Annotated in this window: 117 protein-coding genes and 1 riboswitch (1 of these 118 running past the window's edge); of the genes, 69 read left to right on the top strand and 48 right to left on the bottom strand. The window is 69.3% G+C overall.

What is annotated here, in order from left to right:
- From B0293_RS20545 to B0293_RS20520, 6 genes are all read left to right on the top strand, one after another.
- Positions 1–286: the 3' portion of a sphingomyelin phosphodiesterase gene (locus tag B0293_RS20545; RefSeq protein ID WP_005149923.1), read on the top strand. Its footprint begins 674 nt before the window's first position; the window shows 286 of its 960 coding nt (coding positions 675–960); its start codon lies off the left edge, out of view; the stop codon is at positions 284–286.
- 34 nt (positions 287–320) lie between these two features.
- Positions 321–1,625 carry an MFS transporter gene (locus tag B0293_RS20540; RefSeq protein ID WP_005149926.1) on the top strand — a complete coding sequence of 435 codons (1,305 nt, stop codon included), beginning with the start codon at positions 321–323 and terminating at the stop codon, positions 1,623–1,625.
- Entirely contained in the window at positions 1,622–3,022 is a 1,401-nt protein-coding gene (locus B0293_RS20535; protein WP_005149928.1) for a pyridoxal phosphate-dependent decarboxylase family protein, read from the top strand. The genes B0293_RS20540 and B0293_RS20535 overlap by 4 nt, the downstream gene beginning before the upstream one ends.
- Before the next feature lie 75 nt (positions 3,023–3,097).
- Entirely contained in the window at positions 3,098–3,529 is a 432-nt protein-coding gene (locus B0293_RS20530; RefSeq protein WP_005149932.1) for an SRPBCC domain-containing protein, read from the top strand.
- Entirely contained in the window at positions 3,519–3,848 is a 330-nt protein-coding gene (locus tag B0293_RS20525; RefSeq protein ID WP_005149934.1) for an ArsR/SmtB family transcription factor, read from the top strand. The genes B0293_RS20530 and B0293_RS20525 overlap by 11 nt, the downstream gene beginning before the upstream one ends.
- Positions 3,845–4,531 (top strand): DUF899 domain-containing protein, encoded by a 687-nt coding sequence (locus B0293_RS20520; RefSeq protein WP_005149935.1) that lies wholly within the window; start codon positions 3,845–3,847, stop codon positions 4,529–4,531. The genes B0293_RS20525 and B0293_RS20520 overlap by 4 nt, the downstream gene beginning before the upstream one ends.
- Before the next feature lie 80 nt (positions 4,532–4,611).
- Here B0293_RS20520 and B0293_RS20515 read toward each other — a convergent pair whose 3' ends face one another.
- From B0293_RS20515 to mrf, 4 genes are read right to left on the bottom strand one after another with little or no spacing between them, the layout of a single operon-like run.
- On the bottom strand, positions 4,612–5,685 hold the full coding sequence (locus B0293_RS20515; RefSeq protein WP_005149938.1) for a GTP-binding protein: 1,074 nt from the start codon (positions 5,683–5,685) through the stop codon (positions 4,612–4,614).
- Entirely contained in the window at positions 5,682–5,840 is a 159-nt protein-coding gene (rpmF, locus tag B0293_RS20510) for a 50S ribosomal protein L32 (RefSeq protein ID WP_005149940.1), read from the bottom strand. Before rpmF ends, B0293_RS20515 begins: the two co-directional genes overlap by 4 nt.
- Positions 5,840–6,097 carry a type B 50S ribosomal protein L31 gene (locus B0293_RS20505; RefSeq protein ID WP_005149945.1) on the bottom strand — a complete coding sequence of 86 codons (258 nt, stop codon included), beginning with the start codon at positions 6,095–6,097 and terminating at the stop codon, positions 5,840–5,842. The genes rpmF and B0293_RS20505 overlap by 1 nt, the downstream gene beginning before the upstream one ends.
- Entirely contained in the window at positions 6,094–7,347 is a 1,254-nt protein-coding gene (gene mrf / locus B0293_RS20500) for a ribosome hibernation factor-recruiting GTPase MRF (protein WP_005149947.1), read from the bottom strand. The genes B0293_RS20505 and mrf overlap by 4 nt, the downstream gene beginning before the upstream one ends.
- A gap of 84 nt (positions 7,348–7,431) precedes the next feature.
- On the opposite strand from mrf, the gene rpmB reads away from it, so the two are divergent.
- The 6 genes from rpmB (at position 7,432) to cobA (ending at position 10,147) form a co-directional block, all read left to right on the top strand.
- On the top strand, positions 7,432–7,668 hold the full coding sequence (gene rpmB / locus B0293_RS20495; RefSeq protein WP_005149951.1) for a 50S ribosomal protein L28: 237 nt from the start codon (positions 7,432–7,434) through the stop codon (positions 7,666–7,668).
- Positions 7,668–7,835 (top strand): 50S ribosomal protein L33, encoded by a 168-nt coding sequence (gene rpmG, locus B0293_RS20490; protein WP_005149953.1) that lies wholly within the window; start codon positions 7,668–7,670, stop codon positions 7,833–7,835. Before rpmB ends, rpmG begins: the two co-directional genes overlap by 1 nt.
- Complete coding sequence (gene rpsN / locus B0293_RS20485; RefSeq protein WP_005149962.1) at positions 7,835–8,140, top strand: 30S ribosomal protein S14; 306 nt, start codon at positions 7,835–7,837, stop codon at positions 8,138–8,140. Before rpmG ends, rpsN begins: the two co-directional genes overlap by 1 nt.
- Complete coding sequence (rpsR, locus tag B0293_RS20480; protein WP_005149968.1) at positions 8,137–8,385, top strand: 30S ribosomal protein S18; 249 nt, start codon at positions 8,137–8,139, stop codon at positions 8,383–8,385. The genes rpsN and rpsR overlap by 4 nt, the downstream gene beginning before the upstream one ends.
- A gap of 64 nt (positions 8,386–8,449) precedes the next feature.
- Positions 8,450–8,857, top strand: coding sequence for an ankyrin repeat domain-containing protein (locus B0293_RS20475; protein WP_005149971.1), 408 nt, complete (start codon positions 8,450–8,452; stop codon positions 8,855–8,857).
- Positions 8,858–8,911: 54 nt separating this feature from the next.
- Positions 8,912–10,147, top strand: a complete 1,236-nt coding sequence (gene cobA, locus B0293_RS20470) for a uroporphyrinogen-III C-methyltransferase (protein WP_005149977.1) — start codon at positions 8,912–8,914, stop codon at positions 10,145–10,147.
- Here the strand turns inward: cobA and B0293_RS20465 are convergent.
- Together B0293_RS20465 and B0293_RS20460 are read right to left on the bottom strand one after the other, a co-directional pair.
- On the bottom strand, positions 10,117–10,677 hold the full coding sequence (locus tag B0293_RS20465; protein ID WP_005149982.1) for a GNAT family N-acetyltransferase: 561 nt from the start codon (positions 10,675–10,677) through the stop codon (positions 10,117–10,119). The genes cobA and B0293_RS20465 overlap by 31 nt on opposite strands.
- A complete protein-coding gene (locus B0293_RS20460) occupies positions 10,667–11,554 on the bottom strand; it encodes an alpha/beta fold hydrolase (protein ID WP_005149984.1) in 888 nt (295 codons plus the stop codon). The genes B0293_RS20465 and B0293_RS20460 overlap by 11 nt, the downstream gene beginning before the upstream one ends.
- A 131-nt stretch (positions 11,555–11,685) precedes the next feature.
- Here B0293_RS20460 and B0293_RS20455 point away from each other — a divergent pair, with 131 nt between their 5' ends.
- The 3 genes from B0293_RS20455 to B0293_RS20445 all read left to right on the top strand — a co-directional run bounded on the left by B0293_RS20455 (position 11,686) and on the right by B0293_RS20445 (position 15,450).
- Positions 11,686–12,528, top strand: a complete 843-nt coding sequence (locus B0293_RS20455) for a crotonase/enoyl-CoA hydratase family protein (protein WP_005149986.1) — start codon at positions 11,686–11,688, stop codon at positions 12,526–12,528.
- A gap of 37 nt (positions 12,529–12,565) precedes the next feature.
- Positions 12,566–14,269 (top strand): AMP-binding protein, encoded by a 1,704-nt coding sequence (locus B0293_RS20450; RefSeq protein WP_005149989.1) that lies wholly within the window; start codon positions 12,566–12,568, stop codon positions 14,267–14,269.
- A gap of 422 nt (positions 14,270–14,691) precedes the next feature.
- Positions 14,692–15,450, top strand: a complete 759-nt coding sequence (locus tag B0293_RS20445; RefSeq protein WP_005149992.1) for a D-Ala-D-Ala carboxypeptidase family metallohydrolase — start codon at positions 14,692–14,694, stop codon at positions 15,448–15,450.
- 5 nt (positions 15,451–15,455) lie between these two features.
- Here the strand turns inward: B0293_RS20445 and B0293_RS20440 are convergent, their stop codons facing one another.
- From B0293_RS20440 to B0293_RS20425, 4 genes are read right to left on the bottom strand one after another with little or no spacing between them, the layout of a single operon-like run.
- Positions 15,456–16,088: an NUDIX domain-containing protein gene (locus tag B0293_RS20440; RefSeq protein WP_005149993.1), complete on the bottom strand. Its 633-nt coding sequence runs from the start codon at positions 16,086–16,088 to the stop codon at positions 15,456–15,458.
- Positions 16,085–17,272, bottom strand: a complete 1,188-nt coding sequence (locus tag B0293_RS20435) for an adenylosuccinate synthetase (RefSeq protein WP_039915052.1) — start codon at positions 17,270–17,272, stop codon at positions 16,085–16,087. The genes B0293_RS20440 and B0293_RS20435 overlap by 4 nt, the downstream gene beginning before the upstream one ends.
- A complete protein-coding gene (locus tag B0293_RS20430; protein ID WP_005149996.1) occupies positions 17,269–18,243 on the bottom strand; it encodes a hypothetical protein in 975 nt (324 codons plus the stop codon). Before B0293_RS20430 ends, B0293_RS20435 begins: the two co-directional genes overlap by 4 nt.
- A 2-nt stretch (positions 18,244–18,245) precedes the next feature.
- A complete protein-coding gene (locus B0293_RS20425) occupies positions 18,246–19,214 on the bottom strand; it encodes a hypothetical protein (RefSeq protein WP_005149998.1) in 969 nt (322 codons plus the stop codon).
- Between the two features lie 226 nt (positions 19,215–19,440).
- On the opposite strand from B0293_RS20425, the gene B0293_RS20420 reads away from it, so the two are divergent.
- Positions 19,441–20,328 (top strand): hypothetical protein, encoded by an 888-nt coding sequence (locus tag B0293_RS20420; protein WP_005150001.1) that lies wholly within the window; start codon positions 19,441–19,443, stop codon positions 20,326–20,328.
- Positions 20,329–20,385: 57 nt separating this feature from the next.
- Positions 20,386–20,781 carry a hypothetical protein gene (locus B0293_RS20415; RefSeq protein WP_039915105.1) on the top strand — a complete coding sequence of 132 codons (396 nt, stop codon included), beginning with the start codon at positions 20,386–20,388 and terminating at the stop codon, positions 20,779–20,781.
- Positions 20,782–20,796: 15 nt separating this feature from the next.
- Here B0293_RS20415 and B0293_RS20410 read toward each other — a convergent pair whose 3' ends face one another.
- Positions 20,797–21,174: a hypothetical protein gene (locus B0293_RS20410; RefSeq protein ID WP_005150005.1), complete on the bottom strand. Its 378-nt coding sequence runs from the start codon at positions 21,172–21,174 to the stop codon at positions 20,797–20,799.
- A 23-nt stretch (positions 21,175–21,197) separates the two neighbouring features.
- Complete coding sequence (locus tag B0293_RS44320) at positions 21,198–21,707, bottom strand: hypothetical protein (protein WP_245191803.1); 510 nt, start codon at positions 21,705–21,707, stop codon at positions 21,198–21,200.
- 308 nt (positions 21,708–22,015) lie between these two features.
- On the opposite strand from B0293_RS44320, the gene B0293_RS20395 reads away from it, so the two are divergent.
- From B0293_RS20395 to B0293_RS20370, 6 genes are all read left to right on the top strand, one after another.
- Positions 22,016–22,249, top strand: a complete 234-nt coding sequence (locus B0293_RS20395) for a hypothetical protein (protein WP_005150017.1) — start codon at positions 22,016–22,018, stop codon at positions 22,247–22,249.
- A gap of 37 nt (positions 22,250–22,286) precedes the next feature.
- Positions 22,287–22,922: a CDP-alcohol phosphatidyltransferase family protein gene (locus tag B0293_RS20390; protein ID WP_052014228.1), complete on the top strand. Its 636-nt coding sequence runs from the start codon at positions 22,287–22,289 to the stop codon at positions 22,920–22,922.
- A gap of 63 nt (positions 22,923–22,985) precedes the next feature.
- Positions 22,986–23,369: a glycine cleavage system protein GcvH gene (gcvH, locus tag B0293_RS20385; protein ID WP_005150021.1), complete on the top strand. Its 384-nt coding sequence runs from the start codon at positions 22,986–22,988 to the stop codon at positions 23,367–23,369.
- Between the two features lie 125 nt (positions 23,370–23,494).
- The gene (gene garA / locus B0293_RS20380; RefSeq protein ID WP_005150023.1) at positions 23,495–23,962 is read left to right on the top strand and encodes a glycogen accumulation regulator GarA; all 468 of its coding nucleotides are present in this window, start codon (positions 23,495–23,497) and stop codon (positions 23,960–23,962) included.
- Complete coding sequence (gene ftsR / locus B0293_RS20375; RefSeq protein WP_063936613.1) at positions 23,959–24,720, top strand: transcriptional regulator FtsR; 762 nt, start codon at positions 23,959–23,961, stop codon at positions 24,718–24,720. Before garA ends, ftsR begins: the two co-directional genes overlap by 4 nt.
- Positions 24,721–24,937: 217 nt before the next feature.
- A complete protein-coding gene (locus B0293_RS20370) occupies positions 24,938–25,411 on the top strand; it encodes a bifunctional nuclease family protein (protein ID WP_005150031.1) in 474 nt (157 codons plus the stop codon).
- A gap of 411 nt (positions 25,412–25,822) precedes the next feature.
- Here B0293_RS20370 and B0293_RS20365 read toward each other — a convergent pair whose 3' ends face one another.
- The gene (locus tag B0293_RS20365) at positions 25,823–26,437 is read right to left on the bottom strand and encodes a TetR/AcrR family transcriptional regulator (RefSeq protein WP_005150033.1); all 615 of its coding nucleotides are present in this window, start codon (positions 26,435–26,437) and stop codon (positions 25,823–25,825) included.
- 298 nt (positions 26,438–26,735) lie between these two features.
- On the opposite strand from B0293_RS20365, the gene B0293_RS20360 reads away from it, so the two are divergent.
- Positions 26,736–27,317, top strand: a complete 582-nt coding sequence (locus B0293_RS20360; RefSeq protein ID WP_005150040.1) for a MerR family transcriptional regulator — start codon at positions 26,736–26,738, stop codon at positions 27,315–27,317.
- Between the two features lie 46 nt (positions 27,318–27,363).
- Positions 27,364–27,460: riboswitch (glycine riboswitch) on the top strand.
- Between the two features lie 170 nt (positions 27,461–27,630).
- Positions 27,631–30,510 carry an aminomethyl-transferring glycine dehydrogenase gene (gene gcvP / locus B0293_RS20355; protein WP_005150043.1) on the top strand — a complete coding sequence of 960 codons (2,880 nt, stop codon included), beginning with the start codon at positions 27,631–27,633 and terminating at the stop codon, positions 30,508–30,510.
- Between the two features lie 3 nt (positions 30,511–30,513).
- Here the strand turns inward: gcvP and B0293_RS20350 are convergent, their stop codons facing one another.
- Positions 30,514–30,876: a nuclear transport factor 2 family protein gene (locus B0293_RS20350; RefSeq protein ID WP_005150046.1), complete on the bottom strand. Its 363-nt coding sequence runs from the start codon at positions 30,874–30,876 to the stop codon at positions 30,514–30,516.
- A gap of 111 nt (positions 30,877–30,987) precedes the next feature.
- Here B0293_RS20350 and B0293_RS20345 point away from each other — a divergent pair, with 111 nt between their 5' ends.
- On the top strand, positions 30,988–31,815 hold the full coding sequence (locus tag B0293_RS20345) for a helix-turn-helix domain-containing protein (RefSeq protein WP_005150048.1): 828 nt from the start codon (positions 30,988–30,990) through the stop codon (positions 31,813–31,815).
- A 48-nt stretch (positions 31,816–31,863) separates the two neighbouring features.
- A complete protein-coding gene (locus B0293_RS20340) occupies positions 31,864–32,691 on the top strand; it encodes an aldo/keto reductase (protein WP_005150051.1) in 828 nt (275 codons plus the stop codon).
- Between the two features lie 66 nt (positions 32,692–32,757).
- Here B0293_RS20340 and B0293_RS20335 read toward each other — a convergent pair whose 3' ends face one another.
- From B0293_RS20335 to B0293_RS20315, 5 genes are all read right to left on the bottom strand, one after another.
- Positions 32,758–33,444, bottom strand: a complete 687-nt coding sequence (locus B0293_RS20335) for a hypothetical protein (RefSeq protein WP_245191805.1) — start codon at positions 33,442–33,444, stop codon at positions 32,758–32,760.
- Positions 33,445–33,537: 93 nt separating this feature from the next.
- Positions 33,538–34,449, bottom strand: a complete 912-nt coding sequence (locus B0293_RS20330) for a hypothetical protein (protein ID WP_005150057.1) — start codon at positions 34,447–34,449, stop codon at positions 33,538–33,540.
- Positions 34,446–35,489: a hemolysin family protein gene (locus B0293_RS20325; protein WP_005150058.1), complete on the bottom strand. Its 1,044-nt coding sequence runs from the start codon at positions 35,487–35,489 to the stop codon at positions 34,446–34,448. The genes B0293_RS20330 and B0293_RS20325 overlap by 4 nt, the downstream gene beginning before the upstream one ends.
- Positions 35,486–36,832, bottom strand: coding sequence for a hemolysin family protein (locus B0293_RS20320; protein ID WP_039915063.1), 1,347 nt, complete (start codon positions 36,830–36,832; stop codon positions 35,486–35,488). The genes B0293_RS20325 and B0293_RS20320 overlap by 4 nt, the downstream gene beginning before the upstream one ends.
- A 163-nt stretch (positions 36,833–36,995) precedes the next feature.
- The gene (locus tag B0293_RS20315; RefSeq protein ID WP_005150059.1) at positions 36,996–37,592 is read right to left on the bottom strand and encodes a TetR/AcrR family transcriptional regulator; all 597 of its coding nucleotides are present in this window, start codon (positions 37,590–37,592) and stop codon (positions 36,996–36,998) included.
- A 202-nt stretch (positions 37,593–37,794) separates the two neighbouring features.
- On the opposite strand from B0293_RS20315, the gene B0293_RS20310 reads away from it, so the two are divergent.
- Genes B0293_RS20310 through B0293_RS20295 form a run of 4 tightly spaced genes read left to right on the top strand, consistent with a single transcriptional unit; the run spans position 37,795 to position 40,918 of the window.
- Complete coding sequence (locus B0293_RS20310; protein ID WP_005150061.1) at positions 37,795–38,193, top strand: hypothetical protein; 399 nt, start codon at positions 37,795–37,797, stop codon at positions 38,191–38,193.
- 2 nt (positions 38,194–38,195) lie between these two features.
- Positions 38,196–38,822, top strand: coding sequence for a DUF3558 domain-containing protein (locus B0293_RS20305; protein ID WP_039915066.1), 627 nt, complete (start codon positions 38,196–38,198; stop codon positions 38,820–38,822).
- The gene (locus B0293_RS20300; protein WP_085939568.1) at positions 38,819–40,162 is read left to right on the top strand and encodes a hypothetical protein; all 1,344 of its coding nucleotides are present in this window, start codon (positions 38,819–38,821) and stop codon (positions 40,160–40,162) included. Before B0293_RS20305 ends, B0293_RS20300 begins: the two co-directional genes overlap by 4 nt.
- Before the next feature lie 24 nt (positions 40,163–40,186).
- Complete coding sequence (locus B0293_RS20295; RefSeq protein WP_077241343.1) at positions 40,187–40,918, top strand: ESX secretion-associated protein EspG; 732 nt, start codon at positions 40,187–40,189, stop codon at positions 40,916–40,918.
- 4 nt (positions 40,919–40,922) lie between these two features.
- Here B0293_RS20295 and B0293_RS20290 read toward each other — a convergent pair whose 3' ends face one another.
- Positions 40,923–41,756, bottom strand: a complete 834-nt coding sequence (locus B0293_RS20290; protein WP_039915070.1) for an SCO6745 family protein — start codon at positions 41,754–41,756, stop codon at positions 40,923–40,925.
- A gap of 238 nt (positions 41,757–41,994) precedes the next feature.
- On the opposite strand from B0293_RS20290, the gene pip reads away from it, so the two are divergent.
- Entirely contained in the window at positions 41,995–42,987 is a 993-nt protein-coding gene (gene pip / locus B0293_RS20285; protein ID WP_005150073.1) for a prolyl aminopeptidase, read from the top strand.
- Between the two features lie 96 nt (positions 42,988–43,083).
- Here the strand turns inward: pip and B0293_RS20280 are convergent, their stop codons facing one another.
- Positions 43,084–44,274 carry a Glu/Leu/Phe/Val dehydrogenase dimerization domain-containing protein gene (locus B0293_RS20280; RefSeq protein WP_005150075.1) on the bottom strand — a complete coding sequence of 397 codons (1,191 nt, stop codon included), beginning with the start codon at positions 44,272–44,274 and terminating at the stop codon, positions 43,084–43,086.
- 162 nt (positions 44,275–44,436) lie between these two features.
- Between B0293_RS20280 and B0293_RS20275 the strand changes: the two genes are divergently transcribed.
- The 7 genes from B0293_RS20275 (at position 44,437) to B0293_RS20245 (ending at position 52,076) form a co-directional block, all read left to right on the top strand.
- Positions 44,437–45,360 (top strand): LysR family transcriptional regulator, encoded by a 924-nt coding sequence (locus B0293_RS20275; RefSeq protein ID WP_005150079.1) that lies wholly within the window; start codon positions 44,437–44,439, stop codon positions 45,358–45,360.
- Between the two features lie 130 nt (positions 45,361–45,490).
- Positions 45,491–46,753 carry a glutamate-cysteine ligase family protein gene (locus B0293_RS20270; RefSeq protein ID WP_005150081.1) on the top strand — a complete coding sequence of 421 codons (1,263 nt, stop codon included), beginning with the start codon at positions 45,491–45,493 and terminating at the stop codon, positions 46,751–46,753.
- On the top strand, positions 46,750–48,099 hold the full coding sequence (egtB, locus tag B0293_RS20265) for an ergothioneine biosynthesis protein EgtB (protein ID WP_005150083.1): 1,350 nt from the start codon (positions 46,750–46,752) through the stop codon (positions 48,097–48,099). The genes B0293_RS20270 and egtB overlap by 4 nt, the downstream gene beginning before the upstream one ends.
- 5 nt (positions 48,100–48,104) lie before the next feature.
- The gene (gene egtC / locus B0293_RS20260; protein ID WP_005150087.1) at positions 48,105–48,869 is read left to right on the top strand and encodes an ergothioneine biosynthesis protein EgtC; all 765 of its coding nucleotides are present in this window, start codon (positions 48,105–48,107) and stop codon (positions 48,867–48,869) included.
- The gene (gene egtD / locus B0293_RS20255; protein ID WP_005150090.1) at positions 48,866–49,843 is read left to right on the top strand and encodes an L-histidine N(alpha)-methyltransferase; all 978 of its coding nucleotides are present in this window, start codon (positions 48,866–48,868) and stop codon (positions 49,841–49,843) included. The genes egtC and egtD overlap by 4 nt, the downstream gene beginning before the upstream one ends.
- Before the next feature lie 46 nt (positions 49,844–49,889).
- Positions 49,890–50,312, top strand: coding sequence for a nitroreductase family deazaflavin-dependent oxidoreductase (locus tag B0293_RS20250; RefSeq protein ID WP_052014240.1), 423 nt, complete (start codon positions 49,890–49,892; stop codon positions 50,310–50,312).
- Positions 50,313–50,468: 156 nt separating this feature from the next.
- Positions 50,469–52,076, top strand: a complete 1,608-nt coding sequence (locus B0293_RS20245; RefSeq protein WP_005150095.1) for an alpha/beta hydrolase — start codon at positions 50,469–50,471, stop codon at positions 52,074–52,076.
- Positions 52,077–52,272: 196 nt separating this feature from the next.
- On the opposite strand, the gene B0293_RS20240 is transcribed toward B0293_RS20245, so the two are convergent.
- The 3 genes from B0293_RS20240 to B0293_RS20230 are packed head-to-tail and all read right to left on the bottom strand — an operon-like array spanning position 52,273 to position 54,958.
- Positions 52,273–52,620 (bottom strand): darcynin family protein, encoded by a 348-nt coding sequence (locus tag B0293_RS20240; RefSeq protein ID WP_005150097.1) that lies wholly within the window; start codon positions 52,618–52,620, stop codon positions 52,273–52,275.
- Positions 52,621–52,634: 14 nt separating this feature from the next.
- Complete coding sequence (locus tag B0293_RS20235; RefSeq protein WP_005150098.1) at positions 52,635–53,525, bottom strand: SDR family oxidoreductase; 891 nt, start codon at positions 53,523–53,525, stop codon at positions 52,635–52,637.
- A gap of 14 nt (positions 53,526–53,539) precedes the next feature.
- Positions 53,540–54,958 carry an MFS transporter gene (locus B0293_RS20230; protein ID WP_039915075.1) on the bottom strand — a complete coding sequence of 473 codons (1,419 nt, stop codon included), beginning with the start codon at positions 54,956–54,958 and terminating at the stop codon, positions 53,540–53,542.
- Between the two features lie 156 nt (positions 54,959–55,114).
- Here B0293_RS20230 and B0293_RS20225 point away from each other — a divergent pair, with 156 nt between their 5' ends.
- Complete coding sequence (locus tag B0293_RS20225) at positions 55,115–56,014, top strand: LysR family transcriptional regulator (protein ID WP_005150103.1); 900 nt, start codon at positions 55,115–55,117, stop codon at positions 56,012–56,014.
- A 328-nt stretch (positions 56,015–56,342) separates the two neighbouring features.
- Entirely contained in the window at positions 56,343–56,813 is a 471-nt protein-coding gene (locus B0293_RS20220) for an MgtC/SapB family protein (RefSeq protein ID WP_005150106.1), read from the top strand.
- Here B0293_RS20220 and B0293_RS20215 read toward each other — a convergent pair.
- Both B0293_RS20215 and acnA read right to left on the bottom strand, forming a co-directional pair.
- Positions 56,810–57,610: an alpha/beta fold hydrolase gene (locus tag B0293_RS20215; RefSeq protein ID WP_005150108.1), complete on the bottom strand. Its 801-nt coding sequence runs from the start codon at positions 57,608–57,610 to the stop codon at positions 56,810–56,812. The genes B0293_RS20220 and B0293_RS20215 overlap by 4 nt on opposite strands.
- A 74-nt stretch (positions 57,611–57,684) precedes the next feature.
- Complete coding sequence (gene acnA, locus B0293_RS20210) at positions 57,685–60,492, bottom strand: aconitate hydratase AcnA (protein ID WP_005150109.1); 2,808 nt, start codon at positions 60,490–60,492, stop codon at positions 57,685–57,687.
- Between the two features lie 343 nt (positions 60,493–60,835).
- Here acnA and B0293_RS20205 point away from each other — a divergent pair, with 343 nt between their 5' ends.
- The 5 genes from B0293_RS20205 to B0293_RS20185 all read left to right on the top strand — a co-directional run bounded on the left by B0293_RS20205 (position 60,836) and on the right by B0293_RS20185 (position 65,859).
- Positions 60,836–62,188: an NlpC/P60 family protein gene (locus tag B0293_RS20205; RefSeq protein WP_005150110.1), complete on the top strand. Its 1,353-nt coding sequence runs from the start codon at positions 60,836–60,838 to the stop codon at positions 62,186–62,188.
- A gap of 2 nt (positions 62,189–62,190) precedes the next feature.
- Positions 62,191–62,733, top strand: a complete 543-nt coding sequence (mobA, locus tag B0293_RS20200; protein WP_005150111.1) for a molybdenum cofactor guanylyltransferase — start codon at positions 62,191–62,193, stop codon at positions 62,731–62,733.
- 123 nt (positions 62,734–62,856) lie between these two features.
- The gene (locus B0293_RS20195) at positions 62,857–63,927 is read left to right on the top strand and encodes an AAA family ATPase (RefSeq protein WP_005150115.1); all 1,071 of its coding nucleotides are present in this window, start codon (positions 62,857–62,859) and stop codon (positions 63,925–63,927) included.
- Between the two features lie 70 nt (positions 63,928–63,997).
- Entirely contained in the window at positions 63,998–64,882 is an 885-nt protein-coding gene (locus B0293_RS20190; RefSeq protein ID WP_221473007.1) for a DUF58 domain-containing protein, read from the top strand.
- The gene (locus B0293_RS20185) at positions 64,879–65,859 is read left to right on the top strand and encodes a VWA domain-containing protein (RefSeq protein ID WP_005150119.1); all 981 of its coding nucleotides are present in this window, start codon (positions 64,879–64,881) and stop codon (positions 65,857–65,859) included. Before B0293_RS20190 ends, B0293_RS20185 begins: the two co-directional genes overlap by 4 nt.
- Before the next feature lie 9 nt (positions 65,860–65,868).
- Here the strand turns inward: B0293_RS20185 and B0293_RS20180 are convergent, their stop codons facing one another.
- Together B0293_RS20180 and B0293_RS20175 are read right to left on the bottom strand one after the other, a co-directional pair.
- On the bottom strand, positions 65,869–67,842 hold the full coding sequence (locus tag B0293_RS20180; protein ID WP_245191806.1) for a hypothetical protein: 1,974 nt from the start codon (positions 67,840–67,842) through the stop codon (positions 65,869–65,871).
- 179 nt (positions 67,843–68,021) lie between these two features.
- The gene (locus tag B0293_RS20175; RefSeq protein WP_005150128.1) at positions 68,022–68,483 is read right to left on the bottom strand and encodes a tRNA (cytidine(34)-2'-O)-methyltransferase; all 462 of its coding nucleotides are present in this window, start codon (positions 68,481–68,483) and stop codon (positions 68,022–68,024) included.
- A gap of 111 nt (positions 68,484–68,594) precedes the next feature.
- Between B0293_RS20175 and B0293_RS20170 the strand changes: the two genes are divergently transcribed.
- The gene (locus B0293_RS20170) at positions 68,595–70,190 is read left to right on the top strand and encodes an alkaline phosphatase D family protein (RefSeq protein ID WP_005150139.1); all 1,596 of its coding nucleotides are present in this window, start codon (positions 68,595–68,597) and stop codon (positions 70,188–70,190) included.
- Here B0293_RS20170 and B0293_RS20165 read toward each other — a convergent pair.
- From B0293_RS20165 to B0293_RS20140, 6 genes are all read right to left on the bottom strand, one after another.
- Complete coding sequence (locus B0293_RS20165; protein ID WP_005150140.1) at positions 70,178–70,609, bottom strand: acyl-CoA thioesterase; 432 nt, start codon at positions 70,607–70,609, stop codon at positions 70,178–70,180. The two genes, B0293_RS20170 and B0293_RS20165, sit on opposite strands and share 13 nt — an antisense overlap.
- Positions 70,610–70,666: 57 nt before the next feature.
- The gene (locus tag B0293_RS20160) at positions 70,667–71,953 is read right to left on the bottom strand and encodes an alpha/beta hydrolase family protein (RefSeq protein WP_005150141.1); all 1,287 of its coding nucleotides are present in this window, start codon (positions 71,951–71,953) and stop codon (positions 70,667–70,669) included.
- 100 nt (positions 71,954–72,053) lie between these two features.
- Positions 72,054–72,995 (bottom strand): TAXI family TRAP transporter solute-binding subunit, encoded by a 942-nt coding sequence (locus B0293_RS20155; RefSeq protein WP_005150142.1) that lies wholly within the window; start codon positions 72,993–72,995, stop codon positions 72,054–72,056.
- Positions 72,992–74,395 (bottom strand): sensor histidine kinase, encoded by a 1,404-nt coding sequence (locus B0293_RS20150; RefSeq protein ID WP_005150144.1) that lies wholly within the window; start codon positions 74,393–74,395, stop codon positions 72,992–72,994. Before B0293_RS20150 ends, B0293_RS20155 begins: the two co-directional genes overlap by 4 nt.
- Before the next feature lie 3 nt (positions 74,396–74,398).
- Positions 74,399–75,061 carry a response regulator transcription factor gene (locus tag B0293_RS20145; protein ID WP_005150145.1) on the bottom strand — a complete coding sequence of 221 codons (663 nt, stop codon included), beginning with the start codon at positions 75,059–75,061 and terminating at the stop codon, positions 74,399–74,401.
- Positions 75,062–75,077: 16 nt separating this feature from the next.
- Positions 75,078–76,424 carry an MFS transporter gene (locus B0293_RS20140; RefSeq protein WP_005150152.1) on the bottom strand — a complete coding sequence of 449 codons (1,347 nt, stop codon included), beginning with the start codon at positions 76,422–76,424 and terminating at the stop codon, positions 75,078–75,080.
- A 191-nt stretch (positions 76,425–76,615) separates the two neighbouring features.
- Between B0293_RS20140 and fabG the strand changes: the two genes are divergently transcribed.
- Both fabG and fabI read left to right on the top strand, forming a co-directional pair.
- A complete protein-coding gene (gene fabG / locus B0293_RS20135; RefSeq protein WP_005150154.1) occupies positions 76,616–77,320 on the top strand; it encodes a beta-ketoacyl-ACP reductase in 705 nt (234 codons plus the stop codon).
- Positions 77,321–77,370: 50 nt separating this feature from the next.
- The gene (fabI, locus tag B0293_RS20130) at positions 77,371–78,138 is read left to right on the top strand and encodes an enoyl-ACP reductase FabI (RefSeq protein WP_005150156.1); all 768 of its coding nucleotides are present in this window, start codon (positions 77,371–77,373) and stop codon (positions 78,136–78,138) included.
- A gap of 357 nt (positions 78,139–78,495) precedes the next feature.
- Here fabI and B0293_RS20125 read toward each other — a convergent pair whose 3' ends face one another.
- The 3 genes from B0293_RS20125 to B0293_RS20115 all read right to left on the bottom strand — a co-directional run bounded on the left by B0293_RS20125 (position 78,496) and on the right by B0293_RS20115 (position 80,745).
- Positions 78,496–78,900: a nuclear transport factor 2 family protein gene (locus B0293_RS20125; RefSeq protein WP_005150165.1), complete on the bottom strand. Its 405-nt coding sequence runs from the start codon at positions 78,898–78,900 to the stop codon at positions 78,496–78,498.
- A gap of 8 nt (positions 78,901–78,908) precedes the next feature.
- Positions 78,909–80,090 (bottom strand): Cmx/CmrA family chloramphenicol efflux MFS transporter, encoded by a 1,182-nt coding sequence (locus B0293_RS20120; RefSeq protein ID WP_005150167.1) that lies wholly within the window; start codon positions 80,088–80,090, stop codon positions 78,909–78,911.
- Positions 80,091–80,160: 70 nt separating this feature from the next.
- Positions 80,161–80,745 carry a TetR/AcrR family transcriptional regulator gene (locus B0293_RS20115; RefSeq protein ID WP_005150169.1) on the bottom strand — a complete coding sequence of 195 codons (585 nt, stop codon included), beginning with the start codon at positions 80,743–80,745 and terminating at the stop codon, positions 80,161–80,163.
- 85 nt (positions 80,746–80,830) lie between these two features.
- Between B0293_RS20115 and B0293_RS20110 the strand changes: the two genes are divergently transcribed.
- Positions 80,831–81,877, top strand: coding sequence for a ferrochelatase (locus B0293_RS20110; protein WP_005150173.1), 1,047 nt, complete (start codon positions 80,831–80,833; stop codon positions 81,875–81,877).
- Positions 81,878–82,049: 172 nt separating this feature from the next.
- Here B0293_RS20110 and B0293_RS20105 read toward each other — a convergent pair whose 3' ends face one another.
- Together B0293_RS20105 and B0293_RS20100 are read right to left on the bottom strand one after the other, a co-directional pair.
- Positions 82,050–82,661, bottom strand: coding sequence for a hypothetical protein (locus tag B0293_RS20105; RefSeq protein ID WP_005150176.1), 612 nt, complete (start codon positions 82,659–82,661; stop codon positions 82,050–82,052).
- Positions 82,658–83,251: a TetR/AcrR family transcriptional regulator gene (locus tag B0293_RS20100; RefSeq protein WP_005150178.1), complete on the bottom strand. Its 594-nt coding sequence runs from the start codon at positions 83,249–83,251 to the stop codon at positions 82,658–82,660. Before B0293_RS20100 ends, B0293_RS20105 begins: the two co-directional genes overlap by 4 nt.
- Positions 83,252–83,339: 88 nt before the next feature.
- On the opposite strand from B0293_RS20100, the gene B0293_RS20095 reads away from it, so the two are divergent.
- The 5 genes from B0293_RS20095 (at position 83,340) to B0293_RS43935 (ending at position 88,583) form a co-directional block, all read left to right on the top strand.
- A complete protein-coding gene (locus B0293_RS20095; protein ID WP_005150180.1) occupies positions 83,340–84,236 on the top strand; it encodes an alpha/beta fold hydrolase in 897 nt (298 codons plus the stop codon).
- Positions 84,206–84,862, top strand: a complete 657-nt coding sequence (locus B0293_RS20090) for a DUF3159 domain-containing protein (protein ID WP_245191808.1) — start codon at positions 84,206–84,208, stop codon at positions 84,860–84,862. The genes B0293_RS20095 and B0293_RS20090 overlap by 31 nt, the downstream gene beginning before the upstream one ends.
- Positions 84,863–85,020: 158 nt before the next feature.
- Positions 85,021–86,127: an endonuclease domain-containing protein gene (locus B0293_RS20085; RefSeq protein ID WP_209437235.1), complete on the top strand. Its 1,107-nt coding sequence runs from the start codon at positions 85,021–85,023 to the stop codon at positions 86,125–86,127.
- Between the two features lie 65 nt (positions 86,128–86,192).
- A complete protein-coding gene (locus B0293_RS43940) occupies positions 86,193–87,128 on the top strand; it encodes a hypothetical protein (RefSeq protein ID WP_005150183.1) in 936 nt (311 codons plus the stop codon).
- 45 nt (positions 87,129–87,173) lie between these two features.
- Positions 87,174–88,583 carry a tetratricopeptide repeat protein gene (locus B0293_RS43935; protein WP_209437236.1) on the top strand — a complete coding sequence of 470 codons (1,410 nt, stop codon included), beginning with the start codon at positions 87,174–87,176 and terminating at the stop codon, positions 88,581–88,583.
- A gap of 1 nt (position 88,584) precedes the next feature.
- On the opposite strand, the gene B0293_RS20075 is transcribed toward B0293_RS43935, so the two are convergent.
- Both B0293_RS20075 and B0293_RS20070 read right to left on the bottom strand, forming a co-directional pair.
- Entirely contained in the window at positions 88,585–89,382 is a 798-nt protein-coding gene (locus B0293_RS20075; RefSeq protein WP_005150185.1) for a hypothetical protein, read from the bottom strand.
- Positions 89,383–89,424: 42 nt separating this feature from the next.
- A complete protein-coding gene (locus B0293_RS20070; RefSeq protein WP_005150186.1) occupies positions 89,425–89,853 on the bottom strand; it encodes a hypothetical protein in 429 nt (142 codons plus the stop codon).
- Between the two features lie 133 nt (positions 89,854–89,986).
- On the opposite strand from B0293_RS20070, the gene B0293_RS20065 reads away from it, so the two are divergent.
- Positions 89,987–91,384 carry a sigma 54-interacting transcriptional regulator gene (locus B0293_RS20065; RefSeq protein ID WP_005150188.1) on the top strand — a complete coding sequence of 466 codons (1,398 nt, stop codon included), beginning with the start codon at positions 89,987–89,989 and terminating at the stop codon, positions 91,382–91,384.
- Entirely contained in the window at positions 91,381–93,339 is a 1,959-nt protein-coding gene (locus B0293_RS20060) for a vWA domain-containing protein (protein ID WP_005150190.1), read from the top strand. The genes B0293_RS20065 and B0293_RS20060 overlap by 4 nt, the downstream gene beginning before the upstream one ends.
- A 1-nt stretch (position 93,340) precedes the next feature.
- Here B0293_RS20060 and B0293_RS20055 read toward each other — a convergent pair whose 3' ends face one another.
- Positions 93,341–94,654: a cytochrome P450 gene (locus B0293_RS20055; protein WP_039915086.1), complete on the bottom strand. Its 1,314-nt coding sequence runs from the start codon at positions 94,652–94,654 to the stop codon at positions 93,341–93,343.
- 49 nt (positions 94,655–94,703) lie between these two features.
- On the opposite strand from B0293_RS20055, the gene B0293_RS20050 reads away from it, so the two are divergent.
- Entirely contained in the window at positions 94,704–95,468 is a 765-nt protein-coding gene (locus B0293_RS20050) for a MerR family transcriptional regulator (RefSeq protein ID WP_039915090.1), read from the top strand.
- 75 nt (positions 95,469–95,543) lie between these two features.
- Positions 95,544–96,782 carry a cysteine--1-D-myo-inosityl 2-amino-2-deoxy-alpha-D-glucopyranoside ligase gene (gene mshC / locus B0293_RS20045; RefSeq protein WP_039915092.1) on the top strand — a complete coding sequence of 413 codons (1,239 nt, stop codon included), beginning with the start codon at positions 95,544–95,546 and terminating at the stop codon, positions 96,780–96,782.
- A 48-nt stretch (positions 96,783–96,830) separates the two neighbouring features.
- Here mshC and B0293_RS20040 read toward each other — a convergent pair whose 3' ends face one another.
- Both B0293_RS20040 and B0293_RS20035 read right to left on the bottom strand, forming a co-directional pair.
- Positions 96,831–98,438: an ABC-F family ATP-binding cassette domain-containing protein gene (locus B0293_RS20040; protein WP_005150194.1), complete on the bottom strand. Its 1,608-nt coding sequence runs from the start codon at positions 98,436–98,438 to the stop codon at positions 96,831–96,833.
- A gap of 150 nt (positions 98,439–98,588) precedes the next feature.
- The gene (locus B0293_RS20035; protein ID WP_005150195.1) at positions 98,589–99,068 is read right to left on the bottom strand and encodes a MarR family winged helix-turn-helix transcriptional regulator; all 480 of its coding nucleotides are present in this window, start codon (positions 99,066–99,068) and stop codon (positions 98,589–98,591) included.
- A 156-nt stretch (positions 99,069–99,224) separates the two neighbouring features.
- Between B0293_RS20035 and B0293_RS20030 the strand changes: the two genes are divergently transcribed.
- The 3 genes from B0293_RS20030 to B0293_RS20020 are packed head-to-tail and all read left to right on the top strand — an operon-like array spanning position 99,225 to position 101,878.
- The gene (locus B0293_RS20030) at positions 99,225–99,803 is read left to right on the top strand and encodes an ArsR/SmtB family transcription factor (RefSeq protein ID WP_005150196.1); all 579 of its coding nucleotides are present in this window, start codon (positions 99,225–99,227) and stop codon (positions 99,801–99,803) included.
- Positions 99,800–101,038, top strand: coding sequence for an MFS transporter (locus B0293_RS20025; RefSeq protein ID WP_005150198.1), 1,239 nt, complete (start codon positions 99,800–99,802; stop codon positions 101,036–101,038). Before B0293_RS20030 ends, B0293_RS20025 begins: the two co-directional genes overlap by 4 nt.
- Before the next feature lie 15 nt (positions 101,039–101,053).
- A complete protein-coding gene (locus B0293_RS20020; RefSeq protein ID WP_005150206.1) occupies positions 101,054–101,878 on the top strand; it encodes a metallophosphoesterase family protein in 825 nt (274 codons plus the stop codon).
- A 669-nt stretch (positions 101,879–102,547) separates the two neighbouring features.
- Here B0293_RS20020 and B0293_RS20015 read toward each other — a convergent pair.
- Complete coding sequence (locus B0293_RS20015) at positions 102,548–103,447, bottom strand: PAC2 family protein (RefSeq protein WP_005150209.1); 900 nt, start codon at positions 103,445–103,447, stop codon at positions 102,548–102,550.
- Positions 103,448–103,637: 190 nt separating this feature from the next.
- Between B0293_RS20015 and B0293_RS20010 the strand changes: the two genes are divergently transcribed.
- The 5 genes from B0293_RS20010 to hisG all read left to right on the top strand — a co-directional run bounded on the left by B0293_RS20010 (position 103,638) and on the right by hisG (position 107,559).
- Complete coding sequence (locus tag B0293_RS20010; protein ID WP_005150211.1) at positions 103,638–104,318, top strand: HAD family hydrolase; 681 nt, start codon at positions 103,638–103,640, stop codon at positions 104,316–104,318.
- A 55-nt stretch (positions 104,319–104,373) separates the two neighbouring features.
- Complete coding sequence (locus B0293_RS20005; RefSeq protein ID WP_005150214.1) at positions 104,374–105,837, top strand: DNA-3-methyladenine glycosylase 2 family protein; 1,464 nt, start codon at positions 104,374–104,376, stop codon at positions 105,835–105,837.
- 16 nt (positions 105,838–105,853) lie between these two features.
- On the top strand, positions 105,854–106,345 hold the full coding sequence (locus B0293_RS20000) for a methylated-DNA--[protein]-cysteine S-methyltransferase (protein ID WP_005150215.1): 492 nt from the start codon (positions 105,854–105,856) through the stop codon (positions 106,343–106,345).
- Positions 106,346–106,417: 72 nt separating this feature from the next.
- Positions 106,418–106,681, top strand: coding sequence for a phosphoribosyl-ATP diphosphatase (locus B0293_RS19995; RefSeq protein ID WP_005150217.1), 264 nt, complete (start codon positions 106,418–106,420; stop codon positions 106,679–106,681).
- Between the two features lie 32 nt (positions 106,682–106,713).
- The gene (hisG, locus tag B0293_RS19990) at positions 106,714–107,559 is read left to right on the top strand and encodes an ATP phosphoribosyltransferase (RefSeq protein WP_005150220.1); all 846 of its coding nucleotides are present in this window, start codon (positions 106,714–106,716) and stop codon (positions 107,557–107,559) included.
- Between the two features lie 76 nt (positions 107,560–107,635).
- Here the strand turns inward: hisG and B0293_RS19985 are convergent, their stop codons facing one another.
- From B0293_RS19985 to B0293_RS19975, 3 genes are all read right to left on the bottom strand, one after another.
- A complete protein-coding gene (locus tag B0293_RS19985; RefSeq protein ID WP_005150222.1) occupies positions 107,636–108,571 on the bottom strand; it encodes a ParA family protein in 936 nt (311 codons plus the stop codon).
- Positions 108,572–108,638: 67 nt separating this feature from the next.
- On the bottom strand, positions 108,639–109,424 hold the full coding sequence (locus tag B0293_RS19980) for a thioesterase family protein (protein ID WP_005150224.1): 786 nt from the start codon (positions 109,422–109,424) through the stop codon (positions 108,639–108,641).
- Between the two features lie 9 nt (positions 109,425–109,433).
- On the bottom strand, positions 109,434–110,327 hold the full coding sequence (locus B0293_RS19975; RefSeq protein WP_005150226.1) for a RecB family exonuclease: 894 nt from the start codon (positions 110,325–110,327) through the stop codon (positions 109,434–109,436).
- Positions 110,328–110,455: 128 nt separating this feature from the next.
- Here B0293_RS19975 and B0293_RS19970 point away from each other — a divergent pair, with 128 nt between their 5' ends.
- Positions 110,456–111,607, top strand: coding sequence for a M50 family metallopeptidase (locus B0293_RS19970; protein WP_052014235.1), 1,152 nt, complete (start codon positions 110,456–110,458; stop codon positions 111,605–111,607).
- 97 nt (positions 111,608–111,704) lie between these two features.
- Positions 111,705–112,529, top strand: coding sequence for a tRNA (adenine-N1)-methyltransferase (locus B0293_RS19965; RefSeq protein WP_005150232.1), 825 nt, complete (start codon positions 111,705–111,707; stop codon positions 112,527–112,529).
- Positions 112,530–112,697 lie beyond the last annotated feature (168 nt).

Raw genomic sequence — 112,697 nt, 5'->3', positions numbered from 1 at the left:
GGGGCGCAAGGACTCCCTCGGCCGGACCCAGGTCCAGCAGGGTGAAGCCTTCCTCGGCGGCGTCCTCCGCACGACCGGCGAAGGCGCCTACACCTTCGACGCGGCGACGAACCCGAACGCCGCGAAGTCCGTTCCGGCGACCTACCGCGACTCGCTGGACTACGTCGGCGCCGTGCGCGCGGGCGGGCGTCCACTCGCCGCTGTCGGCCCGGTACAGCTCGTGCATTACGACGGTGGCACGATTCCCTCCGACCACTACCCGGTGGTGGCCAAGATCCAATACTGAGGCCTTCATCGGGAGAATCGCCTCGAGGAGGATCATGGCAGTCCTGCCAGCACGGACGAGGTACCGCTACTCGCTCGGCTCGTTCGTCACCGGCCCCTTCGGCACGGTTCCCGGCCTGCTCCTCCTGAAGTACCTGACCGACACGATGGGCGTCGCGGCGGGCGTCGCCGGGGTGATCGTGTTCGTGCCCAAGGCCTGGGACGTGCTGTTCAACCCGATCGCGGGCAGGCTGTCGGACGCGGACATGGTCCGCACCGGCAGCCGACGCCGCTTCCTGCTCTTCGGCGGTATCGGCGTCTCGATCCTCTTCGCGGCCCTGTTCGCGCATCCCGGCTTCGGCGGCCCGGTGCCCGACGCGATCTACGTCGTCGTCGTGTTCCTGTTGTGCGCCACCGCGTACGCCTTCTTCCAGGTGCCGTTCAACGCACTGCCCGCCGAGCTGACCGACTCGGCTGACGAACGCACGAAACTGACCAGCATCCGGATCGGCTTCCTCGCGGTCGCCATCCTGATCTGCGGCGGCGGCGCGCCCGCGATCACCGAGGCGGTCGGCGGCATCGCGGGCTACCGCGTCATGGGCGTGTTCATCGCCGTGATCATCCTGCTGGCGACCCTCGGCGTGTACTTCGGGCTGAAGGACGCTCCGGTCGGCGCGTTGCGGCCGAACACGGTGAGCCCGCGCGAACTGCTCCGGACGCTCGCGCAGTGGCGGCCGTTCCGCTGGCTGCTCGGGGTCTACTTCGTCCAGGCGCTCGGCATCGGCACGGTGCTGGCCGCGATCCCGTACTTCGCCGAGCGGATCCTCGGCAGCTCCGGCTACTCGACGCTGCTGTTCGTCGGCTTCGTCGGCCCGGCGCTGCTGACCATGCCGCTGTGGCCGAAACTCGGCGCGAGCGTGGGGAAGCTGGTCGGGTTCCGGCTCGCCACCGCCGCGTTCGGCATCGGTCTCCTCGGCCTGCTGGGCGCCAAGCTGTTCGGGCTCCCCGTCACGATGGTGTTCGTCGCCTTCTGTGGGGTCGGTTACGCGGGGATCTCGGTGTTCCCGCTGGCGATCCTGCCGGACCTGATCAGCGACGAGGAAGAGCGGACCGGGGAAACCAGGGCGGGCGTCGCGGCCGGGGTCTGGACGGCGTCGGAGACGCTGGGACTCGCGCTCGGCCCGGGTATCTGGGGCCTGGTCCTGCAATTCGGCGGCTACCAGGCCAGCCTCGCCCCGGGCGCCGCGCAGCCGGACAGCGCGCTCACGGCGATCCTGCTCGGCGCGTCGATCCTCCCGGCGGTGCTGATCCTGTTCGGTATCCCGCTGCTGCGGAAGTCGGTACTGGAGCGCCGGTCGTGACCGCCGAGGACGTCCTGGCGGAGTTGCGGGAACTGCGCGCGGGCGACCTGCCGACACACGGCGGCCGGACGCTCGCCTACGTCTACGACAGCGGACTGTCCGAAGTGGACGAACTCGGGGCGGTGGCGCACGCACTGGCGTCGTCGGCCAACGGCCTCGACCCGACGGCGTTCCCCAGCCTGCTGCGGATGGAGAACGACCTCGTCGGTACCGCCGCGCGCCTGCTCGGCGGGACGGCGGAAACAGTCGGTTCGGTGACCTCGGGCGGCACGGAGTCGTGCATGCTCGCCGTTCTGGCCGCCCGCGACGCGCGTCCCGACGTGTCTTCGCCGACCATCGTGCTGCCCACTACGGCGCACGCCGCTTTCCACAAGGCGGCGCATTTCTTCGGCGTCCGCGCGGTTCCGGTGCCGGTCGACCCGGTGACCTTCCGCGCCGTGCCCGAGGCGATGGCCGCCGCCGTCGACGACAGCACGGTCCTCGTCGTGGCGAGCGCCCCGTCGTACGCCCACGGCGTCCTCGACCCGGTCGCGGAGATCGCGGCGCTGCTCGACGGCGTCCGGTTCCACGTCGATGCCTGTATCGGCGGGTGGGTGCTGCCGTACCTGGATGGCGGTCCGTTCGGCTTCGACGTCCCCGGCGTCACCAGCGTGTCCGTGGACCTGCACAAGTACGCGTACTGCCCGAAAGGTGTGTCGGTTCTCCTGCACGCCGACGCCGGGCTGCGCCGATCGCAGTACTTCGCCAGCGCGGACTGGCCCGGCTACACGATGCTGAACACCACGCTCCAGAGCACACGTTCGGGTGGTCCGCTCGCCGCGGCTTGGGCGGTCGTACGCCACGTCGGCGACGAGGGTTACGCGAAGCTGGCCGCGGCCGCGCGCGAGGCCGCGGTGGAGATCCGCGCCGGGGTCGAGGCCCTCGAAGGGCTGCGGGTCCTCGGTGATCCGGTGTCGACGCTGCTCGCGTTCACCGTGGACGCCGACGCCGGCTTCGACCTGTTCACCGTGGCCGACGAGATGCGGGAGCGCGGCTGGTACGTCCAGCCGCAGTTCGCCCACGAGTCGTCGCCCGCCAACCTGCACCTGACCGTGACGGCCGCGAACCGGGGGAGTGAGACGGAGTTCCTGGCCGATCTCGCCGCGTCGGTCGAGGCGGCGCGGGAATCCGGACCCGTCGTCGTCGACCCGCAGGTGGCCGAGTTCGTCGCCGCGCTGGACCCCGCGACCTTGACGCCGGAGCAGTTCGCCGGCTTGCTGGCCGCGGCGGGTCTTGGCGGCGAAGCGGGCCTGCCCACCCGGATGGCGGAGATCAACGCCTTGCTCGCCACGGCACCCGGTCCGTTGCGGGAACGGCTGTTGCTGGAGTTCCTCGGCGCGCTGTACACGGCTTCCTGAACCGGCCTTGACGCAATCGACCGGTTGCTATACAAAGTTATAGCAACCGATTGATTGCTACTTGAGGAGGCTGTCATGGGATTCCCCGACCGCATCGAACGCACCGTCGAGATCGCCCATCCGCCCGCGAAGGTGTGGGCCGCGCTGACCACGTCCGAGGGCCTGGGCACCTGGTTCGGGAACCAGGCGAGCATCGACCTGCGGCCCGGCGGCGACGCCGAGATGAAATGGGACGAGGGGCATCAGGCGACCATGCGCGTGGAACGCGTCGAGGAGCCGAAGATCTTCGGCTTCACCTGGAACATCTACGGCCTGCCCGACGACGACCCTCGTCGCACCTACGTCGAGTTCACCCTCGTCCCGGACGGCGAAGGCACCCGGCTCACCGTCGTCGAGACCGGTTTCTCCCAGCTGCCGGACGAACTCCACAGCGTCGCGTTCGAGGGGAACACGAAGGGGTGGGCGGCCGAGCTGGGCGAACTGATCGAATACCTCGATGCCGTCTGACATCGAAGCGATCGCCGAACAGGTCTTCGTCGCACTGGCCGACCCGAGCAGGCGGAGCATCCTCGCCACCCTCGCCTCGGGCGGCCCGGCCACGGCGACCGACCTCGCGGACCGGCTGCCCATCACGCGGCAGGCCATCGCCAAACACCTGGCGCTGCTCACCGACGCCGGGCTGGTGAGCCCGGAGCAAGGGGAGCGGCGCCGCGTCCGCTACCGGCTGCGCTCGGCCCCGATGCAGGTCGCCCAGCAGTTCCTCGCCGCGCTCGCCCGCGATTGGGACGGGCCGCTCACGGCTCTCAAAGAGCATCTGGAGGGATGATGAACGTCAAGAAGGTCTCCCCGTCCGAATGGGAAGAAGCCCGGCTTCGCTTGCTGGTCAAGGAAAAGGAGCTGACCCGCGCCCGGGACGCGCTCGCGGCCGAGCGGCGGCGGATGCCGTGGGTCGCGGTCGAAAAGCCGTACGAGTTCGAAGGTCCGTCCGGGCCGGTGAACCTGCTCGACCTCTTCGAGGGACGCCGTCAGCTGATCGTCTACCGGGCCTTCTTCGATCCCGGCGTCGAAGGTTTCCCCGACCACGCCTGCAAAGGCTGTTCGCTGGTGGCCGATCAGGTCGCCCATGTCGCCCACCTGAACGCCCGCGACACCACCCTGGCCTTCGCCTCGCGGGGCACGCAACCGGACATCGCGCGGCTGAAGGCGCGGATGGACTGGACGATGCCCTGGTACACGATCACCGGCGATTTCGACGTCGACTTCGGGGTGGATGAATGGCACGGCACCAACGCCTTCATCCGCGAAGGCGACCAGGTGTTCCGGACGTACTTCATCAACAACCGCGGTGACGAGGTCATGGGCGGCACGTGGAGCTACCTCGACATCACCGCGCTGGGGCGGCAGGAGGAGTGGGAGGACTCGCCGGAGGGCTATCCGCAGAGCCCGCCGTACGAGTGGTGGAACTGGCACGACTCCTACGGTGCCGCTCCCTCCGGCGGCTGCTGCTGACGCCCCGAGCGCCACGCTGGGGACGCTCACCGTCTCAAGCGTGGCGCTCGGGTCATCGTGCGAGAGGGACGAGGCCGCCGTCAGTGAGTGTGGACGGCTTCCCATTCGGGGAACGGATCCGCACCGGCGAAACCGGTGGCCAGGCAAGACCGCAGCGAGTCCACCAGCGCGTCCTTCTCCAGCCCGACCCCGATGAACACCAGCTCCTGCCGCGGCGTCTCCTCGACGCCCTGTGGCTCGAACCGCGCGACCGACCCGGCCTGCGACCACAACCCGGTCACCCCGGGCCGCGACGTCAGCGAGAAGAACCCCTTCGACCGCAGCACCGTCCCGAACTCCCCGGAGTCGAGCCTGCCGAGGAAGTCCCACAACCGCTCCGGATCGAAGGCGAGCGACGCGCGGAAGACCACGCTGGAGATCCCGTACTCCTCGGTCTCCGGGACGTGGTCGCCGTTGAGCTCGGCCACCCAGCCGGGTGCCTCCTTTGCCCGTTCGACGTCGTAGCGCCCGGTGCCGAGCAGCTTGTCGAGAGGCACCCTGCCGTGCGTCGAGACGACGACCTCGGCGGCCGGGTTGAGCCGCCGCAGCACCGCTGTGAGTCGTTCGAGCGAGTCGGCCGGGACTAGGTCCGCCTTGTTGAGCAGAAGCACGTCGGCGAACTCGATCTGGTCCATCAGCAGGTCGCTCACGGTGCGGGAATCGTCCTCGTACTGGTCCAGCCCGCGTTCGGTGAGCGCGTCCCCGGCCGCCAGTTCCCGCTCGAAGTTGACCGCGTCGACCACCGTCACCATCGTGTCGAGCCGCGCGGAGTCCAAAAAGGAGAACGTGGCCGCCACGGGCATCGGCTCGGAGATCCCGCTCGATTCGATGAGCAGGTAGTCGAACCGGCCGTCCGCGCAGAGCCGCGAGACCTCTTCGAGCAGGTCGTCGCGCAGGGTGCAGCAGATGCACCCGTTGGTCATCTCGACGAGCCGTTCCTCGGTGCGGGACAGGCTGTTCCCGTCCCGCACCAGCGCGGCGTCGATGTTGACCTCGCTCATGTCGTTCACGATCACCGCCACCCGCTGCCCTTCGCGGTTGGCGAGGACGTGGTTGAGCACGGTCGTCTTGCCCGCGCCGAGGAACCCGGACAGCACCGTGACCGGCGTCGTCACTCTCCACCTTGATGGAAGTGTTTCATCAGCTTGCGCGGCACGAGCTTCGTCTCGCCGTTCACCTTGATCGGCACCAGATCCGGCACGGCCGCCTTCCACTGTGACCGCCGGGACCGGGTGTTGCTGCGCGACATCTTCCGCTTCGGGACCGCCATTACTTCGAACCTCCCCGACGGCCGTAGCGGCGGTGGAACTTCTCGACCTGGCCGGCGCTGTCCATGATCCGCTGGTTGCCGGTCCAGAACGGATGCGACCACGAGCTGATCTCGACGTTCACCACCGGATAGGTGTTGCCGTCGGTCCACTCGATGGTCTGCTCCGACGTCGCGGTGGACCGCGTCAGGAAGGCGTCCCCGGTGGAGAGGTCCTTGAACACCACAGGGTGGTAGTCGGGGTGGATTCCGGGTTTCACTGCGTTTCGTCCTTTCGGTTCGACACGTTCACGTCGTGCTTCTCGGGGTCGGTTTCCGTGTCCTCACACGGTTCTTCGTGCCACTCGCCGAACGGATCCGGGTAGCGGAGCCATTCCCGTTCACCGGCGGCGAGTTCGTCCTCGGTCAGCAGCGCCCCGTTCAGGGCCGCTTCGATCTCCTCGGGCGTGGCCTGATCGGTGACGACGACCAGTTCCTGCGCGCGGTCGCCGAACGTCGGGTCCCAGCGCAGGGAGGCGAGCGTGCGGCGCTCGGGGGAGACGTCGGCCCAGTCCGGTCCGCCGGGGGCCGCGAGCCATGCTCCTGCGTGTCCGACGCCGAGACCGCCGCCCGCGGACTCGATCCACAGCGCCATATCCGGCTGGCTCGCCACCCACAGCCGCCCCCGGGTGCGGACGACGCCGTCGAGCAGGACGTCGATCGCGTCGTGGAGGCGCTCCGGGTGGAACGGGCGCTGCGAGGTGAAGGTGAGCAGCCCGATTCCGCAGTCGGTGTGCAGCGGCGGTTCCCCGCGCAGCAGCGGTCCGTGCATGTCGGTGACCTCGCCGCGTCGCGCGTCGGCGGGAACGGCGTCGAGCACGGTCTTCCCGTCCACTTCGGACAGTTCGACCCGCGGGATCGACGGCGCGACCCGGTCGAGCACGGCCGACGCCTTCGCCGCCGACCAAGCGTCCGTCGCCGCGCCGGCGAGGACGAGCAGGTCGGCGAACTCGACCTGGGACAACGCGACCTGGGCGACCGTGCGCTCGTCCTCGGGGCTCGCCCGCAGGTCCCGTTCGGCGAGGGTGTCGTCGCCGGTGCTGTCGGCCAGCCAGCCGGCGCAGTCGACGACGGTCAGCGCGGCTCGCAGGTCGACGTCCTCGATCACCGGCCGCTCGCCGACGAGGACGTGGTGCAGCGCCCAGCTGACCGGCTCGGGCTCCATGGCCTCGTCGAGCCGCACCACGATCCGCCGCACCTGCGGCATCTGGGACAGCTTGCGCAGCAGTGGCAGGAGGTCTTCGCGCAGCGTGCACGAGACGCAGCCGTGCGCGAGTTCGAGGACCGTCAGCTGGTCGCGGTCGCCGAGCCGGATCCGCCGCCTGACCACTCCGGAGTGAATCTGCCTCAGGTCGTGGTGCACGACGGCGGTGCCGGGTTCGGCCGAGCGCAGCCGCTCGGCGAGGTCGGCGTTCGGTCCCGGTGCGAGGCCACTGATCAGGACGAGGGGCACACGGGGGTTGTCGGTCACTGCAGCTCCGGGGCGTCGAGGGCGTTCGGGTTCGGCTGTGTACAGTAAATGAAAACGACAACCGATATCAACTTGGGAGGGTGTATGTCCGCCGTGTGCCAGGTCACCGGCCGCAAACCGGGTTACGGGAAGCAGGTGTCGCATTCGCATCGGCGCACGTCCCGGCGCTGGGAGCCGAACTTGCAGGCCAAGCGGTACTTCGTGCCGAGCGAAGGGCGCTGGGTCCGGCTGCGGGTCTCGGTGAAGGGCATGAAGACCATCGACAAGCGCGGGATCGAGGCCGTCGTGGCCGAACTCCGCGCGAAAGGGGTGAAGCTCTGATGGCCAAGAGCACCGACATCCGGCCGATCATCAAGCTCCGCTCGACGGCGGGCACCGGCTACACCTACGTCACGAAGAAGAACCGTCGGAACGACCCGGACCGCATGGTGCTGCGCAAATACGACCCGGTCGCGCGCAAGCACGTCGAGTTCAAGGAGGAGCGCTGATGGCGAAGAAGTCGAAGATCGCCAAGAACGAGCAGCGCAAGGTCATCGCCGCCCGCTACGTCGAACGACGTCGTGAGCTGAAGGCCACCATCGCCTCGCCGTCCGCGTCGCCCGGGGAGAAGGCGGCCGCGGTGTCGGCCCTCCAGGCGATGCCGCGCGACGCCAGCGCGACCCGGATCCGCAACCGCGACACCGCCGACGGCCGCCCGCGCGGCTACCTGCGGAAGTTCGGGCTCTCCCGGGTCCGGATGCGGCAGATGGCGCACAACGGCGAACTGCCCGGCGTCACGAAGTCGAGCTGGTGAGCGGGATGGGCAAGCCGAACCGGGACCACCCCGCCAAGCGCAAGACGAACCTGTTGCACGCCAACAAGATCACCGAGGTCGACTGGAAGGACGCGGATCTGCTGCGGAAGTTCATCTCCGATCGCGGCAAGATCCGCGCCCGCCGGGTCACCGGGCTCACGCCCCAGCAGCAGAAACAGGTCGCCACGGCGATCAAGAACGCCCGCGAGATGGCGTTGCTGCCCTACCCCAACGCGGGCCGCTGAACCGCCGGTCCGGGCGGTGCGACACCCCGCCCGGACCGTGGTTCGGCGTGGAAGAATCGGCCGTATGACGGAGAACCCCGGACAGGCCGAGGAAATCGATCCCGAACTGCTGGAGCTGTGGGCGAAGGTGTTCGGTTTCGCCCGCTCGGGGGCGACGGCGGAGATCATCGCCTACGTCGACGCGGGCATCCCGGCGAATCTGACCAACGACCGGGGCGACACCCTGGTCATGCTCGCGGCCTATCACGGGCACGCGGAGACCGTGGCGGCGCTGCTCGAACGCGGCGCCGACGCGAACCGCGAGAACGACCGTGGCCAGAGTCCGCTCGCCGGGGCGGTCTTCAAGAACGAACCCGAGGTCGTGAAGACGCTCCTCAAGGGCGGTGCGGACGCGACGGCGGGGGAGCCGTCGGCGATCGACGCGGCCAAGATGTTCGGCAACACCGAGCTGCTGGCGCTGCTCCAAGGCTGAGGCGGTGCTCACTCGGATCGCGGTCCGGGCCGCTGAATCCTTACACTGCCCCGCATGGATGACCCGCATTACCTCTCCGGCCTCGATCTGGCAGGCCGTCGTGTCGTGATGATCGGCGGCGGGACGGTCGCCCAGCGCCGCCTGCCGCGGCTGATCGGCGCGGGCGCGCGGGTCGAACTGGTCTCGCCGCACACGACGCCGTCGGTGAGCGCCATGGCCGACGCCGGGGAGATCGTCTGGCACGAACGCCGCTACACCGAGGGTGACCTCACTGACGCCTGGTACGCGCTGGCCTGCACGAACGATCCCGAAGTCAACGCCGCCGTCTGCGCCGAGGCCGAACGCGCGCGGGTCTTCTGCGTCCGCGCCGACGACGGTGACCTCGGCAGCGCGGTCACCCCGGCGTCGGGCAGGCACGGCGGACTGCTGGTCGGCGTCCTCTCCGGCGGCGAGCCGCTGCGATCGGCGTCGGTCCGGGACAGCATCCTCGACGGCCTCCGGGCCGGCACCGTCGCCGACGGCCGCGTGCCGGACGCGCGTGACGACCTCCCCGGCGTCGCGCTCGTGGGCGGTGGCCCCGGCGACCCGGAACTGATCACCGTCCGCGGCCGCCGTCTCCTCGCCAGGGCCGACGTCGTCGTCGCCGACCGGCTGGCCCCGCGCGAACTGCTCGACGAACTCTCGCCCGAGGTCGAGATCGTCGACGCCGCGAAGATCCCGTATGGCCGCGCCGCCAGCCAGGAGGTGATCAACTCCACGCTGATCGACCGGGCCAAGGCGGGCAAGTTCGTCGTGCGGCTCAAGGGCGGCGACCCGTACCTCTTCGGCCGCGGCTTCGAAGAGGTCCTCGCCTGCGCCGAAGCGGGCATCCCGGTGACGATGGTCCCCGGCATCACGAGCGCCTTCTCCGTGCCCGCCGCCGCGGACGTCCCGGTGACCCATCGCGGGGTCGCCCACGAGGTCGTGGTGGTGTCCGGTCACGTCGCGCCGGACGACGAGAAGTCGCTGGTGGACTGGGAACTGCTGGCGAAGATGCGCGGCACGATCGTGCTGATGATGGGTGTCGAGCGGCTCCCGCTGTTCACCAAGGCACTGCTGGAGGGGCGGCCCGGGGACACGCCGGTGGCGATCGTCGAGGACGGCACGATGCGCACCCAGCGGGTCCTTCGCTCCACTTTGGACAGCGTCGTCGAGGACGCCGCCGCGGCGGGTGTGCGGCCGCCCGCGGTGATCGTCTTCGGGCCGGTCGCGGGGCTGGCTCAGCCCTCGTGGTCGTTGCCGGAGACGTAGAGCCAGTCGGTCCCGTCGTCGCCGGTCGTGTCGAGGTGCGGGGCCCGGACCAGGCCCGCCCTGAGCGCGACCCGCTGCGACGCGAGGTTCTCCGGCCGGACGCGGGCGATCACGAGGTCGTCCGGCCGGTGGGTGCGCGCCCAGTCCACCGCCGCGCCGGCGGCCTCACTGGCGTACCCGGAACCCCAGGAGGACGGGAAGAACCGGTAGAAGAGGTTCAAGACCGGGCCGCGCCGGAAACCGACGATCTTCACCCCGCAGAAGCCCAGCGCCTCCGCCGAGTCGTGCCGCCGGACGGTCCAGTACCCGAAGCCGTACCGGTTCCACTGGTGCGTCCAGCGGAGCAGCAGCAGGTCAGCGTCCTTGCGCGTTTCCAGCAGGTCCGAAGGGTTGTGCGAGCAGGCCTCCGGATCGGTGTGGAGGGCGAAGATCGCGTCGAGGTCTTCGGGCCCGGGACGGCGCAGGAGCAGGCGCCCGGTCCGCAACTCCTCGGCGCCCGTGTCGCGGGTCGGCGCCGGCTCAGCGGTCATGGCACCGCGCCGAGAAGTCGGTGATGGCGTCGGTCAGGCGGGTCGGGTCGAAGCGCAGCTCGACCGGGCTGCGGGCCTGGACGAACTCGGCGGCCGGCATGTCCTCGGCCAGCGTGTCGGCGTCGCCGAAGGGATGGATCGGGTCGCCCTCGTGCCCGATGACCAGCGCCGGGGTCTCGATGGTCCGCCGGACCGATTTGGGTGGCGCGATCCGGCCGAAGAGCACGCCGTGCAGGAGCGCGGCCATCGGCGCGGGCTGTTGCGACAGCGTGTCGGTGACGACGTCGACCCACTGGTTGCCGTGCGGCACGAGCTTCGCCGCCAGCGCCACCCCCTGCACGGTCACCGGCAGGAACCGAGCGGCCATGAGCAGCGGCGCGAAGGTGATCAGCCCGGCGACGATCGCGTTGTCCAGCACTGGCATCTCGACGACCAGGCCGAGCGCGCGTTCCGGCGCGGAGACGCCCACTTCGAGCGCGACGTTGGCACCCAGCGACGTCCCGCCGATGACGGCGGCGTCGATGTCCAGGTGGTCGAGCAGCGCGACGGTCTGTTCCGCGAACGCGGGCATGGAGTACAGCCACGAGTCGGTGGGCCGGTCCGAATCGCCGTGCCCGAGCAGGTCGAGGGTCACGGCCCGGAAGCCCGCCCGGGCCAGCCTGCGGGCGAGGGGCGCGTGCATCCGCCTGGTCAGCATGATGCCGTGGGTGAGCACGACGACCCGGTCGCCGGAGCCGAACTCGGTGTAGGCGAGCCGGTGACCCTCATGGGTGAAAGACCCCGAGAGCTCGATCGGCCGGGAGGATCGCTCGCGCCGCAGCCCGGGGATGAGTGCGGGCAGGTCGGCGACCGCGGTGGCGCTGCTGGCCGGGCTCATGTCCCACCGTCCTTCGTCGATCGTCGTCGGTATTCACCGGTAGTACTCGCTGGTACCAGGAAAGCATCTTGTGACCACCGTGGCACAGTGGCCGTTGGCAGCCTGTCAATCACATGAGTCAAGATGACCTCATGACCGCTACAGCTGACAGTCTTCCCGATCTCGTTTCGCTCAAGGTGGAGATCGACGGGCACGTCGCCGAAGTGACCCTGCTCGGCCCGTCCAAGGGCAACGCGATGGGCCCCGATTTCTGGCGTGAGCTGCCGATCGTCTTCCGCGCGCTCGACGCGGACCCCCAGGTCAGGGCGGTCGTGCTGACCGGGAGCGGCAAGCACTTCTCCTACGGGCTCGATCTGCCCGCGATGATGCCCAGCTGGGGCGAGATGCTCGGCGGCGACGCGCTCGCGGGCCCGCGGACGAAGTTCCTCGACGAGGTCAAGACCCTCCAGGCGAGCGTGTCCTCGATCGCGGAATGCCGCAAACCGGTCATCGCGGCGATTTCCGGCTGGTGCATCGGCGGCGGCGTCGACGTGATCGCGGCCGCGGACATCCGCCTGGCGAGCGAGGACGCGAAGTTCAGCGTGCGCGAGGTCAAGGTCGCGATCGTGGCCGACCTCGGCAGCCTGCAGCGGCTCGCGCCGATCATCGGCGAAGGACACCTGCGAGAGCTGGCCTACACCGGCAAGGACATCGACGCCGCCCGCGCGGAGAAGATCGGTCTGGTCAACGACGTCTACGCGGACCAGGACACCGTGCTCGCGGAGGCGCGCAAGATGGCGGCGGAGATCGCCACCAACCCGCCGCTGGTCGTCCACGGCACCAAGAACGTCCTTTCGGCCAACACCGAACGCCAGGTCGCGGAAGGCCTGCGCTACGTCTCGGCCTGGAACGCGGCGTTCCTGCCCAGCAAGGACCTCGGCGAGGCCGTGCAGGCGTTCCTCGAGCGGCGCGCGCCCGAGTTCAAGGGAGAGTAGAAAGAACCGGCGGCCAACCAGGACCAGGAGGACGATCGTGAGCGCTTCGGAGGCATACCGCACGTTCCGCGAGGCACGGGACTATCTGCAGGCCCATCGCGAGGACTACGACACCGCCTATCGAGACTTCACCTGGCCCCGGCCCGCCGAGTTCAACTGGGCGCTGGACTGGTTCGACGTCATCGCCGCCGATCCGGCCAACCAGGAGCGGTACGCGCTCTGGATCGTCGAAGAGGACGGCATCGAGAACCGCTGGACCTATCCGGAGATGGCGCGCCGGTCCAACCAGGTCGCGAACTGGCTACGCTCGCTCGGCGTCTCCCGGGGCGACCGGCTGATCCTGATGCTGGGCAACCAGGGCGAGCTCTGGCAGACCATCCTCGCCGCGATCAAACTGGGCGCGGTCATCATCCCGGCTTCGACCCTGCTCGGCCCGGCGGACCTCACCGACCGGGTCGAGCGGGGCGCCGCGAAGCACGTCGTGATCCGCTCCGCCGACGCGCACAAGTTCGAGAACGTCGAAGGCGACTACACGCGGATCACGGTCGGCGAACCGGTCGAGGGCTGGCGGTCCTTCGTGGACGCCTACGAGGAGGCGGAGGACTTCACGCCCGACGGCCCGACGGCGGCGGAAGACCCGCTCCTGCTGTACTTCACCTCCGGTACGACCGCGAAGCCGAAACTGGTGCAGCACACGCAGGTCTCGTACCCCGTCGGTCATCTGTCCACAATGTACTGGATCGGCCTCGAACCAGGCGACGTCCACCTCAACATTTCCTCGCCGGGCTGGGCGAAACACGCGTGGAGCAACGTTTTCGCCCCGTGGAACGCCGAGGCGACGGTGTTCCTCTACAACTACGCGCGCTTCGACGCGGTCGCCCTGATGGCGCAGATGCAGCGATGCGGCATCACCAGTTTCTGCGCTCCGCCGACGGTGTGGCGGATGCTCATCCAGGCGGATCTGACCGTCCTGAAGACCCCGCCGGTCAAGGTGGTCGGCGCGGGCGAACCGCTGAACCCCGAAGTGATCGACCAGGTCGAAAAGGCTTGGGGAGTCACGATTCGCGACGGCTTCGGGCAGACCGAGAGCAGCGTCCAGATCGCGAACACTCCCGGCCAGGACGTCGTGCCGGGCTCGATGGGCCGTCCGCTGCCCGGATTCGCCGTCGCGCTCGTGGACCCCGTCACCGGCGAGCGCGCGCAGGAGGGCGAGATCTGCCTCGACCTCGACAAGCGACCGGTCGGGCTCATGACCGGCTACGCGGACGACGACGAGCGATCCGCCGCGGCCTTCGCAAACGGCTTCTACCACACCGGGGACGTCGGCTCGATCGACGAACGCGGCTACATCACCTACGTCGGCCGCACGGACGACGTCTTCAAGGCGTCGGATTACCGGATCTCGCCGTTCGAACTGGAAAGCGTCCTGCTGGAACACGAGGCCGTCGCCGAAGCCGCCGTGGTCCCCGCGCCCGACCCGATCCGGCTCGCGGTGCCGAAGGCGTACGTCGTCCTCACGAACGGGCACGAGCCCACGGCCGAGACCGCGGTGTCCATCCTGGCCTTCGCCCGGGAACATTTGGCCCCGTACAAACGGATCCGGCGGCTGGAGTTCACGGAGCTGCCGAAGACGATCTCCGGCAAGATCCGGCGCGTCGAACTCCGCGGACGCGAGAACGACGCCGCCGAGCGCCCGGCGGGGGAGTTCCGCGAGGAGGACTTCCCGCAGCTGAAAGCCTGACGTTCTTCCCAGCTGAGGTACATGAAGGCCCCTTTGCTTGCGCCAGGCGCAAGCAAAGGGGCCTTCATGTACCGGCATCGGCTGACGAGGGCTGTTTTCTGGGGAAGTAAGGCAAAGCGGGGTGGCGGTGTCGCGAAAGCCACTTTCGCAACCTTCAACGTTGCGAAAGTGGCTTTCACAACACCCCGCGCGGCCGGTGGCTGTCAGCCCGTACGCACACGACACTCGCCTGTCCGTGAAGGCCTCCTTCCCTACCCTGAAAGTAGGGAAGGAGGCCTTCACGGACTCGCGTGCGGAGCGCTGTGGGTCGAACGACCCACAGCGCGGTAGCAGGAACCGCGTTAGCATCCCGGGCAGTGAATCGTTGACAACCCGTGGGGGTCACGGGTCTCACCTTCCCTGCCTTGAAAGGTGTTCCTGTCATGCGCATTCGTTTTCTCCTGCCGATGCTCGCCCTCGTGGCCGGCCTCGGTACCGCGGTGGCCACCCCGGCCGCCGCCGATCCAGGCCCGGTGACGGCGGGCGACGTGTCCGCCGCCGACGCCTGCTACAGCTGGGGACGCACGTTGTCCGAGGGCGCGTCCGGTGAGGACGTCCGGCAGTTGCAGATCCGGGTCGCCGGTTATCCCGGCTACGGTGGCGTGCTCGCCATCGACGGCCAGTTCGGCGCGGGCACCAAGGCCGCGGTCACCCGCTTCCAGCAGGCGTACGGGCTGGGCGCGGACGGCATCGCCGGATCGGCCACGTTCACGAAGATCTACGCGTTGCAGGACGACGACTGCTCGCCGGTCAACTTCACCTTCGCCGAACTGAACCGGTGCAACTCCGACTGGTCGGGCGGCAACGTCTCAGGCGCGACGGCGAAGGCCAACGCGTTGGTGTCGATGTGGAAGCTGCAGGCGATGCGGCACGCCATGGGTGACCGGCCGATCACCGTGAACGGCGGCTTCCGCAGCGTCGCTTGCAACAACGCCGTCGGCGGCGCGACTAACAGCAGGCATCTCTACGGCGACGCGGTCGACCTCGGGGCGGGCTCGCAGGGCTTCTGCGGGCTGGCGAAGCAGGCCCGCAATCACGGGTTCAGTGAGATCCTCGGGCCGGGCTACCCCGGTCACAGCGATCACACGCACGTCGCCCACCGGTCCAGCCGGTTCTGGTCGGCTTCGGCCTGCGGGATCTGACCTCGTCACTCCCAGCGCCACAAGGACGGCGGCCGTCCTCCCTTGGGGAGGGCGGCCGCGTGTTCCGTCGTACGCCGTAACCCGGGGACCCGCTCCATCGTCCGGCCCAGATTGGCCGGATAGGGGCGGTCCCCGGTCAGCGCCTCGGTCGCGTCCAGCGCCTGCGCCGTGGTGAAGATCGGCCCCAGCAGCCCGGCCGTGAACGCGACGTCCCGCCACAGTTTGTCGGCCAGCAGCGGACGGCAGTCCGCCACGATCCGGTCGTGGTCGAACGCCAGCGGCGGCACTTCGGCCAACGGCGTCCACACGACGTTCCCCGGATCGTCGAGCGCGGGGGACGTCGTGGCCCACAAGGCGACCGACAGCGTCGGGCCCCGGGGGTCACGATTCGGCTCGTCGAACGTGGCGAGCTGTCCCGTCGCCGAGAGCGCGTCGGGCGGCAACCCGAGTTTGGTGACGGCCGCCCGGCCCGCCGCGTCCCGCAATCGCTCACCCAGCCCGAGCAGCACTCCGGGCAGGGCGAGTTCTCCCGCGAACGGCTCGGCGGCTCGTGGCGCGATTCCTAGCAGCACCGTGCGGGTGCCGGGGTCGAACCGCACCACGAGCACGTCCACGGACACCGGCGTCGACTCGATCACGCGTAGATTGTCGACCTTGCCTCGCCGACGCGGTAACCCGCCCTGCGCGGGCCGTACCCGGCGACTGCCACCGGAAGCCTCGCGCCGAACCACGCCAGAGGATCCGACAGGTCGACGGTGTCGCCACCGCTCACGACCCGCAAGCCCGTCGCGTCGAGGTGGGTCACCGCGAGCGCGTCCACGCCGTCGCAGGCCGCGATCGCGTAGTCCAGCAGCGCTTCGTCGAGATGGCCCGCCCGCCAGGCGCCCTGGAACTCGCCGGTTTCGTTGTGTACCTCGGGAAAGCGGGCGAGGACGGCGGCGGACTCGCTGGGAAGCGGCCCCGCGCCGTGCCGGGTGAGATAGGTCCGCGTGACCCCCAGAACGGCATGCGGACGTGCACCCAGCAGTGCGCGGGCGTTGTGCGGGGTGGTCGTCGACCAGGTCGTGTGCGGGTGGAAGCCGTGGTGCTGGTCGAGGAGAACCCCCTGCGCTCCCTCGAAAACCAGCCGTCCGGCGTCCGCGAGCCGTCCCGTTTCGTCCTCGTCGGTGATCCGCACCGCGCCCGCGAAATCGCGGTACAGCGCCACCAGCTCGTCCACGCTGTGCGACGGTGTGGCGAGCGGCGCGTAGAACCGCGCGAGCGCGTCCAGTTTGCGCCGCAGCACCGACGGCCGGGCGCAGTCGGCGACCGTGGGCGCTTCCCCCGGCGTCCCGATCACCTCCTGGTGCTCCACCACCTCGCCCGGCACGGCTCCGGGCAGCAGCGAGTACCAGACGGTCTCGCCGATGCCCTTCCCGCACGAGCCGTGCCGATCCACGCCGCGGGCCTCCTCCCTGGCCCGGTTGGCGTGGATGTGGAACGGCGTCGTGAGCAGGGCCCGGCCGTCCACGCTCAGCAGCGAAAGCGGATTCCGGACGCCGATCCCTTCGAGCCGCCGCGCTTCCGCCGCCAGCGCGAACGGCTCGACCAGCACGAACCGGGACAGGTGGGTGGGCACGCCGGCGAACGTGCCCGCCCCGAACTGGCTGAAGGTGTGGTGGCGTCCGTCCACGACGACGTTGTGCGCCGCCTGCGCGCCCCCGTTGAAGCGGACGACGGCGGTGGTGGGCCGGGCGGCGCAGAGCGCGTCGACCACGGCCCCCTTGCCCTCGTCGCCGAACCCGAGCCCGACCACCACCACGTGTCCGTCCAGGAGGCTCACCGCAGTACCACGTCGTTCGGACCGCCCGGCTCGGGCACCGCCGAGGTGACGACCGATTTGGTGCCCAGTGTCGCCAGCGCCTTGCCGACCGCCTCGCTCTCGGCGACCGAGCCGACGTCCGCGAGGTCGGCGAGCGCCCGGTCGACGTCGACGACCCGTTCCTCCAGCCCGATCGTGGCCGCGATCAGCTCGCACACCGCGCCGGGGTCGTCGAGCTTGAGGAAGTTCTGGCCGAGCAGGCCGCTCCAGTGCTCGCCGATCTCCGGGTCGTTGTAGTACGAGGACTGGTTCGGCAGGACGAAGTAGACGTTCCACTTGCGGGCCAGTTCCCGGTACACCGACGCGGGGTCGATGTCCTCCCGCACGTCGTCGCCGATCACCCGGCGGATGTGGCGGGCCTCCAGCGCCGGCTTGTTCAGCTCGTCGCCGATGAGGAACAGGTAGCCCTTGCGGCCGCGGTTCTGCCACGCGTCGGTGACCACGTGCCGGGCCATGAAATAGGCGGCCAGTTCGTAGGACTCGCTCTTCTGCCCGCCACCACCGCCTTCGAGGAAGATCGTGCGCAGCTGCTCGTCCATCCGGTTGTCCGATTCGAACTGCCCGACCTGCAACGGGACCCGGTCGCTGTCGGCGTCGCCGATCGCGCCGAACAGCACCTGCGGGTCGGCCAGGTACCCCCGGCGCTTCAGCAGGCCGTGCAGTTTGCCGAGCTTGCCCTGCATGATCCGCGGTACCCGGCGCATCGAGCCGGTGACGTCGAACAGCACCGCGATCGGCGTCGAATCGCTGTGGTCGGCCGAATCCCGGCATTCCCGGACGGCGTTCTTCGGGTCGAGCGCGGCCGCAGCCTTCCAGTCTTTCGCGGGTTTGGCGCGGAGGTCGGCGCTGTAGCCGAAGTCGTCTTCGCCCTTGGCCGCGCGGAAGGTCTTCGCGGCGGCGTAGGCGTTGTCGTCCCAGTGTCCGTGTCCCATGGTCAGGCTCCTGTCTCGGGGATGATGAACGGGCGGAAGGTGCGGGGGCCGTACAGCTCGCCGAGCAGGTCGTCGTACTCGTCGAGCAGATCGGCCGCGTCGGGTCGCTGTGCCGGGTCGTCCTGCGTGCACCACCTGGCGAACTCGCGTTGGCGTGTTTCCGAGGGCGCCAGAACGGAAAGCATCAGGCGGTGGAGCATGTGGACGTCGGTGGCCGCGGTCATCGACAGTCCCTTGTGGACCTCCGACGGGTATTCGGCGGAGTTGTCCGCCGCCAGCGGGAGCGTGCCGGTGTCGACGGCGAACGACCAGCCGACCAGGACGATCCCGTGCTGTCCGGGATGGACGAGCACGTTGTCCGCGGTGAGATGGCCGTGGACGACGCCCGCGCGGTGCGCGCCGGCCACCGCGCGCAGCAGGCGCCGGTGCATCCAGGCGTAATCGCGGCCGTCGAGCCCGTCCGGGAACGCCTTCCCGATCTCGGCGAGGGTGACGAACCCGTCGACGAGCGGATCGAGGACGCTGAACGCCCGGTCGCCGCGCGCCACCGGGCCGGACGTGTCGAGCAGCCGCGGATAGTAGGGCCGCAGCCACCGGTGCCGTTCGGTGAAGGCGTCGAGCGCGCGCAACGTGGCCCACTCGGCGTGGATCAGCGGGTTGAGCGCCGGGTTCCGGACGAGTTTGACCAGATGCGGCCCGGTGGTCCGGTAGGTCGTCGCGATACTGCCCACCGCGTGCGGAGCGGTGAGGGTGTAGCTCGACGTCGCCGTGGTGACCGTCTGGCGCCGGGCGCGTTTCCAGTCGTCGTAGCGGCGATTGAGGATCGCCGCCGCTTGATGTGCCCGGGTGTCGCCGGGATTGCGGTCAGGGTGGAGCGCGGCCGCCAGTTCGCGGTAGCGGTGGTGGGCGAACAGAGTGGCCGCATCGACAGCGTTCTCGATCAGTGTCACGGCGTCGTCCCTGGTGAGCATGGTTTGAGTCTAGACGACTCTTACCTCGGCCGGCAAGGGGGCCCGCCGTGACCGCGAGCACGCGCCGTCGGCGGAGGAGGGCGAAGAAATGGTCGCGAAAATAGGGGTGTAGGTACAAATCCCGTGCCGTTCCGCCGCTGCGAAAAATAGACTGAAGAGAGTCGAACAGGGGGTGCTGGTGACCTTTCCGGAACTGTCTGAAAGAAGCCGGAAGAGGGCGACCGCCGTGGTCGTTCTGTTCGTGATCGGAATCGTGCCGGGATTTGTCGCGGCCTTTGTCGGGAGATGGGCCGCCGAGGGAATGGCGGGCGGTCACGACCTGCGCGCGGTGATTTCCGTGTCGGATTCCACGACCACCGAGGGGCAGGACGGCCCGCATGTCGCCTACGAGACCCTGGCCGTCACCGAAGACGGCCGCGCACTCGAATTGCCGACGGGCAAGGCGTTCGGCCTCGCGGAGCCGGTGGTCGTACGGCTCTCGTCACTGACCGGCAGGGTGTTGTCCGTGCGCGGAGCCGCCGGAATCGTGGAAGTCCACCATCCGGGGGAAAAGATCGCGGCGATGTCGATCGGCGGCGCGCTCTTGGTGCTCGGGGCCGTCGTGGTGTTCTCGGCGGTGAGGCCGGTGACCGCGCGGAAGTCACTGTGGTTCCTGGCGGGCTTCGCCTTCGCCGCCTATGTCGTGTTGGCACCGCTCGGTTTCGGTGCGACGGCCTACCGCGAGGCGGCCGAGCCCGTGCCGAACCTTTGGGAGCATCGCCGCGAAGCCTGGGGGCCGCCACCGGTGATCGGCAAGGGGCAGGCCGCGGTGTCGGGGGAGTCGGCCGTGCGTGTGCTCGAGAGCCGATCGGAACCGCCGGAAGGCGCCGAGGTGTGGCTGAGCGGATTTCACGTCCTCACCTTGCGGATCGAGGCGTCCCGGATGGGCGATACGGCGCTTGAGCTGTCGGCCGACGAGCACGGCGCCCCGCGGCGGGTCAAGGACTGCGCGGGCGTCCCGGGCGCCTTCGACGGCAGCACGGGTCTCGTCTGTTTCGTGGTCCCGCCCGGATATCAGCCGAAGTACCTCGTCGTCGGCAAACTCGATCGGGAAGTCTTGCTGACGCTCCAGTGATGCGAGGAAAGGAATTTCGTGCCCGACAAACCGCAGAATTACAGAATTCGTTTCCGGATGCTGTTGGCCTGGATCCCGTACATCTTCCTGTTGTGTTTCGTCTGGGGGAATTTCGGTGAATACGTGAGCGAACTGAACGCCGGCGAAGAAGTCACGGTCACCGAGATCTCGGGATGCGCCGAGGGAGGAGCGCCGATGAGCGGGGTGATTCCCTACTGTTCGGGGGAGTGGCGGTTCGACGACGGGCACACCGGTCGCGGGAGCATCAAAGGCGACAAGGCCGAGGAGGGCGACAAGATCTTCGCCGGCGACGGCTTCGTCTATCGATCGAGGCCGTCACTGATCTGGAGCATGTCGGTGACCGGGTTTTTCGGCCTGGCGCTGCTGGGCATGGCGATCGGCCTCGGCGTCCTGTACCGGAAGGACGCGGTCCGGCGGCGTCAGAAGAACTGACGCCGCCGGGCGGCCTCAGCTCCGGGTGGCGTCGATCTGCCGCTCGTCCTCGGTCGAGCAGCTGGTCACCGGATCGTTCGGCCCGCTCCCGCAGGTCCAGGCGCCGATCACCACCGGCCCTGGGCCCTGCGGTGACGCGGCTTCGGCCGGTGTCAGCTTGGCGAAGTAGTCCGTGAGTACCTGCGTCGCTTCGGTGCATTCGGTCTTCCCGCGCGCCACGACCTTGTTCTTGGCTCCCTGGAGCCCGGCGACCTCGCCGCAGGGTGTTCCGGCGGGAGCCTGCGCGGCGGCGGGGGAGGACGGCGGCGGCGCGGCCGCGGGGGCGGGATCGGCGCCGCAACCGCTCAGCAGGACGACGGCGAGCGCGGCGGGAAGTGCGGAGAGGGTCTTCATGGGCCCTTCTTCTCGGGGATGGGTCATTCGACGGGGACGACGGCGGCGAACACGTTCTGCTCGCCCTTGCTGCAACTGGTGCCGCCTTGTGCGGCGGGGGCGCCGGAAACGCACAGCCATCCGTCGACGGTCTCGCTGACCGGTTCGTCCGAACCCGCGGACTGGCGTCCGGCGATCCTCTTGTGGAACGAACCGACGATCCCGGTCGCGTCCGCGCAGGACACCCCGGGTCCGTTGAGGACCTGAAGGGTCAGCCCGCTCGCCGCGGTCACCGTCCCGCACGAACCCTGTACCGGTTCAGCGGGTTTCGGCGGGGTGGTGGGTTTCGGGGCGGTGGACGGACTCGGCGCGGTCTGCGACGGGAGCGGTGGCAGCGACGCGCTGGTGATGACCGAGAGGGACGGAGGAGGCGAGGCCGACATCAAGGTGACAGGCGGTGGCGGATCTTCGCCCGAACAGGCGGCGAGCGTTCCGGCGATCGCGCAGACCGCGAACAGGCGCCGGCACGTTCCCGTGGTCGTCGAGACGGGCAAGGCGATCCTTTCGTCGGCCGGTCGTGGCCGGCCCATTCTGACCCGGCCGGGCCCGATGTCGTGGCATTGAGCCACGTTCGGTTCGCGGGAGGTTATCGCGACGGCCGCGCGGAGGTACGCGAGGACCGCCAAAGCACTGTCCATTGTGGACGATTAACATGCCGTTCACGCCACGACAACACCCCGTTGCCGTGGCGAACCGATCGGACGAATCCGGCGCCGAACCGTTAACACGAGGCCCCGTTCTGCCGAAAACAAAGGTAGCGCTCCGGCGTGTCCCAGTCCCCGTCACCGAAACCGTGAGAGCGATGAAGACCGACGAACAGACCGATCCCGCGTCACCCCAGGCCACCGCACCGGCGAACACGGAGCTGCCACCGACGGCACCGTGCACCGTCGTTTGGTGTGGCGGCCGCCCGTACGTCCTCGAGAGCTCCGCCGGCCACACGCGCTGGATGGGCACCGACCACCGAGGCAGGCCCGTGGCGCTGACCAGCGCGGACCTGCAACGCCGCGGCTGGACCCACACCCGGGCCAGCTGACGCGGGAGGACCTGCCGCTGCTGGATAGGCTGAGCGGGTGAGTACGCCCCCCGAACCGAGCGTGACCAGCGAAGAGCCTTCTCTGCTGCGGCAGGCCCTGAATGTTCCCAACATGCTTTCGATCCTCCGGCTCGCCGGGGTGCCGGTCTTCCTGTGGCTGCTGCTCGGCCCGAAGGAGGACGGCTGGGCGCTCGCGCTGCTCGTGTTCAGCGCCCTCACCGACTGGCTCGACGGCAAGCTCGCCCGCTGGCTCAACCAGATGTCGCGGCTCGGCCAGCTGCTGGACCCGGCGGCCGACCGGCTCTACATCCTCGCGACGCTCATCGCGTTCCTGATCCGCGACATCGTCCCGTGGTGGCTGGTGGTCCCGCTGGTCGTCCGCGAGGCCGTGCTGGGCGTCTGCGTGCTGCTGCTGAGGCGCCGCGGGTTCGCCCCGCCGGAGGTCACCTACATCGGCAAGGGCGCCACCTTCGTGCTGATGTACGCCTTCCCCTTCCTGCTGCTCACCCAGGGCGGCTCCGACATCGCCGCCATCGCCCGGCCGATCGGGTACGCCTTCACCGCGTGGGGCGCGGTCCTGTACGTCTATTCGGGCGTGCTGTACGTCATCCAGACCATCCAGGCACTGCGGACGGCCGATCCGGCGGGCTTGCGGGAGGCGCCGGGCGCGTGACCCGGCGGGATGCGAAACTGCGCGCGACGGTTTCGTGTGAGGGCATCAGAAAGGGGAGCGGCGTTGTCCACTCCAGAAGAACTGCGGTACACCGAAGAACACGAGTGGGTCTCCGTGCGCGACGGAGGACTCGTGCGCGTGGGCATCACGGAGTACGCCCAGGACCAGCTCGGTGACGTGGTGTTCGTCGAACTGCCCGAGGTCGGCAAGCAGGTCGGTTCCGGCGACGCGTTCGGCGAGGTCGAGTCGACCAAGAGCGTTTCGGAACTGTTCGCCCCGCTCGACGGCGAGGTGGTCGCGGTCAACGACGCGGTGACCGAGTCGCCCGAGCTGATCAACAGCGATCCCTACGGCGAAGGCTGGCTGATCGAACTCCGTCTCGACGACGCGAGCTCGGTCGAATCCCTGCTCGAGGCCGAGGCGTACCAGGCCCTGATCAAGGAATAGCCGCAGGCCGTGGCCCTCCGGGAAGAGTAGGGGGAGCCGCGGGCCGGAGTTTCGATCAGGCACGGTACGTTTGACCTCCACACGTTCTTGAGTAGTGGCAACACACATGCGTTAGGAGAGCTCAGGTGAGCACGAACGACGGGCCCGGCGTTCCCCCGGAGCAGTCTCCGGAGCGGACTTCTGTCTTCCGGGCCGACTTCCTGGCCGACGTCGAAGGCACTGAGGCTCCTCCGGCTGCCGAGGCCCCCGTCCAGGGTGTGGACGCGCTGCCCGCGGGTTCCGCGCTGCTGGTCGTCAAGCGGGGACCGAACGCCGGTTCGCGCTTCCTGCTGGACCGCGACACCACCAGCGCGGGACGGCACCCGGACAGCGACATCTTCCTCGACGACGTCACGGTTTCCCGGCGGCACGCCGAGTTCCGCCGTGAGGGTGGCGAGTTCGTCGTCATCGACGTCGGCAGCCTCAACGGCACCTACGTCAACCGCGAGCCGGTCGACCAGGCCGTCCTCGCCGGTGGCGACGAGGTCCAGATCGGCAAGTTCCGCCTGGTCTTCCTGACCGGCCCGGGTCACGGGGGCCAGGGGGCGCGGTGACGGCGGCCGGGCGGCCTGATCGGGATGCGTCGCAGCGCGATGGGTTGAGCATCGGGGCCGTGCTGGCACAGCTGCGCGGTGAGTTCCCCGATGTCACCATCTCCAAGATCCGGTTCCTCGAGGCGGAGGGTCTGGTCCAGCCGGGCCGGACCCCGTCCGGGTACCGGCAGTTCGCTCCGGCGGACGTGGAGCGGTTGCGGTTCGTCCTGTCCGCCCAGCGGGATCACTATCTCCCGCTGAAGGTCATCAAGGAACAGCTGGACGCGGCGGATCAGGGTGCCGCGCCCTCGGTGGCGCTGCCCAAACCGCCGCGGAAACTCGTTTCACTCGACGCCCCCGGGGAAAACGGCGGACTGCCGTCCCCCGGGGACTTCGAGAACGATCGCGAGATCAGGCTGACCGAGGAAGATCTGCTCCGCCAGGCGGGCATCGACGCCGCCACCCTGGCTGAGCTGCGGCAATACGGTCTGGTGCGGCCGGGAGCGGCGGGGTTCTTCGACCCCGACGCGGTCCTCGTGGCGAAGACCGTGAAAGCGATGACCGAATTCGGTATAGAGCCGAGACATCTGCGTGCCTTCCGGGCCGCCGCCGACCGCGAGGTCGGCCTGGTGGAGCAGATCGTGACACCGGTGTATCGGCATCGTGACGAGGACGCCCGGGCAAGGGGCGACGAGGTCGTCCGAGAGCTCGCGGCACTGACCGTGGCGTTACATACGCTCTTGGTGAAGGCCGGAATACGGGCTGTCACGGGCGGTTGAACGGTTCCAGGAGCCGCGAACCCTTGTAAGGCCACTTGTCAATGACTGAATGTTCGGCATGCAATGCCGTACCGTGGAGTTGGGTTTGCCACGGGCGAACCGAGAATGTCCGGACAGCGAGCACAGCGCGCGGAAGACGGGTAGCGTCGGGACTGCCGTCGCTTGGTCGTCGAGACAAGCGTTGCAGCCCGTGCGCACGAGAGGGAGGCGAAGCCCGATGAGCGAGATGCGCGTCGTCGGCGTGCGGGTGGAGCTACCCGCGAATCAGCCGATCTTGTTGCTACGGGAAACCGAAGGCGAGCGTTACCTGCCGATCTGGATCGGCTCGGTCGAGGCCACCGCCATCGCCTTGGAGCAGCAGGGAGTCCGCCCGGCCCGACCGCTCACCCATGACCTGCTCAAAGAGGTCATCGGAGCGTTGGGCCGCGAGCTGGAACAGGTCGTCATCACCGACTTGAAGGAAGGCACGTTCTTCGCGGAACTGGTCTTCGACGGGGACATCAGGGTTTCGGCGCGGCCGAGCGATTCGGTGGCGCTGGCGCTGCGAGTGGGGGTGCCGATCCACGCCGTCGACGCGGTGCTGGAAGAAGCGGGCCTCATCATCCCCGACGAGCAGGAGGACGAGGTCGAGAAGTTCCGCGAGTTCCTCGACTCGGTCTCGCCGGAGGACTTCCGCGGCGCGGACACCTGAGTCCTTCCCGGGAACTTGAACGAAGGGGCGGCGCCGGATCGGCGCCGCCCCTTCTTCGTGCGTGCGACGCTTGTTCGGGTGGCCGCAGGTGCTCATCGGGCACGTGGTCTCGTCGGAGAGCGTTGTGAAAGCCACGTTCGCAACGTTGAAGGTTGCGAACGTGGCTTTCGCGACACCCGAAGCCGCCACTCCACCGTCGAGCCCGGCCGCCCCGGAACCGCCACCCTCACGCGGACCAGGCACAGGTGTCCGAATACCGGTCCGGCCCTGATCCGCATCGCGACCCATCCCGACTCGCTCGATCCCGGCGCCCTTCCTCGATGCAAGTCCGTGAAGGCCTCCTTCACTACCTTCAGGGTAGGTAAGGAGGCCTTCACGGACTTCGGTAGGCCGGATGGGGCGTCGGCGCGCTCAGGCCGCGGTCGCCTTGACGAACAGGTCCGCGAGTTCCCGTCCGTAGCGCTCCAGGTCCAGCTTCGGGTCCGCAGAGAACTTCGCGGCCACACCATCGACGGCCTGTGCGATCGACAGCGCCATCACGTCCGCCGCGAAGTCGCCGAAAGCGCCTTCTGCCTGGCCCTGCTTCAGCTGGCGTTCGAGCCGTCCGGTCCGGAACTCCTCGACGATCGGCGCCGACATGAACCAGCCTTCGGCGTCCGAACCGCTCGACGCCATCTCCACCATGACGCGCACCAGCTCCGGGTACGAACCGAGGAACGCGATCTCCGACTCGATGTAGCCGCACAGGAGCCCGGCCCGATCGGTCGTGCCCTGGACGCGGTCCTCCAGGAACTTGTCCTTCATGCCGGTCGCGGTGGTGACCACGGCCTGCATCAGGCCGGCCTTGTTGGTGAAGTGGTAGGAGATGATCCGGGTGCTGGACAGCCCGGCCCGCTCCTTGATCTTCGCGAACGACGTCTTGTGGTAGCCGAGGTCGGAGATCGTCGCGATCGTGGCGCCGATGATCTGGGCCCGCCTCGCGGCTTCGGTGACCGACAGCCCCAGCTCCGCCTGGACCTCTTGCATGGCGCTTTGGGTGGAGGGATTTACTTGCATGAGTAAAAAGTAACACGGTTGAGTAAAACTGGCAAACGTGCGGCCGAACGGGGGACCGTTCCCCGGCAAGCCTCAAGAAGAGCTTGAGGCCGACCGCGCGTCGCGTTGACCGCTTTGCCGGACGCGCTTACCGTCAATGAAGGTGAATCGCCAAGGTGTGATTCGGATGTCTGGGGCATTCGTCTTGACGGTTCACTCCGGTGCGGGCTCACGTGGGTCCGCGCGGCTTTGTTCGCCGGCCGCCAGGTCGGGCGAGGGGAGGCATGGCGTGGTCGAGGCTGGTAGCCCTCAAGAGCCGCTCGTTCCGGTCGCTGACGGCGAGCAGGGCGAGCTGTTCCCCGACTCTTCCCTCCCGGACGAACTCGTCGGTTACCGTGGTCCCGCCGCCTGTCAGATCGCCGGGATCACCTACCGGCAGCTCGACTACTGGGCCCGCACGAAGCTGGTCGCGCCGAGCATCCGGACGGCGCACGGTTCCGGTTCGCAGCGGCTCTACTCGTTCAAGGACATCCTGGTCCTGAAGGTCGTCAAGCGGCTGCTGGACACCGGCGTCTCCCTCCAGAACATCCGCGTCGCCGTGGACCACCTGCGCCTGCGCGGCGTCCGCGACCTCGCCAAGGTCACCCTGTTCTCCGACGGCACCACCGTCTACGAGTGCACCTCGCCCGAAGAGATCGTCGATTTACTCCAGGGCGGCCAGGGCGTTTTCGGGATCGCGGTCAGCGGCGCGATGCAGGAGATCAGCGGCACCATCCACGAGTTCCCCGCCGAGCGGGCCGACGGCGGCGTGATCGAAACCGTCACGCCGGACGAGCTCACGCAGCGCCGTAACGCACGTCGCACCGGCTGATCATGATGCCGCGCGAGCGGCAGGGTAGGCTCACTTCCGCGGTCGACGAATCCGCGCGGGAGAGACCGGGCCGATAACGGCTCGGCGCCGAAGGAGCAAGTCCTCCCCGGAACCTCTCAGGCACCCTGGACCGCGCGGACTAGACGCCTCTGGAAAGTGAGTCGCCAGGTCACCACCTGGCGGCCCCGCCGACGGTGCAAGCCCGACTCAACCCACGGGCGAAACTCTCAGGCGCCCCTGCGGGGGTACGGACAGAGTGGGGAGGGCCAGGACAATCGTCCCGGCCCCACCCCCGCGTCTTGGGAGGTCCCCGATGGAGCCTGGTTCACTGGCCGCCCTCGAATCCGGTACCCCTTTCGCGGACCGGCACATCGGTCCCGGCGCCGAAGACCTCGCGCGCATCCTCGACGTCGTCGGCGTCTCCTCCCTCGACGAACTCGCCGAGCGGGCCGTTCCCGCGTCGCTGCGGGAGTCCGCGACACCGCCGGAGCTGCCGCCGCCCGCCACCGAGACCGGCGCGCTCGCCGAACTCCGCGCCCTGGCCGCGCGCAACCGGCCGACGGTCCAGATGATCGGCCTCGGCTACCACGACACCGTGACCCCGCCGGTGATCCGTCGCAACGTGCTGGAGAGCCCGGCCTGGTACACCGCGTACACGCCGTATCAGCCGGAGATCTCGCAGGGCCGCCTCGAAGCGTTGCTCAACTTCCAGACCATGGTCGCCGACCTGACCGGCCTGCCGATCGCCAACGCGTCGATGCTGGACGAGGCCACCGCGGCGGCGGAGGCGATGACGCTGGTCCGCCGCGCGGGCAAGGCGAAATCGAACCGGTTCGTGGTCGACGAGGACACCCTGCCCCAGACGATCGAGGTGCTGCGCACCCGCGCCGAACCGCTCGGCATCGAACTGGTGACCGCCGACCTGTCCCAGGGCATCACCGGACTCGGCCTCGGCGGCGACTTCTTCGGGATCCTGCTGTCGTACCCGGGGGCTTCGGGCGCGGTCCGCGAATGGGACCACACCATCGCCGAGGCCAAGGCGCTGGGCGCGGCCGTGGTGATGGCCGCGGATCCGCTCGCGCTGACCCTGCTCCGGTCGCCGGGTGAGCTCGGCGCCGACGTCGCGATCGGGTCGACGCAGCGGTTCGGCGTCCCGATGGGTTTCGGTGGCCCGCACGCGGCTTACCTCGCCGTTCGGCACGGCCTAGAACGCCAGTTGCCGGGCCGTCTGGTCGGGGTGTCGAAGGACGCGGAGGGCGCTCCCGCGTACCGGCTCGCGCTCCAGACCCGCGAACAGCACATCCGCCGCGAGAAGGCGACGAGCAACATCTGCACCGCCCAGGTGCTCTTGGCGGTCATCGCGTCGATGTACGCGGTGTACCACGGCCCCGAGGGCCTGCGTGCCATCGCGAACCGCGCGCACCGGATGGCCACGGTGCTCGCGGCGGGGCTCGCCGAAAGCGGTGTCGACGTCGTGCACTGCGAGTTCTTCGACACCGTCATGGTCTCCGTCCCCGGCCGCGCGGCCGGAATCGTCGGCACGGCCAGGGAACTCGGGGTCAACCTGCGGCTGGCGGACGCGGACCACGTCGCCGTCGCCTGCGACGAGACGACGACCCGCGAGCACCTTTCGCTGGTGTGGAAGGCTTTCGGCGTCGCGGTGTCCGATGTGGACTCACTCGACGCGGACACCGCCGACGGCTTCCCGCCGGATCTGCGCCGCACGAGCGACTACCTGACCCACCCCGTCTTCCACGCGCACCGCTCGGAGACCGCGCTGCTGCGGTATCTGAGGGCGTTGTCCGACAAGGACGTCGCGCTCGACCGGAGCATGATCCCGCTCGGCTCCTGCACGATGAAACTCAACGCCACGGCGGAGATGGAGCCGATCACCTGGCCCGAGTTCGCCGGGCTGCACCCGTTCGCGCCCGCCGAGGACGCGGCCGGGCTGCTCGCGATCGTGAAGGATCTGGAGCGGTGGCTGGCCGGCATCACCGGCTACGACGCCGTTTCCCTGCAACCGAACGCCGGGAGCCAGGGCGAGTTCGCCGGTCTGCTGGCGATCCGGGCCTACCACCGCGAACGCGGGAACGCGGCGCGCGACGTCTGCCTGATCCCGTCGAGCGCGCACGGGACGAACGCGGCCAGCGCGGTCATGGCGGGGATGCGGGTGGTCGTCGTGAAATGCGACGACGAGGGCAACATCGACCTCGGCCACCTCAAGTCCACTGTGGACGAGCACGCGGACGACCTGGCCGCGATCATGATCACCTATCCGTCGACGCACGGCGTCTACGAGGACACCGTCCGCGAGGTCTGCGCGCTGGTGCACGACGCGGGCGGTCAGGTGTACGTCGACGGGGCGAACCTCAACGCCCTGATCGGCGTCGCGCAGTACGGCAGGTTCGGCGCCGACGTCTCGCATCTCAACCTGCACAAGACCTTCTGCATCCCGCACGGCGGAGGCGGGCCGGGCATCGGGCCGATCGGCGTCCGCGGGCACCTGGCGCCGTACCTGCCGAACCACCCGCTGCAACCGGACGCCGGCCCGGCCACCGGCGTGGGTCCGATCAGTGCCGCGCCGTGGGGGAGCGCGTCGATCCTGCCCATCTCCTGGGCCTACGTCCGGATGATGGGCGCGGAAGGGCTGAGGCGCGCGACGCTGACCGCCGTCGCGAACGCCAACTACGTCGCCAAGCGCCTCGCGGAGCACTACCCGGTGCTGTACTCAGGGCACGACGGACTGGTGGCGCACGAATGCATCCTCGACCTCCGCGCGCTCACCAAGCGGACCGGCGTCACCGTGGACGACGTCGCCAAGCGGCTGGCGGACTACGGACTCCACGCGCCGACGATGTCGTTCCCGGTCGCGGGAACCCTCATGGTCGAGCCCACCGAGAGCGAGGATCTCGGCGAACTCGACCGGTTCTGCGACGCGATGATCGCGATCCGCGGCGAGATCGACAAGGTCGCGGCGGGGGAGTGGCCGGTGGAAGAGAGCCCGCTGCGGAACGCCCCGCACACCGCGCGCTGTCTCGCGGGCGAGTGGGATCGCCCGTACAGCAGGGAGCTCGCGGTTTTCCCGGCCGGCTTCGGGGCCGCGAAGATCTGGCCTCCGGTGCGGCGGATCGACGGGGCCGCGGGGGACCGCAACCTCGTCTGCTCCTGCCCGCCGCCGGAGGCCTTCGCCTGATGGTCAGCCGGGCATCTTGTCGAGAAAGCCCAGCACCTGCTTGATCCGCCCGTCCTCGACGGTGATGACGTCGAAGCCGATCGCCAGCGGCTCGTCCGCGCCCGCCGGGCTGAGATACCACTGGAAACGCGCGATGTCGTGGTGCGCGTCGGGGGCCGCGGGGAGGCTGAACTTCAGTCCCCCGAACTGGGCCTGCGCACCGGCGACCATGCCGTCGACACCGTCGTGGCCGGTGATGGCGTTGAGCGGGTCGGTGTAGACGGCGTCCTCGGTGAACACTTCGGCGATGAGAGCGCGGCGCTTGTCGGCGTCGATCTCGTTCCATACGGCGATGTACTGCTCGGCGATGCGCTGGATGTCCGACATGGCGTCCTCTTTCGTTGGTGGGTAACCGATGAGGCAACTCTGTCGGCCGAGGGTGGGTCTCGTCGATTACGCGGGAGGTAATGGCGGACCGGCTGCCGTGGCCGTAGGTTCGTGATCGTGACGACCACAGTGACCGCGAGCCGCGCGAGCCGACCCGTCGGTGAACTCCTGCGGGAATGGCGCGATCGCCGCCGGATCAGCCAGCTCGACCTCGCGATCTCGGCGGAGATCTCCACCCGGCATCTGAGCTTCGTGGAAACCGGGCGGTCCAAGCCGAGCCGCGACATGGTGCTGCGGCTCGGTGAACACCTGGAGGTTCCTTTGCGGGAACGCAATCAGCTGCTCCTGGCGGCGGGCTACGCGCCCGCGTACGCCGAAAGCGGCCTCGGTGCCCCTGAGATGGAGGCTGTCCGCAAGGCCGTCCGTCAGCTGCTGACCAGCCATGAGCCGTACCCGGCCGCGGTCGTCGACCGCTGGTGGAACCTGGTCGACGCCAACGAGAGCGTCTTGATCATGACCGACCTGGTCTCGCCCGCCCTCATGGCCGCGCCGGTCAACGTCCTGAAGCTGACGCTGCATCCCGAGGGGATGGCGCCGCATGTGCTCAACCTGGGGGAGTGGCGCGCCCATCTGCTCGGCAGGCTGCGGCGGCAGGTGGCCCAGACCGCCGATCCGGTGCTGACCGGGCTGCTGGAGGAGCTGCTCACCTATCCGTGCTCGGATCCCGTCCCCGAGGTGGAGGTCCCCGGACCGGGCGACATCTTCGTTCCGTTGCGGTTGCGCCACAAGGATGTCGATCTCACGTTCTTCAGCACTGTCTCCACTTTCGGGACCCCGTTGGACATCACGGTCTCAGAGCTGGTGATCGAGTCGTTCTTCCCGGCCGACACGGCCACGGCCGAGTACTTGCGCGCGTACGCGGCGCGCGGGGTGGAATGATGCTGGGCAAGAAGCCCTGCCGCAGAGCCCAGTGAGGATTCTTCATCCATGGCCGTGCCTTCCGTCGTCCTGAACAACGAGGTAGCCATCCCCCAACTCGGTTTCGGTGTCTGGCAGGTGCCCGCGGGCGACACGGCCAAGGTCGTCCGGACCGCCGTCGAGGCCGGGTACCGCAGCATCGACACCGCCGCGTCGTACCGGAACGAAGCCGGTGTCGGTGAGGCGATCCGCTCGGCGGGTGTGCCCCGCGACGAACTGTTCATCACCACGAAACTGCCGAACCCGGCCCACGGCTACGACGAGGCGCTCCGGGCGTTCGACGCGAGCCTCGCGCAGCTCGGCCTCGACCGGGTCGACCTGTACCTGATCCACTGGCCGATGCCGACCCGCGGGAAGTACGTCGAAACCTGGCGGGCGCTGGAAAAGCTCTACGCCGACGGCCGCGTGCGAGCCATCGGGGTCTCGAACTTCCACGTCCCGCATCTGCGGCGGCTGTTCGAGGAAACCGGGATCGTGCCCGCGGTCAACCAGGTCGAGCTGCATCCCCGGCTTCAGCAGAAAGCACTACGGGAGTTCCACGCCGAGCACGGCATCGTCACCGAGGCATGGAGCCCGCTGGCACAGGGGTCACTGCTCTCGGACGCGACGCTGACCGCGCTGGCGGCCAAGTACGGCAAGAGCCCGGCGCAGCTGGTGCTGCGCTGGCATCTGCAGCTCGGCACGGTGGCCATCCCGAAGTCCGTGACACCGTCCCGGATCCGCGAGAACCTCGACGTCCTCGACTTCGAACTGGCCGACGACGATCTCGCGGCCCTCGCCGACTTCGACGATGGCACGCGCACCGGCCCTGACCCGGACACCTTCGACCTGGTCTGAGTACATGAAGGCCCCCTTCCTCGCGCCAGGCGCGAGGAAGGGGGCCTTCATGTACTTCCAGGGACCTCAGGTGGCCTTGATGCCCGCGGCGGCGAAGTCCGCCTGCTGGGCCGGCTGCTGCAAAAACTGGCGGAACGTCTGCGAGGCGCGCATCTGGACCTCGTCGATGGACTTGCCGGCGAGCCCGACGAGCGGGTAGTCCGCCGAACGCGCCGTCGCGACCGACTGGGCGGGCGAACCGACCAGTTCGGGCTTCGCGGTGTTCAGCTCGGTCACCCAGTACGACGACTCGGGGATCCAGGCGGCGGGGAGGCCGCCGATGGAGTCGAGGTTCGTCCGGCCGACGAGACCGTCGAGCACCGCCGCGGAGGACAGGGCGTCGACCTGGATGACCACGCAGTGATCGCGGACCACGGTCGCGGCGTTGTTCCACCGCTCGGCCGCCGCCCGGACCGGCTTCTCGATGCTGGGGGTGACGACCACCCGCATCGGGGTGTCACCTGCGACACAGGCTTTGGCCTGGGCCTCGGCGCGGGTGCTCAGCTCCCCGTCCGCCCAGTTCCAGCCGAACACGCCGATCGCGATCAGCGCCACCAGGACCACAGCGGCGATGGGCCACATGGCGACCTTGCGCCGTGGTGCCTTCTTCCCGACGATCCGGTGCGAGCCGGTCGCCTCACCACGACCCTGAGGCCGCTTCGGCGGGTCGAGGGGATGCGGCACCGGCTCCTCGGCCACGCTGTGTCGCCCCATCGTTGTCCTTTCGAAACGTGCGCGCTCGCGCTGCGTATGCAATCAAACCGTTATCACTCTAACAGGGGAGGGTGTTACGGGGAATGCGACGACTCACAGTTGTTTTCCGCGTGTCGCGGGCACCTTCATTAACTCGCGCAGAAGTCGTTGGCAATGCGCTATCAGGTGCTCACGCAGCGGCGCGGCCCGCTGGGCGAACCCGGCCTGCGCGCGGGCGTACTCCGCCCGGCCCTCCGGGGTCTCGATCCGGACGGGAGAGTAGCCGAAGGCCGCGAGGTCGTAGGGACTGGCCCGCATGTCCAGCGCGCGAATGTCCGCCGCCAGCTCGAAGCAGTCCCCGACCAGCTCGGCGGGCACGAACGGGTCGAGTTTGTACGCCCACTTGAAGAGGTCCATGTTGGCGTGGAGACAGCCGGGTTGCTCGAACTCGGCCTGGTTCTCCCGCTCCGGCCGCAGCGTGTTGCGCGGCCGGGCGGGCTCGGTGAAGAACCGAAAAGCGTCGAAATGTCCGCAGCGGATCTCCAGCGACTCGACGACGCCGTCCGTTCCGGCCGAACCCAGCCGGAGCGGAAGTTGTGAGTGACGCACCTCATTCGCCGATTCCCGGTAAACCATTGCCCATTCATGAAGCCCGAAACAACTGAGCCTCGGTGCCCGGGACGCGGTCGCGGAAAGCAGCCCGAGGACGAATTCGGCGGTCCTGGCCCGGCCCTCGGTGAAGCCCGCCGGATCCAGCATGACGCCGTCCGGCGTCTCGACGTAGCCCTTCCGGTCCAGGAACCGGCGCGCGGACGCGCCTTCGAGCACCACGCCCGGCCCCGGCTGCCAGCGTTCGAGATGCCCGGGGCGGTGCGAGTAGTAGGTGAAGAGGAAGTCGAGCACCGGATGCTTCTCGCCCCGCGAGCGGCGGCGCTGGTGCGGTGTCGTCCAGCGCCGCATCCGCGTCACGTGGTCGTCCTCCCGAGCCAGCCAGACCGGCTCGGGAAGGACGATCGGGCCGGTCATGACATGACGTGGGTGCCGTCGCGGACAGTTCCCACGTATTCCTCGACGAGGTCCTCCAGCGCGACGACGCCCACGGCGGCCCCCGCCGGGCTCAACGCCCGCGCCAGGTGACTGCCTTCCTTGCGCATCGCCGACAGCGCCTCGTCCAGACGGGCGTCGGCGTGCAGCTCGGTCAGCGCCCGGGTCTTGTCCGAGGGCACCACGGTCGTCGGCTCCCCGCCCATGAGGTCGAGGATGTCCTTGACGTGGATGTAGCCGGTCAGCGTCCCGTCGTCGGTGCACACCGGGAAACGGGAGAACCCGGTCGAGGACACCGCGCGCTCGACGTCGCCCAGCGTGGGCGAGCAGGGCAGCGTGGTCAGCTGCGCCGTCGGGACCAGCACGTCGGCCACCGTCTTCTCCACCGACGACAGCGTCTTGCTCAGCCGCTGGTGCTCGGAGTGCTCCAACAGTCCTTCGCGGCGCGACTCGCTGAGCAGTTCGGCTAGTTCGTCGGAGGTGTAGGCGGTTTCGAGCTCGTCCTTCGGTTCGACCTTGAACAGCCGCAGCAGCGAGTTGGCCACGAAGTTCAGCAGCCAGATGAACGGGTTGGCGATCTTCACCCAGGCCACGTGCACCGGGACCAGCCACAGGGCCAGCCGCTCCGGCTCCGCGATCGCGAGGTTCTTCGGCACCATCTCGCCGATGAGGACGTGCAGGATGGTGATGAACGCCAGCGCGATCGCGAACGAGATCGGGTGCAGCAGGACCTCGGGAATCCCGAACAGCTCGAAGAACCCGGCCAGCCGGTGCGCGATGGCGGGCTCACCCAGCCGGCCCAGCAGCAACGAGCAGATGGTGATGCCGAGCTGCGCGCCCGCGAGCATCAGCGAGACGTTCCTGCTCGCGTTGATCACGATCTTGGCGCGGGACTTTCCCTGCTCCAGCAAGGCTTCCAGCCGGTCGCGCCGCGACGAGATCAGCGCGAACTCGGCGCCGACGAAGAACGCGTTGGCCAGCAGCAGGACCACGACGAGGAAGATGTTGAACCAGTCGCTCATCGGGCAAGCTCCTGCTCGGCGGGCGCGGGGCTTTCACTGACCCGGCGTACTTCGACCTCGGCGATCCGCAGCCGGTCCATTTTGCTCACCGTGAGCCGCCAGCCGTCGAGATCGGTGGCGTCGCCGGGGGAGGGGATCCGGCCGAGCCGCTCGAGGATCAGCCCGGCGATGGTCTCGTAGTCGCCGTCGGGCATCCGGAACCCGGTCTCGTCCGTGACCTCGTCGGCGCGCAACTGCCCGGACACGAGCCAGTTGTCGGCGCCGACCTGCTGGGAAGAGGGCTCTTCCCGCTCGTCGTGCTCGTCGCGGACGTCGCCGATGATCTCCTCGACGACGTCCTCCAGCGTCACCAGCCCCGCGGTGCCGCCGTACTCGTCGACGACGATCGCGAGCTGGAAGCGGGAATCACGCAGCCGGTTGAGCAGCGAGTCGCCCGGCAGCGATTCGGGCACCGTCGGGATCGGCCGCATGACCGAGCCGATCCGCACCGTGGCGCGCTGCGCGGCCGGGACGGTGAACGCCTGCTTGATGTGCACCGCGCCCTGCACGTCGTCGAGATCCTCGGTGTAGACCGGGAAACGCGAGAAGCCGGTGCGGCGCGAGATCTCGATGAGGTCGTAGATCGTCTCGTCCACGGTGAGGGATTCGAGCTGGACGCGCGGCGTCATCAGCTCCTCGGCCGTCCGCTCGCCGAAGCGCAGTGACTTGTCCAGCAGCTCGGCCGTCGAGGTGTCGAGCTTTCCGCTTTCGGCGCTGGAGCGCACGATCGAGCCGAGCTCCTGCGGCGAACGGGCCGACCGCAGTTCCTCCTGCGGTTCGACGCCGAACTTGCGGACGAGGAAGTTGGCGCTGTTGTTCATCAGGGTGATGAGCCAGCGGAACAGCGAAGAGAACCGCGAGTGGTACCCCGCGACGGCGCGCGCTGTCTGCAACGGCCGGGCGATCGCGAGGTTCTTCGGCATCATCTCGCCGAGGATCATCGACAGCGACGTCGCCAGGATCAGCGCGACCGCCAGCGACACGCCGTTCGCAACGCCTTCGGAGAACCCGACGGCGGTGAACAGCGGGTGCAGCAGGTCACCGATCACCGGTTCCGCGAGATAACCGGTGATCAGGGTGGTGATGGTGATCGCCACCTGCGCGCCGGAGAGCTGGAACGAGAGGGTGCGGTGCGCCTTCTGCACGGTGTGCGCGCGGCGGTCGCCGACCTGGCGGACGTTCGCGTCGACCGTGCTGCGCTCGAGCGCGGTGAGGGAGAACTCGGCGGCGACGGCGAGGCCGGTGCCGACGGTCAGCAGAAGGAACAGAAGGATGCCGAGAACGGCGAGCAGGATTTCCATCATTTCCTGCCGGCGGGGACGGGGTCGGCAAGAAGGTCCGCGGAACAGCCGGGTGTGCCACCCGGCTCGATACTGTCACCAGGTGACTGCGCGTCGCGCACGAAAAGAGTCACTCCTCGATCGGAATCAACAGACACCGCCGCTGTACTGCGGCGATAGGACAATCTTAACGTGTTCCCCCGGCCGCGTGGGCGCGGTGCCGCCGCACGCTCTCCTCGACCAGGTCGAGGACGGGACCGAGATCGTCGCCGGGCTGGCCCATCGCGAGGTGGGAGACGAGTCCTTCGAGGACCAGTTCGAGGTACGCGGTCAGGACGTCGACATCGACGTCGTCGCGCAGGATCCCGGCGTCGCGCTGGCGCAGCAGACGGCGGCGGGTCGCGGCGGTCAGCTGGTGGGACCGCTCGGCCCAGCGGGCGCGGAACTCGGGGTCGGTGCGCAGCCGCCGGGAGACCTCCAGCCGCGTGCCGAGCCAGTCGGCGGGATGCTCGCTGCGGTTCGACAGCAGTTCGCGCATCACCTGGACGAGGCCCTGTTCGGCGACGATGTCCGCCATGCGGACCGCGTCGTCCTCGGCCAGGGCCAGGAAGAGGGACTCCTTGTCCCGGAAATGGTGGAAGATCGCGCCGCGGGAAAGGCCGGTCGCTTCCTCCAGACGCCTGACGGTGGCACCCTCGTAGCCGTAGCGTGCGAAGCACACGCGGGAGCCGTCGAGGATCTGGCGCCGGCGTGCGTCGAGGTGATCCTGGCTGACCCGTGGCATCCTGGAATCCTGTCACCGGGAACCCGGTTATTGCAATCCGTACGTACGTACTGTGACCAGTTCGCGCGGTGATTGGTCCGTCCGGGAACCGGGCGGCCGCGAAACACGTCCGATCACTCGGCCGGATCGGCTGACACGCCGTCGGCAGCTTGGCTACTCTTTGTCCATCACGGTGAGTGAGTGCTGAGGGGAAGGTACGGGCGTGAACATCATCGACAACGCCGCGAGCGCGATCAAGGCCGTCTGGGGTGACCTCACCACGCCGAAGGAACCGACCGTTTACGGCGGTGGGGGCGGCGGTGGCGGCGGGTTCGAGATGAGCCCGGAGGAGCTGAAGACCGTCATCGGGCTCTGGGAAGACGAGCTGAAGAAGGTCAACGACGACGGTGACAAGATCGACATGATCGTCGCTGACCTGATGCCGCCGGGTCAGGACGAGGCCAGCTCCAGCTACGTCGACTCGGGTATCGAATCCCTGCTTGGCCTGCAAAAGCAGAACGAGTCGATGAGGGTCTACATCGAGGGCTACATCGCGAAGCTCGAAGTGGCCCGTTCGAAGACCATGGCCACCGATCAGGCCAACACCATGCGCACGACCTGAGGATGCCGAACGTGTTGAGGAATCGCGCCGCGGTCGCGGCGCTCGTGCTCGTTTCCGTCGCTGTCGCGGGTTGCACAGGGGAGACTCCCGGTACGGCTACGCCGACTCCGGGAACGTCGGCGTCGTCGGGTTCGTCCGCCGCGCCTGATGACCCCAGTGTTCCGAAGGTGACGACTCCGCTGGACGCCTCGGCGTACACCGGTGACGTGTGCAAGCTGCTTCCCGCCGCCGCAGCGGCGGAACTGGGGTTCACCGCGCCCGGCGAAGCGAAGAGCGAAGGCAGCAATCCCGGTTGCAGCTGGCAGATCCGCGGCAAGGCCGACAGCCTGCTGATCATCCTCGGCAGCGGGAACCGCGAAAAGGGCATGGGCGGTATCGCCGGCCTGCACAAGGCCAAGAAAGCCGGGCAACTGAGGTTCCTTGAGCCCGGCCCTGAAGTCGACGGCTATCCGACCGTCTACTACGGAATCCAGGACAGGCGAGCGAGCGGTAACTGCGACCTCGCGGTGGGCGTCGCCGACGATCTGACGATCAGCACCCTCGCCAAGGGCTACGACAACGAACAGGATTCGTGCGGGAAGGCGCAGCAACTCGCGTCGGCCGTGATCAAGACACTCAAGGGGGCATGAGGGTGGACGGCAAGCAGATCTACGAGAACTTCACCCAGGGCGACACCCGTAACCTGCGCAGCGCGGCCGACCGCGTCGCGGAACTCTCGGATGCCTATGTCGAGCGCGGTATGGCCATCAAGGGGCTGCAGTCGCGGATGGCGTCGTCCTGGACGGGTTCCGCCGCGGACGCGGCGAACGCCGGCGCGGGCCCGCTGGAGCAGGCCTTCAAGGAGACAGCGGATCCGCTGTTCACCACGAAGGCCTCGGTCATGGCACAGGCCGACAGCTTCGACGATTCCGGGCAGACCGTCGTCCCGGTGCCCCCGAAGCCGGACAAGCCCAACCCCTGGACCACCGGCCTCAAGGGCGCGATCCCGATCGCCGGGCCGTTCATGGTCAACAACGACATCAAGAACTACCAGGAAGGCGTCGCGAAGCACGAGGCGGCGAACCAGAACAACGTCCGCGTGATGGACCAGTACGACTCGGTCACCAGCAGCACGCGCTCCAGCCTGCCGACCGACTACGGCGTGCTGAAGAACGACGGCGCGAACGTCAGCGTCAAGGTCGGCGGCGGTCCGCCGCCGATCAAGCCGCCGCCCGTCCTCCCGCCGGTGAAGCCGGGTCGCAACGGTGGCGGGGACGACAACGACGGCACCGACACCAGCGGCACGGACAGCACCGGGACCGACCGGAACAAGCCGGGCGGCGACCACAACCAGACCAAGCCGGGCTCGACCGACGATCGTCCGGTGAACCCGAAGGATCGGCCGGTCCCCCCGGAGATCACGAACCCCACGAGGAAGCCGGGCCCGGGGGACACCACGCTCCCGTCCGGCGGCGGCCGCGGCAGGCCCGGTGGCGGGACCACGGAGATCCCGGGCCGGAACACCGGACGCGGCAATGGAAACGGCGACCTGGAAGACGTCGTCGGCCTCACCAACGGGCTCAACCAGAACTACGGCCCCGGTGGCGGCGGTCCCAACCAGCCCGGTGGCGGCGGCGGACGTAACGTCCCCGGTCCCAACAGTGCCGCGGGCAGGCTTCTCGGCGGCGAAGGCGGCACCGGCGGCCGCGCGGGCGGTCCCGGCGGAACCGGTTCCGGCGGTCTCGGCGGTGGCCGGGGCTCCGGTATGGGTGGCCTCGGCGGCGGCATGGGTGGCGCCGACCACCTGGCCGGTGGCCGTGGCGCGGCGGGCCGCGGCGGCGGTCAGATGGGCCCGATGGGGGCAGGCGGCAGGCGCGCCGACGGTGAAGAGGACGACGAGCACCAGCGTCCCGACTACCTGATCGAGGCCGACCCCGACGCGATCTTCGGCACCGACCAGCGCACCAGCCCGCCGGTCATCGGCGAGTAGCGGATGACCGTCAGAACAGGCCGGGTGGACGTCCCGGTCGAAGCCTTGGCCGTGCTCGCCGAACGTGAACGCGTCGGCGACCTGCACATCACGCTGCGTCCCGAACCGCGCTGGCTGTCCAGGACGGCCCGCGCGGAGGCGGACAAGCGAGTGGAAGCCGCGTTGGCGCAAGCCGGGCTGCTGGACTCGAGCGGCCGCGCGTCGGTCGACTTCCTGGACTGGCTCCCGGTGCTCACGAAACCGGCCATCGAGTACTACGGCTGGGTGAACACCGGCGGTGAGACGTACGGCCTCCTCGCCGCCTCGCTGGGCTTGCAGGCGGTGCTGGCGGTGTCGTCCGGCGAGTGGGTCGGCATCCAGGAGATCGACCGGCGGCGGCTGCCCGAAACGCTGATCGAGCAGCTGCCGCCCGTTCCCGCCGGCGGCGGCAGGCTGCGCACGATCCGTGCGTACGAGCTCGAAGAGGCGGCCCGGCGCGGCCCGGACACGCATTCGCTGCCGCCGGTGATCGCCGACATCGTCAGCCTCGTGCAACGGCCGGTCGAGGGGAGCGGTGAGCTCTACGTCGGCAAGCGGGACGAGGTCGGCAGGCACGTGGCCGTCGAGGATCCGCTTCACTACGCCGACACCGACTGGGGCCGGTACCTCAGTTACACGACCGGGCATGGGAACGACGCGGTGGTCCACATCGGACCAGCCGGTCAGGCGGAGCTCGCGGACGCGCTCCGCCACATAACCGGGACTTTAGGGGCCTAGACCGTCACCACTGGAACTCCGCCTGGACGGCGGTCGAGATCGGCTCGAGGTCGCTGACCAGACGGCCGAACTCGTCCGCGTCCAGCGCGTTGTACGGCGCCTCCGCGAGCCGGTCGGTCAACGCCTCGACGCGTTCTTTCGCGGACCGGCCGGCGGTGGTGAGCCAGCCGTCGGTCCCGATGAGACCCCGTTCGCGCATACCGTCGATGACCGCGGTCAGCTGCGCGGCCGGGAGATGGCTTACCCGGCCGAACTCGTACGCGGGCATGTCGATGGACAGAGCATGGAGGACGTGGGCCTCGGTGCCGCCGATACCCTCGGCCACCAGAGCGACGATGTGGCCGTCGCCGCGATGCTCGCGCACCAGCGTGGCCGCGTGCCACAGCCGGGCGAGAGGTTCTTGCGGCACCGGGACCGTGCGGAGGGCGGCGAAGAGGGCACGTCCCTCCACAGGCGCGCTGGTGGCGGCTTTCAGCAGGAGGTCGGCGGCGCGCTCGACACCCGGGCCGTCGGCGAGGTCACCGAGGATGCGCCGTAGCCCCGCGACGCATCCCCGCTTACGGGCGGCCAGCGCGGCCTCGGGCGTGGTCAGCTCCCAGACCTTCGGGAGGTGGCGCGCCACCTCGCCCGGGGCGAAGTTGTAGAACACCGCGTGGATCACCTCGGCGGGCACCGATCGGCCGAACGGCGCGGCGCGTCCGGCGAAGTAGGCGTCCCACTGGTTGCGCAGGCCGAGCGCGATCAGGGCCTGGTCCGACTCGTCGGCGAGATAGGGCACCAGACCCAGCGGCTCGATCAGGTCGTACATGCGGCGGGCAACGGGTTCCGGGTGCGACATCTCATCCCCTGTGGCTTGTGGCGGCGCTCTCGTGGCGGCTGCTCACCCTCTCCACGAACGGCTCGTGCCGGATCCGACACCCGGGCTTCGAAAGATTTCGGCGGCGGCCGCGTGCTCGGTACAGCGGGTCGTGAGTGGCAAGTCGTGTTCTGACCCCACTTGCCACTCACGACCACCCCGGCCCACCGCTCACCCCGCGCGACAAACCCCGCGCGCCGGAGGACCCGTCACCGCTATTGTGACAGCGCTGTTGTATTTCTGGCTGGTCTGGGAGGACGAGAACGTGACACGGCTGTATCCGGAAATCGAACCGTACGACCACGGGATGCTCGACGTCGGCGACGGGCACCTCGTGTACTGGGAGGTCTGCGGGAACCCCGACGGCAAACCCGCCGTCACGCTGCACGGTGGCCCGGGAACCGGCTGTAGCGCCGGTCTGCGCCGCTACTTCGACCCGGCCAAGTACCGCGTGGTGCTGTTCGACCAGCGGGGCTGCGGCCGGAGCACACCGCACGCGGGTGAGCCCGAGGCCGACCTCTCGGCGAACACCACCGACCACCTGGTCGCCGACATGGAGCGGCTCCGCGAGCATCTGGGCATCGAGAAGTGGCTGCTCTTCGGCGGTTCCTGGGGCTCGGTGCTCGCACTGGTCTACGCCGAGCGGCATCCGGACCGCGTCTCGGAGATGGTCCTGATGGGCCTGGCCACCGGGCGCCGGAGCGAGACCGACCTGCTCACCCGCGGTCTCGGAGGTGTCTTCCCCGACGCTTGGGCCAAGTTCCGCGAGGGTGTTCCCGAGGAGGACCGCGACGGCGACCTGGCGGCGGCGTACCTCAAGCTGCTGATGGATCCGGATCCCGCGGTGCACGAGAAGGCGGCCGCCGACTGGTGTGCCTGGGAGGACGCGATCATCCCGACTTCCCCGCCGTACAAGAGCTTCGAGACACCGAAGTTCCGGCTGGCGTTCGCCCGGCTCGTCACGCACTACTGGAGCCAAGGGTCCTTTTTGGACGAAGGCGTGGTCCTGCGGGAGGCCAAGACGCTGGCCCACATCCCGGCGGTGCTCGCCGAGGGCTGCCTGGACCTGAGCAATCTCATCGGTACCCCGTGGGAACTGGCGCACGCGTGGCCGGGCAGCGAGCTGGTCGTCATCGACGAGGTCGGGCACAGCACCCAGGACGAGCCGATGCGCGAAGTCCTCATCGGCGCCACCGACCGCTTCGCCTCCTGAAGCACCGAATCCCAAGTCCGTGAAGGCCTCCTTGAGGGACCCAGGGTCCCTCAAGGAGGCCTTCACGGAACGAGTAGGTGGTCGTGGGCAAAAGCGTCAGGGAATGACCAGCACGGGGGCGGACTCGGGGGTGGTGGCCGCGTCCGAACGGGTGGTTTCGGCCAGCCGCAGGCCGGTGGTGCGCGGAGCGATCCGGTCGAGGTTCCACGAACTCAGCAGCAGCGCCACCTTCGCCCGCATCTCCGTCCGCAGTCGCTGGAACGAGTCGGCGGGATCGGCGCCGACCTCGCCGAGCAGAAGCCACCAGGCCCACGCCGCCGCGCCCGCGTTGGCGACGAAGTCCGGGATCACCGGGATGCCACGGGCGGCGAGGCCCGCCTCGGCGTCGGGGGTGGTCGCCGCGTTGGCCGCCTCGATGACGACCTTCGCCCTGACCATGCCCTGGTTCCCGGCGCGCAGCGCGTAGGAGATCGCCGCCGGGACGAAGATGTCGGCGTCCGTCGAGACGATCTCGTCACGGGGGAGCAGCCGGACGTCGGCGGGGAGCCGGCCGCGGTCGATCTCGCCGTACTCGTCACGCAGGTCCAGCAGCGCGGGGATGTCGAGGCCTTCGGGCCGGTACAGCGTCCCGGCCGCGTCGGCGACCGCGACGACCTTCATCCCGGCCTCGTGCAGGTACCAGGCCGCGCCGCCGCCCATCGTGCCGATGCCCTGGATGGCGACCGTCGTCTTCTCGGCGGGCCACTCCCACGCGTCGGCGACCCCGAGGCAGGCCTGTGCGACGCCGTAGCCGCCGATGACGTCGCCGAGCAGGAGCCCGCCGGGGACCGGGGTGCTCAACCCGGCCTGCACGCGGCGAAGGGTGTGCGCCGGATCGGCCGAACGGCGGATCGCGGCGTGGTACGACTGCTCGAGCCCCAGTTTCGCGAACACCTCGTCGATCAGGTGCTGCGGTACGCCGAGATCCTCGGCGGTCACCCAGTGGTTGTCGATCCACGGCCGCAGGAACGCGCAGAACCGTTCCAGCACACCGAAAGCGCGGTCGTCCTTCGGGTCGAAGTCGATACCGCCCTTGGCCCCGCCGACCGGCAGGCCGAAGGTCGCGGTCTTGTTCGCCATCCCCCTCGCCAGGTCCTCGACCTCCGTCATCGTGCAGCCCGCGCGCATCCTGGTCCCGCCGGTCGCGATGCCGGAGACCAGGCTGTGCACAACGAGAAAGCCGGTGGCACCGGTGACGGGGTCGGTCCAGATGAGCCTCATCAGCGGTTCGGCGTTCCTCGCGGCCATGCGGCCACCTCCTTCGGGGATTCGGGGTCGTCCTGCGCCACTTCCGAGGGTGCGCCCTGCCGGGGGCGGGCGTCCATTTACCGAATCTGAACGATGATGTGCAGAGAAACTGGTGTAACGCGTCACCCGGCATCCGCGACCGCACCCGATTACGTTGGGGGCATGGAGCTTTCGTTGCACCGCCTCCGGATGCTTCGCGAACTGAGCCGGCGCGGCACCGTCACGGCCGCGGCGGCGTCGCTGCATTACACCGCTTCGGCTGTTTCGCAGCAGCTGGCGCAGCTGGAGCGGGACGTGGGCGCGAAGCTGTTCGAGAGATTCGGCAGACGAGTGCAGCTGACCGAACTGGGGTTGTTGCTCACCGAACACGCCGAGGAGATCCTGGGGTCGGTCGAACGGGCGACGCTGGCCCTAGAGGAGGCACAGGAGACCGTTTCGGTCCGGCTCATGGCCGGGGTGTGGGCGTCGGTCGCTTCGGGACTGCTGCCGCATGCGCTCACCACACTGGCGGGTGCGCATCCGGGGATCCAGGTCCGGACCCGCGAGCTGGCGCCCGAGGACACCGCCGACGCCGTCCGCGACGGCGAACTGGACCTTTCGTTCGTGATCGACTACTCCGACGCGCCGATGCCGTGGGACGCCGGACTGGAGCGCGCGGTGATCGCGGTCGAACGGCTGCACGCCGCGGTGCCCGCCGGCGCCGTTCCGGCAGGCAGCGCGTCCCTGCCCGAATTGGCCGAGCATCCCTGGATCCTCGCCAGCCCGAAGAGTCACTTCGGTCGCGCGGTGCGCACCGCGTGTCACCGCCACGGGTTCGAACCCAAGATCAACCACGAGGTCGAGGAGCAGTCGACGGCGATGGCGATGGTCCGGGCGGGGCTCGGGGTGACCCTCGTTTCGGATCTCGGGCTCGGTCTCCGTCCTCCCGGGATCGACGTCGTCGCGTTGACCACACCATTGCTCCGAACGGTTTCGATCGCCTACCGGACGACGACGTCACGGCGCCCGGCCCTGCAGCTGGTCATCGGGGCGGTCCGGGACGCCGCCGTGGCACTGGGCCTGGGAACCGAGGCCGCTTTGCCCTGATTCGTCCGGTCCTAAGAGGTGGTCCGCCGATCCTGCCCGGCAAGAACGCACCTGAATTTGTCGGACCCCGCGTGTAGCGTCCGAAGTCAAGGTTTCTCAGGTATCGGACAACCGACTGGACGACGGAAAGATGACTACTGTTCATGATTTCCCCGAGAAGTCCGGGAGCGCGTCGAACGCGACGGCGAAGGTCCTGTCGGACCGCGCCGAGGGTGAGGCGTACGTGGCTTCCGTGTGCTTCAAGCACGGGCCGCCGAGACTTCTCGGCGTGGAGCTGGAATTCACCGTGCACTACGCCGACGAGCCCGCCCGGCCCCTCGATCCCGACGATCTCGCCACCGCGCTCGGCCCGCACACCCCGCGGACACTGCGCCCCGACAGCCCCGCCCTCCCGCTTCCGGCAGGTTCACCGCTGAGCCTCGAGCCCGGATGCCAGGTGGAGATCTCCGCTCAACCCCAGACCACACTGCGTCACCTGGACGCCGTCGTCTCGGCCGATCTGGCCCACCTCGAAACCCTTCTCGCCGCCCAAGGCCTGTTCCTGGGAGACACCGGGATAGACAGGTATCGGGCCCCCGTCCGCAAACTGGGCACACCCCGCTACGCCGCGATGGAACGCCGCTTCGCCCCGATGGGCGCCGGGGGCGCGACGATGATGTGCAGCACCGCGGGCCTGCAGGTCTGTGTGGACACCGGCGAGGCGGGCGATCTGGCCGACCGCTGGGCCGCCGTCCACGCGCTCGGCCCGCCCTTGCTCGCCACCTTCGCCAACTCCCGGATCCACGCCGGACGCGACACCGGCCACGCGTCCGCGCGCTGGCTGGCCGTGATGGACACCGAAAGGGTCCGCACCCGGTCGGCGGAACCGACCAAGGATCCGGCGGGGGAGTGGGCGAGCAGGATCCTGGACACCCCGCTGATGGTCCTTCCCGGCGGCGACGGCCGCTGGGACGCGCCCGATTCCCTGACCTTCGCCGACTGGATCGACGGGCGGGGCGAGGGCGCCGGACTCGGCAGGCCGACCGAGGACGATCTGGCCTATCACCTGACGACCTTCTTCACCCCGGTCCGTCCACAGGGGTACCTGGAGATCCGTTACCTGGACGCCCAGCCCGCCGCCCGGTGGCTGCACCCGGTGGCCCTGCTGGCCGCACTGCTCGCGCGCCCGTCCACAGTGGACAAGGTGCTCGAGCTGTGCGAACCGGTACTGGGCAGATGGGAGTGCGCGGCCCGGTTCGGCCTCGCCGACCGGACGATCGCCACCGTCGCGAGGAAGGTGGTGGACCTCGGTTGCGCCGAACTCGGCACGACCGGTCTGCCGCCGGAGACCATCACCGAGATCAGCGAGGGCGTGCAGTCCCTCGTGCGGGGTTCGAGGAGCCGGCAGTCATGAGCGTGGAAAGCACCGAGACCAACCCGCTTCGCGCGCTGAGCCCGCAAGACCTGCGGGCTCACGCCGCCGAGGCACTCACCAGGGCGCGCGAGCGCAGTGTCGCGCTGACCGACGTCGACGACGAAGACCTGGTCCGCCAGCATTCGAAACTGATGTCGCCGCTGGTCTGGGACCTCGCGCACATCGGCAGCCAGGAAGAGCTCTGGCTGGTCCGCGACGTCGGCGGGCGCGAGGCGCTCCGGCCGGACATCGACGACATCTACGACGCGTTCCAGCACGCCCGCGCGGACCGCCCGGAGCTGCCACTGCTGAGCCCGGAGGAAGCACGCAAATACGTCCGGGAGGTCAGGGAGAAATCCTTCGACATCCTGGAAAAGGTTCCGCTGCAAGGCAGGCGGCTCACCGAGGACGCCTTCGCCTTCGGCATGATCACCCAGCACGAGCAGCAGCACGACGAGACGATGCTGGCCACCCACCAGCTCCGCAAGGGCGATCCGGTGCTGCACGCGCCCGCTCCGCCGCCGTCGCGATCCGGACGCCTGCTCGCCGAGGTGTTCGTGCCCGGCGGTGCCTTCACCATGGGCACCTCCGCCGAACCGTGGGCGCTGGACAACGAGCGCCCGGCGCACGAGGTCGCGGTGGAGGCGTTCTTCATCGACACCACGCCGGTCACCTGCGGGGCGTACATCGAGTTCCTCGACTCCGGAGGCTATGAGGACCCGAAGTGGTGGAGTGAACGCGGCTGGGCGTACCGCAGCGAGCGCGGCATCCACGCGCCGCGTTTCTGGAACCGCGAACAGGACGGCTGGTGGCGCACGCGGTTCGGCGTCCACGAGAAGGTGCCCGCGGGGGAACCCGTCGTCCACGTCTCCTTCCACGAGGCCGAGGCGTACGCCGCCTGGGCGGGCCGTCGGCTGCCGACGGAACCGGAATGGGAGAAGGCCGCCAGGTTCGACCCGGCGACCGGCCGTTCACGCCGGTTCCCTTGGGGTGACGAGGAACCCAGGCCCGAGCACGCCAACCTCGGGCAGCGGCACCTTCGGCCCGCCGAGGTCGGCGCGTACCCGGCCGGTGTCTCACCGCTGGGCGTGCACCAGCTGATCGGCGACGTCTGGGAGTGGACCAGCAGCGGATTCGAGGCATATCCGGGATTCACCGCGTTTCCGTACAAGGAGTACTCGGAGGTGTTCTTCGGCGGCGATTACCGGATCCTGCGCGGTGGCTCGTTCGGCACGGACGCGGCGGCCATCCGCGGTACGTTCCGCAACTGGGACCATCCGATCCGGCGGCAGATCTTCTCCGGGTTCCGCTGTGCCCGGGACGCACGACCTGGCGAGGTGGCCTGAGCGGCATGTGCCGTCATCTCGCGTATCTCGGCGAGCCGCGTTCGCCCGCCGAGACGCTTTTTCACGCCCCTCATTCGCTGCTTGTGCAGTCCTACGCCCCGGCCGACATGCGCGGGGGCGGTTCGGTCAACGCGGACGGGTACGGCCTCGGCTGGTACGCCGAGGCCCCCGATCCGCTGCGGCTGCGCCGGTCCGCTCCCTTGTGGACGGACGGGGATCTGCCCGCGCTGGCCGGTTCGGTGCGGTCACCCGCCTTCATGGCGGCGGTTCGCAACGGCACGACAGGGATGCCGGTGGTCGAGGCGGCGAACGCCCCGTTCACCGGCGGCGGCTATCTCTTCAGCCACAACGGGGTGGTGAGGGGCTGGCCGGATTCGGTGGCCGAACTCGCCGCCGAACTGCCGATCACCCGCCTCCTGACCATGGAGGCGACCACGGATTCTGTGCTGCTGTGGGCTTTGCTGCGTGAGCGGCTCGAAGCGGGGGAAGACCCGCTCGCGGCCGTCACGTGGCTGACCGGGGCGGTCGAGGAGGCCGCGCCGGGCTCACGGCTCAACTTCCTGCTGACCGAAGGCCGGACACTCATCGGCACGGCGTGGACGCATTCACTGTCCTATCGGGACATCGGCGGAGGTGTGCTCGTCGCGTCGGAACCGTGCGACGACGACCCCGGCTGGATCCCCGTTCCCGACCACCACGCCGTCCGGGTCACCGGCGAAGGCGTGCGAATCCTTCCCCTCGAAGCCGATCGGAGCCCTGAGGCACGATGACCGAAGTGGATCTCGACGTACACCACAGCGAGTCGGACATCACCGAACAGCTGCGCGCGGACGTCCGCGCCGGCCTGGAAGCGGACCAGAAGTGGTTGCCGCCCAAGTGGTTCTACGACGCGCGCGGCAGCGAACTGTTCGAGAAGATCACCGCCCTTCCCGAGTACTACCCGACTCGCAGCGAACGGGAGGTGCTCGCCGCGCGCGGCGGCGGGATAGCGGAGAGCTCCGGCGCGCACACCCTGGTCGAGCTCGGTTCCGGGTCCAGCGAGAAGACCCGGCTCCTGCTCGACGCGCTCACGAGCCACGGCACGTTGAAGGAGTTCGTGCCGCTCGATGTCTCGGAGTCCGCGCTCGCCGAAGCGGCGGAAGCCATCACGGCCGACTACCCGTCACTCGAGGTCCGTGGTGTGGTCGGCGACTTCACCCGGCATCTCGACCTGCTGCCGGGTGACCGGCCGCGGCTGGTGGTCTTCCTCGGCGGCACGATCGGGAACTTCCTCCCCGCCGACCGTGCCGTGTTCCTGCGCTCTGTCCGGGAAGTACTCGACGAAGGGGAATGGCTCCTTCTCGGGACAGACCTGGTGAAGGACCGGGAGACCCTCGAACGCGCCTACGACGACGCGGCCGGGATCACCGCCGAGTTCAACCGCAACGTGCTCCACGTGATCAACAACAGCCTGGGCGCGAACTTCGATCCGGCCGCCTTCGACCACGTCGCGTATTGGGACGAGGAGAACGAATGGATCGAAATGCGCCTGCGAGCCCGTGAAGCCTTGACCGTCGACATCCCGGGTGCCGACCTGCAGGTCAAGTTCGACGCGGGCGAACACGTGCGCACCGAGATCTCCGCCAAGTTCCGGCGGGAGGGGATCGCCGCGGAACTGGCCGAAACGGGTTTCGCGGTCGAGCAATGGTGGACGGACTCGGCGTCGCGGTTCGGGGTGAGCCTGGCAAGATCTGTCCGTGACTAACCCCTTCACCTCGCTCGCCCGCGTGCTCGGCACCAAACCGTGGCTGATGGGGCTCGCGGGCGGGATCATCTGGGTGGACAAGAGACTCCACCGGCTGTTCAAGGGGAAGGTGAGCCTGGTCGCGCTGGCCGGGCTCCCTTCCCTGCGGCTGACCACGACGGGCCGCAAGAGCGGCCTGCCCCGTAGTACCAACCTTTTGTACTTCCCGCACGATGAGGACTTCGTGCTCGTCGGCTCCAATTGGGGGAGGCCGAACGATCCCGCGTGGACACACAACCTGCGTTCGGAACCCGCGGCGGTCGTCGCGCTCGCGGGAAAGGAAATCCCGGTCAGGGCCAGGGAACTGCTCGGCGACGAGTACGAGGCGATGTGGAAGCTGCTGCTGGAGTTCTGGCCCGGTTACTCCATGGAGGCCGACGCCGCTCGCCGTGTGTTACCGATTTTCGAGTTAAAGACAACCACTCGATAGGTTCGTACCATCCTTTCGGCCGGTGACTGGGTTACCGGCTTGTGCGAGGCTCGCTTGGTGTTACGCGCCGTGACGTCGGCGGCGCATCGTGCGACGTGGTCTCTCACGTCGCCAGCCGAGGGAGGAGTCGTTTTGCCGAGATCCACAAGGAGGCCGGTGCGCGGTTTCGCACTGGTAGGGGCACTCGTGGCCGGCGCCGCGTTGACCGGTGCGTCCGGGACGGCGGTCGCCGCTCCGGAAGCCGGGACGTCCGCCGCCCAGGTCGGCGTGACCGCGCCGGTGGCCTGGGGTGCCTGCACGGCGGACCAGCTCCGCGGTGTTCCCGCCGATCAGGTCAAGTTCTACAGCTGCGCGCGGTATCGAGTGCCGATCGACCACGACAACGCGGCCCTCGGCACCATCGACATCGCGATGCTGAAGCGGGCGGCGAAGACGCCCGACAAGAAGGTCGGTTCGCTGTTCCTCAACCCGGGCGGTCCCGGCGGCTCCGGGTTCCGGATGCCGATCGGCGGGGCGAACTACTTCCAGCCGCAGGTGCTCGACCGGTTCGACCTGATCGGGTTCGACCCGCGCGGGGTCGGGGCCAGCAACCCGCTCAAATGCTTCACCACGCAGGAGGACGCGAACGACGTCTTCGCCGCGCAGATCCCCGTGCCGCTGTCACGGCAGGAGATCTCCGGCACGCTGGCGTCCTACCGTGACTACGGCCAGTTCTGCAAGAACAACGCGGGCGCGCTGCTGAATCACATGTCCACCAAGGACGTCGTGCGCGACCTCGACAAGATGCGGGCCGCGGTCGGTGACCAGAAGCTGACCTTCGTCGGCTTCTCGTACGGGACCCTGATCGGGTCGACGTACACGTCGATGTTCCCGAAGCAGAGCCGCGCGATCGTCATCGACGGCAACGTCGACCCGGCACTGCGCACCAGCGACGGCGTGCAGTACGACCGTGAGCGGGCCCGCGGGTTCGAGATCTCGCTGGACGGTTTCCTGACCAAGTGCGCGCAGGTCGGCCCGAAGTGCTCGTTCAGCTCGGGCACGCCGCGGGAGAAGTTCGACGAGATCCGCGATTACCTGCGTCAGCAGCCGATCAAACTGCCGGACGGCAGCAGCTACGACATCAACGCGTTCACCAGCACGGTTTCCGGTGTGCTGTACTCGCCGACGTCGTTCCCGCCGCTGGCCGACGACCTGCAGGCGCTGTACAACGTCGTCCACCCGCCGGCGGCACAGACGCAGGCAGCGCAGGCCGTGGAGCTGAAGGTGCTGCGGTCGGGAGCGAACGGGCGCGCGGACGCGAACCCGGACAGCCCGTACGTCGGCGACGACTCCTACTTCGCCGTGAACTGCTCGGACAAGAAGATCACGGTCAAACAGGAGAAGGTGCCCGAGATCGCCGCGAAGTGGGAGAAGGAATCGCCCACCTTCGGTCGTTACCAGGCGTTCTCGGACGTGGCGGGCTGCCCGGTGTGGCCCGCGAAGAAGCCGGATGTCTACCGCGGCCCGTGGCAGGCCAAGACCGACACCCCGGTGCTGGTCATCGGCAACTACTACGACCCGGCGACCCAGTATCTGTTCGCGAAGCGGATGGCCGGCGAGCTGGGCAACGCCCGGCTGCTCTCGGTCGACGCCTTCGGGCACTGCATCCTGGGTGACTCGCTCGGGGTGGACAAGGCCACGGCCGACTACCTGATCGACCTGAAGGTCCCGGCCAACGGTCAGGTGTTCCAGCCGAACGTCCAGCCGTTCGAAACCACCGCCTGAAACCAAGGCACGTAACCACGAAGGCCACCGTCTCGGCGGTGGCCTTCGTGGCGTTTCGGGACCGGTCCCGAGCAACCGGCGCTAGGTTTTCCGCGGGGAGGGCCGGATGCCCCGGGGTGAGGTCTTCGCCCTGGTCATCCGGGTGGGTGACCAGGGCACCGGCTGACACCGCCGGTGCACCTGGCACCCCTCGGCTTCAGACGTCGACGCTCGCGTAGGCGTCCAACCCGTAGTTCGTGGCGTACGCGTTCTCGACCCCGACCAGCAGGTCGACGATTTCGAAGTAGCGGTCCCAGAACGGCGTCTCGCGCAGCGCTTCGATGAGCAGCTGGTACGAGTGGTGGTCCTCGGCCTCCCACACCCACACGTCGGTCACTCGCGCGGAGTAGAACTCGGTGTCGAAGAACCGGGACCGGACTCCCTTCACCTTGCTCTCGATCGCCGGGAGGACCTCGGTCTTGAAGGACTCCACGCGCTGCTCGACGGTGAGGCCGAGCCATTCGGGGGTGGTCTTGACCAGCATGAAGGCGGTCACTTCGGACATGGTGTTCCTTCCTTTCAGGCGTAGGCGCCGGCTTCGATGTCCTCGACCAGGGTCGGTCCGAACGGGGCCCACTTGAGCAGTTCGCGGGTGCGCTCGCTGGAGGCGGGCATATCCGTCGCGAAGAACCGTGCGACGAACCCGAAGTGCTCGGCGGCCTTCTCCGGCGCGACGGACGCCACCGGCAAGTCGAGTTTCCGCCCGACGGCTTCGGCGATTTCCTTGGTGGTGACGGCTTCCTCGGCGACGGCGTGGAGCAGAGTGCCGGTGGGTGCGCCTTCCATTCCGAGCCGGACCAGCCTGGCCGCGTCGGTGCGGTGGATCGCCGCCCAGGTCGTGGTCCCTTCGCCGATGTAGCCGGAGACGCCGTGCTTGCGGGCGGCCGCGACGAGCCCGGCGACGAAACCGTGGTCGCCGACGCCGTGGACCGAAGGCGCGAAGCGGGCGCTGATCACCCGCATGCCCTTTTCGGCGTATTCGAGAGCGAGGTTCTCCGCGCCGCCGCGATGCGAGTCGGGGCCGACGGCGGGGGAGAGGTCGGTCTCGACGGCGGGGCGTCCGGTCGCCAGGGTCGAAAGCCCGGCCGCGAGCACGAAGGCCCGGCCCGTCCCGGTCAGCGTGTCCGCGAAGGTCTGGACGGCGGCGCGCTCGGCCCGGTTGGACTCGGCGGGGTTGGCCCAGTCGTGCTTGTTCGCAAGGTGGATGACGGCCTCGGCTTCCTCGGCACCCGCGCGGAGGCCGTCGAGATCGTCCAGGTCGCCGCGGCGGACCCGGGCGCCCTTCCGCTCCAGCGTGGCCGCGGAGGCGTCCGAGCGCGCGAGGCCGGTGACCTCGTGGCCGGCGTCGAGCAGCTCGTCCACGACGGCCGAGCCGATCCAGCCGGTCGCTCCGGTGACGAATACGTGCATGGGAATTACTCCTTCTACTTGGTGTTGCGGGAAAGGCGTGATTGCAGGACGACGAGCGCCCCGAGGACGAGCACACTCACGCCGATGACCCGCAGGGCCGTGCTCGTACTGGTGACGAACGCGGAAATCACTTCAGGCGTGCGGCCGGGTGCCGTGGCGAGGGCCTGCGCCACGGTGTGCGGATCGTGGGCCGCGCGGACGTCGGCGGGCAGCGCCGCGACGAACTGTCCGGTGAGGACGGTGCCGATCACCGCGACGCCCAGCGCGCTGCCGAACTCACGGGTGGTGGCCTGGAGCCCGGCCCCGACACCGGCCTGGGCGGGCGGCAGTGAGCCGGAGATCGCGGCGGACAGCGTCGGAAGGGCCAGCGTGACACCGATGCCGGTCACCACGAGCCAGGCCGCGTAGACCGGATACGGCGTCGAAGCGTCGTTCGTGGACAGTCCCAGGAGGCCGCAACCGCAGAAGACGAACGCGATGGCGACGGTGGCGTCGACGCCGATTCGCTGGACCAGCTTGCCCACGTGCCGCGCGCCGAGGATGACCGGAACGGTCAGCGGGATGATCCCGAGCCCGGTCAACAGCACGCCGAATCCCTTGCCGTATTGCAGGAAGGACGCGTTGACGTAGAACAGCGCGAACATCCCGAAGAAGATCGCGGTCATGCCGAGACAGGCGCTGCGCAGCGCGGGCACCCGGAACAACCGGGGATCGAGCAGCGGATGCTCGGCTTTCAGCTCCACGAACGTCCACACGGCGAAGAGCACGACCGAGCCGGCGAACCCGATCAGGACGATCGGGCTGCCCCAACCCTTTTCGGGCCCTTCGACGATGCCGAGCAGCAAGGCGACCGACGCGCCGACGAGCAGGACGGCGCCGAGCGGGCTGAGCGGACGGTCGTGCCGCGGCGACACCGGCGCGATGCGGGCGACGAGAGCGGCGAGCACCAGTGAGAGCGGGATGGCGGCGGCGAACAGCCAGCGCCACGACCCGCCGGACAGCACCGCGCCGCCGCCGACGTTCCCGACGACACCACCGATCCCGGTCATCGACGCCCAGGTCGCGATCGTCACGCCCTTGCGCTCGGCGGGCACGGCGTGCAGCAGGACGGCGAGGGTGTTGGGCAGCACGGCGGCGGCCCCGATCCCGGTGATCGCCCGGCCCGCCAGCAGGAAGGGCACGTTCGGCGCGATCGTCGACAGCAGCGCGCCGACCGCGAACAGCGCCAGGCCGGTGAGCAGGACGCCCTTGCGGCCGAAGCGATCGCCCGCGGCGCCACCGGGGATCACCAGACAGGCGAAGAAAACGACGTAGGTGTCGACGATCCAGATCAGCGCCGACGCGGACGGGTGGAGGTCGCTCGCGGCCAGCATCGGCACGGCGAGGTTGATCGCGGCGACCATCCCGACCACGAGCACGACACAGGCGCACATGGCGGCCAGCAGGCCATTTCGCGAGACCGGGCGGCTCGCCGTGGCCGCGGGATCGTCGCGGAGTTGGAGTCGGAGTGGCATGTCCGCAAAGCTATTGACCAGCCTGGTCTTCGCGCCACGCAACTTTGACAAAGACTAGTTGCGTACGATGCAACTATGGCCGACCAGCTGGATCTCAACCTTCTCCGGGTGTTCGACGCGTTGCTGCGGGAAGGCAGCGTGACGGCGGCCGCCGAGCGGCTGCACCTGTCGATCCCGGCGGCGAGCCGGGCACTGGGCCGGTTGCGGCGGGCGATGGGGGACCCGATCCTGGTGCGCGCCGGCCGGGGGATGGTGCCGACGCCGTTCGCGCTCCGGACCGCGCCGCGCGTGCGGTCACTGCTCGACGAGGCGTCCGCTCTGATCAGCGCCGACCGCGACCTGGCGATCGGCGATCTTGAACGCACCTTCACGATCCGCATCAACGACGGCGTCGCCGCGACATTGACGACTGCCGCCGTCGAAGCGACCGCCGCAGTCGCGCCGGGCGTTGTCCTGCGCTTCGTGGCCGAAGGCAGTGAGAGCACCGAAGCGTTGCGGGACGGCTCGGTGGATCTGGACATCGGCGCGGGCGACGTCACCGCTCCCGACATCCGCTCGATGCCGCTGTACCGCGAACGGGTGGTCGGGATCGTCCGGGCGGACGGTCCGCTCGGCGGCACCCGGCGCCCGACGCTGGCTCAGCTTTGCCGCTATCCCCACGTCTCCGCTTCCCGGCGCGGCCGGGGCAGGGGACCGCTCGACGACGTGCTCGAAGCGGCCGGTCTTCAGCGCCGGGTCGCGGCGGTCGTCCCCACGTCCGCCGTCGCCGCTTTCCTGGTCTCGTCGAGCGACTACATCGGGCTCGTACCCTCGCGGCTCGCCGAGCAGTACGGCCGGTCGCTCGGCATCCGCTGGTTCCCGATTCCCGCGGATCTTCCGGAGATCGAAGTCTGCCTGCTCTGGCACGCGCGGCTCGACGCCGATCCGGCCCAGCGCTGGCTGCGCGACACGATCCGCGACGCGTTCGACTCGTGAGTGGCCCGTCACTTACCGGACGACACGTGTGATCCGATGGACGACACGCGTGACTGGACGGACGACACGCGCACGGCCAAGTCCTGTCGCGAGTCGAGGTGTGAGCCCGTCCACGCGCGGGGTGGCCGGACGGCGGTCCGGTGGTACAGTCCCGAAGGTTGATCAACACCGATCGAGTACGAAAGCGAGGTGAGCGGCACATGCCGGAAGACAGTTCTGGAACGACCGGACGTGGTCGCCGTTCACCCGTGTGCGCGGTGCGCTGACCTTCTCCGGTCTTCTTTCCCTGTCTGGCCTTGTGTACGCACGCCAGAAAAGAGCCGGAATCATGAACACCTTCGAAATGCTGCTCAGGGTCGGCACCGGCGTCGGCCTCGGCGCCGTCATCGGCATCGAGCGCCAGTACCGCGCCCGGATGGCCGGACTCCGCACCAACGCCCTCGTCGCCGTCGGCGCCACCCTCTTCGTCCTGTTGTCCGCCCACGGGTTCGGCGGGCTGAACACCAGTGGCGACGCGGACCCGACGCGGGTCGCCGCGCAGATCGTCTCCGGGATCGGTTTCCTCGGTGCCGGAGTGATTCTGCGGGACGGGCTGAACGTGCGCGGGCTCAACACCGCCGCCACGCTGTGGTGCTCGGCGGCCGTCGGATCCCTTGCGGGAGCGGGACTTTACGTCGTCGCGCTCGCCGGGACCGGGGTGATCGTCGGGGTCAACGTGCTGCTGCGCCCGCTCGGCCGCGTCGTCGACCGGCGCCCGGAGAACCGGGACGAGTGCTCGGAGCAGGAAGAGCCCGTCTAGCAGTCCAGGAAATCCAGCAATATCCGCGAAAAGTCGGCGGGCTTCTCCAGGTTGATCATGTGCGCGACCCCGGGGACGACGAGTTTCCGGGCGTCGCGTGCCTCGCTTTCGAGCTGGTCGGCGATGGCGAGGATGTCCGAGGAATCCAGATCGCCCACCAGCGTCAACGTGCGCGGCGTCAGCTCCCTGACCCGTTCGACGGCCCGCAGTTCGTCCATCAGCACGAAGCCGCTGCCTGAGTGCCGGGTGATCGTGTCCGTGTACATCTCCCGGCACCGGCGCCGGACATTCTGATCGACGTCTTCCGGAGCACGCCGGGGGCCGTCCACCCACATCCGCAGGACACACTCGATGGCGGCGGGCAGATCACCTCTGGCGCCCGCCTCCTCGAGTTTCTTGTTCTGCTCCAAGACGAAAGGATCCTTCGTCACCATCGCGCCGAGCCCGGTCGCCACGAGGACCAGGTTCTCGACGAGGTCCGGGTAGGTCAGCGCGAAGTCGACCGCGATGCGCCCGCCGCCGGATAACCCGACCAGCGTGGCGCAGGGGAGTTCCAGCGCGGTCAGCAGCGAACGGAGGTCCTCGTAATGCTTGAAGCGCTGCGTCGGCGTCGAGGACTCGCCGTGTCCGCGCGCGTCGTACCGGATGGCGGTGTGGTGCCGTTCGAGCGCCGTCATCTCGGCGTCCCACATCCGGGAATCGAGCATGCCGCCGTGCAGCAGGACGACGGGATCGCCCGCGCCCCGGATCTCGTACGCCAGTTCGCCGTTCTCGACCTGAATCCGACCGTGGGCCATACGGCCACGCTACCGAAAAACGACGAAGGCCCCTTTCCCCAAAGTGCGGGGAAAGGGGCCTTCGGGTGTGCTGCTTACGCCTGGGTCATCTTCCGCAGGACGTACTGCAGGATGCCGCCGTTGCGGTAGTAGTCCGCCTCACCCGGGGTGTCGATGCGGACGTCCGCGTCGAACTCCACCTTGGTGCCGTCGGTCTTCGTCGCGGTGACGTGGACCGTGCGCGGGGTCTCGCCGTCGTTCAGCTTCGTGATGCCCGAGATGTCGAACGTCTCGGTGCCGTCGAGGCCGAGCGACGAGGCCGACTCGCCCGCCGGGAACTGCAGCGGGATGACGCCCATGCCGATCAGGTTCGACCGGTGGATGCGCTCGAACGATTCGGTGATCACCGCGCGCACGCCCAGCAGGCGCGTGCCCTTGGCCGCCCAGTCACGCGACGATCCGGAGCCGTACTCCTTGCCGCCGAGGACGACCAGCGGGATGTCCTGCGCCGCGTAGTTCTGCGCCGCGTCGTAGATGAACGACTGCGGGGCGTCGTCCTGGGTGAAGTCGCGGGTGTAGCCGCCCTGCACGTCGTCCAGCAGCTGGTTGCGCAGCCGGATGTTCGCGAAGGTGCCGCGGATCATGACCTCGTGGTTACCGCGGCGCGAGCCGTAGGAGTTGAAGTCCTTCTTCTCCACACCGTGCTCGGTCAGGTACTGCGCGGCCGGGGTGCCCGGCTTGATCGCGCCGGCCGGGGAGATGTGGTCGGTGGTGACCGAGTCGCCCAGCTTCGCCAGCACGCGCGCGCCGGAGATGTCGGTGACCGCCGACGGCTCCGCCTGCATGCCCTCGAAGTACGGGGGCTTCCGGACGTAGGTGGACTCCGCGTCCCAGTCGAAGGTCTTGCCCTCGGGGGTCGGCAGCGACTTCCACCGCTCGCCACCGTCGAAGACGTCGGCGTAGTCCTTGGTGAACATCTCCTGCGTGATCGCGTAGTCGATGGTCTCCTGGATCTCCTTGGCCGACGGCCAGATGTCCTTCAGGAAGACGTCGCTGCCGTCGGTGTCCTGGCCGAGCGGCTGGTTCTCGAAGTCGAAGTCCATCGTGCCGGCGAGCGCGTAGGCGATGACCAGCGGCGGCGACGCGAGGTAGTTCATCTTCACGTCGGGGTTGATCCGGCCTTCGAAGTTCCGGTTGCCCGAGAGCACCGAAACCGCGGTGAGGTCGTTCTCCTGGATCGCGGCGGAGATCTCGTCCGACAGCGGGCCGGAGTTGCCGATGCAGGTGGTGCAGCCGTAGCCGACCAGGTGGTAGCCCAGCTTCTCCAGGTACGGCCACAGGTTGGCCTTGGTGTAGTAGTCGGTGACGACCTGCGAACCCGGCGCCATCGAGGTCTTGACCCACGGCTTGACCGCGAGGCCCTTGTCGACCGCGTTCCGCGCGAGCAGCGCCGCGCCGAGCATGACCGACGGGTTGGAGGTGTTGGTGCAGGAGGTGATCGAGGCGATCACCACGGCACCGTGGTCGAGGATGAACTCGCCGCGGTCCGACGTGCTGACCTTGACCGGGTTGGTCGGGCGGCCGCTGTGGCCGTTCGCCGCCGACTGGAGCTCGACCGCGTCCTCGTCCTTGAAGGAGAGGGCGGCGGGGTCGCTGGCCGGGAAGGTCTCCTCGACGGTCTCGTCCACGTTGGTGTGCGGGACCTGCTCGCCGCCGACGTAGTCGTGGATCGACTTGCGGAACGAGTTCTTCGCGTCGGTGAGCTCGATGCGGTCCTGCGGGCGCTTCGGGCCGGCGATCGACGGGACGACCGTCGACAGGTCCAGCTCGATGTACTCGGAGTACTCCGGCTCGTGCGACGGGTCGTGCCAGAGGCCCTGCTCCTTGGCGTACGCCTCGACGAGCGCGACCTGCTCCTCGGAGCGGCCGGTGAGCTTGAGGTACCGGACGGTCTCCTCGTCGATCGGGAAGATCGCCGCGGTGGAGCCGAACTCCGGGCTCATGTTGCCGATGGTGGCGCGGTTGGCCAGCGGCACCGCGCCGACGCTCTCGCCGTAGAACTCGACGAACTTGCTGACCACACCGTGCTTGCGCAGCATCTCGGTGATGGTGAGCACGACGTCGGTGGCGGTCACGCCGGTCGGGATCTCGCCGGTGAGCTTGAAGCCCACGACGCGCGGGATGAGCATGGAGACCGGCTGGCCCAGCATGGCCGCCTCGGCCTCGATGCCGCCGACGCCCCAGCCCAGCACGCCGAGGCCGTTGACCATGGTGGTGTGCGAGTCGGTGCCGACGCAGGAGTCGGGGTACGCCTGGCCGTTGCGGGACATCACCGTGCGCGCGAGGTGCTCGATGTTGACCTGGTGCACGATGCCGGTGCCCGGCGGGACGACCTTGAACTCGTCGAAGGCGCCCTGGCCCCAGCGCAGGAACTGGTAGCGCTCGCGGTTGCGCTCGTACTCGATCTCGACGTTGCGCTCGAAGGCGTCGGCGCGGCCGAAGACGTCGATGATGACCGAGTGGTCGATGACCAGCTCGGCGGGGGCGAGGGGGTTGACCTTGTCCGGGTCGCCGCCGAGGTCGGTGACGGCTTCGCGCATGGTGGCGAGGTCGACGACACAGGGCACGCCGGTGAAGTCCTGCATGATCACGCGGGCGGGCGTGAACTGGATCTCGATCGACGGGTCCGCGCTCGCGTCCCAGTTGCCGAGCGCGCGGATGTGGTCGGCGGTGATGTTCGCGCCGTCCTCGGTCCGCAGCAGGTTCTCGAGCAGGATCTTCAGGCTGTAGGGAAGGCGCTTGGAGCCCTCGACCTTGTCCAGGCGGAACACCTCGTAGGAGGCGTCGCCGACCTTCAGCGTGTCTTTGGCGCCGAAGCTGTCCTTGCTGGCAGGTGCTGTCACTTCTTACTCCAGTGGCGGGTCAGTTCGGTGTGGTTCTCCGGGCCGTTCGGGCGGGCCCGGAGCGAGTGTTGCGCACCCCCACCGTAAGTCCGGACCCGGGATGGCACACCTCGTTCGTCCTTTCAAACAGTACGCCCGTCCTGTTTGGCTTGGCAAGCCGACACGCGCGTCACGAAGGTCTCATCCACCTGCGGCCGTTCGAGTGACGAAACGTTCGTCTGTTCGTCCCCCGTTGAGGGGAAATGGTGCCTACGGTGTGTAAGTTCCTGGTGGTGCTTCTGGTAATGCTGTGACGGCAGTGGCACAGTGAGCTCGAAGTTCAAGATCAGGAGGTGGGTGGATCGTGCGTGGTGAAGCCGGGTCTGCGGCCGGTGCCCGCCGTGGCACGACCATCGGTGCGCTGGGGATCGCCCTGTTGCTCGGGGTGACGGGTACCGCCATCGCGGTACCGCCGCCCCCGCCGAACCCCAGCGACTCCGAGATCAACTCCAGCAAGGCCGACGCCAACGCCAAGGCGGGCGACGTCGGCAGGCTGACGAACCAGCTGGCCCAGGCCGAATCGAAGCTCGCGCAGCTCAACGACGACGTCGAGCTGAAGATGGAAGAGGCCAACAAGGCGAGGGTCGACGCGGAGACCGCGCAGGACGAAGCCGCCCAGGCCGACCGCGAGGCGAAGTCCGCGCGCACCGAATCCGACGCCGCGCAGGCGACCATCGACAAAGCCCGCGCCGACCTCGACAAGTTCGCCGCCGCCAGCTTCCAGCAGGGCAGCACCATCGGTTCGGTGTCGGCGTACCTGACCGCCAACAGCCCCAAGGAACTCCTCGGCCGCGCCCAGATGCTCGACGCGGTCGGCGGCAGCAGGCTCAACGCGCTCGACACGATGAAGCGCGCGCAGACGGACAAGTCCAACAAGGACGCGACGGCGCGCAAGAAGCTGGAGATCGCGCAGGAGCGCAAGCGCGCTGCCGAAGCGGCGAAGCACGAGGCCGACAACGCCCAGAGCGCCGCACAGCACGCGCAGGACACCCAGGCCACGCAGAACGAGAAGCTCGAAGCCGACAAGACGAACGTCGAGAAGCAGCTCTTCGAAGCGCAGCAGAAGGTCAGCGGCCTGCAAGGGCAGCGGCAGCGCTATGAAGACTGGAAGGCGCAGAAGGCCCGCGAGGACGAGGAGCGTGCCCGTCAGGCCGCGCTCGCCGCGTCGAGGCCCAGCCCCAGCCAGGGCGGCGGTGGCCGTCCGTCGAGCAGGCCCGTCCAGTCGGCGCCCGCCGGGGCGAGTGTCGAGGCCGCGGTCCAGCGGGCGTTGTCGCAGCTGGGACTTCCGTACGCTTGGGGCGGTGGCAACACCTCCGGCCCGACGCGCGGTATCCGCGACGGTGGCGTCGCCGACCGCTACGGCGACTACATGAAGATCGGCTTCGACTGCTCGGGCCTGATGATCTACGCGTTCGCCGGGGTGCGGGCGCTCCCGCACTACAGCGGATACCAGTACAACTCCGGGCGAAAGGTGCCGCTGTCCCAGATGCGCCGCGGCGACATGCTCTTCTGGGGCGGCGGTGGGGGCATCCACCACGTCGCGATGTACCTCGGGAACGGGCAGATGGTCGAAGCGCCGCAGTCCGGTCTGCGGGTCCGGGTCGCTCCGGTGCGCTACGGCGGCATCATGCCGTACGCGACCCGCATGATCGGCTAGTCGTGACTTACGCGGGGATCGTGCTGGCGGGCGGTGCCGCGCGCCGCCTGTCCGGTGTGGACAAACCCGCGCTTCCCGTCGGCGGGAAACCGTTGCTCGCCAGGGCTCTGGCGGCGCTCGCGGCCGCGGATCCGGTGATCGTCGTCGGTCCCGAACGGCCGGGCTTCGGTGACGTGCTGTGGACCCGGGAGTCCTCGCCCGGGACAGGTCCGGTCGCCGCGCTGGCTGCCGGTCTCGCGTTGGTGCGCACGGAGATCGTCGTCGTGCTGGCCGGTGATCTCGCCGGAGTGCGGTCGTCCACTGTGGATCGGCTGGTCGGTTCGCTCGGTGCCGCGTCCGGAGCCGTGCTGGTCGACGACTCGGGGGAGCGGCAGTGGCTGCTCGGCGCCTGGCGGGTGGGGGCGCTGCGCGGGGCCTTGCCGGAGACGGTCGAGAACGCCTCGTTGCGACGGACGCTGGGCGGGCTGGAGATCGTCGAGGTGCCCGAGGAGCCGGGCGAGAGCGACGACATCGACACGCCGGAGGACCTCGACCGCTGGTCGTAGTCAAGCCCCTTCACAGCCGTCATACCGCTGATCGGGTTGGCTACCTTCACGAACGGCTGTGCCACCGACCACTACGGTCACATCCGGACGGAACAACGCAAGCGGGGAACACAGGAGGCACGAGTGACCGAGCCCGGCTACGCCGACGGCGCGCAGCAGCAGCCCGGAACGCCGGCGCGGGACGCCCAGTTGCTGGAGCGGACCGTGTTCGAGGTCAAGCGGATCATCGTCGGCCAGGACAGGCTGGTCGAGCGGATGCTGGTCGGCCTGCTGGCCAGGGGACACCTCCTCCTCGAAGGCGTCCCCGGCGTCGCGAAGACCCTCGCCGTCGAGACCTTCGCCCGGGTGGTCGGCGGGTCGTTCTCGCGCGTGCAGTTCACCCCGGACCTGGTCCCCGCCGACATCCTCGGCACCCGGATCTACCGCCAGGGCGCCGAGCGGTTCGACGTCGAACTCGGCCCGGTGGTGGCGAACTTCGTACTCGCCGACGAGATCAACCGCGCGCCGGCGAAGGTGCAGTCGGCGATGCTCGAGGTGATGGCCGAGCGGCACGTGTCGATCGGCGGCCAGACCTTCCCGATGCCCGACCCGTTCCTCGTGCTCGCCACGCAGAACCCGATCGAGAACGAGGGTGTGTACCCGCTGCCCGAGGCGCAGCGCGACCGGTTCCTGTTCAAGATCGTCGTCGAGTACCCGACCGCCGAGGAAGAGCGGGAGATCATCTACCGGATGGGCGTCACCCCGCCCACCCCGCAAGAGGTGCTGAGCCCGGCCGAGCTGGTCCGGCTGCAGAACGTCGCTTCGCAGGTCTTCGTGCACCACGCGCTGGTCGATTACGTCGTCCGCCTCGTGCTCACCACCCGCACGCCGAACGACCACGGCCTCGCCGATGTCGCGGGCTGGGTGTCCTACGGCGCCTCGCCGCGTGCCAGCCTCGGCATCATCGCCGCGTCCCGCGCGCTGGCGCTGGTCCGCGGCCGCGACTACGTGCTGCCGCAGGACGTCGTCGACGTCGTCCCCGACGTGCTGCGTCACCGGCTCGTGCTGTCCTACGACGCGCTGGCCGACGGCGTGCCCATCGACCACATCATCACGCGGGTGCTGCAGACCGTCCCGCTGCCGCAGGTCTCGGCCCGTCCGCAGGGCGGCGCCGGGCAGGGCGGCCCGGTCCCGGCCGGCGCACCGGTCAGGTAGGGAAGCGAGCGTGAAGAACGAGAAGGGCGAACGTCCTTCCTGGGCACCGCCGGTGCTCCGCGGGGAGCGGATGGAGGCGGGCCTGCGCACGCTCGAACTCGACGTGCGCCGCCGTCTCGATGGTCTGCTGCAGGGCAACCACCTCGGTCTGGTGCCTGGACCGGGTTCGGAACCGGGGGAGGCCCGGCCGTACCAGCCCGGTGACGACGTCCGCCGGATGGACTGGGCGGTCACCGCGCGGACGACGAGCCCGCACATCCGGGAGACCGTCGCCGACCGCGAGCTGGAGACGTGGCTGGTGGCGGACGTGTCCGCGAGCCTCGACTTCGGCACGGCGTTGTGCGAGAAACGCGACCTGGTCGTCTGCGCGACGGCCGCCGTCGCCCATCTGACCGGCGGCGGTGGCAACCGGATCGGCGCGCTCGTCTCCAACGGAGCGGGCAGCATCACGCGGATCCCGGCGCGCGGCGGGCTCCCGCACGCGCGGGGACTGGTCCGCAAGCTCGCCGAGACCCCGCGCGCCGAGGAAGGCGTCCGCGGGGATCTCGCCGCGGCACTGGAGAAACTGCGCCGTCCGCCCCGCCGTCGCGGGCTCGCCGTCGTGATCTCCGATTTCCTCGGTGACACCGAGTGGCAGCGCCCGTTGCGTGCGCTCGGCGGGCACCACGACCTCATCGCCATCGAAGTCCTCGACCCGCGCGACATCGACCTGCCCGACGTGGGCACCGTCGTGCTGGCCGACCCGGAGACAGGGAAACAGCGCGAAGTGCACGCTTCGGCCTTGCTGCGCAAGGAATTCGGCGCCGCGGCGCACGCTCACCGGCAGGAGGTCGCGGCCGCGCTGCGCCGCGCCGGTGCCGCGCATCTGGTGCTGCGCACCGATTCGGACTGGATCGCGGACATGGTCCGGTTCGTGGTGGCCCGCAAGCGCCGCTGGTCCGGTGGTGTCGCGTGAGCTTGACCGGATTCGCGTCGCCGTGGTGGTTCCTGCTGCTGCTGGCGGTCGCCGCGGTAATCGTGGGCTACGTGCTCTCCCAGCGCGCGCGCCGCAAGCGCACCATGCGGTTCGCCAACCTGGAACTGCTGGAGAAGGTCGCGCCGAAGAGCCAGGGCTGGGTGCGGCACGTTCCCGCCATGCTGATCGTGCTTTCGCTGCTGGTGCTCACCGTCGCGCTCGCCGGGCCGACGGCCGAGCAGAAGGTGCCCCGCAACCGGGCCACCGTGATGCTGGTGATCGACACCTCGCTGTCGATGGAAGCGACCGACGTCGCCCCGACCCGGCTGAAGGCGGCTCAGGAGTCCGCGCGTTCGTTCGCGCAGAACATGACCCCCGGGGTGAACCTCGGGCTGATCTCCTTCGCGGGGACGGCGACCGTGCTGGTCGCGCCGACCACCGATCGCGGTGGCGTGGTGAAGGCGATCGACAACCTCAAGCTGGCGCAGTCGACGGCCACCGGTGAAGGGATCTTCGCCGCGTTGCAATCGATCGAGAGCTTCTCGGCGATCGTCGGCGGCGCGGAAGGCCCGCCGCCCGCGCGGATCGTCCTGATGAGCGACGGCAAGCAGACCGTCCCGGACGACCTGTACGCACCGCGAGGCGGTTACACGGCCGCGCAGGCGGCGAAGCAGGCCCAGGTGCCGATCTCGTCGATCTCGTTCGGGACCACGCACGGCTCGGTCGACATCGACGGCAAACCCCAGGACGTGAAGGTCGACGACGAATCGCTGGAGGAGATCGCCCGGCTTTCCGGCGGCGACTTCTACAAGGCGGCGAGCGCGGACGAGCTGAAACGCGTGTACGACGACCTCGGTGAGCAGATCGGGTACGAGCTGAAGGACGCCGACGCGAGCCGTCCCTGGGTCATCATCGGGACCTTGGTGCTGATGATCGGTGCCGCCGCTTCGCTCTTCCTGGGGCAACGGCTGCCGTAGCGGGTTCGGTTACCGGATGACCACCGGGATCTGCGTCCAGGTGGCGGGCCAGCGGACCGCGTGCACCTGGCCGGAACCGTTGTCGGACGAGCCCACGATGTCGCCGAGGGCGTTGATGCCGTTGGCCTTGGTCTCCTGCCCGCCGGGCAGCGACGGCAGCTCGGTCACCGTCCCGTCCGGGGCCCAGCGCACCCCTTGCCCCGGAGTCCCGGCGACGCCGAAGTCGTACGAGCCCGATACGACCCCGGTGTCGCTGATCCCGGTCGCCTTGCCACGGCTGGTGCCCTCGGGAAGGAGCAGCTTGGTGATCCGGCCGTCGGGGCTCCACCGGACGGGGTGTTCCCCGGAGTAGCCGACGACGTCGCCACGATCGTTGAGCGCGACGGCACGGGTGTGCTTCTCGCCGGGCAAGCCCATCAGCTCGGTCACCGTCCCGTCCGGGTCCCAGCGGGCCACGTGGTCGCTGGTCTCGTTGCGGATTCCGGAACTTCCGATGATCACCCCGCGGTTGTTGATCGCCTTCGCGGTGCCACCGGCGTGGCCGGGCAGGACAGGCAAGAGGCTCGGCGTCCCGTCCGGCGCCCACCGCGTCGGGTGCGAGCTGCCGCGCCGGGAACTCGCGCTGCCGACGATCACGCCGCTGTCGTTGATCCCATTGGCGCGTGAGCGGTACGTGTAGTACTCCGGCTCCTTGAGGGCCGTCATGGTCCCGTCGGGTGCCCAGCGGATCGCGCGGTCCTTGTTCAGCTTCCTGTTGTCGGTGCCCACGATGACGCCGTGGACGTTGATGGCGTTCGCCTCCGGGGTGTTCGAGCCGGGGGAGAGGTCGGTGAGGACTCCGCCCGGTGTCCAGGTGACGGGGTGCGTCATCCCTTCCGGGGGAAGGGACTCGCCGATGGCCTGTCCGTGCACGTTGATCGCGAAAGCCTCCGCGCGGTCGCCTCCGGGGAACGACCGGCTCAGATCCGTGGCCTTGCCCGGCGCCGTCCACCGCGCGGCGTGGCGTCCGCGCGCGGAGGTCAGTTCTGAATCGCCGACCACGACACCGCGGGAGTTGATCGCCGCACCCGCGCTCTGGTCGTGTCCCGGCAGGGTGCCGAGGCCGGCGATCGCGCCCCTGGCGTCCCACACCACCGCGGAGTGACGGCCGCCTCCGACGCCGGAGTGGCCGGTGATGACGCCGGAATCGTTGATCGCCTTTGCGTTGCCGGCCGGGTCCTCGGGACGAAGGGAGGGCAGGGCGGTGACGGCGCCGTTCGCGGCCCAGCGCACCGGGTGGACGCCGGAAACACCCACGACGACCCCGGCGCTGTTGACACCTTGGGCCGAGCCGCGGTCGTCTGCGGGAAGCAGAGGCAACCGGACGACAGTGCCGTCAGGGTTCCAGCGCACGGCTTTTTCCCCGGAGGTCCCGACGATCACGCCCGCGTCGTTGATCGCCGCGGCCGCCGACTTGGTGTCGCCCGGTGCCAAGGGAAGCAGCGTCATGACGCCCTTCGCGTCCCACCGCGCCGCGCGTTCGGCCGGCGGAGTGCCGATCGTGACGGTGCCTGCCACCACGCCCGCGGTGTTGACCGCGGTGGCCTCCGAATGCCCGTAGCGGTCCGGCGAGCTCAGCTCGGTGAACGAGCCGTCCGGACGCCACAGCACGGGCCGCCGGACGGAGATGCTGTCATAAGCCGAGCCGGCGATGAACCCCTTGGCGTTGATCGCCCGTGCCTCGGTCATGCGGTGCGTGCTCGGCACCGCGAGCGGGACCACCGCGCCGTCGGGGTTCCAGCGCGCGGCGATCGACCCTTGGGCCGGGCTGCTGTAAACCCCGGCCATGGTGCCGTCGTCGTTGATCGCGGTGGCGCGGCTGTCGCTGTCGACCGGGAAAGCGCCGAGGTCGACGACCGGCCCCGGGGCGCCCGCCGCCTCCTGCGCGCCGCCCGCGACGATGACGCCGCCGATTAGAAGGACCGAGAAAAACCTGCACAGCAAGAACTTTCCCCGCACCACGTGAACCCCTCCCGATTCGCCCCAGCGCGCCGCCCACCGGAGTATGGCGAAACCCGGGCAGCGGCCGGAACCGCTGATCGGACGCGGGCACACTCGTCCGCGATGTCCCTTGTGGACATACGAAATCCGTTGATTCACAAAGGATTTTCAGGGGATTCGGCTCAGGGGGTGGCGAAGCCGTTCTGCCGCCAGGCCTCGTAGACGCTGATCGCCGCGGTGTTCGACAGGTTGAGCGACCGGCTCGACGGCAGCATCGGCAGCCGCACCCGATCGGTCACCTGCGGGGACTCCTGGATCTCACGAGGCAGACCCGCCGACTCCGGTCCGAACATCAGGACGTCGCCGGGCTCGTACGCGACGTCGGTGTGCAACCGTGTCGCCGAGGCGCTGAACGCGAAGACCCGGGCGGGCAGCAGGGCCGCCCACGCCGCGTCGAGATCCGCGTGGACGTGGACGCGCGCGAGGTCGTGGTAGTCGAGCCCGGCACGCCGCAGCTGCTTGTCCTCCAGCGTGAAACCGAGCGGTTCCACCAGGTGGAGCTCACAGCCGGTGTTCGCGGTCAAGCGGATCGCGTTACCCGTGTTGGGCGGGATTTCGGGGCGGTAGAAAAGGATGCGGAACACGAGGGTTGATCGTCTTTCGTTCACGGGCGCTTCGCCTGAGCGCGGCCGGGTGGCCACCAAGCCGGACGAGCATGAGGCCCGCCCGTGACCATCCCACCACAGGAGGGCTTCATGCCTTCGCTCCCTCACCCCCTGTCGCGGCGTCGCTTCCTCGGTTACGGTTCCGCAGGCGCGGCCGCCGTCCTGCTGGGGACCGGTGCCTGGAACGCCGCAGGCGCGATGCCGCTCGCCAGTGGCGCCGGTGACCCGTTCACCCTCGGCGTCGCGTCGGGTGACCCGCTGCCCGGCGGCGTCGTGCTCTGGACCAGGCTCGCACCGAAGCCGTACGAGGCCGACGGCTTCGGCGGCATGCCGCGGACGCCGGTCCGTGTCGAGTACGAAGTCTCGCTCGACGAACGCTTCCGCGCGGTGGTCCGCCGCGGCTCCGTGGTCGCCACGCCCGAACTCGGCCACTCCGTGCACCCCGAGGTCCACGGGCTCGCGCCTGACCACGAGTACTTCTACCGCTTCCGCACCGGCGGCGTGATCTCGCCGGTAGGCCGCACCCGGACGGCGCCCGTCGCGTGGTCGTCGCCGCGTGAGCTGAACTTCGCGTTCGCGTCCTGCCAGAACTGGGAGGCCGGGCACTTCACCGCCTACGACCACATGGCGGCCGAGGACCTCGACCTGGTCGTGCACCTGGGCGACTACCTCTACGAAAGCGGCGTCACCGGTGTCGGCCGCGGCACGCCGGTGGGCCCGCAGTTCAAGGGCGAGACCTTCGACCTGGCCCGATACCGGCTCCAGTACGCGCTCTACAAGTCCGAAGCGCCGCTGATGGCCGCGCACGCCGCCTTCCCGTGGATCCACGTCAACGACGACCATGAGGTCGAGAACAACTGGGCGGGTGACCACTCGCAGGCCGACAACGAGCCCGACCAGGACCCGGTGGTGTTCCGCCAGCGCCGCGCCCAGGCCTTCCAGGCGATGTACGAGCACCTGCCGTACCGCATCGCGCAGCTGCCGAAGGGGCCGGACGCGCGTCTGCACCGGCGGCTGAGCTACGGCACGCTGGCCGACTTCACCATGCTCGACACCCGCCAGTACCGCGACGACCAGCCGTGCGGCGACGGCCAGTCGGCGAACTGCACCGAGCGGTTCGACGAGGACCGCACGCTGCTCGGGTCGGAACAGCGGAAGTGGCTGCTCGACGGCTTCTCCCGGTCCCACGCGCGGTGGCAGATCCTGGGCAACCAGGCGCCGATGGGCCAGACCGACACCGACGCGGGTGAGGCGACCAACGTCTACCTCGACCCGTGGGACGGCTACGTCGCCGACCGCGACCGCGTGCTCGCCGCGGCGCAGGACCGGGGCGTGCGGAACCTGGTGGTCATCACCGGCGACCGGCACCAGAACTACGCCTGGGACCTCAAGAAGAACTTCGGTGACCCGGGCTCACCCACGGTGGCGAGCGAGTTCGTCGGGACGTCGATCACCAGCGGCGGCAACGGCGCCGACATGACGCCCGCCGGGGAGAACCTGCTGAAGGCCAACCCGCACATGAAGTTCTTCAACAACCAGCGCGGGTACGTCCGGGTCAACGTCAACCGGCAGCGCTGGCAGAGCGACTTCCGGGTGGTTCCCTTCGTCAACACCCCCGGCGCGCCGATCAGCACGCGGGCCAGCTACGTCGTCGAAGACCGGCGCCCCGGCGTTCAGTCCGCCTGAGCGGGCAGGAGGGCGGCGTACACCTCGCGCACGGCCGCGGGTGGCGCCGCCTTTCTGAGCGTCGTGGGATCGACGAAGACGTAGCGGGTCTTCACTTCCGTGCACAGGTCGCCGCCGCGGGTGATCTCGAAGTCGATGATCAGCGACGTCGTGCCGAGGTGGTCCAGGAACACGGCCACGACGAGTTCGTCGTCGTAGCGGCAAGGCGCCCGGTAGCGGAGGTTCGACTCGGCGACGACGACGTCGACACCGCGCGCCAAGGCTTCCTCGTGGGAGCCGAAGAGGACTTTCTCCACTTCGAACATGGCCATGTCCACGTAGGCGAGATAGTTCGCGTTGAAGACGATGCCCTGCCCGTCGCACTCGTGGTAGCGGACGCGCAGCGGCATTTCGACGATCGGTTTCCGTGGCTCGGTCACGGTTCCAACCTACGTGAAGGGCCCTTCCCCGAGCCGGGAAAGGGCCCTTCACCGGGCTCAGTCGATGAAATCGATGTTCGGGTAACGCGGCGACTCACGGTCGAGCAGGTGCCGGTCGCGGCCCTTCAGGTGCAGATCGAAGAACGCGCTGATGTACTCCCGTTGCGCGGCCAGCGACCGGCGGGGATCGATGGTGCCGATGACGGCTTCCCGTTTCTCCGGGGTCACTCGCGAACCCAGCTGCGGCACGACGACCTGCAGATCGCTGTACGCCATGTGGGTACTGCCGCCGCGCAGGAGCAGGTCCCGCTTCCAGCCGCGCTGGTTGGCCCAGAAATCCGCCCAGCTCCGGTCGAATTCGGGATGCCGGTGGGTGTGTTCGAGCGGTTTCCCGTTCGGGTCGACCCCTTCGGCGCCCATCAGCATGAACGGCCGGTCCAGGCCGCGTTTCGTCACCTCGCCCGGTACATAGGCACTCCCAGGCGGGTAGCCGAACGCGGTCGCCATCGCGCCGTCCAGGTTGATCCCGGCGTCGATCCGGCCGTCGTGCACCATCGTTTCGCCGGAGGTGAACCCGCCGTAGGAATGCCCGAAGGCACCGACGCGGGACAGGTCGAGGGACCGGCCGAGACCGCGGGGGAGCGGCCGGTTCTCGGCGTCCGGGTTCTGGCCGCGGGCGAGCTTCGTGAGCTGGTCGAGGACGAAGCGGGTGTCGCCGACTCGCGCGTCGAGCGCCTTCTTCATGAACTCGGGGCCCTCACCCGGCGGGACCGCCTGTTCGAGCCGTCCGCCGGGGAATTCGACGGCCGCGCTCTCGTAGGTGTGCGAGAGCGAGACGACGACGTACCCGCGGCTCGCCAGGTCGTCCACGAGCGCCGTGTAGGTCTCCCGCGGACCGCCGAAGCCGGGGGAGAAGAGCGCCACCGGCTTCGGCGCGCCGTGCGCCGCCGGGACGCCGACCTCGGCGTTGCGTTTCGCGGTGTTCCAATCGATGGAGCCCACCGGGAGATCGAGGTAGTCCTTGCTCGCCAGCACCTGGTCGATGACCGAGCCCATGGCGGGGCTGAACCACGGTGCGCGCGGCCCGTCGGCGGACCGGTCGGCCGGGTAGGTGACGGTGACCATGATTTCCCGCCGCCGCTCCGGTTTCCACGGATCGGGGCGGGCGTTGTCGACGAGGTGGAGGTCGGTGGTGCCGACCTCGTGGTGGCCGGTGAGGGCTGGAGCGGTGAGTTTGGCCTGGTCGGCAGCGAGGGCGGGGGCGGCCGTGGCGAGCCCGCCCGCGAGCGCGAGGCCCGCGATCAGCGCCGAACCCCGCGCCAGCCTGGTGTGTCTCGATGACACTGCTGGAGTCCTTCCGGATCGGGGCGGCCCGACGGCCGCCTGTTTCCGACCATGGCAGCGCCCCGGGGTGACGCGCATCCCTCTGGAGACGGAGTCGCGGTCACCCGTGCAGGGCACGGTAGGCCGACGCGGCTCCGGGATGCAGCGGCACCTTGCCGGTGCCGATCAGCGTCCGGACGTCGAGGAACTGGGTCCCGACGGCGGGCGCGGGGACGAGGTCGGCGGCGTGCCCGGCCAGCACCCGCGCGACGGCGGCCGCGGCGTCGTCGGGCAGTGAAGGCGCTGCCAGCAGGAGGTTCGCGACGCCGATCGTCCGCAGCTCGCCGACCCCTTGGTAGGCCTGCGCCGGGACGTGGACCTGGTCGTACACCGGGCCGTAGCCCGCGCGCAGGGCGGGAAGGTGGGCGTCGAGCGGGAGGAGCGTGATCGGGGTGGTCCGGTTCAGCTCGGTGAGCGCGGGGGTGGGGATCCCGCCGGACCAGAACAGGGCGTCGACCTCGTGCGCCACCAGCGCGTTGATCGCCTCCCCGAGCAGGAGGTTCTTCGCGTGCACGGAGATCTCGGCGCGGGCGAACAGTCGCGTGCTGAACACCGCGACGCCGGATCCGTTCGCGCCCATCGCCACCGGCCGCCCGGCCAGATCGGAAAGGGACCGCACGCCGCCGTCCGCGCGGACCACGAGCTGGTGGTAGTTCTCGTAGACGCGGCCGATGGCCGAGAACGACATCGGGACCGAGAACGGGTCCGCTCCGGCGAAAGCGGACTCGGCGACGTCACCGAGGACGAGCCCGAGATCGGCCCGGCCGTCCCGCAGCCGGCGCAGGTTCTCGACACTGGCCTCGGTCGCGACAGCCGTCGCGCGCAGCCGTGGTTCCACCCGGTTCAGCTGCTGGGCGAGCAGCTCCGCGAAGGCGAGGTAGAACCCGCCGCTCTCGCCCGCCGCGATGACGACCTCGCGTTCCGGGCCCTGGTAGCCCGCCGTCGAGCAACCCGCGAGCGTGGCGAGTCCGGCGAGAAGCGCGGTGCGCCTGGTGACGGTCACGGGACGCCCCCTGCCACGAGCGGGAGTTCGACGCGGACTTCGAGTCCGTGCGGTACCGCCTCGCGCAGTTCGAGCCGCCCGCCCCGGGCGAGCACGTGCTGGCTCGCGATCGCGAGGCCGAGCCCCGTCCCGCGCGGCGCGCCGTCGCCTCCGGCCCGCCAGAACCGTTCTGTCGCGCGTTCCCGGTCCTCTGTGGACAGCCCAGGACCGTTGTCGGACACGAAGAGTGTGGCGGTCGCGTCGCCGGTCTCGTAGCCGGTGGTGATGGTGGCGCCCTGGCCGGCGTAGTGCACCGCGTTGTCCAGCAGGACGTCCAGCACCTGGGCCAGTTCGCTCTCCGAGCACCGCACGGGCACCGGCTCGTCGTGGCAGTCCGGCGCCGCGAGGCCGACTCCCTCGTCGTCGGCCGACGGGCGCCACGCGTCGACCCGTTCGGCCAGCACGGTGGGGAGATCGCAGGGTTCGTCGCCGGATTCGCCCGCGGCGAGCCGGGTCGCGGCGCTTTCGGCGAGCGCCAGCGCGAGCAGTCCGTCGAGCAGGGACTCCAGCCGTTCGACCTCCGCGACGGTCGCCCGGTAGGCCCGCTGGCCGTCGCCGTCGACCTGCGCGGCCAGGGAATCCACCCGCAACCGCAAGGCGGCCATGGGATTCCGCAGCTGGTGCGACGCGTCCGCGACGAGCCGGCGCTGCTGTTCGGACGCCTCGACGACGGCGTCGGACATCCGGTTGAACGACGTCGCGAGCGAACGCAGTTCCCTCGGCCCGGCCCGGTCGGGGACCTGGGCGCGATGCCCCTCGGTGACCGCCTGCACGCCGGTCTCCAGTTCGTGCAGCGGCCGCACCATCCAGCGGGCCAGGAGGACCGCGAGCAGCACGAACACCGCCGCGACCAGCACCGCGCCCGCCACGATCGCCGCCCAGCGGGTGGTGACGTCGGCCGCCGCCATGGTCACCGACGCGCGAAGCACGACGACTCCGGCCACCCGCGTCCCGGTGCCGACCGGGCGGGCGAAATAGACCGGATCCGCCGACCACGGGCTCAGCTGCTCAGGCCCCTTCGCGGGCTGGTTGCGCAGGGCGGACTCGACGAGCGAGCGCACGACGGGCTCCGCGGCCGTCATCCCGCCGGTTTCGACCAGCGGCGTTCCCCGCGCGTCGACCACCACGACCGCTTCGCCGTATAACGACGAATACCGTGCGGCGTCGACCGCCAGCGTGGTCGCGTCGTCGGCGTCGACGGCCTGCTGGGCGAGGACGACGAACCGGTCGACGTCGGCGTTGCGGGCGATGACGAGCTGCTGGGTCCGCTGCGCGGCGGTCGATCCGAACAGCGGGATCGCGAACGCGGCGACCACGGTCAGCGCGAGCGCGACGAGGACGACCAGCAGCCGGGTGCGCACCGCTCAGTCCCGGCCGAAGCGGTAGCCGAATCCCCGGATCGTGGTCAGCAGCCCCGGCCGGTCGAGTTTCGCGCGCAGCTGGGTCAGGTGCACGTCCAGCGAGCGGGAGACGGCGAGGTACGCGTCGCCCCAGACCTCGTCCATCAGCTGCTGGCGGCTCACCGCGGTGCCGGGCCGGGCGGCGAGCACCGCCAGCACGGCGAATTCCTTGGTGGTGAGGCCGATGTCGGTCCCGTCGACCAGCACCCGCCGGGCCCCGAGGTCGATCTCGACGTCCTCGACGCGGACGACGTCGTCCTGGGGCGCGGCCGTGATGGCGGCGCGGCGCACCACCGCGTCCACCCGCGCCAGCAGTTCGGCGAGGCGGACCGGTTTGGTCAGGTAGTCGTCGGCGCCGAGCCGCAGCCCGCGCACCACGGACCGCTCGTCCCCGCGCGCGGTGAGGACCAGCACCGGCACCAGTGACACCTGACGGACCTTGCGGAGCACGTCGAGCCCGTCCATGTCGGGCAGGCCGAGATCCAGCAGGATCACGTCGGCCTCGCGATGCCGGTGCAGCGCGTCGCAGCCCCGGATCGCGTGGGAGACGGTGTGGCCACGCGCTTGCAGCGTTTCGGACAGCGCGTCGGCGACGCCGGCGTCGTCTTCGACCAGCAGCAACCGCATGACCACACCTTCCCGTCTAACGGCCGGACACCGGCTCAGGTTGCTTCTTGTTGTCGAGTTCCGAGGTCTTCGAGGTTTCCCGCATTGTGCCGTACACGATGAGCGACACCAGGACACAGCCCGCGACGTAGTAGAAGAACACCGATTCGTGGCCCGCTCCCTTGAGCGCCTGCGCGATGAGCTCGGCGGTGCCGCCGAAGATCGCCACGGTGAGCGCGTAGGGGAGGCCGACCCCGATCGCGCGGATCTTCGTCGGGAACAGCTCGGCCTTCACGATCGCGTTGATCGAGGTGTACCCGGTGACGATCACGAGGCCGGCCAGCATCAGCAGGAAGGCGAGCACCGGCTGCTTGGTCGCGCCCATCAGCGTCATGATCGGGACGGTCAGGAGCGTGCCGCCGATGCCGAAGAACATCAGCAGCGGGCGGCGGCCGATGCGGTCGGACAGCTTCCCCGCGAGGGGCTGCAGGATCGCGGCGACGAGGATCGCGCAGAACAGGATCAGCGTGACCGTCCGGCGCGGGATGCCCGCGGTGTTCTCCATGAACTTCTGGCTGTAGGTGGCGAAGGTGTAGAACGACACCGTTCCGCCGAGGGTGAGGCCGACGACGAGCGCGATCTCCTTGGGGTACTTGATCAGCGCGCGCAGCGTGCCCTTGTCGCCCGCGTCCTTGCCGGTGCCGGACGCCTTGGCCTCCTCGAAGCTGGCCGACTCGTCCATCCCGCGGCGCAGGAACATCACCACGACCGCGGCGAGCGCGCCGACGGCGAACGCGATCCGCCAGCCCCACGAGGTCAGCTGCTGCTCGGTGAGGATCGACTGCAGCAGGAGCTGGAGGCCGAGCGCGAGCAACTGGCCGCCGTACAGCGTCACGTACTGGAAGCTGGAGTAGAAACCGCGTTTGCCCGGAGTGGCCACTTCGGACAGATAGGTCGCGGAGGTCGAGTACTCGCCGCCGACCGAGAGCCCTTGGACGAGCCGCGCGATCAGAAGCAGGATCGGCGCGGCGATCCCGATACTGGCGTAGGTCGGGGTCACGGCGATCATCAGCGACCCCGTCGCCATCAACGTGACGGAAAGCACGAGTGCGCTTCGTCGCCCGAAGCGGTCGGCGAACCGGCCCAGCATCCAGCCGCCGAGTGGCCGCATGAGGAAGCCGACGGCGAACACCGCCGCGGTGCCGAGGAAGGCCGCCGTCGTGTCCTTGGTGGGGAAGAAGGACTTGGCGAAGTACGTGGTGAAGGCGGCGTAGGCGTACCAGTCGTACCACTCGACCAGGTTGCCGATGGAGCCGCGCAGCACGTTGCCGACGACTCGCCTCTCGCTTACGGGCGGCGACGCTTCGCCGATCCGGGTTGTCATCTTTGACCTCCTGTGTTCCGGCTCACGGTGAACAATCCGTGACGGCCGGGCAAGGTTTCGGCCCGCTTCCTAACATCCGCTTAGGACGGTCGCGGTTACCCGGAGGTAGGGGTGGCGCGGCTCCGCCGTGCGCCGGGCGAGCCGATAGCCTCAGTGCGGTCACGGACGAAGACGAGGCGAGGAGAGCTGAAGTGGGACGGTCGGTACTGGTCACCGGCGGCAACCGCGGCATCGGTTTGGCGATCGCGAAGGACCTCGCGGCGCAGGGACACAAGGTCGCGATCACGCACCGCGGTTCCGGCGCGCCCGACGGCCTCTTCGGGGTGCAGGCCGACGTCACGGACGCCGAGCAGATCGACGCCGCCTTCAAGCTCGTCGAGGAGCACCAGGGCCCGGTCGAGGTCCTCGTCGCGAACGCGGGCATGACCGACGACACCCTGCTCATGCGCATGAGCGAGGAGCAGTTCACCCGGGTGGTGGACGCCAACCTCACCGGCGCCTACCGGGTCGCCAAGCGCGCCTCCCGCGGCATGCTGCGCGGCAAGTGGGGCCGCTACATCTTCATCTCGTCCGTCGTCGGCCTCACCGGTTCGGCGGGCCAGGTCAACTACGCGGCGAGCAAGGCCGGTCTCGTCGGCCTCGCCCGCTCGCTCGCTCGTGAGCTGGGCTCGCGCAACATCACCTCGAACGTCATCGCCCCGGGCTTCGTCGCCACGGACATGACCGACGAACTCGGCGAGGACCGCAAGAAGGAGATCCTCGCCCAGGTTCCCTCCGGCCGGTACGCCGAGCCGTCGGAGATCGCCGCCGCCGTCCGCTACCTCGCCTCCGAAGAAGCCGGGTACGTGAACGGCGCGGTGCTGCCGGTCGACGGCGGCCTCGGCATGGGCCACTGACGTCCCCCGTTTTCCCGTACTGATCGAAACCACTCCGGACTGGAGGTCCCGTGCCAGGACTGCTCGAAGGCAAGCGCCTGCTGATCACCGGCGTCATCACCGACGCCTCGCTCGCGTTCCACGCGGCCAAGATCGCGCAGCAGGAGGGCGCGAAGGTCGTGCTCACCGGCTTCGGCAGGCTGTCGCTCGTCGAGCGCATCGCCAAGCGTCTCCCCGAGGAGGCGCCGGTGCTGGAGCTGGACGTCACCAACCAGGAGCACCTCGACTCGCTCGCCGACCGCGTCCGTGAGCACGTCGACGGTCTCGACGGTGTGCTGCACTCGATCGGATTCGCCCCGCAGTCCTGCCTCGGCGCGCCGTTCCTGGACGCCCCCGGCGAGGACGTGAAGGTGGCTGTCGACGTCTCGGCGTTCTCCTTCAAGTCCCTCGCCGTCGCGACCTTGCCGCTGCTCTCGCCCGGCTCGTCGATCGTCGGCATGGACTTCGACGCGCGCGTCGCGTGGCCCGTCTACAACTGGATGGGCGTGGCGAAGGCCGCGCTGGAGTCGGTGAACCGGTACCTGGCGCGCGACCTCGGCCCGAAGGGCATCCGGGTCAACCTGGTCAGCGCCGGTCCGATGAAGACCATGGCGGCGAAGTCGATCCCCGGTTTCTCCGAGCTGGAAGAGGGCTGGGGCGACCGCGCGCCGCTCGGCTGGGACAGCTCCGACCCGGACCCGACGGCGAAGTCCGTCTGCGCCGTGCTGTCGGACTGGCTGCCCGCCACGACCGGCTCGATGATCATGGTCGACGGCGGAGTGCACGCCCTCGGCATCTGATTTCTTTCAAACGCGTGAAGGCCCCCTTCCCTCGGCTGAGTCGAGGGAAGGGGGCCTTCACGCGCTTGCAAGCGGCGGCGGGCTGGGGATGAGTGGCGATTCGGGTTACTGGGCCGAAAGTCGAAGGTGTCAGGCCGGTCGGCGAAGTCCGTGAAGGCCTCCTTCCCTACTTTCAGGGTAGGGAAGGAGGCCTTCACAGCCTGGTGCAGGTCATCGATAAGGCAAAGGTGGCGTTCGCGATCAGCCAGGTCTGCTTCTCCGGTCCCTGTTCCCAATGTCGCATTTGTGTCGCTGAGCGTCTCGAATGCGACATTGGGAACATCGCCGCCGAGCCCGACCCGGCAACCTCTCGACGTTTCAGGGGAGGACGGCGTTCGCGACGTGCCAGGAGTCCTCAAGGAGCAGGTACTTGGTGATCAGGCCGTCGTCGTTCACCTCGAACTCGATGGTGAACGCCGTCTCGATGACCTTGCCGGTGCTGCGGATGATCGAACGGAGACGGCCGATCGCCACCGCGTGCGGCCCGTCGGTGAGCACCCGTTCGACGTCGAACCGGTCCTTGATGAGGCCCTTGTCGAGCAAGTCGTAGAACTCGCGGATCTCCGCCGGGTTGCGGCGCGGGCCGATCCACGGGACCAGCTCCGTCGCGCCGGGGATGTCCCAGGCGACGTTGTCGGCGAAGAGTTCCGAGGCGCCGTCAGTGTCCCCTGTGGACATTCGTCGGAAGAACTCGTCGAGAGTCGTTCGGGTTCGGTCGGACATGATTCTCCTTACTGGGTAACAGGTTCGCGAAGCAGGCGGGTGTCGTCGGTGCGCTGGACACCGGCGGCGAAGGTGAGCGCGAGCACGGTGGCGGCCCCGAGCCCGACGCTCACCCACGCGACGCTGGGATAGCCGAGACCGGCGTCGATCGACTCGCCGCCGAGCCAGGGGCCGACGGTGTTGCCGACGTTGAAGGCGGCGGTCGTGCTCGCGCCGACGAGCGTGGGCGCGTTGCCCGCCACGGCGAAGGCGCGGACGTTCAGGGCGGGGTTGATCCCGAATCCGGCGACGCCGAACAGGAACACGGCGAAGATCGCGACCGGCGTCGCCGGGCCGGAGAGCGCGAGCAGCACCAGGGCGAGCAGGGCGACGCCGAGACCGCCGTAGAGGGTCGCGAAAGGCCGCGCGTCGGCGAGTCGTCCGCCCGCGGTGATGCCGATGAGCGCGCCGAGCCCGAACAGCGACAGCACTCCCGGAACCCAGCTTTCCGGCAGCCCGGCGATCTCGGTCAGCAAGGGTGCGAGGTAGCTGAAGGTCGCGAAGATCATCCCCTGCGCGAGCGCGATCACGCCGAGCGCCAGCCAGAACCGGCCGCCGCGGTAGAGCCGCAGTTCGGTGGCGACGTCGGTCTTGTCTTCGCCGTTCTGGGTTTCCGGGACGAGGGCGAAGACGCCGATCAGCGCGATGACGGTCAGTGCCGTGACCGCCCAGAACGCCGCCCGCCAGCCCGCGTGCTGGCCGAGGAAGGTCCCGGCGGGCACGCCGGCGATGTTCGCGACGGTGAGCCCGCCGACCAGGATGGCCAGCGCCCGGCCGCGGCGTTCGACCGGGACCAGTGCGACGGCGGTGGCCGCCGCGACCGCCCAGAACCCGGCGCAGGCCACCGCGCTGACGACGCGGGTCGCGAAGAGCAGGGCGTATCCGGACCCCAGCGCGCCGACGACATGCGAGATCCCGAAGACGACGAGCAGGGCCATCAGGGTGGCGCGCCTCGGCACCCTCAGCGTCGCGATCGCGAGCAGGGGAGCGCCGACCACCATGCCGATCGCGAAGGCCGAGATGAGCAGCCCGGCCTCCGGGATGCCGACGTTCAGATCGGCCGCCATCCCCGGCAGCAGGCCGGTGATCATGAACTCGGACGTGCCGAGCGCGAACACGCTCAGTCCGAGTACGCAGACTGCCAAAGGCACGGGAATTCCTTCCATTTTGTATCGATCAGTCTAAAATGTGGGCAGCGTTGCGCACGGGTCTTGTTTCGGTCTACTTCGCGGCGATCGCGTTCAGTGCGATGTCGGCGACGGCCTCCATGGCCGCCCGCCCGGCGCCGCGGCGGGACAGCAGCCGGAGGCCGGCGACGGTGCTGTGCGCGAACTCGGCGATGGCGCCGGGATCGCGGGCGCTGTCGAGCGTCCCGTCGAGCTGTCCTTCCCTGGCGCCGGCCGAGAGAAGGGCGAGGTGCCGTCCGGTGTCGGCGTCGATCCGCGCCTTGATCTCCGGATCACGATCGCCGAACTCGGCCACGGTGTTCACCACGAGGCAGCCTCGGCCGTGGTGCGCGACTTCCTCGTCGATCGTGAACGAGAACAGGGCGCGGAACCGCTCGATCCCGGTCCCGGGTTCCTCCATCAAGGCCGTTCTGGCCACGATCCCGCGCTCGGCGTAGTGGTCGAGCGCGCGCACGAAGAGTTCGTGCTTGCTGGTGAAGGTGTTGTAGATGCTGCTGCGGCCCAGGCCGGTGGCTTCGCAGAGAGCCTGGGTCGACGTGCCCTCGTAGCCGCGGGCCCAGAACGCGTCCATGGCGCGCCCGATCGCGGCGCGCTCGTCGAATTCCTTCGGCCTGGCCATGAAAGCGACCGTACCAGGTTTTGGATCGGTCGGTTCAAAATGGGCCGGGTCAGCGTGCGGGGCGCCACAGCGGCAAGATGACGGTGTGAGTTACGACGCGCTGCTTTGGCTTTCGTTCGGTGGTCCCGAGGGGCCCGACGAGGTGATGCCGTTCCTGGAGAACGTCACCCGGGGTCGGGGAGTCCCTCGGGAACGGCTGCTCGAAGTCTCCGAGCACTACCAGCACTTCGGCGGGGTCTCGCCGATCAACCGCCTGAACCGGGACGCGATCTCCGCGGTGGAGAAGCAGCTCGCGGCCGCGGGGATCGATCTGCCCGTCCACTTCGGCAACCGCAACTGGCGGCCGATGGTCGAGGACACCCTCGCGGAGATCACCGAGGCGGGCGCTCGGCGCGTCCTGGTCTTTCCCACGAGTGCCTACGGCGGCTACTCCGCCTGCCGTCAGTACGACGAGGACATCGAGCGCGCCCGCGCGGCCGTCGGCGACGGCGCGCCGGAACTGGTGAAGCTGCGGCAGTTCTTCGACCACCCGCTGTTCATCGAGGCCTTCGCCGACGCCGTCCGCGCCGCGCACGCGAAGTTGGGGAACGAGCCCGGAACTCGGACGGTCTTCTGCGCCCACTCGGTGCCCGAATCCGCCGACACCGCGTCCGGGCCGCCGTCGGAAGGCGGCCGCCGCTACTCGCGCCAGATCGCCGAGGCCGCCCGTCTCGTCGCGGCCGAAGCGGGGATCGAGACCTACGACGTCGTCTGGCAGTCGCGCTCCGGCCCGCCGCAGGTGCCGTGGCTGGAGCCGGACATCGTCGACCACATCGACGCGCTCCACGCGGAAGGCGTCACCTCGGTGGTCGTCTGCCCGGTGGGCTTCGTGTCCGACCACCTCGAGGTGATCTGGGACCTCGACAACGAGGCCGCCGAGCGGGCCGCCGAGCACGGCATGGGCTTCGCGCGGGCCGCGACGCCGGACACCGACCCGCGGTTCGCGGAACTCGTCGTCGAACTGGTGCGGGAGCACACGGAAGGGGCGCCGGCGCGGAAGCTGTCGCCGTTCCCGGCGGCCGGGTGCACGGTCAACGGGGCGCCCTGTGCGATCGGATGCTGCGAGCCCGCGAAGCGCCCCGCGCGCCCGTAAGTGGTCAGGCCTCGTGAGTGGCGATTCGGATTCCAACCGTCCTTGGCGATCGCCGGTTCCGTGAAGGCCTCCTTGAGGGACCCAGAGTCCCTCAAGGAGGCCTTCACGGACAGAACCCAGCAGGTACCCAAGACACGCTTCGCTCTAGCTCGAATCGTCACTCGTGGGTCGCTCAGTCGTAGAAGCCCATGCTGGTGGAGCTGACCTTCAGGTGCTTGGTCTTGGTCAGCGTCCCGCCGTAGTGGTAGCAGCGGATGCCGGTGTCCACCAGCTCGTCGTCGACGCCCAGCCGAACGGTGGTCACCTCGGGGATCTTGTCGCAGCGAAGGACGTCTTCGGCGTCGAGCGGGTCGCCGTTCTGGAAGGCCATGATCGATTCGTGGAACTCCCGGTGTACCTCGTCCCGGACGAGGAACCGCGCCTTGGCGGTGATGTCCTGCTTGTATCTGTCCATGAAGCTGCCGGGGGAGTAGTCGTAGACCCGGGCGTCGATCTGGACGGTCTGGTCCTTGAAGCGGGCCGAGCAGCTCAGCGAAGAGCCGGAGAACTCGCCGCACTGAAGCGTGAGGCCGGGATTCGGCCCGCCGATCATGGTCTCGGCCCGTCCTTTGATGTCGTGCTGGACTTTGCCCGCGAGGTCACGCGGTGAGTCCTCGCGATTCGCCGCCGAGGTGGGCGCGGGGCTGGGGACGAGTTCCGTGGTGGCCTCGTCGTATCTCGGTCCGCACGCGCTGAGCAGGGCGAGCGAGGTGACGGCGAGCACCGGCGCGGCGCGACGTGTCATGGGGTCTTCCTCGGGGTGGCGGTGATCCTCGACAGGTGGAGGTCGATCAGGCCGATGGCCTCGTCGCCGGTCTGGTAGCCCAGCAGCACCGCGTCCCCGAGGCCGGACACCAGGGCCAGGAGCAGGGCCGCTTCGGTCGCGGGGTCGACGGTGGGCAAGAGATCCCCGCCGTCCCGGGCGGCGGTGAGCAGAGCCGCCACCGCGTCGCGGAGCAGTCCGTGACCGGTCCGGAAGTGACCGGCGATTTCCGGATCCTTGAGCGCGCGCACGATGAAGGCGTTGGCGACCAGTGCGGCGTCCCGGCCGGGCTCGTCGAGAGGCAGCAAGGCGATGAGCAGGTCCCGGACGCGGGGCTTCACCTCCGGCGGGGTGGCGATGCGCTCCTCGAGTCCACCTCGCAAGGTGGTGACCGCGAAGCGCAGCATGTCGTCCCTCGACGCGAAGTAGTGCTGGACGAACCCCTTCGAGATCCCGGCTTCGGCCGCGACCTCGTTCAGGCTGACCCCTTCGAGCCCCCGATCGGCCGCGATACGGCGGACGGCCGCGGCGATCTGCTGCCGCCGGTGCTCGTGATCGACTCGCTTGGGCACCCGCTCCTCCTTTTGGCCATCCGATCGGATTGCAAACTTATCACCAACTGCTTTACAATCCGATCGTACCGTAAAAGAGGAGGGCGAAATGAAGCTGGGCGGGTTCGCCTCGTCGGAGGCGCGAGCCGAGTACGAGGCCGTCTACGAACGCGGTCTGGCGGCACTGCCCGCGCCGACCGGGACGCACGACATCCGGACGGAGTTCGGGGTGGCGCGCGTGTACCGGTTCGGGCGGCCGGGCGGGACGCCGATCGTGCTGTTGCCCGGACGGGCCGGGACCGTCGTGATGTGGGAGCCCAACCTCAAGGCGCTGATCGGGCACGGCGAGGTCTACGCGGTGGACCTCATCGGCGAGGCCGGGCGCAGTGAACAGACCGTGCCGATCCGCGATGGCGCGGACCAAGCCGCCTGGCTGACCACGGTGCTCGCGGAACTCGACCTGCCGTCCGTGCACCTGGTCGGGTACTCGTTCGGCGGCTGGCTCGCGGCCAACCTCGCCGTACGGGCACCGGAACGGCTCAAGTCGCTCACCGTGATCGACCCCGTGCTGACGTTCGGCGGACTGACCGCGGGGCTGGTCGTCCGTGCCACGCTCACCGCGGTCCCCGTCGTCAACCGCTGGGCCCGCCCGTCGTTCCTCCGCTGGATCTCCGGCGACGCGGAAGTCGACGCCACGGATCCGGTCGCGCGGGTGATCGACGAAGGAATGCGGACCTACCGCATCGCCCTGCCGTCGCCCAGGTTGTTCACCGACGCGCAGTTGCGGTCACTGCGGATGCCCGTACTGGCCCTGATCGCCGGGCGCAGCGTCATCCATCACCCGGAACGCGCGGCCGCCCGCGCTCGCAAGCTCTTGCCGCAGGGGCAGGTCGAACTCTGGCCGTCGGCGACCCACGCCATCGCGGGTGAGGCCGCGGACGAGGTCAACACGCGGATCTTGACCTTCCTGTCGGAATGCGACGCGGCAGGGAAGACGCCATCGTGACGGCACGCGGCAAGAACCCGACGCTTTCCTTGCTGCTCTGGGACGTCGCGCTGCCGTTGGCCGCCTACTACGGGCTCCGGATCGCCGGGCAGAGCGAACAGGTCTCGTTGCTGGCCGGGGCGGTGCTGGCCGCCTGCCGGATCGCCTGGGTCGCCGTCCGCGACCGGTCCTTCGACGGCTTCGCCGCGTTGCTGGCCGGGGTCCTCGGGGTCGGGCTCGTGCTCTCCCTGGTCACCGGTGACGCGAAGTTCTTGTTGCTGAAGGAATCCTTCGGCACCGCGACGGCCGCGATCGTGCTGCTGGTGAGCTGTTTCGGCCGTACACCGATGGTGCTGGTCGCCGTGCGCGCCGGTTCCAGCGCGGCGAAACGCGCCGAGATCGACAGGCTCAGTGACGAGGACCCCGCTTTCCGCCGGGCCTTCACCCGGATGTCGGCGGTGTGGGGAATCGCGCTGCTGCTGGAGGCCGCGGTCCGGGTGCCGCTGGTCTACCTCTTGCCTGCCGACGTGATGAACGCGCTCAGCGTGGTCCTGCTCCTCGCCGTCATCGGCGGACTTTCCCTCTGGACGGTCCGGTACGCCGAGAAGGTCCAGAAGAGCTACCTCGCGACCTGCGAAATCCTGTAACGGTCTGTGGCGGGCGAGCGTTTCGTCCGGTAGGGAACAACGGGGGTGGATCGGTGGGCTGCGGTCAACGGACGAGATACGGTACTGCGTGTCGTAATGCTCCCTGGGCCGGCTGGAAAGCTCATTGGCCACCTCCGGCTGACCCTGGCCGGTGTCACTTGCATCTCAGTACCGCTGATAAAGCCATCGTCGAGCTTTGGGTGGGGCACGAGTCGCCGGTACCGGCTTCTGAGGATGAACCGGCTTGCTGGTCGTGGCCGGCCATCGGCGGCGAGGGGAATGGCTTTGTCGAGCACGACGAGACTTCGGCGGCAGGTCAACGCCTGCTTCGGCGGTGGCAGGATGAGCGATGCGCGATCTGCGGGGAACGCGGAAAGCTCTATCTGGATCATGACCACGACAGTGGGCTGGTGCGCGGACTGTTGTGTCACTCGTGCAATACGCGGGAAAACGGAAGTCTGATCTGGGAAAATTACAGAGAGAGGCCACCGTCTCGAATCTTGCGGCTCGAGTTCCGCTACTTTGACCCTAACCTTGCGGGCCATGCGCCCGATCTCGCCGAATTTCGGGAGAGCTTGAACGGGTTTGTCTCGGGCGGGTGTTTTCGTTGTTTTGCGGCCAAGGGTGACCCGTGTGGCTGTCCGCCGTTCTATCGACTGGATCCGATCCAGCTCGCGCGTAGTCTCGGAAGGTTTGTTCTGGTCGCAGCGGCGATGAGAGTGAACGGGCTCCGTCATCTGCTGCAGACCTCAGTGACAGACTTGCGCGACCTCGAAGGGCAGTTCGTTCGGGACTTGATTCTGCTGCCACGCCTCGACTATATCGCGGGAAAGTGGTTTGGCGGTAAAACGTTGGCATCTATGGCTTCAAAGCCGGTCGACCAGGCCGAACGTTCTTACGAAGTCGAACCCGATGGGTTTGCCGTGGGCGATGTCGGCGTTCCGATATTTTTCTGCGGCAGGCTCGTAGCGGCGATGGGGGAAGCTGGGAAGATCGCCATGATCAACGGTGACCTGATTACTCAGGGCAATTGCTTTCAGTTCTCTTCGAGGCTCGGTTTGGCTCTGTCTGACGTCGGCTCTGACGGTGTGGTAAAAGTCGAAGCGGGTTTGCTCGTGCTTTTGTCTTCCCTTCTGTTGTGGGTGGCTGATCGGGTTCTTCACTTTGATTGGGAGGGTGAGAATCCGGAGATTTCCGCCGAGCTGGCTGAAGCATTTCGATCGGATGCCGAACTTGTCCGCAAATTGCTGGCGAGAGTGGGCTAGTTGTCGCGCGGTTTCGGATGGGGAGATCCTCCGCGCTCACCGACGGTGGTCGGTATCCTCAGTGGGTGCATCGGCCGCAAACCAATCGAGTCGAGGACGCAGAGGTCCACGGCCATGTCGTCCAGGTCGGTCAGGTCCACGGCGATCTCGTCGTCGGCGCGGGCGCCGGTCAAGCCCCAGCCCTGACCCCGCTGCGCGAGGCCGACCCCGTGCGTCTGGGGGTACACCGGCCGATCCGCCTCGGCGATGACACGTCGATGCCGGATTACGTTCCCCGGGACATCGATCCGGAACTGCGTTCGCTGGTCGGAGAGGCCGCGGAGGCCGGGGGCTTCGTGCTGGTGGTCGGGGGTTCCTCCGTCGGGAAGACCAGGTCTTTGTTCGAGGCGCTGCGTGCGGTTGTGCCGGACTGGTCGCTGGCCCACCCGTCGGGCGAACAGTGGCTGACCGGACTGGACCGAGTCGTCGTCTGGCTGGACGAACTGCAGCAGTACCTGAACGGCAGGGACGGGCTGACCGCGTCCGACGTACGGGACCTGCTCGGTCGTGGCGTGATCGTGGTCGCCACGCTCTGGCCTCATTACTACGACACCTACACCAGGACCACACAGACCGTGGAGGACGACCGCTTCGCCTTTGAACGAGAGCTGCTGAAGCTGGCGACGGTGGTCCGCTTGGGGACCGACTTCACCGCTGCAGAGACAGAGCGGGCTCAAAAGGCCGCTACCCACGACGACCGGCTCCGGCACGCGCTGGAGGCGAAGGACTTCGGGGTGGCCCAGGTGCTTGCGGCAGCGCCCCAGATCGTGCACCGCTGGGAGAACGCGAGCGGCTACGCACGCGCCGTCTTGACTGCCGCGATGGACTGCGTATTGCTGGGCGCGCAGCAGCCCGTGCCAGCCGAGGTCTTTCGCGCGGCCGCTCCCGGCTATTGCACGCCTGCCGAACGGGCTGGAGCGCCGCCGGACTGGTTCGAAAAGGCCTTGGCCTATGCCACGTAACCTCTGCTCGGTTCCACTGCGCCCCTGATACCGGTTGGGGTGAAGATGGGCACGATCGAGGGTTACCGAGTCGCGGACTACCTGCTGCACTACGCCGCTCCCGGACGCAGACCGGTGGTGCCACCCGAAGCGCTGTGGACAGCCTGCGTCACCCAATTGGTCAATGAGACCGATGTGTCCCGGATCGGTAGGGCAGCACTGACTCGGCAACGCTACGGGCTTGCGTTACCCCTGTTGGAACGGGCCGCCGAGGCCGGTTTGCCGGTCGCTCTGCACGACCTGGCCGAGGTGCATCGCAAGATGGGCAACGCGGACGAAGCGAGGCAGGTCGCGGATCGGCTGGCCGCCTCACCGGAACCGGACGCCGAACTTCAACGGCTCTTGCTGGCGGGTTGGGATTTCGAGGAGATCTTCGACCTGGCGGAGCAAGGCAACGAGTACGCGCTCGGTCACCTGATCGAGTACGGCAATCCCGAGTTGAGCATCGCCTTGTTGCTGGAGTTTCACGACACAGATGACGACTGGGTCTGCGTCAAGCTGGCGGAACGGTACGAGGAGATCGGTGAGCTCGACAAAGCCATCGATCTGCTGAAAATACTCGTGGCACGCGGTCACGATGACTCGGTACTGGCCCTCGCCTCGTACCTCAAACAGCAGGGCCGGTTCAACGAGCTGTACGAACTGACCGAGGAGGGCTACTTCGACGCGGCGATCTGCCTCGCAGAGGTGCTCGTGGAGCGCGGTGATGAAGAGTGGGCACTCGACGTGCTCCGCGACTTCGCGGATCAGGGCAGTGGCGAGGTGGACTCGGTGCTGGCCGATCTCCTGCGGAAACAAGGTGAGCTCGATGAATTGGTCGAACTCGCCGAGTCTGGAGTCGAGCAAGCTGTCAGCGAGGCCGCCGAGCTGCTGAAGGAGCGCGGCGAACCGGACCGAGCGTTGGATCTCCTGAAGCGAGCGGCCGCTGAACCTGGAGCGGAGTACGCCAAGAGCCGATTGGCTCGGTCACTGGCCGAGCTGGGCCGGGTCGAGGAGGTCAAGGCTATGGCCGACGCCGGGAGCAGATCGGCGGCGAGGGTCCATGCCGAAGTGATGCTCACGGCCGGGAAAGTGGACGACGCTGTTCGCTACAGCGAAGGTGCGTTGGGATCGGACATCGACAAGCTCGTCGCCGCTCTCGTGGAGGACGGACAAGCCGATCGTGCGGTGGAGCTGCTTCGAAGTAAGTGCGATTCAGACGAGCGTTTCTACACGATCCGGCTCGGCGAACTGCTCAAAAAGCTTGGTCGAGCCGACGAACTCCGGGCAAGGATCGATCTCGGGGACGAGGCCGCCGCCAGCAGCCTCGGTGAACTCCTGATCGAACAAGGCAAGACCGACGAAGCGGAGCGACTGCGCAAGTTCGGCCTGACACCAGAGGGGGACATCGCGAGTGTTCCGCCTTCTTGGACGTGACCTACGGGTGCCTGTCCGCCTGCTCCGCGAACACCCGCACCGCTTCGTTGATCGCCGCGCAGCGCGCGTTGCGGACCGCCTCGTTCAGCGGCCGCAAGGCTTCCGCTCGCCGCAGCGCCGCGGACGCGGAGAGCGCGCCGCCCGGGTCGTCGGACTCGGCGATGGCGAGGATCGCCGCGATCTCCTCGGACCGCTGCAGCACCCGCAGCGCCCGGCCGGGCATCCCGGCGGGCCAGGGCGAGTCGGTGGCCGACCGCAACCGCGCCGACAGCTCCGCTCGCACGCCCGGCCGCTCGCTGGCGACGTCCAGGCTCTGCAACGCGCCGGCGCTCGCGCGGATCGCGTCGGTCAGGCCGTGCTCTGCCTCGCCCAGCGGGCGGTACTCGAGGACACCCGGCATGGGTACCGAGTACACGGTCCACCGCATGAGACCTTCGGCGATCGCCTCGGGCACCACGCCGTAGCCGAGATCCGGCAGCAAGACGGCCTCGCCGGTCCGCAATGCGGCCTCGGTGAACGGCCCGCCGCCGCCCAGTCCGCGGACGTCGCCGGGCACCGGGAGCAGGAGCTGCATGCTCTTCGCACCCTGTGAGCGCAGGGCGAGCAGCAACTGGACCGGGGTCGCCGCGCGGTTGAACGCGAGCGGCAGGTCGAACGCCTCGGCGGCGGCCGCGTCGGCGGCGACGAAGTCGTGGGCTTCGCCCCAGACCTGAAGGGCGTCAAGGATGTCGTCGGAGGCGGCGGCTCCGTTCAGCCACGCCGAAGACCAGACCGCGAGGGTCGCACTAGGACGGCACACCGGACTGATTTTAGTCGGGCTTCGAAGCAGGTGTGCCAGAGGTCAGTGTGCGAACAACGACCGCAGCCGGGTTCCGTTGGCGATCACCGCCACACCGATCAGGACGAGTCCACAGAGTCCTTGTTCGACCCGCATCCACACCGGCAGGAAACCGGGAAGCGAGATCAGCACCGCGATGGCCACGACCATGGCCGCCGAGGCGATCCGCAGCCGCAGGTACGCGCCGCGACGGCCCCGTGTGGTTCCGAAGACGAACAGGAGCAGCACCACGGACGCGATGAGGACGCCCTCGCCGCGGACCCAGACGAGGTCGGTCACCAGGTCCGGCCGGTTTCGCCAGAGGTAGGCCACGAGGAGGGCGAGGACGCTGAGGGCGATGTAGCAGGAGACGAGCACCTTCATCCGGAGGAAGTCGGCGCGAACGCGAGGGTGGCGGAGTTCGGTGTCCGGCACGGGTGGTTTCTTGGGCATGCGTCCAGCCTTCCGGGGCGGCGCGTCCGGCACATCGACCGATCCTTTGAGCCTGCCTCAACCGATCGGTTGATCCAGAGCTGGAGTTGGTTCACGTCGACAGGGGCCATGATCGCGACGTAGCGTCGAACGGGTGAACGATGTTCCCGCAAACCTGCCCCGGACCGCCGGGGACCTTCGCGCGGCCGGCCACCTGCCGCGTTCGATCAAACAAGAACTGCACGACAACCTCCTCGCCAAGCTCCGTGCCGGGGAGGACCCCTGGCCCGGGATCGTCGGGTTCTCGCGGACCGTGGTCCCGCAGCTGGAACGCGCGCTGCTGGCCGGGCACGACCTCGTCCTCCTCGGCGAACGCGGCCAGGGCAAGACCCGCCTGCTGCGCACCCTCGCGGGGCTGCTCGACGAATGGACGCCCGTCATCGAGGGCGCCGAACTGGCCGAGCACCCGCTCGACCCGATCACCCCGGAATCACGCCGCCGGGCCGCCGAACTGGGCGACGCCCTGCCGGTGACCTGGCGCCACCGCGACGAGCGGTACACGGAAAAGCTGGCCACACCGGACACTTCGGTCGGCGACCTGATCGGCGACGTCGACCCGGTGAAGGTCGCCGAAGGCCGCAGCCTCGGCGATCCCGAGACCATCCACTTCGGACTCGTCCCGCGCGCCCACCGCGGCATCGTGGCGATCAACGAGCTGCCGGACCTCGCCGAACGCATCCAGGTCGCGCTGCTGAACGTGATGGAGGAACGCGACATCCAGGTACGCGGGTACACCCTGCGCCTGCCGCTGGACGTCCTCCTGGTGTCGACCGCCAACCCGGAGGACTACACCAACCGCGGCCGCATCATCACCCCGCTCAAGGACCGGTTCGGCGCGGAGATCCGCACGCACTACCCGCTCGACGTCGACGCGGAGATCGCGGTCGTCCGGCAGGAGGCGCGTCTGGTCGCCGAGGTCGGCGAGCCGCTGCTGGAGGTGCTCGCCCGGTTCGTGCGGAACCTGCGTGAATCGGCGGTCATCGACCAGCGGTCCGGCGTCTCGGCCCGCTTCGCCGTCGCGGCGGCGGAAACCGTCGGCGCGGCCGCGCTGCGCCGGTCGGCGCTCACCGGCGAGGAACCGGCCGTGGCGCGTCCGGTCGACCTCGACGCCGTACCCGCTGTCCTGCGCGGCAAGCTCGAATTCGAGCCGGGCGAGGAGGGCCGCGAGACCGAACACCTCGTGCACCTGCTGCGCCGGGCGGTCGCGGAGACGGCCCGTTCGCGGTTCGCCGGACTGGACCTCGTGCCGTTGGCCGACGCCGTCGAAGCCGGGCATCTGGTGGCCACCGGGGAACGCGTCCCCGGCAAGGACGTCCTCGCCGCCCTGCCGGAACTGCCCGTGCTCCACGACGTCGCCGCTCGCGCCGGGGTGAGCCCGGACGAACCGGCGGGGCGGATCGCGGCCGCGGTCGAACTGGCGCTGGAATCCCTGTTCCTGTCGAGGAGACTCGCCAAGGACTCCGACGACTCGACGACCGTCTACGGCCGATGAGTTTCCTCCCTGAGGGTTATTCGTACGGGCCGTGGCACGACGGTCCCGATCCGCTGGCGCCGCCGGCGGACCTGCGGGACGCGCTCGACGAGATCGGCCGCGACGTCATGGCCGGTTCGTCGCCCCGATCCGCGCTGGAAGAGCTGTTGCGCCGCGGCACCCCGCGCACCGCGGGGCTCGACGAGCTGACCAGGCGGCTGTGGCAGCGGCGGTCGGAGATCCAGCGCCGGCACCGGCTGGACGGCACGCTCCAGGAGGTCCGACAGCTGCTCGACGAGGCGCTGGAGGCCGAGCGGCGCGAGCTGTTCCCCGACCCGGACGACGACGCGCGCTTCCGCGAGGCGCAGCTCGACGCGCTCCCGCCGGGAACGGCGGCGGCCGTGCGTGAACTCGCCCAGTACGACTGGCGTTCCCAACAGGGCGGGGAGAACTACGAGAAGATCCGCGACCTGCTCGGCCGCGAGCTGCTGGATTCCCGCTTCGAGGGGATGAAGGAAGCCCTGCGGAACGCGGGCCCGGAAGAGGCCGAGCGGGCGAACAAGATGCTCGCCGACCTCAACGAACTCCTGGCCGCGCACGCTCAGGGGCGGGAAGACGTCCCCGAGCGGTTCGCGGAGTTCATGCGCGAGCACGGCGAATTCTTCCCGGAGAACCCGAAGAACGTCGAGGAGCTGATCGACGTCCTCGCCGCTCGCTCCGCCGCGGCGCAGCGGATGCTCAACTCGATGACGCCGGAACAGCGCGCCGAACTGGCCGAGCTGTCCCAGCAGGCGTTCGGCGATCCCCGCCTCGCGCAACAGCTGTCTACTTTGGACGCCCAGCTGCGCGCGCTGCGGCCCGGCGAGGATTGGACGTCGTCGGAGCGGTTCCGCGGCAACGATCCGCTCGGCCTCGGCGAGGGCGCCAAGGCGATGTCCGACCTGGCCGAACTGGACGCGCTGGCCGAACAGCTCGGCCAGTCCTATCCGGGCGCGAGGCTGGAGGACATCGACGTCGACGCGCTGGAACGCCAGCTCGGACCGGACGCCGGCGTCGACGCGCGACGGCTGTCCGAACTGGAACGGGAGCTCCGGCGCCAGGGCCTGTTCGAACGGGCGCCCGACGGCACGCTCCGGTTGTCTCCCAAGGCCTTGCGCAGGCTGGGGGAGACGGCACTCGCCGACGTCGTGAACGCGTTGCGCGGCAAGGCGGGGCAGCGGGAGACCGAGTCCGCCGGGGCCGCGGGCGAGCCGACCGGCGCGACCAGGCCGTGGCGGTTCGGGGACATGCAGCCGTGGGACGTCTCCAGGACGGTCCGCAACTCCGTCCTGCGCTCGGTCTCGGTGGGCGAGCGTTCGGTCCGGATGGACGTCTCCGACGTCGAGGTGATCGAGACCGAGCACCGGTCGCGCGCGGCGGTCGCGTTGCTCGTGGACACCTCGTGGTCGATGGTGCAGGAGGGCCGCTGGCTGCCGATGAAGCGGACGGCGCTCGCGCTGCACCAGCTGATCAGCACCCGGTTCCGCAACGACGCGCTGCAGCTGATCACCTTCGGCCGCTACGCGACGTCGGTCGAACTGGCCGAACTGGTGGGCCTGGAAGGCGCCTGGGAGCAGGGCACCAACGCCCATCACGCGCTGCTCCTGGCCGGACGGCATCTGCGGCGGCACCCCGACGCGCAGCCGGTGGTCCTGATGGTCACCGACGGCGAGCCGACGGCGCATCTGGAACCCGACGGCACGGCCGAATTCGACTACCCGCCCCAGCCGAGGACGCTGCTCAAGACACTGTCCGAAGTGGACCGGATGGCGAAGCTCGGTGCGTCGGTGACGGTGTTCCGGCTCGGCGACGACCCGCGCCTGACCGAGTTCGTCGACCTGCTCGCGCGCCGCTCCGGTGGCCGTGTCGTCGCCCCGGACCTCGACGGGCTCGGCGCCGCCGTGGTCGGCGACTACCTGCGGACCAGGAAGCGGTAGCTCAGCGGCCGGTCACCTTGATCCGGGCTCCCCGAGCCGGTTCCAGGGTGATCGGCCGTGACCGGATCCGTTCCGGCCGCGCGTGTTCCGGGGCGACGGTGAACCGGCCGAACAGCTCCCGCAGCACGATCGAGCCCTCCATCAACGAGAAACCCGCGCCGAGGCACCGGCGAGCGCCACCGCCGAACGGCAACCAGCTGCCCGGCGGGGGTGATCCGTCGAGGAACCGCCGCGGCCGGAAGAGCTTCGGATCGGGGTGATGGCCGTCGTCGCCGTGGACGACGATGATCGACGGCATCACATCGAATCCGGCGGGGATCCGGTAGCCGCCGATTTCGATGTCCTCGGTCAGCCGCCGGACGACCTCGCCGATCACCGGGCGCAGCCGCAACGACTCCTTCATCACCGCTTCGAGTGCCTTTTCATCGCCTTCGTCCGCCGCCCGCGTGGTGAACGCGGCCTGTCCGGGATCCCGGGAAATCTCGTGCAGCGCCCAGGCGAGCGCGGTCGCCGTCGTCTCATGTCCGGCGAGCAACAGAGTGACCAGCTGGTCGCGGAGCTCCACGTCGCTCAATTCGTCCCCGTCGGCGGGCACGGTGAGGAGCCGGGACAACACGTCGCCGCGCTGGTCGAGGTCGGTGGCCTGGCGGCGTTCGGCGATCTCCGCGAAGAGCAGTTCGTCGACCCGGGCCTGACGTGCCGCGTACGTGCTCCAGGGCCGATAGCGCTGCAAGCGCGGGGTTTGCCAGCCGATCACCTGGACAAGGCCGATCTCCACCAGATGCCCGATCAGCCGCCTGAGTTCGTCGAGCCGCGGGCCTTCGGCGACACCGAACACCACTCGCAGGATGATCTCCAGCGTCAGCGCGCGCATCCGGTCGTGCGCGCCGAACGCCCGGTTCTCCGGCCAGCGGTCGAGTTCGACCCTGGTCAACTCGGTGATCATGTCGCGGTAACCGCGCAGTGCCGCGCCGTTGAACGCGGGCATCAGCAGTTTCCGGGTGCGCAGATGCGTGTCTTCGTCGGTGACCAGGATGGAGTCGTCGCCCATCACCGGTTTCAGGATGATGTTGCCCTCGCCCGCGTGGAACGTCGTGACCGGGCCGGAGAACACGGCCTTGATGTCCTCGAGATCGGTGAGCATGACGATGTCGCGGTGCGGCGTGGCCTTCAACCGGACGACGGATCCGTAGCGGCGCTGGAGCAGCGGGAGCACGTGATGCCGGAGATTGCCGACGACGAGCGTCTGGACGAGGCCGGGCAGCGGGGGCCCGGGTGGAAGTGCGGCCGACACGGTGGTTTCAACTCTCCCCATACCCCGGTTCTACGCGCGGAGCGGGACGACGTCCACCTACGCTGGGCCGATGGGGTATCCGGTGGGAAAGGTCGCGGCGCTGTCGGGGGTCACCGTGCGCACGCTGCACCACTACGACGAGATCGGCCTGCTGTCACCGAGCGGGCGGACGGCCGCCGGATACCGCAGCTACAGCGACGACGACCTCGAACGGTTGCAACGCGTCCTGTTCTACCGCGAACTCGGCATGGGCCTGGAGACGATCGCGAAGGTGATCGACGATCCCGGCGTGGACGCGCTGGAGCACCTGAGGCGTCAGCGGGGCCTGCTCGTGGAGCGGATCGGCGAGCTCACGCGGATGGTCGAATCCGTCGACCGGGTGATCACGGCGAAGGAACTCGGCAATGCTCTGACACCGGAGGAGCGGTTCGAGGTCTTCGGCGGCTTCCGTGAACCGGAGGGCTACGCGGAGGAGGCAGTCCGCCGGTGGGGCGAGACCCCGCAGTGGCGGGCGGCGGTCGTGCCGCTGTCCAAGGAGGACTGGATCGAGGCGGAGAAGAGCCGGGAGGACTGGGTCAGGCGGCTGCTCGACGTGTTCGACTCCGGCGAGCCCGCCGACGGTGCCGCGGCGATGGACCTCGCCGAGGAGCACCGCGGGATGCTCGCGGCCTTCATGGGGGAGTGCGACTTCGTGACGCATCGCCATCTTGCCGAGCTGTACGCGACCGAAACGGTCCAGCTGGGCTTCCTGGTACGCGAGCCGGACCAGCGGCCAGGGCTCGGCGAGTACATCCGGGACGCCGTCGACGCCAACGCCGACCGGGCCGGGAAGTAGCGACTTCGGTTACTCCGGCCGTGTTCGTCTCCCACCGGACGGGAACGGCGCCGAGGCTCCGCTTACAGTCGGGGTATGCAGACTTGGTCATCGGTCGACGTGCCCCGTATCCCCGGCACCCCCCGTCCGCTGCGGCTCCACGACACCGCGACGGGGCAGATCCGCCCCACCGCGCCCGGGTCCACCGCCCGGATGTACGTCTGCGGCATCACGCCGTACGACGCCACCCATCTGGGGCACGCCGCCACGTACCTGACGTTCGACCTGGTGAACCGCCTCTGGCGGGACGCCGGGCACGACGTCCACTACGTGCAGAACGTGACGGACATCGACGAGCCCCTGCTGGAGCGGGCGGAGCGGGACAAGGACGACTGGGTCGTCCTCGGCATGCGCGAGACGGCGTTGTTCCGTGAGGACATGACCGCGTTGCGGGTGCTGCCGCCGCGGCAGTTCGTCGGGGCCGTCGAGAGCATCCCGGAGATCGTCGAGGTCATCGCGAAGCTGCTGGCGAACGGCAGCGCGTACCGCGCGGACGACGCGGAGTACCCGGACATCTACTTCGACCACAACGCGACCGGGCACTTCGGTTCGGAGTCGAACTACGACGCCGAGACCATGGCCAAGTTCTTCGCCGAACGCGGCGGTGACCCGGACCGGCCGGGCAAGCAGCACCCGCTCGACGCGCTGCTGTGGCGGATGGCGCGGCCGGGCGAGCCGTCGTGGGAGTCCGAACTGGGCGCGGGACGCCCCGGCTGGCACATCGAATGCAGCGCGATCGCGGTCAACCGCCTCGGTCTCGGCTTCGACGTCCAGGGCGGCGGCTCGGACCTGATCTTCCCGCACCACGAGTACAGCGCCGCGCACGCGGAGGCCGTCGCGGGGGACCGCCCCTTCGCGCGGCATTACGTGCATGCCGGGATGATCGGCCTCGACGGCGAGAAGATGTCGAAGTCGCGCGGGAACCTGGTGTTCGTCTCGCGGCTGCGCGCCGACAAGGTCGACCCGGGCGTGATCCGGCTCGCGCTGTTCGCCGGCCACTACCGCGAGGACCGGCCGTGGACCGCGCAGCTGCGCACGGAAGCCGAAGACCGGCTCGCCCGCTGGCGTGAGGCCGTCTCCCTCGGCACCGGCCCGGCCGCGGAGGACACCGTGGCGCGCCTGCGTGACCACCTCACCGACGACCTCGACACGCCCAAGGCGCTCGCGGCCGTCGACGCGTGGGCGGAGCAGGCCCTGAACCGGTCCGGGACCGACCCGGCGGCGCCCGGCCTGATCCGGAACGCGGTCGACGCGCTGCTCGGCATCGAGCTCTGAACGCACTGCTGGGGCGGACGGATCCGCCCCAGCAGTGCGTATAACGCCCTACACGGCGACGCGACCGGCTTCCAGCCGGAGGTGGTCGCCCGCCCAGTCCCGTCGCAGCCACCGATCATGAGAAGCGATGACGACGGCACCGGGCGCCGATTCGAGAGCGGCGAACAACTCCTCGGCCAAGGTGAGCGAGATGTGGTTCGTCGGCTCGTCCAGCAGGAGCACCTCCGGCGGATCGGCGATCAGCAAGGCCAGCGCGAGCCGTCGCCGTTGCCCGACCGACAGCGCGCCGACCCGGGTCCCGAGATCACGCGGGGCCAGCAGGCCCAGCCCGCGCAACGGGGGAGCGCCCTCGCCGAGAGCCTCGGCGTAGGTCCGCTGCGCCGTCTTCTCCGGCTCGGCGAACGCGACATCCTGTGCCAGCATGCCGATCCGCACCCCGCGTCCGGAAAGGACGGTCCCGGAATCCGGTGCCAGCGAGCCGGCGAGGACCGACAGCAGCGTCGACTTCCCGGCGCCGTTCCCGCCGGTGATCAGGAGCCTCGACGTCGTCGTGATGTCGAGCGTCGCCAGCCGCAGCCGCCCGGCGATCTCGATGTCCCGTACCGAGATCGCCGTCTTGCCCTCCCCGGGTTCGCCGGTCAGATCGCCCTGGAACCGCAGGGGCGCGGGTGGTTTCCGCACCTGGTCGCGTTCCAGCTCGTCCAGCCGCAGCTGCGCGTTGCGGACCCGGCGTGAGACCTGCTTCTGCACCCTCCCGGTCTTGAAGTCGTAGAGCATCTTGGCGTTGTCGCGCTGCGGCCGGTTGTGCGCGACGTTGCGCGCGGTGACGGCCACCGATTCGCGCAGTTCCTTCAGTTCGTCCTGCTCCTCGGCGAAGCGCTGTTCCCAGCGCGCCCGTTCGGCCCGTTTCTGGTCCAGGTAGTCGGAATACGCGCCGCCGTACCTGGTCGGGCCGCCCAGCGCCGGGTCGAGGTCGACGATGTCGGTGCACACCGCGTCGAGGAACACGCGATCGTGCGACGACAGCACGAGGACACCGGTCAGCGACGCGAGATGCTGCTCCAGGAACTCCATCGCGGCGTCGTCGAGGTGGTTCGTCGGCTCGTCCAGGACGAGCGTGCCCGGCCGCCGGATCAGCAGCGCGGCGAGGCCGAGCCGTGACCGCTGCCCGCCCGACAACGTGCCCAGTTCGCGAGCCGGGTCGATCCCGGCGAGCCCGAGGCCCGCGCACACGACCTCGGCCCGCCGGTCGGCGTCCCAGAGATCGTGCGCCTGGGCCCATTCGAGCACGCTGCCGTACTCGTCGAGCACCGCCGCGTCGTCCGGGTGTTCCGCGAGCGCTTCGGTCAGTTCGTCGAGTCTCGCCGACGCTTGCCGGATCTCGGCGAGCGCGTCGTCGATGACGTCGGAGAACCGCGCCGTCAGCGGGAAAGGCAGTTCCTGCAAGAGGAACCCGAGGTCGTCGCCACGCAGGACCTCGCCGCCGTGCGGCTCTTCCACCCCGGCCAGCAACCTCAGGAGCGTGGACTTGCCGACGCCGTTCTCACCGACCAGGCCGAGCCGTTGCCCGGCCGAAGCGGTGAGGTTCACGCCGTCGAGCACGACACGGGCGCCGTAGGAGTGGACGAGGTCTTTGGCGATCAAGGAAAGAGACATACGACATCACCGTGCTTCTTCGGACATGAGGGATCCCCGCCGGGCGTCGTGGCTTACGGGAGCGGTGCTCGACCGAAGCCGCCTCGGAAACGGGGAAGGCGCGATGTCAGTTGTCCATGATGCGAGCAGTCTAACGCAACCCGTGTAGCGTTAGTCAACCCCTTCTTTCCGGGATCCGGATCGCAGCCGTGTGGCCTCCTGTTCGGCGAAGGCGCGTCCGTCGGTCAGGACGCCGAGAAGCGCGGCGAGCTGACGCCGGTCGAGCCTGGCGAGCCGGTCGCCGAAGAACCGGGCCATGGGGGAGTAGAGGTCGGCGACGTCGTCCAGCCGGTCGGGGAGCGGGCGCACCGCGAGGCGGCGGCGGTCGGCGGGATCGGGGACGCGTTCGACCAGGCGCCGCGCCTCCATGCGGTCGAGCATCCGGGTCACCGCGCCGGTGGTCATGCCGAGCGCTCGCGCCAGCTGGGTCGGCGAGGTCGCGGCACCGCTGATGACCAGCTGGAGCCCGTGCAGCTCGGTGGGGCTGATCCCGAGCCGCTCCGCCATGGCCGTCTGGAACAGGACGGTCGCGCTGACGAACCGGGGGATCTCCAAAGCCGCCGCGGTGGCGAGTTCTCGCTGGTCAGGCATGTGCTTCCTTCGTGCAGTAGCTGATTCAGACAGTTACTGCGCTACGCAGCAACTGTCTGGGCAAGGGTATCGGGAGGGGTTTCTTGACATCTTCGAGGTCACCTGTGAATCTGAAAGAGAACTTTCGAAAGAAGTCTTTCAGATTGGATCGGGTCGATGACGGGGTTGCCGCCGCGCAAGCGGATCGAGGACGTGGAGCTGATGCGGGCGCTGGCGCATCCGCTGCGGTCGGCGCTGGTGGACCACCTGATGGCGGTCGGCCCGCGGACCGCGAGCGAGTGCGCGGCCGCGGTCGGCTCGACCGCCTCGAACTGCAGCTGGCACCTGCGTCAGCTGGCCCAGCACGGTCTCGTGGAGCGGGTCGAGGGGGAGGACGGGCGAGAGCGGCCCTGGCGCGCTTGTCAGGTCGGCATCGAGTTCGGCGACGACCCGGAGCTGCACGGGGCACAGCTGGCGGTCGTGGGTACCACCCTGGCGCGGGAAAAGGAGCTGACCGAGCGCTACCTCGACGCCGCCGACCGGCTCGACAAGGAATGGCGGGACGCGTCGGGGATCAACAACTACTCGCTGCGAGTGACCGCGGCCGAACTGGACGAACTGGCCAGGAGGATCGACGCGCTCGTGCGGCCTTACGTCGGCGCGATCCGTGAAGACGCCCCCGCGGGCGCCCTGCCGGTCCACTTGGGACTGCGGGCGTTCCTTCGCATCGACGCCGAAGGGAAGCCGAGCGCATGAAGCCGCTGAGAGAACCCGCCTTCGCGCGGCTGTGGATCGCCGCCTTCTTCTCCGAGAACGCCGAGTGGATGCTGCAGATCGCGCTGCCGGTGTTCATCTTCCAGACCACCGGTTCGGCGGCCACCACCGCGTTGAGCATCGTCCTCGGTCTGCTGCCCGCGGTGTTGCTCAGCCCGATCGCCGGCGTCGTGGCGGACCGCTGGAACCGGCGGCTGGTGCTGTGCGTGGTGTGCGCGGGACAGGCGTTCGTGGCGCTGCCGCTGCTGTTCGTCGCCTCCGGCGGCCCGGCGTTCGTGATCTACGGGGTCATGGCCGCACAGGCGGGTCTGGCCTCGCTGTTCGAGCCCGCCCGCAACGCGCTCGTGCCGGAACTGATCGCCCCGGACGAGTTGATCGGTGCCAACGGCCTCATGAGCATCAACGGCAGCGTCGCGCGTCTCGCCGGGGGCTGGGCAGGCGGTCTCCTGCTCGGTTTCGGTGGCCTCGGCTGGGTCGTGGTCGCGTACCTCGGCGTGCTGGTCATCGGTTCGGCCCTGCTGATGCGCCCGTTCCGGAGGGCCGCCGCTCCGGTCGAGGCAGGACCGCACGAGCCGGTGCTGCGAGCCTGGATCGACGGGCTTCGCGAGATCGGCCGCGAAGGACGCCTTCGCCTCGCCGGAGTCGTGGTGGTGCTGACCTCGCTGGCTCAGGGAATGTTCCTGGTGCTGTTCGTGGTCTTCGTGCTCGACATCCTCAAGGGCACCGAAGGCGACGTCGGCCTGCTGCGAGGTGTGCAGGCGCTCGGCGGGCTGGCGGCGGGGTTCGCCGTCGCCACCGTCGCCCGCAAGGTCGCGCCCACCGCCCTGCTCGGCTGGGGCGGGCTCGCGCTCGGTCTGCTGTCGGCGGTGATCTGGAACCTGCCCGCGCTGACCGCGTCTCTGGGCGTCTTCGTCGGACTCTTCGGACTGGTCGGTGCCCCCGGGGTACTGGCGGGGTCCGGTCTGCTCTCCCTGGTCCAGACGACCGCGTCGCCGGAACGGTCCGGCCGCGTCCTGAGCACCGTGTTCGCCGGGACCGCAGGGTTCACCGCACTGGGCGCGCTGCTGGCGGGCGGGCTGGTGACAACGCTGGGCAGCGGTGTCCTGCTGAACGTCCAAGCCGGTCTGCACACCGTCTCGGCGCTGGTCGTCCTGGGCGTGTCGGCGTCGGGCCGATTACGCGGCCATGCGGTTCTGGCGGTTCGCCGGTCCGAGTGAAGCTACGGTGGTGGAGTGCCGCATCTCTTCGCCACCAGCGACCTCCACGTCACCCATGAGGGCAACGCCCCGCTCGTCGACGAGGTCGTCCCCCGGACCCCCGACGACTGGCTGCTCGTGGCCGGTGACGTCGCCGAACGCGCCGAATCCGTGATCGGGGTGCTCAAGACCTTGCGCGAACGCTTCGCGAAGGTCGTCTGGGTGCCCGGCAACCACGAGCTGTGGACCACCCAGAAGGACGAATGCCAGCTCCGGGGCCAGGCGCGTTACGAGCATCTGGTCGAGCGGTGCCAGGAGATCGACGTCCTCACCCCGGAAGACCCGTATCCGGTGTGGGAACACCAGGAGAAGCCGCTCACGATCGCCCCGCTGTTCGTGCTGTACGACTACAGCTGGCGGACTCCCGCGGCCGAAGGGCTGCCGATGCTCACCGCCATCGAGCAGGCGCGCGAGGCGGGGGTGTTGTGCACGGACGAGTTCTTCCTGCATCCCGACCCGTACCCGAGCCGGCAGGCTTGGTGCGCCGACCGGGTGAAGATCAGCACAGAGCGGCTGGAGGCGATCCCCGAGGACCACGGGACGATCCTGATGTCGCACTGGCCGCTGCACCGGCATCCGACCGCGCCGCTGTACTTCCCGGAGTTCGCGCTGTGGTGCGGGACGACCGAGACCGAGGACTGGCACCGCCGGTTCCGGGCGGAGGTCGCCGTCTACGGGCACCTCCACATCCCGCGCTCCACCGAGGCGGACGGGGTGCGCTTCGAAGAGGTCTCGCTCGGCTATCCGCGTGAGTGGCGGAAGCGGGCGAGGGGACCGATTCCGCTGCGCCGCATCTTCTAGGGTGGGTTGGTCTCGCCGGTCGGCGTTGTGAAAGCCACGTTCGCAACGCTGAAGGTTGCGAACGTGGCTTTCGCAACACCAACTCTCGCCAGAGCGCGCTGGGCCGGTCCAGGTGGTCGTGAGTGGTAAGTGGTGTTCTAACGCGACTTACCACTCACGACCCGCTCGACCGGCCACTCACCGCCCCTGTTCCTCGGGCTGAAGGGAGCCTTCCTCGCATGCGATGCGGTGAAGGCTCCCTTCGCGACCGGACCGGTCGCGCGGAGCCACTGACCCGGCCGCCCTGTCGTGTGGGTCGTGAGTGGTGAGTCGCGTTCTAACGGACTCGTATTTACCTACCCATCGGTGTGGTCGACGGGGGAGGATTCCGGCCGTTGAACGTCCGGAATCTTCCCCCGTGACGTCGTCTGTCACCGGTCGTGACCGGCGCGATCTTGATCAACGGAGGATCGGGGACGCGGAGTGTCCCGGATCCTCCGTTGATCAAGCTCCGAAGCCGGGCGACACCGTGCGACCATGCAGGAATGACGATGAAGGAATCGGGACGTTCAACGTCCCAATTCCTTCATCGTCGAGCCCCGGAAACCGCCGAACCGCCACCCTCGCGCAGTTCAGGCGAGGGTAGGTAAAGACCGGTCCGCTCTAACGCGACTTACCACTCACGAGACCTCAGCCGCGTCCGGGACCGTCCTGCCCGGGACGACGGCGCCGCAGGTACCGCTCGAACTCGGCCGCGATCTTGTCCCCGCTCACGTCGTCGAGCGTGAACTCGGTCTCCGCGTCGCCGCGCTCCTCGAGCCCCCGGACGTACTCGCTGATCTCCTCGTCCTCTTCGGCCATCTCGGTGACCGTCCGCTGCCACTCCTCGGCCTGCTCGGGAAGGGCGCCGAGCGGGATCTCGACGTCGAGGACGTCCTCAAGCTTGTGCAGCAGCGCCAGCGTGGCCTTGGGTGACGGCGGATGCGAGACGTAGTGCGGCACGGCCGCCCAGATCGACACGGCCGGGACGCCCGCCTGCACGCAGTAGTCCTGCAGGACCCCGACGATGCCGGTCGGGCCCTGGTAGTTGTTCAGCTCCAGGCCGAACTGCGAAGCGGTGTCCTTGTCGTACGCCGTCCCGGTGACCGGGACGGGCCGGGTGTGCGCGGTGTCGGCCAACAGCGCGCCGAGGGTGACGACGGTGGCCACGTCCAGTTGCTGGATGTGCTCCAGCAGCTCGGCGCAGAAGGCGCGCCAGCGCATGTTCGGTTCGGGTCCCTGGACCAGCACGATGTCCCGGCTGAGGCCCTCCGGGCGGCACACCGAGAGCCGCGTGGTCGGCCAGTCGACCCTTCGGGTGACACCGTCCACCATGCGCACGGTCGGTCTGCTCACCTGGAAGTCGTAGTACTCGTCCGGACTCAGCTCGCTCAGCGGGGTCGCATCCCAGTTGAGCTGAAGATGCTCGACCGCCCGGCTGGCCGCGTCACCTGCGTCGTTCCATCCTTCGAAGGCGACGATCATGATCGGCTTGGTGTCATCCGGGTGGTCGCGGCCGGGCCGCTGGGTCTCGTCGACGGGCTCACTCACCGGACCAGCCTACGACCAGGCGGGTATTCACCGTTGAGCATGTCCGATCGCCTTCGCTCAGGGCGAACTACGCAGATGTTCCCTACCGCGACAATTCAGGCGCGATGCCTCGGCGTGGGTGTGATCGAGGCTCGGCTACCGTGGGGTACGGAACGTTGGATCGTGCAGGACCCGATCATGAGGGGGAGCCGTGACCGAACCGTCCACACTGGACGGACTCGCCGCCGTGCTGTGGGATATGGACGGCACGCTGGTCGACTCGGAGAAGCTGTGGGACGTCGCCCTCTACGAGGCCGTCGAAACACTCGGCGGCACGCTGACCGAGGAGCAGCGCCTGAGTCTCGTCGGGTCCAATATGGACGACACGGCCGCGTTCCTGCTGGAAGTGTGCGGAAAACCCGTCACCCCCGAGTCGATCGCGGAGATGGGGGAGTGGATCCGCAAGCGGACCGCCAACCTCTTCGACGGCCCTCTCCCGTGGCGCCCCGGCGCGCAGGAACTGCTCGAACTGTTGCGCACCAAGGGTGTCCCGATGGCGCTGGTCACCTCCACCGAACGGTCGCTGACCGAACTCGCGCTCAACACGATCGGCCGCGAGTACTTCGCCGCCACCGTCTGCGGCGACGAGGTCGATGGTCTGAACAAGCCGGACGCGCGGCCCTATCGGCTGGCGACGGAGTTGCTGGGAGTCCCCGCTTCCCGGTGCGTCGCGATCGAGGATTCCCCGCCGGGCGCGGCATCCGCCGAGGCGGCGGGCTGCACGGTCGTGGTGATCCCGAACGACGTCGACGTCGAACCGGGAGAGCGGCGGGTGTTCCGCTCGTCGCTGGTCGGCCTCGACGTGCCCACGCTGACCGCGCTCCTGCCCTGACCGCCATGTCGCATTTCCGCTAGACCTGGGTGGCGGAGTCGGTGATGCTTGCCCGGTGCATGAGGATTTCGAGCGCTGCGTACGGGCGGTCCAGGCGAAGGACGCCCGGTTCGACGGCTGGTTCTTCACCGCCGTCCTGACGACGCGGATCTACTGCCGGGCGAGCTGCCCCGTCGTCCCGCCCAAACCGGAGAACATGTCGTTCTACCCGAGCGCGGCGGCCGCTCAGGAGGCCGGGTTCCGCGCCTGCAAACGGTGCCGCCCGGACGCGAGCCCCGGTTCGCCGCAATGGAACGAGCGGGCGGACCTGGTGGCCAGGGCGATGCGGCTGATCGCCGACGGCGTCGTCGACACCGACGGCGTGAGCGGGCTGGCCGCCCGGCTGGGCTACAGCGTCCGGCAGGTCGAGCGGCACGTGCGCGCCGAACTCGGCGCGGGCCCGCTCAGCCTCGCCCGCGCGCAGCGCGCGCAGACGGCACGGCTGCTGATCGAGACGACCGGCCTGTCGATGATCGACGTCGCCCTCGCCGCGGGGTTCGGCAGCGTCCGGACCTTCAACGACACCGTCCGCGAGGTCTTCGCGCTGTCCCCGACCGAGCTTCGGGCCCGCGTCCGCACCGCGCCGGCGACCGCGCCAGGGACGCTGAATCTGCGCTTGCCGTACCGCAAGCCGTTGTTCCCGGACAACCTCTTCGGGCATCTGGTCGCGACCGGCGTCCCCGGTGTCGAGGAATGGCACGACGGCGCGTACCGGCGGACGCTGCGGTTGCCGCACGGTCCTGCCGTCGTCGCGCTCAAACCCGAAGACGGCCACATCGGCTGCCGGCTCACCCTGGCGGACCTGCGGGACCTCTCGACCGCGATCAGCCGCTGCCGCCGCCTGCTCGACCTCGACGCCGACCCGGTCGCGGTCGACGAGGCCTTGGTCGCGGACGGGTTGCTCGGGCCGCTCGTGGCCGCCGCACCGGGCAGGAGGGTGCCGAGGACGGTCGACGGCGACGAGTTCGCCGTCCGGGCCGTCCTGGGCCAGCAGGTGTCCACCGCCGCCGCTCGCACCCACGCCGCCCGGCTGGTCCTCGCGCACGGCGAGCCCGTCGACGATCCGGAGGGCGGTCTCACCCACGTCTTCCCGGACGCCGCCGCGCTCGCGGAGATCGACCCGGAGAGCCTCGCGATGCCGCAGAGCCGCAAGCGGACTCTGCTCGGTCTCGTCGCCGAGCTGAACGACGGCGAACTCGACCTCGGCGCGGGCAGCGACTGGCAGCGCGCCAGGGAGCGGCTGCACGCGTTGCCCGGTTTCGGCCCGTGGACCGTCGAGAGCATCGCGATGCGCTCGCTCGGCGACCCGGACGCGTTCCTGCCGACCGACCTCGGCGTCAAGATCGCCGCGAAGGGGCTCGGGCTCACCCCGGCCGCGTTCGCCGCGCACGCCGAGCACTGGCGCCCGTGGCGCGCCTACGCCGTCCAACACCTCTGGGCGACCGGGGACCACCCGATCAACCGGCTGCCCGCCGCCTGAGTTCCGAGGAGCGTCCATGCGCACGCACACCGTCATCGACAGCCCGTACGACCGGCTGACCCTGGTCGCGGACGGCGAGAGCCTCTGCGGCCTGTACATGGTTCAGCAGCGGCACCGGCCTGCCGAGGAGACCTTCGGCCACCCGGATCCGGGCGCGCCGATCTTCATGGAGACCGGGAAACAGCTGAAGGAGTACTTCGCCGGTCAGCGGACGGACTTCGATCTTCCGCTGAGCTTCGGCGGCACCGAGTTCCAGCGGATGGTCTGGGAAGGACTGCTCGGGATCCCGTATGGCGAGACGGTCTCCTACGGCGAACTCGCCGACCGGCTCGGCAAGCCCACCGCGTCGCGCGCCGTCGGGCTCGCGAACGGGAAGAACCCGATCGGCATCATCGTGCCGTGTCATCGCGTGATCGGCTCCAACGGTGATCTGACCGGTTACGGCGGCGGCGTCGAACGGAAGCGGCACCTGCTCGACTTCGAGCGTGGCGGGGCGGCGCTGTTTTGAGGTGTGATTCCGGCGGCAACACACCGGCCCGGGGCAGCGCGACGCGAGCGCGGATGGAAAGATCTCCAGACTGTGAAGACCTTCGATGAGCTGTTCGCCGAGCTTACCGAGCGCGCCCGTACGCGCCCCGACGGTTCCGGCACCGTCGCCGCGCTGGACGCGGGAGTGCACGCACAGGGCAAGAAGGTGCTCGAAGAAGCGGGCGAGGTGTGGATCGCCGCCGAGCACGAATCCGACGATAGGCTCGCGGAGGAGATTTCACAGCTGCTGTACCGGTTGCAGGTGCTGATGATCGGCCGAGGCCTGTCGAAAGAGGACGTGTACCGGTACCTGTGACGCGTCCGCGTCCGGAGAACCAAGGAGAAGCAATGCTGCGTGTCGCCGTGCCGAACAAGGGAGCCCTCGCCGCCGCCGCGTCGGAGATGCTCGGCGAGGCCGGCTACCGCAAGCGACATGAGGCCCGCGATCTGACCGTGCTGGACGCGGTCAACGAGGTCGAGTTCTTCTTCCTGCGCCCCAAGGACATCGCGATCTACGTCGGATCCGGCGAACTGGACCTCGGCATCACCGGCCGCGACCTGGCGCTCGACTCCGGCGCCCCGGTCGAGGAGATCCTCGGCCTCGGCTTCGGCGGGTCCACCTTCCGGTACGCCGCGCCCTCGGGCCGGGACTGGCAGGTCGAAGACCTCCAGGGCAAGCGGCTCGCGACGTCGTACCCGAGGCTCGTGCGGGAGAACCTGAAGCAGCGCGGGGTGGAGGCGGAGGTCATCCGCCTCGACGGCGCCGTCGAGATCTCGATCCAGCTCGGGGTGGCCGACGCCATCGCCGACGTCGTCGAGTCCGGGCGTTCGCTGCGCCAGCACAACCTCGTGGCCTTCGGCGATCCGATCTGCGTATCGGAGGCGGTGCTGCTCCAGCGGGCGGGGACCGAGCACACCCGGCCCAAGGACCAGCTGAAGGCGCGGCTGCAGGGTGTCGTGTTCGCCCAGCACTACATGATGCTGGACTACGACTGCCCGCGTTCGCTGCTCGACGCGTCCATCGCGATCACCCCGGGCCTCGAATCGCCGACCGTCGCGCCGCTCGCCGACGCGGACTGGGTCGCCGTGCGGGCGATGGTGCCGCGCAAGGAGGTCAACCGGATCATGGACGAACTCGCCGAGACCGGCGCGAAGGCCATCTTGGCCTCGGACATCCGGGCCTGCCGCCTCTAAGCCGGTTACGCGTGAAGGCCGCCTTCCCTCGACTCAGCCGAGGGAAGGGGGCCTTCACGCGCGTTCCGGGGTTTCGCTATCGGGGCCGGTTCGGCTTCTTGGGCATGAGGTCGTAGAGCCGCTTCCGGGCGCCGTTGTCGTTGGCGCTGCGCGTCACCGAGACCTCGGTGATGAAGTCCTCGAAGACGAACTCCTCGTCCGCGGGCACGATCGCCGGGGCGGGGTGGTTCGTCGCGTATCCGTCCAGCGTTTCCGCGATCTCACGGAACGACAGCGCTTGCAGGGTTTCCGGCGCGTATGTCGTCACCGGCACGCCGTGCGCGGCCGCCTCGTTCATCACCACGCCGAGCGGGACGTGCGACAACATCGGGATCCCGAACGAGTACAGCTCCTGCAACGCGGCCGCCGCGTAATGCGAGACCGGGCGGCGGTACAGCCCCGGAACCAGGCCGTAGTAAGCGATCGGCGGACGGCCGACGGTCTGTTCGACGTAACGCACCTGGTCCGAAAGCAGGCGTAGCGCCCGGATGCTCGTCCGGTCCGGCTGCACCGGCACCAGGATCCCGTGCGAAGCAGCCAGCGCGTTGTTGGTCAGCACGTCGAGGGCAGGCGGGCAGTCGATGATGATGTGGTCGTAGTTCGCGAACTGGATGACCCTGGCCAGCTGCCAGCCGGGGACACGGAACTGGTCCAGCCGCCGGATCAGGTCGAACATTCCCGGCGACGTCGGGATGACGTCGAACGCGCCACCCCGGCCGAGGTTGCTGCGCGGATGCCGCACGGCGAGTTCTTCGATCGGGCCCTTCCACACCTTGGTCAGGGCTTTTGCCAGGCTGGGCATATCGGGGGCCACTTCGTCCAGCCCGAGGAGTTCGGTCGTCGCGTGGCCCTGTGGGTCGAGGTCGATCAGCAGCACCCGGCGGCCGCGTTCGGCCAAAGCGGCCGCCGCGCCCACGCTGAGTGAGGTCTTGCCGACCCCGCCTTTCTGGTTGACCACCGAGGTGATCTGCATGCCGAAGCGCTCCCTGTGTCTGTTGTTCCGGGAAGGCTATTGGAAACACGCCGAGAAAGCGCGTCTATCAGCCCGCCTGTCGCGGTCGCACCAGAAGAGCCTGCGCTCCGGAGGCGATCGGGCCGGAGACGTCGTGGAGGGTCGTGGTCGCCGTGCCGATGCCGTTCGGGCCGACCAGGGTGGCCGCGTCGACGCCGATCCAGTCGCCCAGCGGCGGGCGGCGCAGGTGCACGGTCAGCTCGGAGTTGATGAACCACCACTCGCGCGGGTCGAGAAAATTCGAAATCCCGTTGCCGGAGTCCGCCAGGACGAACAGCCGCTGTAGCGCGCTCGGCTTCTCCCCGTCCACGAGGGCGACGCGCTGGCGGCCCCACACCGTCGCCGGACCGGGCTCGTCGAGCGCGCCCTTGACTCGCCGCCACTCGACGGCGTCGAGGTAGCCGCCGTGCCAGCCCTCCGGCCAGTTCGACGTCGGGAGGTCGTCCGGCGGTGGCAGGGCGGGCCCTTCCGCCGTGGCCACCGCGGTGGTGTCCGACGTCGCGATCCGCCACGCCGAGGCGCGGCCGACGACCCGCTCGCCGTGGGACAGTTCGGCTTCCAGCCACTCGACCGACCGTCCCGGCCGTTCCACCCAGGCCCGCACCGAAAGCTCCTTCAGCGGGGCGGGCCCGAGGATCTCGATCGTCACCCGCGCCAACTGGCTCGCGTGCGGCGCTTCGATCTCCTCGAGCGCGCGGACCAGCAACGCCGAAGGCGGCCCGAAGTGCTGCGCGTCCGGGGTCCACGGGCCCGCGGTGTGCTGGGTCGGGAGGTAGAGGCCCTCGCCGGCCGGTACGTAGAAGGCTTCCGTCACAGCAGCACCCTAGTCCGCGCGGTCCAATACGGACTCCTCGCCGGGATCCGGCTCGGGCCAGCCGGGGTACGGCGGGGGAGTGCCGCCGTACTGCGGGCAGAGCGCCTGGTGGTCGCACCACGCGCAGAGTTTGCTCGGATTGGGCCGGAAATCGCCGGTCTTGCCCGCTTTGAGGATCGCCTGCCAGATCGCCTCCAGCGTGCGCTCGAAGCGGATCAGCTCGCCCTCGTCCGGCGTGTAGGCGAGGGACTGGCCGTCGGTGAGGTACATCAGTTTCAGCTGGCGCGGCACGACACCGCGAAGCCGCCAGAGGACCACGGCGTAGAACTTCATCTGGAACATCGCCTTGGCCTCGCCGATCTCGCGGGGCGCGGCGCCGGTCTTGTAGTCGACGACACGGATCTCGCCGGTCGGTGCCACGTCCAGCCTGTCGACGTAGCCGCGAAGCAGCACTCCGGAACCCAGCTCGATCTCGACGTGCAGCTCGCACGCCTCGGGCTCCAGCCGACGCGGATCCTCGAGGCCGAAGTAGGTGTCGACGAGCTGCTCGGCCGACGAGAGCCACGACGTGACGGCCTCGGGATCGTCCTGGTCGAACAGCTCGATCCACTCCGGACGTTCGGCGGACAGGTCCTCCCACGCCGGCGCGAGCAGCTCCTTGGCCTGCGGAGGGGTGCGATCGGCCTGCGGCAGGGAGAACAGGCGCTCCAGCACGGAATGCACCAGCGTGCCGCGGAGCTGGGCCTTCGTCGGGATCTCGGGCAGTCTGTCCACCGCGCGGAAGCGGTAGAGCAGCGGGCACTGCTTGAAGTCGCTGGCACGCGACGGGGACAGGGCCGGCCGACGGCGCGGGACTTCGGCGCCGGGCGGCGGATCGGCGGTGACCGTGTCGGTGTCGGGCATACAGGGAGGGTATCGCCGGGCACCGACAGTTCCGGGACCGCGACGCACCGGAGTGGCATGACCGACACCACTCGGACGGGCAGGGCGGGTTACCGGTACCCCACACCTAGGCATCTACGCTCTGACACATGGCGGTCACGGGTGAGCAGGGCCCGCCTCGACGAGGCGTGGCACCGGAAGGTGGTCTCCTGCTGTTCCGCGTCTCCGGCATCCCGGTGCTGCTGGCCCCTTCGTGGTGGATCGGCTCCCTCATCATCGTCGTGCTCTACACGCCACTGGTCGGACGGCTCCTGCCCGGGGCGACCACGCTGACCTCGTGGCTGCTCGCGGCCGCGTTCGCGGTCCTTCTCGGACTTTCGGTGCTCGCGCACGAACTCGGGCACTGCCTGGTGGCGCTGCGGCTCGGCATCCCGGTCCGGCGCCTGCGGCTGTTCCTGCTCGGTGGCCTTTCCGAGGTCGCGAGGACTCCCCGCCAGCCGCGGCAGGAAGGCCTCGTCGCCGCTGCGGGACCGGTGGTTTCGTTGCTGCTCGGCGGTTTCTGCGGGCTGCTCATGTTCGCCGTCCCGGCGGAGAGCGCGGCGTGGCTGCTCATCGCCGAATGCGCCGTCGCGAACTTCGCCGTCGGGATCTTCAACCTCTTGCCAGGGCTCCCGCTCGACGGCGGCCGCCTGGTCCGCGCCGGGGTCTGGGCGGCGACGGGCCACCGGGAGAAGGGCACGCGGGCGGCGGTCGTCGGTGGCGGCATCGTCGCGGCGGGGCTGGTCGTCTGGGCGCTGTGGGGTCTGGCCGCGGGCAGCGAAGACCGCTGGCTGCGGCTCGGGGTCTGCGTCGTGACGGCGTGGTTCGTGATCCTCGGGGCGCGAAGCGAACTCGCCGCCGAAACGCGTCGAGGCTGGCCCGAAGGTGTGCGGCTGAGCGAGCTCGTCCGCCCCGTTCTCCAGCTTCCCGCGGAAAGCCCCGTCTCGGACGCGCTGGCCGCTTCGGCGGGCCGCGGGGTGGTCCTGGTGCGTGCCGACGGCGTCGCGGCGGGACTGCTCGACGAGACGGCCGCCGCGCATCTGGCCGGAACGTCGCCGCACGCGCCCGCGGAGATGGCCGCGGAGCCGATCCGCGCCGACACCGTGCTGCTTTCCTCGGAGTCGGGGGAGGAGATCGCCGAGCGAGTCCGGGAAACCGCCGCGTGGCAGTTCCTCGTCGTGGACGACGAAGGCAGGCCCGCGGGTGTGCTCCGGCGCGAGGACCTGCGCGCCGCGATGACCCGGAGCCGACCCCCGGCGTAGCGCGGTACGGCCACCTGCGAGGATCGGTGGTCCCGTCCGAGGCACTCTTTCCCGCCGAGGACGCATGGGCTCAGTAGTTCGCGGGTATGGAGGTTCAGTGTCGGTCCGAGGGCCGTTTCATGTTGGTGACCGGGTTCAGCTGACCGACTCCAAGGGGCGGCACTACACCATGGTCCTCGCCGAGGGACAGCAGTATCACACCCATCGCGGCGCGCTGGCGCACGACGACGTGATCGGGGCGCAGGAAGGCTCGGTCGTCACGTCGGCGGGCGGCAGCCACTATCTGGCGCTGCGCCCGCTGCTGCCGGACTACGTGTTGTCCATGCCGCGCGGCGCGCAGGTGATCTACCCGAAGGACGCCGCGCAGATCGTGATGTGGGGAGACATCTTCCCGGGTGCGCGGGTGCTCGAAGCGGGCGCCGGCTCCGGCGCGCTGACCTGTTCGCTGCTGCGGGCGGTCGGTTCGGAAGGCACCGTGCAGTCCTACGAGATCCGGGACGACCACGCCGAGCACGCCGAACGGAACGTGGAGAAGTTCTTCGGCCACAAACCGGACAACTGGTCGCTGACGGTCGCGGACCTGTCGACGCACACCGGCGAGGTCGACCGCGTCGTCCTCGACATGCTGGCGCCCTGGGACCAGCTGGAGACGGTCGCGGCGCATCTGGTGCCCGGCGGCGTGCTCACGGTCTATGTGGCGACGGTCACACAGCTTTCGCGGATCACGGAAGCCTTGCGGGACCAGCAGTGCTGGACCGAGCCGGAATCCTGGGAGACGCTCATGCGGCCCTGGCACGTCGTGAGCCTCGCGGTGCGGCCGGATCACCGGATGGTGGCGCACACCGCGTTCCTGCTGACGGCGCGCCGCCTCGCGGACGGGACCGTGTCGCCGCGGGTCCACCGCCGCTCCGGCAAGGGCTGACCCCACCGATACTGCCCGACCGAGGTGCCCCTCCCCGTCGGGTGCTGAGTCCGTGAAGACCTCCTTGAGGGACCCAGAGTCCCTCAAGGAGGCCTTCACGGACCGGCCTTCTTGCCGGCGGAGGCACCGAAGCGTCGCGAAAGCCAGGCGGTCTCAATCGGTTGTTGC

It is taken from the genome of Amycolatopsis azurea DSM 43854, assembly GCF_001995215.1.
GTDB classification, from domain to species: Bacteria; Actinomycetota; Actinomycetes; order Mycobacteriales; family Pseudonocardiaceae; genus Amycolatopsis; species Amycolatopsis azurea.
The sequence above is the reverse complement of the archived record's forward strand: the minus strand, read 5'-3'. Positions and strand labels throughout refer to the sequence as shown.

Coding starts and splice junctions, on each gene's coding strand:
- B0293_RS20350 (WP_005150046.1), bottom strand. CDS start 30,876: ATGTCGGACATCCAGCGCATCGCCGAGCAGTACATCGCCGTATGGAAC.
- B0293_RS20105 (WP_005150176.1), bottom strand. CDS start 82,661: ATGACACGTCGCGCCGCGCCGGTGCTCGCCGTCACCTCGCTCGCCCTG.
- B0293_RS20365 (WP_005150033.1), bottom strand. CDS start 26,437: ATGCAAGAGGTCCAGGCGGAGCTGGGGCTGTCGGTCACCGAAGCCGCG.
- B0293_RS20530 (WP_005149932.1), top strand. CDS start 3,098: ATGGGATTCCCCGACCGCATCGAACGCACCGTCGAGATCGCCCATCCG.
- B0293_RS20090 (WP_245191808.1), top strand. CDS start 84,206: ATGCGACGCGGCAGGGAAGACGCCATCGTGACGGCACGCGGCAAGAAC.
- B0293_RS20170 (WP_005150139.1), top strand. CDS start 68,595: ATGCCTTCGCTCCCTCACCCCCTGTCGCGGCGTCGCTTCCTCGGTTAC.
- B0293_RS20230 (WP_039915075.1), bottom strand. CDS start 54,958: ATGTGCGCCTGTGTCGTGCTCGTGGTCGGGATGGTCGCCGCGATCAAC.
- B0293_RS20030 (WP_005150196.1), top strand. CDS start 99,225: ATGACGGGGTTGCCGCCGCGCAAGCGGATCGAGGACGTGGAGCTGATG.
- B0293_RS20240 (WP_005150097.1), bottom strand. CDS start 52,620: ATGTCCGAAGTGACCGCCTTCATGCTGGTCAAGACCACCCCCGAATGG.
- B0293_RS20190 (WP_221473007.1), top strand. CDS start 63,998: ATGGAGGCGGGCCTGCGCACGCTCGAACTCGACGTGCGCCGCCGTCTC.
- hisG (WP_005150220.1), top strand. CDS start 106,714: ATGCTGCGTGTCGCCGTGCCGAACAAGGGAGCCCTCGCCGCCGCCGCG.
- B0293_RS20025 (WP_005150198.1), top strand. CDS start 99,800: ATGAAGCCGCTGAGAGAACCCGCCTTCGCGCGGCTGTGGATCGCCGCC.
- B0293_RS20410 (WP_005150005.1), bottom strand. CDS start 21,174: ATGAAGACCCTCTCCGCACTTCCCGCCGCGCTCGCCGTCGTCCTGCTG.
- B0293_RS20060 (WP_005150190.1), top strand. CDS start 91,381: ATGAGTTTCCTCCCTGAGGGTTATTCGTACGGGCCGTGGCACGACGGT.
- B0293_RS20525 (WP_005149934.1), top strand. CDS start 3,519: ATGCCGTCTGACATCGAAGCGATCGCCGAACAGGTCTTCGTCGCACTG.
- B0293_RS19985 (WP_005150222.1), bottom strand. CDS start 108,571: ATGCAGATCACCTCGGTGGTCAACCAGAAAGGCGGGGTCGGCAAGACC.
- rpsN (WP_005149962.1), top strand. CDS start 7,835: ATGGCGAAGAAGTCGAAGATCGCCAAGAACGAGCAGCGCAAGGTCATC.
- B0293_RS20320 (WP_039915063.1), bottom strand. CDS start 36,832: ATGATGGAAATCCTGCTCGCCGTTCTCGGCATCCTTCTGTTCCTTCTG.
- B0293_RS20275 (WP_005150079.1), top strand. CDS start 44,437: ATGGAGCTTTCGTTGCACCGCCTCCGGATGCTTCGCGAACTGAGCCGG.
- B0293_RS20055 (WP_039915086.1), bottom strand. CDS start 94,654: ATGGGGAGAGTTGAAACCACCGTGTCGGCCGCACTTCCACCCGGGCCC.
- B0293_RS20455 (WP_005149986.1), top strand. CDS start 11,686: ATGACCGCTACAGCTGACAGTCTTCCCGATCTCGTTTCGCTCAAGGTG.
- B0293_RS20215 (WP_005150108.1), bottom strand. CDS start 57,610: ATGGCCCACGGTCGGATTCAGGTCGAGAACGGCGAACTGGCGTACGAG.
- B0293_RS20520 (WP_005149935.1), top strand. CDS start 3,845: ATGATGAACGTCAAGAAGGTCTCCCCGTCCGAATGGGAAGAAGCCCGG.
- B0293_RS20000 (WP_005150215.1), top strand. CDS start 105,854: ATGCGCACGCACACCGTCATCGACAGCCCGTACGACCGGCTGACCCTG.
- egtB (WP_005150083.1), top strand. CDS start 46,750: ATGAGCGTGGAAAGCACCGAGACCAACCCGCTTCGCGCGCTGAGCCCG.
- egtD (WP_005150090.1), top strand. CDS start 48,866: ATGACCGAAGTGGATCTCGACGTACACCACAGCGAGTCGGACATCACC.
- B0293_RS20050 (WP_039915090.1), top strand. CDS start 94,704: ATGGGGTATCCGGTGGGAAAGGTCGCGGCGCTGTCGGGGGTCACCGTG.
- rpmF (WP_005149940.1), bottom strand. CDS start 5,840: ATGGCGGTCCCGAAGCGGAAGATGTCGCGCAGCAACACCCGGTCCCGG.
- B0293_RS43935 (WP_209437236.1), top strand. CDS start 87,174: ATGGGCACGATCGAGGGTTACCGAGTCGCGGACTACCTGCTGCACTAC.
- B0293_RS20140 (WP_005150152.1), bottom strand. CDS start 76,424: ATGACAACCCGGATCGGCGAAGCGTCGCCGCCCGTAAGCGAGAGGCGA.
- B0293_RS20325 (WP_005150058.1), bottom strand. CDS start 35,489: ATGAGCGACTGGTTCAACATCTTCCTCGTCGTGGTCCTGCTGCTGGCC.
- B0293_RS20095 (WP_005150180.1), top strand. CDS start 83,340: ATGAAGCTGGGCGGGTTCGCCTCGTCGGAGGCGCGAGCCGAGTACGAG.
- egtC (WP_005150087.1), top strand. CDS start 48,105: ATGTGCCGTCATCTCGCGTATCTCGGCGAGCCGCGTTCGCCCGCCGAG.
- B0293_RS20340 (WP_005150051.1), top strand. CDS start 31,864: ATGGCCGTGCCTTCCGTCGTCCTGAACAACGAGGTAGCCATCCCCCAA.
- B0293_RS20035 (WP_005150195.1), bottom strand. CDS start 99,068: ATGCCTGACCAGCGAGAACTCGCCACCGCGGCGGCTTTGGAGATCCCC.
- B0293_RS20370 (WP_005150031.1), top strand. CDS start 24,938: ATGAGCGAGATGCGCGTCGTCGGCGTGCGGGTGGAGCTACCCGCGAAT.
- gcvP (WP_005150043.1), top strand. CDS start 27,631: ATGGAGCCTGGTTCACTGGCCGCCCTCGAATCCGGTACCCCTTTCGCG.
- B0293_RS20335 (WP_245191805.1), bottom strand. CDS start 33,444: ATGGGGCGACACAGCGTGGCCGAGGAGCCGGTGCCGCATCCCCTCGAC.
- B0293_RS19975 (WP_005150226.1), bottom strand. CDS start 110,327: ATGCCCGACACCGACACGGTCACCGCCGATCCGCCGCCCGGCGCCGAA.
- B0293_RS20425 (WP_005149998.1), bottom strand. CDS start 19,214: ATGCTCACCAGGGACGACGCCGTGACACTGATCGAGAACGCTGTCGAT.
- B0293_RS20270 (WP_005150081.1), top strand. CDS start 45,491: ATGACTACTGTTCATGATTTCCCCGAGAAGTCCGGGAGCGCGTCGAAC.
- B0293_RS20475 (WP_005149971.1), top strand. CDS start 8,450: ATGACGGAGAACCCCGGACAGGCCGAGGAAATCGATCCCGAACTGCTG.
- cobA (WP_005149977.1), top strand. CDS start 8,912: ATGGATGACCCGCATTACCTCTCCGGCCTCGATCTGGCAGGCCGTCGT.
- B0293_RS20300 (WP_085939568.1), top strand. CDS start 38,819: ATGAGGGTGGACGGCAAGCAGATCTACGAGAACTTCACCCAGGGCGAC.
- B0293_RS20415 (WP_039915105.1), top strand. CDS start 20,386: ATGCTGTTGGCCTGGATCCCGTACATCTTCCTGTTGTGTTTCGTCTGG.
- rpmG (WP_005149953.1), top strand. CDS start 7,668: ATGGCCAAGAGCACCGACATCCGGCCGATCATCAAGCTCCGCTCGACG.
- B0293_RS20445 (WP_005149992.1), top strand. CDS start 14,692: ATGCGCATTCGTTTTCTCCTGCCGATGCTCGCCCTCGTGGCCGGCCTC.
- B0293_RS20460 (WP_005149984.1), bottom strand. CDS start 11,554: ATGAGCCCGGCCAGCAGCGCCACCGCGGTCGCCGACCTGCCCGCACTC.
- B0293_RS20305 (WP_039915066.1), top strand. CDS start 38,196: ATGCCGAACGTGTTGAGGAATCGCGCCGCGGTCGCGGCGCTCGTGCTC.
- B0293_RS20070 (WP_005150186.1), bottom strand. CDS start 89,853: ATGCCCAAGAAACCACCCGTGCCGGACACCGAACTCCGCCACCCTCGC.
- B0293_RS19970 (WP_052014235.1), top strand. CDS start 110,456: ATGGCGGTCACGGGTGAGCAGGGCCCGCCTCGACGAGGCGTGGCACCG.
- B0293_RS20290 (WP_039915070.1), bottom strand. CDS start 41,756: ATGTCGCACCCGGAACCCGTTGCCCGCCGCATGTACGACCTGATCGAG.
- B0293_RS20540 (WP_005149926.1), top strand. CDS start 321: ATGGCAGTCCTGCCAGCACGGACGAGGTACCGCTACTCGCTCGGCTCG.
- B0293_RS20115 (WP_005150169.1), bottom strand. CDS start 80,745: ATGGCCAGGCCGAAGGAATTCGACGAGCGCGCCGCGATCGGGCGCGCC.
- B0293_RS20430 (WP_005149996.1), bottom strand. CDS start 18,243: ATGGGACACGGACACTGGGACGACAACGCCTACGCCGCCGCGAAGACC.
- B0293_RS20395 (WP_005150017.1), top strand. CDS start 22,016: ATGAAGACCGACGAACAGACCGATCCCGCGTCACCCCAGGCCACCGCA.
- B0293_RS20145 (WP_005150145.1), bottom strand. CDS start 75,061: ATGCGGTTGCTGCTGGTCGAAGACGACGCCGGCGTCGCCGACGCGCTG.
- B0293_RS20465 (WP_005149982.1), bottom strand. CDS start 10,677: ATGACCGCTGAGCCGGCGCCGACCCGCGACACGGGCGCCGAGGAGTTG.
- B0293_RS20315 (WP_005150059.1), bottom strand. CDS start 37,592: ATGCCACGGGTCAGCCAGGATCACCTCGACGCACGCCGGCGCCAGATC.
- B0293_RS20125 (WP_005150165.1), bottom strand. CDS start 78,900: ATGTCCGACCGAACCCGAACGACTCTCGACGAGTTCTTCCGACGAATG.
- rpmB (WP_005149951.1), top strand. CDS start 7,432: ATGTCCGCCGTGTGCCAGGTCACCGGCCGCAAACCGGGTTACGGGAAG.
- B0293_RS20235 (WP_005150098.1), bottom strand. CDS start 53,525: ATGCACGTATTCGTCACCGGAGCGACCGGCTGGATCGGCTCGGCCGTC.
- B0293_RS20040 (WP_005150194.1), bottom strand. CDS start 98,438: ATGTCTCTTTCCTTGATCGCCAAAGACCTCGTCCACTCCTACGGCGCC.
- B0293_RS20225 (WP_005150103.1), top strand. CDS start 55,115: ATGGCCGACCAGCTGGATCTCAACCTTCTCCGGGTGTTCGACGCGTTG.
- mshC (WP_039915092.1), top strand. CDS start 95,544: ATGCAGACTTGGTCATCGGTCGACGTGCCCCGTATCCCCGGCACCCCC.
- B0293_RS20330 (WP_005150057.1), bottom strand. CDS start 34,449: ATGACCGGCCCGATCGTCCTTCCCGAGCCGGTCTGGCTGGCTCGGGAG.
- B0293_RS20220 (WP_005150106.1), top strand. CDS start 56,343: ATGAACACCTTCGAAATGCTGCTCAGGGTCGGCACCGGCGTCGGCCTC.
- B0293_RS20250 (WP_052014240.1), top strand. CDS start 49,890: ATGGGGCTCGCGGGCGGGATCATCTGGGTGGACAAGAGACTCCACCGG.
- B0293_RS20280 (WP_005150075.1), bottom strand. CDS start 44,274: ATGGCCGCGAGGAACGCCGAACCGCTGATGAGGCTCATCTGGACCGAC.